Genomic DNA, 112,951 nt, shown 5'->3' with positions numbered 1-112,951 from the left:
AGAAACACCGCGGCGAGCGCAGTCAGGGACGCGAGCACCGAGAACGCCGTGACCACAGACAGAACGGGCAGCAGTACGACGGCGGTCGAGGGGTTGAGACGACGGTCGATGCGGTCGGCTCCGAATCCGAGGAGCAGCGACAGCGCCCACGGCAACACAGCGACGATCAGGAGCAGAGTCATCGATGGTGCTCGGCTGCGTCCGACTTGGCGAGTAACTCTCGCAGCGTCGCCTCGTCCTCAGGGTCGAGTGCGGCGACGAAGCTGGCCAGTACGTCGGCGCGCTCGGCTCGTGTGTCGAGCTCGGTGCGCATTCGCATCGCGGCCCGAAGCACCGGGATCTCGTCGACCGGAGCGTTGAGGGTGTAGACGTACGACCGTCCTCGGCGTTCGCGATCGACGAGGCCTTTGCCGTGCAAGCGCACCAGAGCGGTCATGACAGTGGTGTGGGCGAGATCCGAGCCCAGATGCTCGCGCGCTTGGGCGACCGAGAGTTCCGTGTGCTCGCCGAGCAGATCGAGGATCGACTCCTCCAACTGTCCGGACGCTCTTCGCACTGCGATTCCTCACTCGATTCGGTTACTTCGAGGATAGGCCAGTTCGAGGTCCCGCCACTATCCCGCGGCCTCGAGAATGTCGGTCAACGCGTCGATCAGGGCCACGATTCGGGCCGACGGCGGCCTACCGCGCATCGTGTGAATTTCGGCCCGGCGCTGAGCGAACACCGGATGCACGAGGGGGATGTACGTCAGGCCCGATTTGCGGTCACCACCCAGGTCGCTGACGAGCGCGACGCCGTCGCTCGAGCGAGCGAACTCCAGTATCGGAGCCAGCCGCTCGCATTGCAGACCGACGTGGGGCGAGAGTCCCTCCAGACGGATTCCGGCGTCGAACAATTCGCGTTGACTCGAGCCGGTGGTCGACAGCGCGAGGGGATAGGCGCAGATATCGGCCAGATCGACGGTGGCTCGGTCGCTGAGCGGGTGACCGAGCGCGACGACGGCGCAGATGGGCACGGTGACGGAATGTTCGACCGTCACGTCGGTGCGTCGACCGAGCGAGAAGGTGACCGCGACGTCCGCGCGGGCGTCGACCACCCGTCGGCTGGCCTCGTCCGGCCCCACCACGTCCAAAGTGAACGTGACCGACGGGTGAGTCCGATGGACCGACGCCATGGCCCGTGGGACGACGGACTGCGAGAAACCTTCGGTGCAGGCCACGGTGACGCTGCCGTGTTCGGTGGCGTCGACACTGCGTATTTCGGCGATGAGAGTCGACGATTCCACTTCGTGTCTGCGCGCGTGGGCGAGGAGGCGATGGCCCGCTTCGGTGAGCGTCATTCCCCGGGCATGTCGCGCGAAGAGCGGCACGCCGATGTCACGTTCGAGCTTGGCGATCTGTCTGCTGACCGCCGACGCGGCCAGATGTTGTGTTGCGGCCGCCTCGGTGACCGACCCCGTTCGCGCTACTTCGCAGAAGTACGTCAGCGCAGAGGGCATCAGATGCAACGAAATCACCTCTTCTTTCACAGCACTGTCACGGCGGTGACACGTGATTGTCATCGAGCCTCTGTCGGTCCGAGCGTTGCTTCTGAGGCAACGCAGGGAGCGTCAATCGGCAATGGTGTAGACGGTATCGGGCTCGCTACTGTCAGGCGAACACCAGGCCGACGACGAGGGAGATTCGATGAACCGCGAGCATGTGATCGCGCAGGCCCAGGACTTCTACGATTCGGGTGCGTTCCATCGTGAACTCTCCGAGCTCGTGTCCGTCCCCTCGGAAAGCCAGTCGACGGCCGGTCGAGTTGCGTTGTCGGCATATCTCCAGGATCTCCTGGTGCCGAGGCTCGAGGCACTCGGGTGTGCGGTCGAGACCTATCCCAACCCGGTCGAGGAGGGTGGTCCCTTCCTGATCGCCACCCGTCACGAGGGCCCCGAACTGCCGACCGTGCTCTGTTACGGCCACGCCGACGTGGTTCTGGGCATGGCCGAGGACTGGTCGGACGGATTGTCGCCGTGGACTCTCGTCGAGCGGGACGACCGGCTCTACGGGCGCGGAACGGCCGACAACAAGGGTCAGCATCTGGTGAACCTCGCGGCACTGCGGACGGTTCTCGACGCCCGCGGATCGTTGGGATTCAATCTGACGCTGCTGTTCGAGACCGGCGAGGAGATCGGCTCACCCGGACTCGAACAATTCGTGTCGGATCACCGAGGCGAACTCGCTGCCGATGTGCTGATCGCCTCGGACGGACCACGCCTCGACGCCCAGACGCCCACACTGTTTCTCGGTGCCCGTGGGGGCGTGGACTTCGATCTCGTCGTCGACCTACGTGAGCGCGGCTACCACTCGGGCAACTGGGGCGGACTGCTCCGCAACCCCGCGACCACCCTGGCCGGTGCCATCGGGACCCTCGTCGACGGCCACGGCCGTATCCAGCTCGACAGCCTCGTGCCCGAGCGCATTCCCGAGTCCGTCGTCGATGCGCTCAGAAGTATCGAGGTCGGACGCACCCCGGGTGATCCGGTGGTCGACGCCGGCTGGTCGGCCACCGAATTGTCGCCTGCAGAGCGGGTTTTCGGGTGGAACACTCTCGAAGTGATCGCTATGAACGCCGGCAACATTCTCGAACCGGTCAATGCGATTCCCGGCCAGGCGCGAGCGCGGTTGCAGCTGCGGTACGTCGTCGGGACCGACCTCGACGATCTCGGCGCGCGGCTACGACGACACCTCGACTCACACGGGTACTCGATGGTCGCCGTCGAACTCGGCATCTCGTTCCCTGCGAGCCGAACGGACCCGAACGACCCCTGGGTTCGCACGGTCGCCCAGTCGGTCGAGCGCACCGTCGGGTCCCCGGTCACCGTGCTGCCCAACATCGGTGGGTCCTTGCCCAATCACGTGTTCACCGACACCCTCGGCATTCCGACGGTCTGGATGCCGCACTCCTACCCGGGATGCCGTCAACATGCACCCGACGAACACATGCTCGCATCCGTTGCTCGCCAAGGACTCGCCATGGCCACGGGCCTGTTCTTCGACCTCGGCGCAGGTACAGACGACGACCGCGACGCATCGCTCGAATCCGCCAGCGCCTCGCGCTCCTGAACCCCACCGGAGAAACCGACATGTCCACTGCACACGTTCATCGAACTCCCGATCGTGACGACGCGGGTGACGCCGTTGTGTCCGTCAAGAATCCGGTCCGCGCCATCGCTGCCGCGACCATCGGGAACGCTCTCGAATGGTTCGACATCGCCATCTACGCGTTGTTCGCCATCTACATCGGGCAGAACTTCTTTCCCTCGGCCGACCCCGGCGTGCAACTTGTGCAGACGTTCGCGGTCTTCGGGGTCTCGTATCTGATTCGACCCCTCGGCGGACTGATCCTCGGCTCCTACGCAGACCGGAAAGGGCGAAAGAAGGCCCTGGTGATGAGCATTCGCCTGATGGTGCTCGGAACCGCGTTGATCGCCTTCATGCCCAATTACGACGACATCGGCATCCTCGCCCCCATCGGAATCATCGTGGCGCGCCTGATTCAGGGCTTCGCTGCCGGCGGCGAATTCGGAGCGGCCACATCCTTTCTCGTCGAACAGAACGGCAAGCGCCGCGGATTCTTCGGCAGCTTCCAGTTCGCCAGCCAGGGGTTGGCAACGCTGATGGCGGCCTCGTTCGCCGCCGGATTGACCGCGGTGTTGTCCGAGGCCAGCATGGTCGACTGGGGTTGGCGAGTGCCGTTCGTCTTCGGGCTCATGGTGGGTCCGGTGGGATGGTTCATCCGCCGTCACGTCGACGAATCACCGGCCGTCGTCGCCGCGTCGGACACCCCGAAATCGCCTGTGCGCGATCTGTTCAAGAACCAATGGGGAGGAATCCTCATTGCCGGCGGTGTGCTGGTGGTGTCCACTGCGCTCAACTTCATTCTGCAGTACCTACCGACCTTCGGTATCAAGCAACTGGGACTGAACAATTCGCTGTCGTTCGTCGCACTGATGATCACCGGCGTCATCCTGACGGTGGTGACACCGTTCGTCGGCCAGCTGTCCGACAAGGTGGGCCGCATCAAGATCATGTTGCCGTCGGCGATCGCGATCGGCGTCAGCGTCGTTCCACTGTTCATGTGGCTCATCGCGGTGCCGTCGTTCCTCACGCTCGCTCTCGTCATGACCATTCTGGGTTTGTTGAAAGCGCTCTACTTCGGCGCGCTGCCGTCGGTGATGTCCGACGCGTTCCCGGTCCATTCGCGGGCCACCGGACTGTCGTTCGGATACAACGTCACCACGGCGATCTTCGGTGGATTCACTCCGACCATCGCGGCCGCTCTGGTTGCCGCGACCGGACAGGCGGTGTCCCCGGGCTACTACATCCTGGCGGTGTCCCTGGTCAGTATCGCTGCGTTGATCGGTGCCGTACGGATTCGCGGGATTCGCTAACTTACAGATACCTAGCGGTCGGCAAATTGATGTAATACGCTGATCTCATCAGCCCACCACCTCGAGGACGATCCATGAGCGTCGAAGCGAACACCCGGACGATCGAGAAGAGCGTCGTCACCGATTTCAGTGACCGCATGAGCTACGGCTCGTACCTCGACCTCGATACGCTGCTCAGCGCTCAGAAACCGGTGAGCACCCCCGAGCATCACGACGAACTGCTGTTCATCATTCAGCACCAGACCACCGAGCTGTGGCTCAAGCTGGTGCTGCACGAGACGCTGGCCGCGCGTGCGGCATTGGATGCCGACGACATTGGCACCGCGCTCAAGTGTGTGGCCCGGGTCAAGCACATTCAGAAGACACTGACCGAGCAGTGGTCTGTGCTGGCCACTCTGACGCCGACGGAGTACTCCCAGTTTCGTGACTTTCTCGGGAACTCCTCGGGCTTCCAGTCGTACCAGTACCGGGCCGTGGAGTTCGTGCTCGGCAACAAGAATGCGGGCATGTTGACGGTCTTCGAGTCCGATCCTGCTGCTCACGAACAGCTTTCGACTCTGCTGCACGAGCCGAGCCTGTACGACGCGTTCTGGCGGTCGTTGGCGCGGCAGGGGTACGACGTACCGGCGTCGGCCCTCGAGCGTGACGTCACGACGGCATACACGTTCAACGAGGACCTGATGCCGCTGATCAAGTTCGTCTACGAGAACCACACCGAACATTGGGCGGTGTACGAGGCATTCGAGGAGCTCGTCGACCTGGAGGAGAACTTTCAGCTCTGGCGCTTCCGCCACATGCGCACGGTGCTACGCACCATCGGAATGAAGAGCGGGACAGGAGGGTCGAGCGGGGTCGGGTTCTTGCAGAAAGCGCTCGAACTCACGTTCTTCCCTGAATTACTTTCTGTGAGAACGGAAATCGGACGATGATGGAACGTGCACTCGAACTCGACAACAAGGACCCGCTCCGTAGCTATCGCGACAAGTTCCTCGGTAGTGACGACCCGTCGATCACCGCGTATCTCGACGGCAACTCGCTGGGCCGGCCCACCAAGGCCAGCGTCGAACGGATCAACACCTTCATGACGCAGGCCTGGGGTGGACGCCTCATCCGCGGCTGGGACGAGCAGTGGTTCGACCTCCCCGTCACCATCGGCGACGCCCTGGCCGTCGCCACCCTCGGGGCAGCGCCCGGCCAAACCACCATCGGCGATTCGACGACGGTACTGCTGTACAAGCTGGCACGGGCGGCTATCGCCATGCGGCCCGGCCGCACCGAGATCGTCATCGACCGTGACAACTTCCCGACCGACCGATACCTGCTCGAAGGTATTGCGGCCGAGATGAATATGACTCTGCGATGGATCGAGACGGACCGCCGCGGAGGCATCGAACCGGAACAACTCGCCGAGGTGGTGGGGGAGAACACCGCCCTGGTCGTGATCACCCACGTCGCCTACCGCTCCGGCTTCCTCGTCGACGTCGCCGAGGCGACGCGCATCACCCACGAGGCCGGCGCACTGATGCTGTTGGACGTGTGTCATTCCGTCGGTTCGGTGCCGCTCGAATTCGATTCGTGGGGAGTAGATCTGGCCGTCGGGTGTACGTACAAGTACCTCAACGGAGGTCCGGGTTCGCCGGCCTTCGCGTACGTGCGCAGTGATCTTCTGGCCGACTTCGTGCAGCCGATCTGGGGCTGGATGGGTCGGGCCGATCCGTTCGAGATGGCGCAGGGTTATGTTCCGGCACAGGGTATTCGACGCGTCATCAGTGGCACACCGTCGGTGTTCGGCATGATCGCGATGCAGGACACCATCGAGATGATCGCCGAGGTGGGGATGGACGCAATACGTGCGAAGTCCGTCGCATTGACCGAATACGCCCTCGAACTTGTCCGCGAGATGCTGGTGCCGCTCGGGGCGGAGATCGCCTCACCCGAAGACTCGAATCGACGCGGCGGTCACGTCACCATCGACCATCCCGAGTTCAAGGCGATCACCGCTCGCCTGTGGGAGCAGGGCGTCATCCCGGATTACCGCGCGCCGCAGGGTATTCGACTGGGACTGAGCCCCCTGAGTACCTCGTACCGCGAGGTGTATCTGGGTATCGTGGCGATTCGTGACGAACTTCGCGCCTAGCATCGCCGGGGCCATCCTCGACGACTTCGAGTCTCGTCCGGGTAGTGCGACGTCATTGGTGCGCACGGTGCTCGGAGCCTACGTTCGGCCTCTCGGCGGGTGGTTTGCCATCGCCGATTTCGTCGTCTGGATGGACGCGCTGGGAGTGCCACCGGAAAGCACGCGCATTGCGGTGACGAGATTGAAGAAGAAGGGCGTCGTCGAATCCGCTAACCGTGAGGGGCGCACCGGCTATCGGATCACAGAGCAAGCCGACGCGATGTTCGCTCGGGGGGACGGTCGGATCTTCGGCTTCCGGCGGATGGCCGACGGCGATCCATTTCGGTTGATCTCGTTCACCATTCCCGAGACGCAACGCGCGGCGCGGCACCAGCTGAGGCGTCGGCTCACGTCGATAGGTTGTGGGACCGTCTCACCAGGATTGTGGATCGCGCCCGAATATCTCGCGGCGGAGGCCGGTGCCATCGTCGACGCGTTGGAGTTGTCGCAGTACGTCACGACGTTCATGGCGTCCGAGGTCGCGCCTCCCGGCACGCTGCGTGAGAGTGCCGAGCAGTGGTGGGATCTGGCCGGCATCGCCGATCGGCATCGGGCATTTCTCGACGCCTTCGACGGCGGGAGGCCGGCTCGGAACCCGCGCGACGCGTTTGTCACGTTCGTGCCGTTGCTCGACGAATGGCGAGTCATTCCCTACGTCGACCCGGGTCTTCCGCCGTGCATGACGCCGGAGGACTGGCCGGGCACCCGGGCCGTCGCCACGTTCGAGACGGCCCGGGAGCGCTACTCCGATCTGAGTATGGAATGGGTCGCGTTCTAGCGATCCTGGTACGACGGCTCGCGCTTCTTGATGTACGAGATGACGCGGTACGTGATCGGCATGACGATGACCTCGGCCAGCGTCTTCCACAGGAATCCGACGATGACGTAGTTGATGAAGTCGGTCCACGTGGTGATGCCGATGACTCCGGCGGCGATGGAGCAGAAGATCAGGGTGTCGAAGAATTCGCCGACGATGGTCGAGCCGATCAGTCGCGCCCACAGGTGCTTTTCCTTGGTGCGTTCCTTGATCTTGACCAGGACGACGGAGTTGAGGAGCTGCCCGACGGTGTAGCCGGCGAGACCTGCGAGGACCAGTCGGGGGACGACGCCGACGACGCTTTCGAGGGCGGCCTGGTTCTCGTAGAACGAGGCGGCGGGGAGTTCGATGGCGATCCAGAAGCACACGGAGGTGAGCAGCAGGGAGCCGAAACCGAGATAGATCGCGCGTCGCGTGGCTTTGAAGCCGTAGACCTCGCTGAGCACGTCGCCGAGGATGTAGGCGAGGGGGAACAGAAAGAATGCGCCGTCGGTATTGATCGGCAGGATTTGGAACGGTCCGAGCATGACGTCGGACGAGGCGAAGAAGGCGACACCTTTGCTGGCGGCCACATTCGAGATCAGCAGCGTCGCGACGAACAACGCGACAATGGTGGGGTAGTAGCCCCGGCTGATGTGAGCGAACGTGGCCTGCCCAGACTCGGCGCCGCCGTCGGGGGCGGTGTGTTGGGTAGTAGTCACCTGACAATCCAAGCACCGAGACGACGATGGGCGCGAATCCCCGGGGTAGGGGATTCGCGCCCATCGAGGCGGATTGCAGGTCAGGCGACGTGGCCACGCACCGTGACGCGGTAGGCGTAGGTTCCGGCGATGATCGTGATCGGGATGCTCGCCAGCAGGCCGATGCCGAGGAGGAGGCCGCCGACGATATTGATGCCGACCAGGGCGAGCGCGAGGACGAAGAGGGTCCCGCCGTTCGACGCAATTGCCTGCGCGCTGGCCTTGATAGCCGGGATGGGTTCGTCGCCGCGGTCGATGACGAACTGGAAGGTCCACCACGTGAAGAACGTGATGACGATGCCGGGAATGATCAGCAGGACGAAGCCGATGCTGGTTGCAATGCCGACGAGGATGCCGGCGATGATGACGGCGGCGACGTTGCCGAATTGGAAAAAGGACCCGAACGCGGGCTTGATCCCGTCCACCTCGTGCAGAGCGCCGCGGACGAGCGCCGCCTGGATGAGGAGTGCGACGACACCGACGATGATGCTGAAGACCAGGCTGAGGACGATGCTGTCGGAGCGCAGAACGACGTTCAGGACGCCCTGGATGATCGCGGCGATCAGGACGATGCCGATCCAGACGAGGGCATTCTGCTTGAACTTCTCGAACGCGTAGCCGATAGCTGTTCCCACGGATAGCTGCGTCGGCATCGGCGAGTTACCGAAGGACGGAGGAGGCGGCGGGTAGTTGCCCTGTGGGGGCGGTGGGTAGCCGCCGGGTGGCGGATAGCCGCCTTGCTGGGGGTAATCGCCGGGAGGAGGCGGGTAGTTCCCGGGCGGCGGATAGTTGCCTTGCGCGGGTGGTGGGTAGTTGCCGGGTGGTGGGTAGCCGCCGCCCTGCGGCGGGGGATAACCACCGGGGTTCTGTGGATCCTTGTCGGGGTCGTAACCGCCTGAGGTCATCGTGTCCTTCTCCCTCGGGATGAGTTGTCGCGGTCACTGTACGTCCGATTGATCCCGAGTTGGGCTCTGTCGCGTTGCAACGTGATCTCGATCGGTTCGTAGATCAGAGACTCGCGGGGTCGAACACCCACGGTTCGCGTGGCACCTGCGTCGGCTTCCATATCTCCAGCAGGTCCTCGGCGTTCTTTACGTCCGGTACGCCGAGGGAAGCGGTGATGAGCGACCACGCGTCGGGTCGTTCACGCAGCGTCACCGCGCCGTCCCGTTTGGCCAGACGCTTGCCTTCGACGTTCAGAGCGAGGGGCACGTGGACGTACGTCGCGGGGGTCAGGCCCAGGAGTTGAGCGAGATATCCCTGCCGTGGCGCGGACGTGAGGAGGTCGTCGCCGCGCACAATCTGGTCGACGCCTTGAGCGCCATCGTCGACGACGACGGCGAGGTTGTAGGCGGGCACACCGTCGGATCGACGCAGGACGAAGTCGTCCACCTGCCCTCGGAATAAGCCATGCAGCTGATCGACGATGGTGAATTCTGTTACCTGCGAACGCAATCGAATGGCCGGTGCGCGGTCCTTCGCTGCTTTCTCGTCAGCGGTCAGGTTTCTGCAGGTTCCCGGATATGCGCCGTCGGGTGCATGCGGAGCCGACGCGGCCTGCAGGATTTCCCGACGCGTGCAGAAACATTCGTACGTCAGCCCGGCTGCGGTCAGCGTGCGAATCGTGGCGTCGTAGATATCCCGACGCTCGGATTGCCGCATGATCGGCCCGTCCCAGTCGAGTCCGATGGCGGCAAGGTCGTCGAGTTGGCGTTGCTCCGAGCCGGCCTTGACGCGATCGAGGTCTTCCACGCGCATGACGAACCGCCGTTCGGTGGAGCGGGCGAAGAGCCAGGCCAGCAAGCCTGTGCGCAGATTGCCGAGATGGAGATCACCGGAGGGACTGGGAGCGAAGCGTCCGGCGGGCATGGGAGCAGCTTAGTTTTTAGGCGATAGGAAGATACAGGGGCTCTGTCACCGGCATCGGCCTGCAATGACCGTGCTAGCAGTACCTCCATCAAGCGCAATGTGCTGTCGGACCCACCCCCATATAGTGGAAGTGTGACAACACCCACCCCTAACCCACGCAAAGTATTCGTGATCCATGGGCGTAATGACACAGCGCGGAACCAGGTCTTCGCCTTCCTTCGCGCCTTGGGGCTGTCCCCGATCGAGTGGGACCAGGCGGTTCACGAGACCGGTGAGGGTGCTCCATACATCGGTCAGGTTCTTGATAAGGCATTCGAGATCGCGCAAGCTATCGTTGTGCTAGAAACGCCGGATGACATCGCCTACCTCCGCGGCGACTTGGCAGATGAGGGCGATCCTGAAACGTCCCCCCAGCCACAACCTCGTCCTAACGTGCTTTTCGAGGCAGGCATTGCAATGGGCCGAAACCCAAGTCGAACCATTATCGTCGAGTTTGGCCGTATCAAACAGTTCAGCGACATCCATGGCCGGCACACTGTCCGCCTTGATGGCACCCCCGCGAAGCGGCATGCGCTTCGAAGTCGCCTAGCCACCGCTGGGTGCGAACTAGAAGAAACAGGCTCGGATTGGCTGTCCTCCGAATTGACACCCCCCGGCGCACCAGGAGGCGGTACCCCGCTCGGGAAAAGAATACCTAGGTCCGAACATCCCACGCGCCCGGGGTTTTCCGCAACGCATCATACCCGGGGTGGGAACAAGCTCGACTACGTCGAGATCACCAACAGAGGCCCTGGTGATGCGTTCGACGTCGACGTGGAAGAGGTCAACCCAACGGGACAGGGACTCCTACGGGACAACGAACCACTGCCAGTTCCCAAGCTCCCTCCCGGCAAATCGATTCGTTTGAACTATATGGGGAACATCGCGATGGGTGACAACAAGCGTTACTTCACCCTGCTCATTAACGGTCGCACCGCGGACGGACAAGACTTCGAACAAGAAGAGTTCGTGAGTATGACATGAACGTAGCGATCCCCGCCGACGACGACAACTTTCTGCGCCGAGAGTGCCCAACCTGCGAACAACAGTTTAAGTTGAAATTAGGACCAGCTAACGCAGAAGGCGCAGGCGAGCCGTCCGCAGAGACCTATTTCTGTCCTCTCTGCGGCGTACCAGCAGGGGCTTATCAATGGTGGACCAAAGAACAACTCGACTACGCTCAGGCTCGTGCTATGCCGGACATCCTCGCCCAGCTATCAAATGAGTCCGGCTTGGAGATCACGCAAACAGGCGACGTGCCGGAAGCCATGGTCGAGCCCAACGATATGGACATCGTCCAGTCCCCTTGCCATCCGGAGGAACCGGTCAAGGTCCCCAGCGAGCACCGACAATCAATCCACTGTCTTGTATGCGGGTCGAGCTTTACTGTCTGAACCTTGGTGACAGCGATCGATGTTCGTTCGTCCCGTTCTCACCCGTGGCGGTGCGACACGGGTGGGGAATTTCAATGAACGCCGTCAAGCGAGGTTCAGATACTCGTTGTTTCGGCGAGCCTCGTCCGGCCGCTCGGCATGCTTCGATAGCAGTGGATTGTAGCTAGCCGCCGCCCCGTTGATGCCCACCTCTAGGCTGCGATCATGCAATGGTGGGAGCGGTTCGCTAATCAGGTGTTTTCGCCCGAGTGGGCGGCGGATGTGTTGCAAACCGTTGCGGGGGCTGGCCTAGCTCTAGCTGTAGCAGTGTTAGTTCTGCGGAAGCAGCTCAAGCACGATCGGAACTTAGCGCGTGAGCAGCGGAACGAAGACTTGAAACTTGCTGTGGCTCAACGCCACGCTGAGGCGGCGGGCATGCTGGGTCGTCGGCTCATCTTAGGGGCTACCGCCCTAAGGGACCTCGATGATCTCGGGCTGATTGAATGTGTGCGGAACCGGGATGTCGGTTCATGGATCACGGATCAAGTCATGCCGGGTTTAGAGGATGCACATGCGCTGAATACAGAAGTGAGCTTGGTTTTTGACCCAAGAGAAGCGAAGCCATTCTGGTCGGTCTGGATGAAGCGACTTCATGAGTGGAGCGTTTTTCGGAGTGCCTTGTTACACCTCGATAGTTCGCAATCACTAGGGCCTACGAACACTGAGGCATTCGAACACGCCTTCTGCAGTGCCGTCGACGAACGCATGACCAAAACTACGGCAGTTCTGATGGAGATCGGGAAGAGTTGGGTCCGCTGGGACGGAACCGGTAGTTTTCCATCGGGTACTGACGTCTTGGGGCGCCACAGCTTGACAGACTGGCCCGGCGTTCCGCTAGACGCACATTGGCGTAGAACTCAGCGGGAGGAGTTCTTGGAGTCAATCCGAGCAAGACTATGAACCAACAACTACTCATCGCTCGGATCGAACGCGCCCGGGGATCTACTCGATGACGATGACTATCGCGAACCCTTCTCGCGACTACGGCCGACCGGCGTATGAAGGCTCGTGCATTCTGACCCTGAGTGTCCTTGCAGCCGAGCACAAACCTAGGTACCCGTCCGGGATGTCGTATCGCTTCCCGGAATGGCATTCCAGCAAGCAGCTAATTCGTTAACAACTGACGCATAGAAGCAAGGCGGAGTTATGCCCATCGAAGAAACACGGCACGAGTTCAGTTCGTCGACGCAGTCCCCTGACTTGGCTACAGTGCGCGCTGTACGCGCGCTCAGGGACCGGGACCGGGACCGGGGGCGGGCGGCGAAAAGAACGACCCACACGCTGAAAGCTTGGTCTGCACTCTTTATTGCTGCTGTGTCCATTACATTGATAACCATCCTAGTCGTGCCGTGGGCCATCGACCATCGTTGGTGGGGAGCGCGGGTCGAGTGGGGACCAGCGTCGGGGTACGTTGCTGCATTTCTCACCCTGCTCGCGATCATCGTCGCTCTTCTCGGCAATAAGCGTTCGCAGAAGATGTCGCGAGAGGCGCTATCACAGTCTCGTGCCTCCTACGCGCTGTCGGAGCGAGCACTTGAGGAGTCGCAAGCCAAGGCAGTTTCCGATCGCGTGTACTCACACCGCCGCGAGAACGTCAAAGCAGTTGCGGACATGTGGTTCGCGCTCGACACCTTCGACTCCGCGGTGGACAGCTACCGCACGGCGCGAATAGAAGCGCAGCAGCACTCCGCCAATGGCCCAACTCCTACTCAGACCGCTGCAGAAGGAGGGCTCTCTGCCCTTAGAACCGTGCTGGTGGATGCTTCCGCGAAAGCAGATGCGGCCCTGATGTACGCACGCATCATCACCGATAGCGGGCCAGTGCTGGAGCACGTCGCGAATGCCGACATCGCTTTCAGGGCACTCTCCCACGAGGTTTTCCACACACCGGCGGACTACTCCTACCGCGGTGTTGACACTGCCCGCGACTGGTCCCGCGCTCTCGAAGCGCACCGACAAACGCTATTCGGGCTTCGAAAGACGTCGATCGAGCTGTTGCGCACCCGACTCCCGCTGCACGATCAGGCTGAGCAGGATGCCAAGTCACAGCGCAAAAGGAATGCATCCTCGCGTGGTCTAGCGCGCGCCGTCCGCGAGCACAGCCCGACGGAGTCGATAGAAGCACTTCTCAAGCGGTCGCAGGAATACACCGATGAGGAGCTAGCCTTGGACGGGTTGCCGCGCACGACTTGAGGGCGGCGGCCCGTGGCCTCCTATTGCGCCGTCATCTTGACCACTCCGTGGTCAACTCGCCCAGGTCATGTCGTCATCGATGACGAAGAACCTCGGCACACAACGGCAGCGAGCTACCAGATGCATTCCGTCAACATCTCTTGACGATGAGCCAACTGAAGTTTACGTAGCTTGGGCGATGCGAGCACGAACGACGGATCCCGTAGCACGAGTACTGCGAACCGCCACATCCCCGACCTCAGCCTGCAACAACGAACCTCGCCTCACCCGGAATCTTCAACCCCACTGCATCCCCGACCCGCACCGCAGATCCCGCCCCCAACTCCACCTTCACAACTGTCGACCCCACGGTCACATCGGCAATGCTGCGAAATCCAGTAGGCCGCAGACTCGAAACAACCCCACGAATCCCGTTGTCATTCACAGTAATCAGCTCATGTCGCAACAGCAACACGGCCGGCCCGGCCGGCAGAGAAACCCCCTCGACCTCCAATTCCCCGAGATCGGAGCGATGCACCTTAACCCCATCCCACCGACCCTCGATTTCGTTGACACCACCCATCAACCGCGACACTGCGAGCGTGCTCGGTCGCGTGTAGGCAGTCGCGATATCGGAGTGATGCTCGAGTCGACCGTCGATGAGCACCGCCACAGAATCGGCCAGCACCGCCGCTTCCTGCTGATCGTGGGTGACCAGAAGCAGGGTCTGATCCAACGTCGAGCGCAATTCGCGAACCAGGTCGTGCATCTCTGTGCGCAACACGGGGTCCAGCGCACTGAACGGCTCGTCCAACAACAACACTCGCGGGGATCCGGCGAGCGAACGCGCCAACGCCACCCGTTGCGCTTGCCCACCCGACACCTCGGAGACCGCTCGGCCCCCGATGGCACCGAGATGGACCAGGTCGAGATACTCCCGGGCACGTTCGCGCGACCGCTTACGACTCTCCCCGGCAGCGCGGTACGCGAAGCCGATGTTGTCGAGTACCGACATGTGCGGGAACAACATCGGACGTTGAAACACCATCCCGACGCCGCGGTTCTCGGCCTCAACGCCGTTCACCTCGCGACCATCGATGCGCACCGTGCCGGCGGTGGGTGAATCCAATCCCGCGATGAGCCGCAGTGCAGTGCTCTTGCCCGAACCCGACGGCCCGAGAATCGCCGTGCAGGATCCCGGCGACACGGTGAGATCCAGTGAGTCGAGTGCCGCAACCGACTGACCGGCATGGACTTTCGTGAGTCCGTGAACGGCCAGTTCGACGCTCATCGCGCACTCCTACGACGTAGCCGAGCGAGCATGAGCACCAACAACAACGGCGGCACCACGGCAGCTACCGACAGTGCAGCCACCACCGAATCGTTACCGGTCCCGGCAGCGAAGGAGGCGACGAGGATGGGCACGGTGACCAGTCTGCCTCCACCGATCAACAGCGTGATCACGTAGTCGCTCCACGCCACGAGGAACGCCAGCAGTGCCGCACCCGCCAGCGCCGGAGCCAACAGGGGAATGCGAATCCGTCGCAGCACCATGGCGCTCGACGCACCGAGCGTCCGAGCTTCTTCCTCGTAGCCGATGTCGTACGCGCCGAATGCCACTCGCATCAAATACGTCGTGTACGGGATGGCCGCAACGGTCAGCAACGCGATCACCGCCACCGTGCTCGGAATGCGCGAGCGCAGCACCAGAACATCGAGTCCCAATGCCACGGCGAACGGGGGCAGGGCCAGCGGAGCGAAGAGAACCCCGGCCACGAAAGCGGGGAAACGCACTGAACCGTTCACGAGTGCGCGAGCGGCTAACGCGCCCAATGGCGTTGCGATGACTGCGACGGCGAGAGCGAGCAGGGTAGACCGCGCAAAAGCATCGACGCCCCCGGCATCGAGGGCGCTGCGGACGCCGTCGAATCCCCATCCCTGGGGAACCGATCCGGGAAACGACCAGCGATTGCTGATGGCCCACAAGACAACCGGAATCAGCGGCAACAGGAACCACAGGACCAGAACGGACCTGCCGACAGCGGGAAGAATCCTGTTCACTTCCACCCTGTTCATTTCCACGCTGCCGATCTGCGCAGATAGTGCAGCGCCACCGCGGCTACGGCCACCGTCAGAGCGGTGGCGATCGTCGCGGCAGCAGCTGCCTGCGGACGCGTCTGAAGATCGATCGAGGTGAACAGTCGAATGGCCATCACCGACAACGGCTCCGGATACGGGCGACCCAGAATGCGGGCTACCTCGTACGAGCCGACCGTGTAGGCGAACGCGATGGCCGCGGATGCGATCAGCGAGGGCCGAGCCAAAGGCAGTGTCACCAACCTAAGCCGAGCCCACCGGCCGGCACCCAAGGTCGCGGCCGTCTCGTCGAATGCGGCTACTCGGGTGGCGAGAGTCCCGGCCACAACGACGGCCACGAAAGCCGATTCTTTCCAGGCATATTCGGCGACGACGGCGACCCACCACTTCCCACCGACCAACTCCGGCCAGCCGCCGTCGGTCATGCCGAGAATGCGGGGCAGCATGCCCGAATCCGCCAACAGCAATGCTATCGCGGCTGCCCCGATCAGGTGCGGCACCGTGACCGTCAACCCGGCAGCAACCAACGCGGCGCGTCCACCCGACAAGGCCGTCAGCGCCGCCGCGAGCCCGATCACCGTGGCCAAGGCGGTCGACACGATGGCGATCGACAGTGTCAGCACCACCGAGCGCCACAGGTCGTCGCCCAGCGCGGAGTACGCGTCGACCGATAGTTCGGGGGTTCCGACCAACGGCATCAGACCCAGGCTCTGCAGCACTACGGTTCCGAGACCGCCGCCGACGACGAGAACAACCAAGACGACGGCGGGGAGGACCGCCGCTGTGCCGCGAAAGCTCTTCGTGGACGCGCTCACTGACCGGCGAGCACGCTTCGACGCCAACCCTCGTCGACCGGCGAGACCCAGTCGGCTGACAGTTCTGAATGCGCGTTGGCCGACAGCTCTTCGTAGGACGGCAGAACCGTCGAACTCGGCAACGCCTCGAACCTGGCGCGGGCGTCATCGGGCAATCGGTCGATATCGAGCACGGTGAACTGGCCCCACACATCCGGCGTCGCCTTCGCGAGTTGTTGCTCGGGCGACAACGCGAGATTGGCAACCACCTGCGCCGCGGCCGACTTCCCCGACGTCGACGGAATGGCAAGGAAACTCGCATTCCCGACGGTTCCCTCGTCGAGGGTCAGGACGCGGGTCTCCGGAGGGAAGGTGCCGTCGGCGACGAGTTTCGGGAGGGTCGCCGGGCCGTACGTCATCGTCATGTCCACCTGGCCACCGGCGTAGAGGGCGTCGAGCTCTGAGGAAGACTGCGGATACGTCGTTCCCTCGCGCCACAGTGACGGGGCGAGCTCGTTCAATCGATCGAACAGTGCCGGGGCGAGTCGGTCGTAGGAGTCCTGATCGAACTGAGCGGGGACCTCGTCGACGCCTCCGGATACATTGGTCAACGCTTCACGCACGAACACCGAGCCGGTGAAGTCCGGGGGAGCGGGGTAGGTGAAGCGGCCCGGGTTCGCGCGAGCCCAGTCGAGCACGCCGTCGAATGTCGTCGGCGGATCGGGGATGGCTGCCGCGTTGTAGACCAGGGTGAATTGAGCTTTGTGCCAGGGTGATTCGCAGTTCTCGACCGGAGTGCCGAAGTCGTCGCGCAACAGCGGATCCTCGGGATCGGTCAGTTCCATGTTCGGCAGATTCTGCGTCCACCCACACAGCCACGCCCCGGCCTGCTTACCGGTGCCGAAGTTCGCGCCGTTGACCCACACCAGATCCACTTCGCCGTCGGTGACCCCGGCCTGTCGCTCGGAGAGGATGCGGTTGACTGCGTCGGTCGTCGATTCGACCGGCACGCGGCGCAGCGTGACACCTTCCTCGGCCGCCGCCGGCGTGAGCACGTCGTCGACATAGGCGTTGCCCTGCTCGTCGCCGCCGTACATCCACAGCGAGACCGTCTGTCCTTGCGCCTGCTCCTGGATCTCGCTCCAGGACAAGTCTTCGGCGCGCGGAGCCTCCGATGATGGTGCCGCGCATGCGGTGAGCAGTAGCCCTGCGCTCGCCGCAATCGTCACTGCGCACCGTACTGAACGAATCACCGTGGGTCCTCCAGATCAACCGACGCAGCCGTCGTCGACGCTGCCCTCACCACCGTAATCGGTCGAATGAGACAACCGCTGAACACGCGGGCACACCGGTCGTGTGCACAATGGATCCTGACCGCCGGACGAGAGGCACCACCGTGACGCAGGACCGCCCGACGCGTAGTCGCCGCGGCACCACCCTCAAATTGCTCGCGGCTGCCGTGGTCGTCATCGCTCTGGTGATCGTGCTCGGCACCGTCGACCTACCCGACCCGTCGTTCATCCGTGATCGAGTGTCGTCGGCCGGGCCCTGGGGCATCGCGCTGTTCGTCGTGCTCTATGCCGTCCTGTCGGCCACTCCGTTTCCCGCCAGCACGTTGACCATCGCGTCGGGACTGCTGTTCGGATTGGCAGTGGGCGCAACCGTCGTGGTGTTCGCCGCCACGATGGGGGCGTATCTCGGGTACTGGGGAGCGCGGGCGCTGGGCCGCGGCCAGGTGGCCCGCACCGAATGGGACAGGCTCCGCCGGCTCGACGCCATGCTCGGACGACGGGGACTGCTGTCGGTACTGCTCGTGCGACTGGTGCCGCTGCCGTTCTCCCTGGTCAACTACGCGGCCGGAGTCAGTGCCGTGGGGCAACGTGACTACGTGGTGGGCACCATGATCGGTATCGTGCCCGCGACCGTCGCGTACACCGCGCTCGGTGCCTACGGGACCTCGCCGCTCTCATGGCCGTTCGCCATTGCATTGCTCGCGGTCCTGGCGATCGCGGCCGGCTCGGCGCTGTTGGCGCGGCGTCTGGGACTCACCGGAGCTGCCGAATGATCGACAGCTTTCTGCGCCGACACCTCGAGGGCCCACTCGATCACTGTGCCCGCGCACTCGATCGCCCCGCGATCACACCCGACCGGATGACCGCTGCCGGACTCGTTCTGGGCCTCGGTAGTGCACTGGCCGCCGGCCTGCAGTTCTGGCTGCTCGCGTTGGTGTTGTGGATCGTCTCCCGCATCGCCGACGGCCTGGACGGGCCTCTCGCGCGTAGGCGTTCCACTACGGGCGGTGCCGGCGGATTCTTCGACATCACCGCCGATTTCGTGGTCTACGGAACGACGGTGGTGGGCGTTGCGGTGGGTGCCTCGGCCGGATACGACGCCCCGTGGTGGCCGTTCCTGCTGGTGCTGTTGGCGTACTACATCAACGGGACCGCGTTTCTTGCGTTCTCCTCCATTGCCGAGCGCACCGGTCGCACCATCGACGACGGCCGCTCGCTGTCGTTCCTCGGGGGCCTGGCCGAGGGTGCCGAAACGATTGCGGTGCACAGTCTCTGGCTGCTGCTACCCGGCATCTCGTGGCAGATCGCCGTGGTCTGGGCGGCGGTGGTCGCGGTGAGCTCCACCCAACGGATTATCGCCGGGTATCGCGCTCTTTCCTGACAATCCATGTGCCGCGCACCTTCGCCAGTGCGGCCGTTGCTCGGGAAATCACCGGAGAACCCAACTGTGCCTTCACGTCTGCGATCGCGGCGTTCCACGGACCGTCGTTGTACGTCGGATACGGGTGCGTGGCCCCGGCGAGATCGCGGGTACGCAGACCCTGCTCGACGGCGATGATCAGCTCCCCGATCGTTTCGCCCGCGCGCGGTCCCACCACGCAGGCTCCGACGATGCGTCGCTTGGCGTCGAGCACCAGCGTCGTCGATCCGTTCGTCGCTCTCTCGGTGACGGCACGATCGACGTGATGGTGATCGAGTGTCTGCAGCCGCAAACCACGCTGCCTTGCGGTTCGCACATCGATTCCGGCCGAGGCGATCTCGGGATCGGTGAACGTCACCCGCGGCGTCCCCGTCGTACTCACTGTTCGGTTCAGGCCGAGTGCAGCATTGCTCGCGGCCAGACTGCCGTGCACACCGGCAGTGTGCGTGAACTGTGGATGACCGGTGAGATCTCCCGCCGCCCAGATGCGGGGATTGGTGGTCCGCAGATGCTCGTCGATCTGCACGAATCCGTTGCCGTCCAATTCCACACCGGCCGAGTCCAAGCCGAGAGACGCGGTCCGCGGAGTCCGTCCGGTCGCGACGAGTACCCGATCGAAGTCGATCTCGACGCCCGTGTCGGTGGTGGCCGAGCCGTCGTCGATGCGTACGACGGCGGTGGAGGTCAGCATGCGTACGCCCTCGTCGGTCAGGGCCTGCGTCAGTATCGACGAGGCCTCAGGGTGCTCGCGGGGAAGGATCGTCGCTGACCGTCCGACAAGGGTGACGTCGGATCCGAGACGCGAGAATGCTTGCGCCATCTCGCAACCCACCGATCCGGCTCCGACGATGAGCAGCCGCTCGGGCAGGGTCGCCAGATGCCATAGAGTGTCGCTGGTCAGGTAGTCCACGTGCTCGAGGCCGTCAATGTCCGGCACCGTGGGATGCGCGCCGGTGGTCACGATGGCCTGCCCGAACTGCAGTCTTCGCGTACCGACCATCACCGTGTTCGGACCGGTGAACACGGCGTCACCGCTGATGACGTCGACCCCGGCCGCAGTGAGTGCCTCCGGTGAATCGATCGGCGCGATCTCGGCGATCGACCCGTGCACGTGCTGCATCACGCGTGCAAAATCCACGCGCGGTGGCTCGGTGTCGATGCCGAACCGGGACGCGGATCGAACCGTCTCAGCCACCGAGGCCGCCGCGAGCAGGGCCTTCGACGGCACACACCCGGTCCAAAGGCAGTCACCGCCGGTGCGGTCACGTTCGACCAACACGACGCGAACGCCGAAGCCGGCCGCGGTCTTTGCTGCCACGATGCCGGCGGTACCGCCGCCCACCACGACCACGTCGGCGCGGCTGTCGGGCACACTCGAAGACGAACGACGGATTCCCATACCTCCCACTATGCCCGCGCCTTGGAGAGACCCGAGATGAGACGACCGACCAAGTACACCTTCTCGGCGCGCCTGTACGACGTGATCTCCTTCGAATGGCCGGTGTATCGCGCGGGACGGGACGCGGCGTTCGAGTTACTGAATCTGCCTGCGGGAAGCCATGTTCTGGACCTCGGCTGCGGGACGGGGCTGAACTTCGCCGGGTTGCAGCGGATGATCGGCCCGACCGGCTGGATCACCGGAATCGACGCCAGCCCGCAGATGCTCGAACAGGCCCGACTTCGAGCTGCCCGCGCGGGGTGGATGAATGTCACATTGATCCCCGCCGACGCCACCGCCCTGACGTCCGCCGATCTGGGGGAGCAGGCCCCGTTCGATGCGGCACTGAGTACCTACGCCCTATCGCTGATGACGCCGTGGCAGGCGGCGCTCGAATCGATGATCTCGGCTACGCGGGTGGGCGGCGTCGTGGCCGTCGTCGACATGCAGCGGCCCGTCGGACGAGCCGCTGCGTGGACGCCGCTCGCGAAGCTTGCGTGTCGGCTGGGAGGGGCGGACATCGAGGCTCATCCGTGGACGGCGATGACGCCACTGCTGCGGGATCTTTCGGTCCGCGCTGTCCGCGGAGGCCATATCCAGATTCGCGTCGGGACTGTCAACTCTGGCTCGGCAGAGCCGAGTTCATGAACGGTGGCGTCGAACGGCTCGTCGTCGTGCGAGGTCTGCCTCGTCGAACGGCGATCGAGTCAATTAGTGCGGCCATACCACCAGCGTCCGCGCATCGGGTGCATCGTCACCCGGATATCCGATCGAGCCACTCGGCCAACAACTGCCGCTCCGAATTACTCAGTACGTCGATGTCGGAAATCGATGCTCGCAAGGCAATCGCTGCACCGTGCGCAGAGCTTTCGGGATACCGAGGTGTGTCGACGACGATGTGGCGCATGACGGCATCGAACAGCTCGTCGGCGAGTCCGACGTCTCGGCGATCGTGCTGTGTGCCGAGGATGGTCAGGACAGCACCCGTACCCGCGGCATGAATGAGCTCCACCGCGCGCTGCTCGGTGACCCGAAGTCGGCCGGCGCGGGCTATCCGGCGAATCCGTGCCGCGAGAACGGCTTCTCCTTCCCGGACCGCGGGAGAATCGGGCACTCGAGCAGGGTCGCTGAGCAGAGCGAACAAGGTTGGGTTGGCGATCCCGAACTCGATCTGTGCGCGCCATCCGGTTCTCAGATCCTCCACGGGGTCACCGTTCTCGGCGAGCTCATTGTCTGCGATCTCGGACTTGGTGGACACATAGGTGGCCATGACATATTCGGCCACGGCGTCGAGCAGACCATTCTTATCCCCGAACAATCGGTAGATGGCCGGTGCCTGAACCCCGGCCGACTCGGCGACGCCGCGAGTGGTCACCGCCCCCGGGCCGTTTTCCTGCAGAAGCCGAGCTGCGGCATCGACGATTCGTCGACGTGTGCTGTCTCTGGTGCTCGTCGACGAATCCTTCACGTATCGACGATAACGCACTGTTGCTATCGTTGTGTTTCCGGTGTTAGCATTTTTCTAATTCCATTGATAACAGGAGGTCGTCATGATCGTCATCACCGGAGCTACCGGGGCGTTGAACGGTGCCACCGTCGACCATCTACTCGAACTCGTTCACCCCTCGGAGATCGCCGTCGCGGTTCGCGATGTGGCTCGGGCGCAGCGCTTTGCGGATCGTGGCGTGCAGGTGCGTCGAGGCGATTATGACGATTCGGACTCGCTGACGACGGCGTTCGACGGGGCAGACCAGGTGTTGCTCGTCTCGTCCAGCGATCCCGGGGCCGACGCGACAGCGTTGCATCGCAACGCGATCGACGCGGCGGTCGCCGCCGGTGCCGGACGCATTCTCTATACGAGTCACCAGGGTGCGGGGCTCGACAGTCCGTTCAAGCCTGCGCGCGATCATGCTGCGACCGAGCAGATGTTGGCCGACAGTGGTGTGGCGTGGACGTCGTTACGCAACGGCTTCTACGCACACAGCCTCGATTTCGTCATGGGCGATTGGCGCGAGACCGGCGTTGTATCCATACCCGTGGACGGCCCTGTTTCGTGGACCGACAGAGCGGATTCGGCGGAAGCTGCCGCCGCGATACTCACGTCGGATGGCGCATACGAGGGCCCCACGGTGTTGACGGCCCGCGATGCCCCGACAATGACCGAGGTAGCGGCCATCGCGTCGAAAGTCGTGGGTCGAGAGATCGAGGTATCGATCGTGGGTGAGGAGCAGTGGGTCGCCGATCGCGTGGCTGCAGGTGCGAACGAGTTCATGGCTCGCTTCACCCTTGGCATCTTTCTCGCCGCCCACGACGGCCGATTCGCCGGTACCGACCCGCTGTTGGGCGAACTGCTCGGTCGCGAACCACGAACTACGCGTGACTTTCTCGTGTCGAGTGAATGCGCGACGTGATATAGCCGTGCCCGCCGCCGTTGCCTTCAGTTTATCGCTGAGTTGGGGGCTTGCGGCAAGACCCCATCGGCGGTGCACACTCTTCCGGCTACCGACACGGAGGAATTTCTATGGCAGACATGGCCGACACACCGGAGCGATTTCGCGTGCACGAGTCCGGTGCCTACTTTCATGGCACGAAGGCCGATCTGAAGGCCGGCGATTACTTGTCTCCCGGCTATCGCTCGAATTACCGTCCCGAGCACATCTCGAACTACATCTACATGACCAAGGTGCTGGACGGTGCTGTGCTAGCGGCCGAGATGGCCGTCGGCGAGGGGCGTCCTCGGGTCTACATCGTGCAGCCGACCGGCGGCGTCGAGGACGATCCGAATGTGACGGACAAGAAGTTCCCCGGCAATCCGACTCATTCTTACCGCAGCGCGGAACCGGTACGCATCGTCGAAGAGACGTCCGAGTGGGTCGGGCATTCGCCCGAATATCTGAGCCGGTTTCGTGAAGGTCTGGAGAAGTTGCGACAGACGGGAACTGCGGTTCTCTACGACTAGCCGGTGAGTTTTCGCGCAGACCCAGGTCCACACAGCATGACGACACACACGGTTTCCGTTCCCGGTGCAACCCTGACGTACGACGTGATCGGCGAACTCGAGACCGGGGTCACTCCCTTGGTGCTCATCGGCTCACCGATGGATGCGAGCGGGTTCGGGACGTTGGCATCGCACTTCCGCGACCGAGTGGTCGTCACGTACGACCCGAGAAATGTGGGACGCAGTCGACGAGACGACACGACCGCCGCGGTCACCTTCGGCGAACATGCCGACGACCTGCATGCAGTGCTCACCGCCGTCGGCCACGGGCCTGTCGATGTGTTCGCCTCGAGCGGGGGTGCGGTCAATACGCTGGTGCTCGTCAGCAAGTACCCATCCGATGTTCGGACCTTGGTGGCCCACGAACCACCCGCCGGAGGCACCCTGCCGGACGGCGAGAACATCGCGACCGTGTGCGCAAACATGGTGGCCGCATACGACGCTCACGGCCGCGGCCAGGCCATGGCCCAGTTCATGGCGTTGCTCATGCACGCAGGACCCATCGACAACACGTTCTTCGATCGCCCGGCACCGGACCCGGCGCAGTTCGGCCTCTCGGCCGAGGACGACGGAACCCGCGACGACGCCCTGATGTCCAACATGCGCGGCGGCGGAGTCGATTTCGAACCCGACGTCGACGCGGTGCGTGCTGCTCCCACCACGGTCGTGATCGGAGTCGGCGAGGAATCCGGCGGTCCCGAGGACGGTCATATCGCCGCTCGCGCAGCGTATTCCACTGCGGCGCTCCTCGGATCGGAGCCGATCGTCTTTCCCGGCGGCCACTCGGGCTTCCTCGGCGGCGAATTCGGTCAGACGGGAAAGCCGACCGAATTTGCCGAGACACTACGGAAAGTATTGAACTGAAAGAGCTTCCGTCCTACAGAACCAGGAGCAATCATGGGCCTCATCACGTTGGAACTGTTCGCCACCCTCGACCTCGTCGCGCAATCACCCGGAAGCCCGGAGGAAGACCCCGAGAACTTCCCCTACGGTGGCTGGCAAGCTCCTCTGCTCGACCAGGGTTCGGGGGCACAGGTCGCCGCCGCATACGAAGGCACGGATGCACTCCTGCTCGGGCGGCGTACCTACGACATCTTCGCCGCGTACTGGCCGCACCAACACGATTCGTTCGCAACGTTGTTCAACACCATCCCGAAATACGTGGCCTCGCGCGGCACACCCTATCTGCGGTGGGACGGTTCGACTCAACTCGGACCGGACTTCGCCGGGGCGGTGCGTGAGATCCGAGATCGACACGACAACATCAAGGTGGTCGGAAGCCTCGGTCTGGTGCAGACCCTGTTGCGCGAGAAGCTCTTCGATCGACTCGATCTGTGGGTGCACCCCATCCTTCTCGGAGTCGGAAAGAAGGTCTTCGCCGACGGCACCGTGCCCAGCAACCTGACTTTGCTCGAGCCACCGGCCGTCGGCGGGAAGGGCACCGTCTACCTGCGGTACGGCCTCGGCGCCGGAACCCCGGACGTCGGCAACATGGACGACGTACTGGGCGACTAGCTCGGAGGGCAATTCACTTCTTCTGGCGTCGGCTCCCTCCGTGCCAATCCTGTTGTACGCCAACCTCGTCCTCCGTCACCCCGAGTGCCTTCAACTGGGGGAGCTCACGCATGCTGCGCTTCATCTCGGCAAATCCAGGGAATCGCGCGAGACCGATCACGTTGTCCCACAGCGCTACTGCCTCCTCGTCGCTGGGGAGCCGGCTAATCACGGGACCGAAGAACGCGACACCGTCCGGCGGCTCGAAGGCGATGATGGGAGTTCCGACGTCCTTTCCGGTCAGCGACAGTGCATGATCGGTTTCGGCTCGGATCTCGTCGTCGATCGTCGAATCATTCAGTGCCGCAGTGTGATGGGTGGGCAGTCCGACTTCCTCGAGGATCGGCCGCAGGAATGCCGCGGTGCCGCGATGTCCGTGGCTCGCAGCGTCGTCGGGCACCGCCGCGGTGTCGGAGATGTGCGTTCCGAGGGCCTGATACAGCGGCCCGACAGCGTCCGACCCATGCTCACGACGAACAGAGGCAGCGGCCCGTAGCAGTCGTAGACCCGCGGTGTGGCCGGCTTCGTACTCGGGTGGGAAATGGGCGTCGTAGTCGATATGGGAGTTGAGCAGGCGCAGTGAGATGAACCGCCAGTCGACGGTGTAGTCACGTTGGGCCTGAACCTTGCGAACCCATTTGCTGGTCATCCACGCGAACGGGCATACCGGATCGAAATAGAAATCGATATCGGACATCAGGGGACTCTCCTAGTGGGGCGTAGTTTCCGTGCGTTCATTTCTCACCCAGCAGAGCCGAGCGTTGTTCGGTGACCACCGCGCGAATCGCGTCGATCACCGCGGACACTTCTGGTCGTCTGAGAGTTTCGGTGCGGGTGACGAGCCAGTAGGTCAGGGTCACCGCGATGGCGTCGGGCAGGATTCGTTGCAGGTCGGGGTGTCGGTCGGCCATGAAACACGGCAACAATCCGATGCCCGCCGAGGCTCGTGTGGCCTCGACATGGACGAATACGTTGGTCGACGTCACCGATTCGCGCATCGTCGGAGTGAAGTTGGGGGCCAGATCCAGATCGTCGACGTGCAGCATCGAGTCGATGAAATAGATGAACGGATGGGCGGCGAGATCGGCCGGCACCTGCGGCGTGCCGTGCTCGCTGACGTAGGTCTGCGACGCGTACAGACCCAACACGTAATCGCCGAGCCGGATGGCCTCCGCGCGATGCACCTGCGGTTGTCCGACGACGATCTCGATGTCCAATCCGGACCGTTGCCTAGACGCACGTCTGGTGGTGGCGACGATCTCCACCGACACCAGCGGGTGGGTGCGTTGCACGCGAGCAGCCGCAGGAGCTGCGATGTAAGCACTGAAACCGTCCGTGGCCGAGATGCGTACGACGCCTTTCAGCGCACCTGCGTCGCTCGAGACCAGCGTCTGCAGCGCATTTTCGACGGCCTCGGCAGCGGCGAGTGCGCCGTGCCCCAGTTGGGTCAGTTCCCAACCTCCGCCGGCGCGGGTGAGCACCCGTCCGCCGAGGGTGTCCTCGAGTGCGGCGATGCGTCGGGAGATGGTCGTGTGGTTGATGCCGAGGTCGTCGGCAGCGGAGCTGTAGCGACCGGTCCGACTGACGGCGAGCAGGACCAGCAGGTCGTCGGCACTGGGAACCTTCCCGTCACCGCGTGTCATGTGTGCAGTTTTGCAGATCGAACCTGCGTCCATGCCTCTTGCGTAGAAAAACATCTGCACCAATACTCAGACCAACCCCGCTACATGTGTGGTCTGTCACAAACACGAGCACGCAGTGCCGAGCAACACAGGAGAAGCTATGAGCGTCGACCGACCGCTGGCAGAAAGGTCCGAGCCGGACCCCGATGCCACCCCCACCGGCCTGAAGAAGGTCGTCGGAGCATCGATGGCCGGCACCATCGTCGAGTGGTACGAGTTCTTTCTCTACGGAACCGCCGCCACACTGGTGTTCAGCAAGATCTTCTTCGCGGCCGGAACCAGTGAGCTCGACGCCATCCTCGCGGCCTTCGTCACCTACGCCGTCGGCTTCGTCGCACGACCCCTGGGCGGCATCGTCTTCGGACACTACGGCGACAAGTACGGCAGAAAGAAGCTGCTGCAGTTCAGCCTCGTCCTCGTCGGCGGAGCCACGTTCCTCATGGGCTGCCTACCGACATTCGAGGCCATCGGCTACTGGGCCCCGGCGCTGTTGGTCACCCTGCGATTCATTCAGGGCTTCGCCGTCGGCGGCGAATGGGGCGGCGCGGTTCTCCTTGTCGCAGAACACAGCCCGAACAAGAGCCGCGGATTCTGGGCCAGCTGGCCGCAGGCAGGTGTGCCCGCCGGTAACCTCCTCGCCACCGTCGCACTGCTCGTCCTGACGACAACTCTGTCCGACGAAGCATTCCTCAGCTGGGGCTGGCGCGTCGCGTTCTGGCTCTCTGCCGTCATCGTTTTCGTCGGCTACTACATCCGTACCAAGGTCTCCGACGCCCCGATCTTCCTCGAGGCACACAAGCAGGCCGAGGTCATCAAGGCCGCGTCGTACGGCGTCTTCGAGGTCGTGAAGCGTTACCCGCGTGGCGTATTCACCGCGATGGGCCTGCGCTTCGGTGAGAACGTCATGTACTACCTCGTCGTCACGTTCTCCATCACGTACCTCAAGGTGGAGGTCGGCACCGACACCTCCACGATCCTGTGGTGGATGCTCATCGCCCACGCGGTCCACTTCTGCACAATCCCGTTGGTGGGCAAGCTCGCCGACCGCATCGGTCGCCGTCCGGTCTACTTCGCCGGTGCCCTCACCGCGGCAACATGGGGCTTCTTCGCCTTCCCGATGATGAACAGCGGCCACAACGTCGTCATCCTGCTGGCCATCATCATCGGCCTGATGTTCCACGCCTTCATGTACGCCACGCAGCCGGCCATCATGGCCGAGATGTTCCCGACGCGGATGCGGTATTCCGGTGTGTCCCTGGGTTATCAGGTCACCTCGATCGTCGCCGGCTCGCTGGCCCCGATCATCGCGGTGAAGCTGCTCGACATCTACGGCTCGTCCGTCCCGATCGCGGTGTACCTGGCCGTGGCCTGCACGATCACCGTGGTCGCCGTCATCGTAGCCAGGGAGACAAAGGGATTGGCGCTCGAAAGCATCGACATCGCCGACGCCAAGAACCTGGCCACCGAGGCCGAACTGGCCAAGGCCGGCCTGCTCGATCAGACTGTGAAGCGGTGACCGACCTGACCGGACGCTCCGCCCTCGTCACCGGGGGAGCGTCCGGCATCGGGGCCGCGTGCGCGCGTGAGCTCGCCGGCCGCGGTGCCCGCGTCACCATCGCCGATGTGAACGACGTTGCCGCAAAGGAATTGGCAGCCGAGCTCGAAGGCGAGGTGTGGTCGGTCGATCTGCTCGACACCGCAGCACTGGACGACCTTCGGTTGGACGTCGACATCCTGGTCAACAATGCCGGCATCCAAACCGTCGCACCGATCGTCGACTTCGACCCCGGCGCGTTCCGTCGAATACAGACTCTGATGGTCGAGGCCCCGTTTCTGTTGATTCGTGCGGCGCTGCCTGGGATGTATGCCCGCCGGTTCGGCCGGGTCATCAATCTGTCGTCGGTGCACGGACTGCGGGCCTCGGAATTCAAGGTCGCTTACGTCACCGCCAAACACGCACTCGAAGGACTGTCGAAAGTGACGGCCCTCGAAGGTGCCGCGCATGGCGTGACGAGCAACTGCGTCAACCCGGGATACGTCCGCACACCGCTGGTCGAAAAACAGATCGCCGATCAGGCCAAGGCGCACGACATCCCCGAAGACGAAGTACTCGAGAAAGTACTGCTGACCGAGGCGGCCATCAAGAGACTCGTCGAACCCGCCGAAGTCGCCTCACTGGTGGGGTGGTTGAGCTCCGAACATGCGGGCATGGTGACCGGGGCGTCGTACACCATGGATGGTGGTTGGTCGGCTCGTTAGGTTCGGTGCCGCCCGTCTGCTGCGCCCCCACTTTGGGATCAATGTGGGTTTCAGTCGCTCAGATTGCAACAAAGTCGCATTCATCCGGATCGGGTCGCCGCACCCCACCGAATGAATGCGGCTTTGTTGCACTCAGACGGACTCGAACGCCCATTGATCCGGAGACGGGTGGGCGCGAACCGGAGCGGGCGATTGGGCCGGCGGGCGAATGGCAACATCAATGAGCAGCAAGAAGCCCCCGTGACAGGTCACGGGGGCTTCTCTGGCGGAGGATAGGGGATTTGAACCCCTGAGGGCGTTAACCCAACCCGCGTTCCAGGCGAGCGCCATAGGCCACTAGGCGAATCCTCCGTGGGGGAGCTTACCCGGTTACCCCCATCATCTCCCAAATCGGGAGGCGCGAAGGGTGGTGATGCGTTGCTCGACGGGAGGCGGCTACACTTCCTAACGGATCCCGCGCGGCGCGCATCCTGTGAACTCCCCCAGGGCCGGAAGGCAGCAAGGGTCAATGGGCTCTGCCGGGTGCGCGGGGTCCCCTTTATTTCAGTGACGTAGACACTGTCCAGGGAACCCAGTCACCGAGAGGCCGCTCCGCATGCCAGCGCAAACCCAGTTGGGTCTGATGAACCATGAGGAGCTCGCCTCCGAGCACGAGCGGCAGAGCGCGAAGTACACGCAGCTCAAGGCCGAGAATCTGAAGCTGGATCTCACCCGCGGCAAGCCGTCGCCCGAGCAGCTCGATCTCGCTGCCGATCTGTTGACCCTCCCCGGCGCGGACTACAAGGACGGCAACGGCACCGATTGCCGCAACTACGGTGGCCTTGCGGGTCTGCCGGAACTGCGTGCCATTTTCGGCGAGTTGCTCGGCATCCCGGTGAAGAACTTGTTGGCCGGCAACAATGCGAGCCTCGAAATAATGCAGGACCTCGTGGTCTGGGCTCTGCTGCACGGTCTGTCGGATTCGCCGCGTCCCTGGTCGGCGGAGCCGAACGTTCGCTTCCTGTGCCCGGCCCCCGGCTACGACCGTCACTTCGCGATCACCGAGAGCTTCGGCATCGAGATGATTCCGGTGCCGATGGGTCCCGACGGACCGGACGTGCACGAGATCGCCAACTTGGTGGCGTCGGATCCGCAGATCAAGGGCATGTGGGTGGTGCCGAACTACGCAAACCCCACCGGAGCCGTCTACTCGGAGGAAGTCGTTCGCGCGCTGGCCACCATGCCCACTGCTGCGCCTGATTTCCGCCTGTTCTGGGACAACGCCTACGCGGTGCATCCGTTGACCGACGAGTTCGCGCCGTCCTACGACGTCATCGGCATGGCGGCCGAGGCAGGCTTCCCCAACCGTGCGTTCGTGTTCGCGTCGACGTCGAAGGTCACCTTCGCCGGTGCGGGCGTCAGCTTCTTCGGCAGTTCCGAGGAGAACCTCGCCTGGTATCAGAAGCACCTCGGTAAGAAGAGCATCGGCCCGGACAAGCTCAATCAGCTGCGGCACCTGCGGTTCTTCGGTGACGCAGAGGGGGTGCGGGCTCATATGGCCAAGCATCGCGAGATTCTGAAGCCCAAGTTCGCGCTGGTGCAGCAGATCCTCGAGGATCGGCTCGGCGCGTCGAAGATCGCGTCGTGGACCGAGCCGAAGGGCGGCTACTTCATCAGTCTCGACGTGCTCGAAGGCACGGCTGCGCGGTCGATCGCGCTGGCCAAGGACGCCGGAATCGCTCTGACGGCCGCCGGCTCGGCCTTCCCGTACGGAAAAGATCCGGAAGACAAGAACATTCGCCTCGCCCCGAGCTTCCCGTCGCTCGGTGAGCTGGAGAAGTCGATGGACGGCGTCGCGACCTGCGTTCTGCTGGCCGCGACGGAGAAGCTGCTCGAAGGCTAGTGGTGTGGTTATGTGCCTCAGGGGGCGCATAACCACACCACTGCGCGTAGCGCACTAATGCCCGACGACGACCGCACCCTCGGGAGCGGAGGGCAACGGCCCCTTCTTCAGGAGCGTGGCCGAGAGCACCGCGCCCAGTAGGAAGATGCCCGACGCCCACCAGAAGGTGGTCGTGTAGCTCGCGATTTCGGCGTTGGCCTGCAGCAGAGCCGCATCGGTTGCCGTCGCCATGTTGGAGCTGACATAGCTGGTCGCGGCGTTGGCTGCCACGGTGCTCAGCAGTGCGGTACCGATCGAGCCGCCCACCTGCTGCATCGTGTTCACCGTTGCTGACGCGACGCCGGAGTCGTCCGGAGCGACGCCCGAGATTGCGCCCTGCATGGCCGGTGCCATGGTGGCACCGAGTCCGAGACCCATGATGATCAGGCCGGGCAGGATGTGCGTGACGTAGCTACTGTCCAGATCGATCTGGGTGAGCAGTCCCATTCCGATCGACGCGACGACCAGGCCGGTCGTCATGAGGATCCGCGGTCCGAACCGGGGGAGGATCAGTGCCGTCGACAGTGTCGCGGTGAGGATCAGCGACGCGATCATCGGCATGAACGCGAACCCGGTGGTGATCGGGGTGTACTTCAGCGTGCTCTGCAGGTAGTAGGTCAGGAACAGGAACACCGCGAACATGCCTGCGCCGGTGACGAACACCGCGAGGAAGGATCCGGCCCGGGTGCGGTCCAGAACGATACGCAGCGGCAGCAGAGGGTGTTCGACGCGATTCTGGATGGTCACGAAGACGGCAAGAAGAACGACACCTGCCGCAAGGAAGCCGAGGGTGACGGGGTTGCTCCAGCCGTCGGACTCGGCGTGGGCGAAGCCGTAAACGATCGAGAACAGCGCAGCGGAGACGGCGATCGTTCCGGGGATGTCGAGCTTGGGTCGGACGTCGACCTTGTGCTTGGCCAGGAACAGGAAGGCCCCGACGAAGGCGAGCGCAGCGAAGATCAGGTTGACGTACAGGCTCCAGCGCCAGTTGGCCCACTCGGTGAGCATGCCGCCGAGTAGTAGACCCAGTGCGCCGCCGCCGCCGGCGATGGCACCGAAGATGCCGAATGCCTTGGCGCGTTCCTTGGTGTCGGTGAACGTGGTGGCCAGCAGCGACAGAGCCGCGGGTGCCAGCAGTGCACCGAAGACGCCCTGACCGGCGCGGGCCGCGACGAGCATGCCGAAGTTGACGGCCGCGCCGCCCACTGCCGACATCAGCGCGAAGCCGACGAGGCCGATGAGGAAGGTATTACGTCGACCGAAGAGGTCGCTCAGGCGTCCACCGAGGAGCAACAGGCTGCCGAACGCGAGTGCGTAGGCGGTGACGACCCAGGAGCGGTCGGCGTTGTCGAAGCCCAGATCGAGCTGGGCGGCGGGAAGTGCGATGTTCACGATGGTCGCGTCGAGCACGACCATGAGCTGGGCCAGTCCGAGAGTGGCGAGAATCAACCAGCGATTCCGGTGCGCACGCTCGTCCGCCGGCGTCGTGGTCGACGTTGCGCCGTCCACGTTCTCCGATGAAAGGGTGGTCATGGTGTCCTCGGTTCGACTATGCGGAGGTGTATCCTCCGGTTGTAGGGCAAAGGTAGCAGCTAAGTGGAGGAATGTCCTCCGCTTATCGGGTGAAACGGACATCGAATGAGTGTGAGAGCGGACACAGCGGCATCGAAGCCCCTACGGGCAGATGCCGAACGCAACCGACGCCGCATCGTGGACGCGGCTCGCGAGCTGTTCGCTTCCCGCGGTATCGACATCACGCTCGACGACGTCGCCGCGCACGCCAAGGTGGGTGTCGGCACCGTCTACCGGCGCTTCTCCTGTAAAGAAGAATTGATCGACGGCGTCTTCGAACAGCGTCTCGAGGGCATGCTCGCCAGCGCCGAACGCGCCCTCGACACCGACGACCCGTGGGACGGGTTGGTGAGTTTCCTCTCCGACGTGTGCGAGCAGATGGCCTCCGACCGCGGCCTCGGCGACGTGGTGCTCGGATCGGACGAAGGCTGCCGTGGAATCGCGGAGGTGCGTCAACGGATCGATCCGTTCTTCGCGAAAATCGTCGCTCGCGCTCTCGAATCCGGTCAGCTGCGTCCCGATGTGGCCGTCACCGACTTCTATCCGGTGCTGGGGATGATCGGCTCGACCGTCGAATTCTCCAGTCATGTCGATCCTGCGAACTGGCGTCGATACTTCACGGTGCTGCTCGACGGCCTCCGCGGTGATTCGGTACCCCGATCGAAGCTTCCGGGCCGTCCCTTCACCGACGACGAAGTGGATACTGCCAAAGCGGCAATGCACGGTCGCCGCCGCTGACTGGTGAATTCTCCAACTTCACTCTGTACGTTGTGTGCGCCGTCACGTAAGGTGCGTCACGGTAAGTGCTACGCGGGGTAGCGCACACCTGGCAGCAGGTGTTCAGACGTTGGGGGTTCGATTTGCGTTCGACGCGTGTCTTCGGTTCGGCCGTAGCAGTGATGGCAGTGTTCATGGGGGTGACTGCGCCGGCCGTGTCGGCGGCACCGTCGACGGGTTCGACCGTCGAATCGGACTTCTACATACCGCCGAGCCCGCTACCCGCGGGCGCGGCGGGCGACGTGATTCGTTCCGAGCCTTCGCATCTCGCGCTGTCGGTGCCCGGAATCGGCGGTACCCTGCCGGGTGAAGCGACCCGAATCATGTACCGCAGCAACGATTCCAACGACGACGCCAATGCCGTCACGGGTACCTACATCGACCCGTCCGCGCCGTGGACCGGTCCGGGGCCGCGCCCGCTCGTCGTGTTGGCACCGGGAACACAGGGGCAGGGCGATCAGTGCGCACCGTCCAAGATGCTCAACAACGTCATCACCTACACCCCGCCACTCGGATTCATGGTCGAGTACGAGGTACTGGCCGCGTATTCGCTTCTCTCCCAGGGCTATGGCGTCGTGATCACCGATTACGAGGGTCTCGGCACGCCGGGCGCGCACACCTACGTCAACCGCGCGTCCGAGGCTCACGCCGTGCTCGACGCGGCCCGCGCAGCTCAGCAGCTGCCGGGCACCAAGATCTCGGGCGACGGCCCGGTTGCGGCCTACGGCTACTCGCAGGGCGGCGGAGCTGCCGCAGCGGCGGCCGAGATCGCCGGTGAATACGCTCCGGAACTCGACCTGGTCGGAACCTACGCGGGAGCACCGCCGGCGGACCTGAAGGCGACCCTCGAACAGGTCGACGGCACCATCCTCACCGGCGTGATCGGCTACACCCTCAACGGCCTGCTCAATTCCGACCCCGGTCTGCAGCCGATCGTCGACGAGAACATCAACGACGCAGGCAAGGCCATGCTGAATCTGGTCGCGAATCAGTGTGTCGGAGAGACGATTCTGAACGTCGGGCTGCACCGAACCAACGAGTACACCAAGACCGGCGAGCCGCTGTCGGTAGTGCTGGACAGGTTGCCCGTCGCCCAGGAAATCCTGGCCAAGAACAAGATCGGTGAGCGTACGCCGAATGCCCCGGTACTGATTCAGTCCGGAACCTCCGACGACATCGTGCCCCACGGTCAGGCCGTCGAACTGGCAGGCGACTGGTGCGGCAAGGGTTCAACAGTGCAGCTCAGTTCCGCGCAGGTCCCGGCTATCGTGCCGGGTTCCGGTGCCGGGCATCTGATTCCGGACATCCTCGGTCTCGGCGAAGCTCAGAGCTGGATCAAGGATCGCTTCTACGGAGTGCCCGCCCCGTCGAACTGCTGATCGGCAACCGATGATCCAACGGCCCGCGTTCACCGAGCGCGGGCCGTTCGGCGTTTCCCGCATGTGGACCATCGACCGTCGCGGCAGGCATGACCGACGTCACACCCTCGAGTTCTCCAACGAGCCCACAGCGGTGTGAGGGTGTAGAAGGATGCGCAGCAGGGTACTGCCCTGCAATGCCCTGAGGTCGGGCTGTCGAGCGGTTGGGGTGAGTGAACATGCGGGACAGTTACACGGAGGCGCTCGACACGTTGGCGTCGGAGCTGTCCGAAATGTCGAGAATCGCGGAGCGAGCCATGGCTGATGCCACGCGCGCCCTGCTGACCGCCGACATCGTGCTCGCCGAGCAGACGATCGAATACCGCGAAGAGATCGACACTCTTGCCGTCGAATGGGAACACGAGGCCTTCGCGTTCCTCGCTCGACAGTCACCGGTTGCCCACGATCTGCGCCGTGTCGTATCCGGGATCAACATCGTGGCCGACCTCCAGCGCATGGGTGGACTTGCGGTGCACATCGCCGAGCTGGCCCGCCGCCGTCACCCCGCACACGTGCTGCCGCCCGAGGTCGAGGGCGTGTTCACCGAGATGGGTCGGGTTGCCATCGCTCAAGCCGAGGCAACCCAACGAGTGCTCGAGACGCGGGACGCCGAACTCGCCGCGAGTCTGCGAACGCAGGACGAGGAGATGGACGCACTGCACCGCAGCCTGTTCATGTTGACCTCGGCGCCCGACTGGCCGCACGGTGTACCGGCCGCCGTCGACATCACATTGCTCGGCCGCTTCTACGAGCGGTATTCCGACCACACCGTCGAGGTCGCGAAACGGGTCATCTTCCTGGTGACCGGAGCTCGCCCCACCGACGAGTCTTAGTCTGCGAGAACCGCTCGGAGATGGCAGGATCGGCACGATGAAACGTGACGTCTCCGCGTACCTCGATGTCGATGTGACCGAGGCCAGCACCCTCGAGTTCCAGATCGCGATCGCGCCGCATCCAGGAACCGAAGTGTGGGAAGCACTCTCGTTCACACTCGACGGCCAGCCCGTCGAGGCGCAAGAGATCAGCGGCGCGCACGGCACCCGCATCCACAAGCTGCACGCCGACGTCGGCAAGCTCGAAGCGTCGTACTCCGCGACGATCTACGGCAACACCGACCCGGCACCGGTGTCCGATTACGACCTGTCGCTGTATCTGCGGCCGAGTCGCTACGCCGAGGCAGACAAGTTCTTCGGTTTCGCAGCAACGGAATTCGGCTCGTACCCGCCGTCGGAGAAGCTGCTCGCCGAGGTGTCGTCCTGGGTCGGAGCCCGGCTGAGCTACGTTCCCGGCAGCAGCGACCCCATCGACGGCGCCGTCGACACCCTCCTCGCCGGTGCCGGAGTATGCCGCGACTACACCCACCTCGTCGTCGCACTGCTCCGCGCAGTCAACGTGCCCGCTCGACTCGTGGCCGTGTACGCGCCGGGCTGCGATCCGATGGACTTCCACGCCGTCGCCGAAGCCTTCGTCGAAGGACAATGGCGAGTGGTCGACGCCACCTGCCTCGCGCCGCGATCGACCCTGGTGCGCATCGCAACCGGACGCGACGCAGCCGACACCGCTTTCCTCGACAATCACGGCGGATCGATCATCCTCAACAGCGCCGTCGTCGGAGCCGTCGTGGACGGGCCGCTGCCCTTCGACGACATCACGCAATTGGTGTCCATCACCTGACCCGGTCGCTTCTGCCGGACATGGCAGGATCGGGGCCATGTCTCGCACTTTGAACCTCGTCGGCGATCCGGAGGCCGATGCACTGCTCGCCGAGGATCCGTTCGCGCTGCTGATCGGCATGCTTCTCGATCAGCAGGTACCGATGGAATCCGCCTTCGCCGGACCGAAGAAGCTCGTCGACCGCCTCGGTGATCTGAAGGTCGACACCGTCGCCGACGCCGACCCGGACGACTTCGCCGCAGTGTGTGCGCAGACCCCGGCCGTGCATCGTTTCCCCGGCTCGATGGCCAAGCGCATCCAGGGACTCGCCGCATTTCTGGTCGAGAACTACGACGGCAAGCCGCAGGAAATCTGGACGCGCGACGATCCCAACGGAGCCGAAGTGCTGAAGCGTCTCAAAGCGCTCCCGGGATACGGAGATCAGAAGGCGCGCATCTTCCTCGCGCTGCTCGGCAAGCAGATGGGCGTGACGCCCGACGGGTGGCGAAAGGCCGCCGGAGCGTACGGCGACGAGGGTGCACGTCGATCCATCGCCGATGTCGTCGACGAGAAGTCCCTGCTCGAGGTACGCGAATTCAAGAAGGCAGCGAAAGCGGCAGCCAAGAACAAATAAGTCTGTCGGTGCCCATCGGTACGTTGTGGCAGAACTTGCACCGGGGGGACGAGATGACCGAGAAGATCGGGACGTACGAGGGGTGGCTGGCCTCGCTCGACGAGGACGCACTGACGGATCTGCTGCGACATCGACCGGACGTGGCGACCGACCCGCCACCCCGCTCGTTCGGGTTGCTCGCGCAACTCCTCGGTTCGCCCTGGCGGGTGGCGGCACTTCCTCGAAAACTCGACAGGGGTGCGCTCGACCTGCTCGAGTTGTTCGCGCTCATGGAGGATCTCAGCCGCGCCGAGATCGGCCACTGGACGGGCGAGGGAATCTCGAACGAGACGGCGCATATCGATACGGCCCTGAACACGCTGATGGCCTACGGCCTGATCTGGCCGCACACGGCAGAGGGCTCGGACGCGGTCGAGTACCGCCCCGTCGATCTGTCCGGCGTGTTCTCGCACCCATTCGGGCTTGCCCGTAGGCAGCGAAAGTTGTTCTTGCACTCCGCCGTCGAGCAGGACCGACTTGCTTTACTGACCCGCCTCGGAGTCGGCTCCTCGCTCGATCGAGCCGAACGCGCCGACGCCGTCGCGGCCGCGATGACCCCCGAACGGATCCGAGCCTTGTTCGACGACGGCCCGCCCGAGATGCGAGAAATGTTGTCTCGCTTCGTCGATGGGCAACCGGCGTCGTTGATCTTCGACGTGCCGCCGACCGCGGGTGCGGCCGCCTTCGAGCGCGGACTGCTGTATCGATTGGACGGGCATCGCGTCGAGATGCCGTTGGAAGTGAGCATCGCGCTGCGAGGAGACGGGTGGCGATTGCCCATCGATCTCAGGCCGCCGGAATTCGCCACTCGTGTTCTGTCGCAGAATGACTCGCGGCGAGCGCGCTCCATCGCCTTGCTCCAGTTCTGCGAGCATACGCAGGCACTGTTGACGGCAATCGACACCGATGGCCTGGCAATGATGAAGACCGGTGGCCTCAGCGCCAAAGAGCTGCGCTCGCTGACCACTCGGCTGGGATTCGCCGACGAGCACCACACCGCGCTGATGCTGATGCTGGCGCGCGAAGCCGGGTTGCTCGCCGACCGGGGAAAGACCGGCGTCGCATTGACCTCGACCTACGAAACATGGTCGACGAGTTCGCGATCCGAGCAGGCGGCAGCATTGCTGGCCGCGTGGTGGTGCTCGCCCTTCACGCCTACCCACCGGGTGCCGCGATCCTCCCAGAAGACCGCGCCGGTACTCAAGAAGATGCTCGACGATCCCGCAGCCGCAGACGTGCGCTCGACTGCCTTGACCGCTCTTCTGCGCCTCGACGAATCCGACAGCCCGGCGCCGGTGCTGTCCGATCCCGACGAATTCGCCCGCTACCTCGAGTGGCATATCCCGGTCGTCTCGACGAGCGCAGGGCCCGGCCACGTGCGCGCACTCTGGGCCGAGGCCACCCGCCTCGGAGTTCTGGTCGACGGCGCACCGACCGATCTGTGCACCACCCTGACGGACTTCCGGGTGGGCCGAGACGGCGATCCGCGCCAGATCGCCTCCGCGCTGGCAACGCAGCTACAGGACCTGGCCGACTGGGTGCCGTTCTCGGTGCGCCTGCTGCCCGATTCGACCGCAGTGGTCACCGGGCCGCCGAGCACCGAGGTGGCGTCGATACTCGGTGCGGCCGCGCAACCCGAGTCGCGGGAAGTGGCGTCGGTCTGGCGATTCACCCCGGCGACGATCCGCAGCTTCTTCGACACCGGTGGCACCGGGGATGAGTTGATCGACGCCCTCGCCGAGATGGCCGACACCGACGTTCCCCAAGCCCTGGCCTACACGATCCGAGACTGTTGGCGCACCTACGGCGCACTGGCCGTGCGCAAGATCCCGTGCGCCATCGTCTCCGAGGACGTCGTACTCCTGACGAACATCGAGACGGACGAGGCACTGGCGGTGCTGAAGTTCCAGCGGCTTGCGCCAACAGTCCTGATCAGTTCGGCCACACCCATCGACACTCTCGCGGTGCTTCGCAGGCACGGATACTCGCCGGTGCGACATTCCGACACCGGCCGGCTCGAGCTCGACAGCGCGACCAGGGTTCGCGTCAACACCACTCGCACCCCGCACCCGAGCGCACCCGCAGCACCACGTCGACGCGGTTCACGCGAGCTGGCACGGCTGCTGCAGACAGGTGACCCCGGCTCCGTCGACGACGCACGGGTGCGATCCGCACTCAGCCGGCACAGCAGACTGCTGCCACGGGAGCTCGATGCGCTGACCGACGCCGCAGCACGCGGCGCACCCGTCTCGATCGACTATCAGAACTCCAAAGGCGCAATCGTGCGGCACTCGATCTCGGACGCGCTGCAGGACGGCAACTGGCTACTCGCGCTGTCGACGTCCACCGGCACCCGGGAAAGCTTCGCGATCATGAACATCAGAGCGGTGTCCGCCGGTCCACATTGATGCGCGATGCAACCGTGCCGTGGGTTCCTCGCGCACACCGACGCGCGATGCGACTGAACCATTGGTTCCATCGCGCACACCGACGCGCGATGCAACTGTGTCGTCGGTCGCCGGTACCCTTTCGGGCGTGGCCCTCTACCGGAAGTACCGTCCCGCGACGTTCGCTGAAGTCGTCGGTCAGGAGCACGTCACCGAACCGATCAGCGTGGCGCTCGATTCCAACAGAATCAACCACGCCTATCTCTTCTCAGGCCCCCGTGGCTGCGGAAAGACGTCCTCGGCACGCATCCTCGCCCGATCGCTGAACTGCGCCGAAGGGCCGACCTCCACGCCCTGCGGTGTGTGCAACTCCTGCGTCGCACTGGCACCGGGCGGGCCCGGCAACTTCGACGTCGTCGAGATGGACGCAGCCAGCCATGGCGGCGTCGACGATGCCCGCGATCTACGAGACAAAGCCGTGTACGCCCCGGCCGAGTCGCGCTACGTCATCTTCATCATCGACGAGGCGCACATGGTCACCCCAGCCGGCTTCAACGCGCTGCTCAAAGTCGTCGAGGAACCGCCGGAGCACCTGGTCTTCATCTTCGCGACCACCGAGCCCGAGAAGGTGCTCCCCACCATCCGCTCGCGAACCCACCACTACCCGTTCCGTCTGCTTGCGCCGTCGACGATGCGGGGCCTGCTCGAGAAGATCTGCGGTCAGGAACAGGTCCCGGTCGAGGACGCGGTCTATCCACTCGTCATCCGGGCGGGTGGTGGTTCGCCGCGTGACTCGCTGTCGGTCATGGACCAGTTGCTGGCCGGAGCCGGACCGGAAGGCGTCACCTACCCGCGAGCTCTGTCGCTGCTCGGCGTCACCGACGTCGCGCTGATCGACGAGGCCGTCGACGCCCTGGCCGCGGGAGACGGCGGCGCACTGTTCGGCACCGTCGACAAGGTGATGGACGCCGGCCACGATCCACGTCGCTTCGCCATCGACCTCCTCGATCGCATGCGAGACCTGATCCTGATGAAGGCCGTACCCGACGCCGGTGAACGTGGCCTGGTCGACGTGCCGGGCGACGTCCTCGAACGACTCCGCGACGAGGCGGACCTGCTCGGCTCGGCGACGCTGACTCGCTACGCGGAGATCGTGCACTCGGGCCTCGGCGAAATGCGCGGGGCCACCGCGCCGCGCCTGCTGCTCGAAGTGATGTGCGCACGGATGCTCCTGCCGTCGGCCTCCGACGCTGAATCGGCTGTGTTGCAGAGGCTCGAGCGCGTCGAACGTCGCCTGGACGTCACCCTTCCTGCCGGCGAACAGGCCGCAGTGGCACAGGCAGCCGCAGACCCGACACGGCCGCAGCTGCCCGCGACCGACGAGCCTGCACCCTCCGGCCCGCCCGCGGTGAACAAATTCCAGCGACCGTCCCAGCGGCAGCCGGCCGCCGAGTCCGCACCCGCGGCGCCACCAGCACCAGCCCCCGCTCCGGCACCGGCTCCGGTGCCTGCGCCTGTCGCGGCACCCGAACCTATGGCGGCCCCGGAACCGTCTCCGGTGCCCGAGCCTGCAGCCCCCGAGCCCGCTCCCACACCCGAGCCTGCTCCCACACCCGAGCCTGCTCCCACACCCGAGCCCGCTCCAACGCGCGAACCGGCTCCAACGCGCGAACCGGCTCCAACGCGCGAACCGGCTCCAGTGCCCGAGCCTGCTCCAGTGCCCGAGCCTGCTCCGACACCTGAGCCTGCTCCGACACCTGAGCCTGCTCCGACACCCGAGCCTGCTCCGACACCCGAGCCTGAATCGGTCGCGAATCCAGTTGCAGCGCAACAGCGTTCGGAACCATCGCTTTCGCACGAGGATTTTCCGCCGGAGCCCGAGGACGAGTACGGCCCGGAGCCCGAGCCGGTGTACGAATCCGAACCCGAGCCGGTCGCGGCACCCGCGGCGGCCTCCAACGAGCCGGATGCGGCGGCCGTCCGCGCGGTGTGGTCCGAGGTGCGAACCAAGGTACGAGAGCGAAGCAGGACCGTCGAGGTGATGTTGTCCGGTGCGTCGGTACGCACCGTCGAGAACGGCACCATCACTCTCGGGCACGATTCGGCGCCGCTCGCGAAGCGTCTCGAAGAACCCCGCAACGCCGACGTCATTCGGGATGCGTTGCGTGACGTGTTCGGCGTCGAATGGTCGGTGGTCTGTCTGGTGGGTGCTGCGGCACCACCGGAACCGTCATCAGCAAAAAAAGATGAACCGGCAGCGAAACCCGCGTCGCTGCCGAAGTTCTCGAGGCCGAGCCAGGCAGGGGCTCCCCGTCCGACGTCGGACGGTTTCGGTTCAGCGGGCGATGGATCGGACGCAGACATTCCGATGCCCGAGGCCCCGGACTATCCCGACGATCCCGAGCCGGTAGGCCCGCCTCCTCCGGAGACGCCGGAGGACGAGGAAGAATTGCTCAAGGCCGCGGCCGAGCCTGCGGACCCGTCGGTTCGTCGGGACCCGGAAACGGTCGCCATGGAGCTGCTGGTGAGCGAACTCGGAGCGGTACCGCTCAAGGAGATCTGAGACTCAAGCGAGCGTGAGGTCGTCGGTGTCGACGAATACCAGTCGGCCGCTGTCGAGTGCGACGGCCCAACGCTTGGCGACTGCCCAGTCCCGCGAGGTGCTGTCGGTCGGTTGGACTCCGAAGTCGTCGACGATCGCGCCTGTTTCGTAGGCGTCGGATCCCGAGCTGTCGGATCCGGAGCTGTCTTCGTTGCGAATACGTACCTTGACGCGAGCGCCCACGGTCGGTTCGTTGTCGGTTTCCATGGTCGGTCTTCTTTCGCCTTCGGTCGATCTGATGCATCGTAATTTCCCGAGACGGGGTCGTTCAAACCTGAACCGCTTCGCGGGGTCATGCGAAACGCTCGTTTCGGTCCTTACGTCGGATCAGCCCGCCAACTTACTGTGGCATGAGCTGAGGTCTGTCATGGCCTCGCACCGACGCGGTCGGCCGGCACGGCGACCGCGACAAGATCGAGTATGTGGAAGGAACTGCGCGCTGTGACTACAGAGGCATTCATTTACGAGGCCATCAGGACTCCCCGAGGTAAAGGAAAGAACGGCTCCCTGCATTCGGTGAAGCCGATTTCCTTGGTGACCGGGCTGATCGACGAGCTTCGTCGACGTTTCCCCGACATGGACGAGAACCGAATCTCCGACCTCATCCTGGGTGTGGTCTCGCCCGTCGGAGATCAGGGTGCCGACATCGCCCGCACGGCCGTGCTCGCAGCCAAGATGCCCGACACCGTCGGCGGCTTCCAGCTCAACCGCTTCTGCGCGTCGGGCCTCGAAGCCGTCAACCTGGCCGCGCAGAAGGTGCGCTCGGGCTGGGACGAACTGGTCGTCGCCGGCGGCGTCGAGTCGATGTCTCGCGTGCCGATGGGCAGTGACGGCGGCGCATGGGCCATGGACCCGGCCACCAACTACGACACCTACTTCGCCCCGCAGGGCATCGGTGCCGACCTGATCGCCACCATCGAAGGCTTCACCCGCGAAGACGTCGACGCATATGCAGTCCAGTCCCAGGAGCGCGCCGCTGCGGCGTGGTCCGGTGGCTACTTCGCCAAGTCCGTCGTTCCGGTCACCGACCAGAACGGTCTGCTCATCCTCGATCAGGACGAGCACATGCGTCCGGGCAGCACCGTCGAGTCGCTCGGCAAGCTGAACCCGGCATTCACCGGTATCGCGGCCATGGGCGGATTCGACGACGTGGCGCTGCAGAAGTACCACTGGATCGAGAAGATCGATCACGTCCACACCGGCGGAAACAGCTCCGGCATCGTCGACGGCGCAGCCCTCGTCCTCGTCGGCAGCGAGCAGGCGGGCAAGGACCTGAACATGGTCCCGCGCGCCCGCATCGTCGCGACGGCCACCAGTGGCGCCGACACGACCATCATGCTGACCGGACCGACCCCGGCGTCGAAGAAGGTTCTCGCCACCGCGGGACTGACCGTCGACGACATCGATCTGTTCGAGCTCAACGAGGCATTCGCTTCCGTGGTGCTGCGTTTCCAGAAGGATCTGAAGATCCCGAACGAGAAGCTCAACGTCAACGGCGGCGCAATCGCCATGGGCCACCCGCTCGGTGCCACCGGAGCCATGATCACCGGCACCGTGCTCGACGAGCTCGAGCGCCGCGGCGGCCGGTACGCCTTGATCACCCTGTGCATCGGCGGCGGCATGGGCGTTGCCACCATCATCGAGCGAGTCTGAGGTAGAACGATGTCTGACAACATGATTCAGTGGGACCAGGACGCCGACGGCATCGTCGTTCTGACGATGGACGACCCCAACCAGGGCGCCAACACGATGAACCAGCTGTACAAGGACTCGATGGGCGCGACGGTCGATCGCCTCGAGGCCGAGAAGGACAGCATCACCGGAGTCGTGCTGACCTCCGCCAAGAAGACGTTCTTCGCCGGCGGCGATCTGCACACCCTCATCGCTGCCAAGCCCGAGGACGCCCAGCGGGTGTTCGACGAGGTCCAGGAAGTCAAGGGACAGCTGCGTCGGCTCGAGAAGCTCGGCAAGCCGGTCGTGTCTGCCATCAACGGTGCGGCACTCGGCGGCGGACTCGAGATCGCGCTTGCGACGCATCACCGCATCGCGGCCGATGTTCCCGGCGTGCAGATCGGTCTGCCCGAGGTCTCGCTCGGCCTGCTGCCCGGCGGCGGCGGCGTTGCCCGCATCACGCGACTGCTCGGCATCCAGACCGGCTTCATGACCGTCCTGGCGCAGGGCACCCGATTCCGTCCGGCCAAGGCTCTCGAAATCGGTCTGGTTCACGAATTGGTCGGCAGCATCGACGAATTGGTGCCCACCGCCAAGGCATGGATCAAGGCCAACCCCGAGGGTGGCGTCGCACCGTGGGACGTCAAGGGTTACAAGATCCCCGGCGGCACGCCGTCGAACCCGAAGCTCGCGCAGATCCTCCCGGCATTCCCGTCCAACCTGCGCAAGCAGATCAAGGGCGCACCGATGCCGGCTCCGCGCGCGATTCTCGCTGCGGCAGTGGAGGGTGCGCAGGTCGACTTCGACAATGCGTGCACCATCGAGTCGCGGTACTTCACCGAGTTGGTCACCGGCCTGGTGTCCAAGAACATGATTCAGGCGTTCTTCTTCGACCTGCAGGCGATCAACGCCGGCAAGTCTCGGCCCGACGGCATCGAGAAGACCACCTTCACCAAGGTCGCAGTTCTCGGCGCAGGCATGATGGGCGCGGGCATCGCGTACGTGTGTGCCAAGGCCGGAATCGACGTGGTGCTCAAGGACGTTGCCATCGAGTCGGCACAGAAGGGCAAGGCGTACTCCGAGGCCATCGAGGCCAAGGCACTCTCGCGTGGCAAGACCACCCAGGAGAAGTCGGACGCTCTGCTCGCGCGTATCCACCCGACCGCCGATGCCAAGGACGTCGAAGGTGCCGACCTCGTCATCGAGGCCGTCTTCGAGTCGGAAGAGTTGAAGCAGAAGGTCTTCCAGGAGATCGAGGACCTCGTCGATCCGACGGCACTGCTCGGTTCCAACACCTCGACGCTGCCCATCACGAGCCTCGCTCAGGGCATCAAGCGTCAGGAAGACTTCATCGGAATCCACTTCTTCTCACCCGTCGACAAGATGCCACTGGTGGAGATCATCCGCGGCGAGAAGACGTCGGATGCGGCCTTGGCCAAGGCATTCGACCTCGTGCAGCTCATCAAGAAGACGCCGATCGTCGTCAACGACAGTCGTGGATTCTTCACCTCTCGCGTGATCGGTACGTTCATCAACGAGGCCATCGCGATGCTGGGCGAGGGCGTCGAGCCGTCGACCATCGAGCAGGCCGGTCTGCAGGCCGGTTACCCGGCTGCGCCACTGCAGCTTTCGGACGAGCTCACGCTCAATCTGATGCAGAAGATCCGCAAGGAAACCTACGACGCCATCAAGGCTGCCGGTGGAACCCCTCCCGAGGATCCGGCCGGCGAGGTCATCGACAAGATGGTCGACGAGTTCGAGCGTCCGTCGAAGGCCAAGGGCGCGGGCTTCTACGAGTACGAAGACGGCAAGCGCGCCGGCCTGTGGCCCGGACTGCGTGATGCGTTCAAGTCGGGTTCGGCGGACATCCCGTTCGAGGACCTCAAGGAGCGCATGCTGTTCATCGAGGCCATCGAGACGCAGAAGTGCTTCGACGAGGGTGTCCTGAACACCACCGCCGACGCCAACATCGGCTCGATCTTCGGCATCGGTTTCCCGGCCTGGACGGGTGGCGTGCACCAGTACGTCGTCGGCTACCCGGGTGGTCAGGCCGGATTCGTCGCTCGCGCGGACGAATTGGCCAAGAAGTACGGCGAGCGTTTCCAGGTTCCGGCCTCGCTGCGCTAGTGCCAAGGCAGTGGTGTGGTTATGTGCCGCCCATGGCACATAACCGCACCACTGCGCGGAGCGCACTCAACCGCGATGCGCGATCAACCTCTCGGCGCCGTCTGTGAATTGTTGCTTCATCAATTCGCAGGCGGCGTCGATGTCGTTTCGAACCAGGGCCGCGATCAGATCCTCGTGATTGCGCACGGCTGCACGGCCCCAGTCACGGTCGGTGGCGTAAAGACGGGTCGGGGTGTAGCGGGTGGCGTTGTTGAGGAACCACGCCAACTTGGATGACTCGGCCAGACGGTTCAGCACCCGATGGAACTCGAACTCGATGTTCTCGACGTCCTCGGCCTTGCCGTTCTCGACGGCGACCGACAGTACGTCGGTGAGCTCGGTGAGTCGACCCAGTTCGACCTCGGTAATCTTCGGTGCCGCCCGGCGCACGAGTTCGACCGCGATCTCACCCTGCAGCCAGAAGATGTCGACGATGTCGCTCGGCGTCAGCGCAGACACCACATAGCCGCGGTGGGGGACGAGTTCGACGATGCCCTCACCACGCAAGGTCAGTAGCGCCTCACGCACAGGGGTGACGCTGACGCCCAACTGGGCTGCCGTCTCGTCGAGACGGATGAAGTCTCCCGGACTCACCTCTCCGGACATCACCAGGTGGCGGACGTGGCTGGCGACTTCCTCGGACAACTGTGGCCGTCGCCTCAGAGCCGTCCGCTTGTCTGCCATGTCGAAAAGCCAATCACACCGCGGGCTTGGTGCGGAGCACAACCTTTGCGACGGGTTCGACGACGCGGGCAGCAATCGGCCCCAGGATGGCCATCAGCAGCACGTACGCGGTCGCCAGGGCCGCCAGTTCGCCTTCGACAGCCCCCGCGGCGACGGCCAGTCCGGCGATGACGATGGAGAACTCTCCGCGCGCCACCAGAGCCGCACCGGCGCGTAATCGTCCCGGTCTGCCGATTCCCTGCCGACCTGCTGCCCACCAGCCCGTGGCGATCTTGGTCGCGGCAGTGGTGACGGCGAGAACGACGGCCCAGCCCAACACGGGCGGGATGGTCGACGGGTCGGTACCCAGGCCGAACACGACGAAGAACATCGCAGCGAACAGGTCGCGTAGGGGTTCCAGGACGCGGGTCGCGTTGTCGGCCGTCGAGCCGGAGATCGCGATTCCCAGCAGGAACGCGCCGACGGCCGCCGAGACCTGCAGTTCCGACGCGATGCCGGCCACCAGCAGGGCGGATCCCAGCACCTTGAGGAGCACGATTTCGCGGTCGGGACTGTCGACGATCGCCGAGACGAATCTGCCGTATTTCAGCGCGACGACCAACACGAAGGTGATGACGAACAGTGAGATGCCGAGGGCTTCGAGTCCGCCGAGGAAGCTGACTCCGCTCAGGACGGCGGTGAGGATCGGGAGGTAGATAGCCATCGCAAGGTCCTCGAACACCAGGATCGACAACACGACGGGGGTTTCACGGTTTCCCAGTCGGCCCAGGTCGGTGAGAACTTTGGCGATGATGCCCGACGACGAGATGTACGTGACGCCGCCCATCACGAGCGCCCCGACTCCGCCCCAGCCGAGCAGCAGCGCGACGACGGCACCGGGCGCGAAGTTGAGGACGATGTCGACCAGACCGGCCATCCACGATCGACGCAGGCCGGTGACGAGCTCGGTTGCGGTGTATTCGAGTCCGAGCAGCAGCAACAGCAAGATGACGCCGATTTCGCTGGCGATCTCGCTGAACTCGTCGATGCCGCCGAGGTTGACGAATCCGCCGTTGCCGAAGGCCAGTCCGCCGAGCAGGTAGAACGGGATGGGGGAGACGCCGATCCGGCCGGCGAGACGAGCGAGAAGTCCGAGAACGAAGAACACGGCACCCAGCTCGGTGAGGGCGAGCGCGCTCTCGGCCACGGGTCAGACCCGACTGATCTCAGGCATTGCCGAGCAACTTGGCTGCTGCGTCCAGTCCGTCCGCGGTACCGACGGCGACCAGAAGGTCACCTGCGGCGAGCGTGAAGTCGGGAGTGGGTGACGGTTGTACCTGGCCGGCGCGCATGACAGCGACGACGGATACTCCGGTCTTGGTGCGCATGGCGGTGTCGCCGAGTGTGCGGCTGACGAACCGTGAATTGGCGCGAATGGGGAGTTGACGAGTGTTGATTCCGGGGAGATCGCGATGCTCTTCCCCGAGCTGAGCAATGAGTTGCGGCGACCCGAGCAGATTGCCCAGGGCCGCCGCTTCCTCATTGCTCAGGGTGATGGACGCCTGCGTCGCATCGGGGTCGTCCTTGCGCGAAACGATCAGTTCGTTCGCGCCGTCCTTGCGGGTGATGACGCCGATGCGGCGCCCGGAAGCGAGGGCAAAATCTTTCCGCACCCCGATTCCGGGCAGCAGGGTCACTTCGACGTTCATGGTCGAAATGCTAGCCCTGCAGGCAACGCGTTATCGCAGGATCAGGAGTGGAGCCTGCAGGAACGACCCGTGAAAATGTGAATCAGGATGCGACGGCAGCGAGCAGCGCTTCGCGCTGGTTTGCGCCGAGGCCGCCGATGCGGCGCGTATCTGCGATGGACAGCTGCTCGAGCAGCTGTGCGGCGCGCACGGATCCAACGCCCGGCAGGGCCTTGATCAGCGCGGACACCTTGGTCTTCTTGACGATCTCGTCGTTCTCCGCCTTGGCGAGGACGTCAGCGACGCTCAGTTCGCCGGACTTGACGGATGCGAGCAACTTCGACCGCGCAGTGCGTGCCTCGGCCGCCTTGGCCAGCGCCGCGGTGCGCTGTTCCGGTGTCAATACTGGTAAAGCCATGGCCTGTTCTCCTCGATTGTGGTGACCCGTCGCTCGTTGACAGGTCTCGACCCTCTTGCATCGTGCCTGGTGGCTCTTCCAATCTAACCGAACAACACGGGTGTCATTCACGGTCGAACCACCGAACCTCCCTCGCCAGGCTACGTCCTATCCGATTCGGGGTGTGCCCCGACCAGCACTTCGGCCTTCCGGAGCCGGTGTGTGCTGGGTGTTCGACGCCTCGAGCCGGCTCGGTCGGGAGCGGTCGCGTGCGTTTTTCGATGGGCGACGTCGAGTGCCGTGCCGTGGGTTACGGGCAGCGTACCCATATCCGAACGGTCGGTCGGATTGTTATTCTGGCGGCATGATGCGCACCCGAGGACTGCTGGCCGGACTGGCCGCGTCGATGCTCCTGCTCGTCGGCGCGGGTACCGCGGCCGCTGCCCCGATCAACGTTCCGTGGTCACCCGACGACGCGCTCGATTCCGAGGTCAGCTTCGAGTCCGGTGGCATCACCTTCTACGGCAGCCTTCGCATGCCGGTCGGCGACACCCGCGGCGTGGCATTGGTGCTGCCGGGAAGCGGGCCGACCGACCGCAACGGGAACTCGGGTAATCTGCAGCTGAACACGACCGCATACGTCGCCGACGAGCTGTCCCGACGCGGTATTGCGAGCCTGCGTTTCGACAAGCTCGGGAGCGGCCGTACCGGCCTGGCCGGGGTGGATTCGAACAACCCGCCCGGCTTCGATGCGCAGGTCGACAATGCTGCGGACGCACTGGCTTTCCTGCAGCAGCGCACCGGTGTCGGGGCGGATCGCACGACGGTGATCGGGCACAGCGAGGGCGCACTGACGGCACTGCGTCTGGCCGAAGCCGACAGCGCGGCGTTCACCCATGTCGGCCTGCTCGAGCCGTTGTCCATCCGCTACCTCGACCTGCTGACCGCGCAGGTCGATCGCAACATCGGCGAGGCCGTGGCGGTCGGCCAGTTCACCGAGGAGCAGGCCGCGTCGTCGCGAGATCGCTTCGCCCAGGCCGTCGCCGATATTCGCGCGGGACGACCGCTGTCCGCGGAGCCCGACCCGATCGTCGACGGTCTGGGACTGCGGCAGAGCGCCACCTTCCTGCGTGAAGCGGATGCCACTGACCCGGCGAATCTGGCTGCCGCGCTACCGGACTCGTACTCCTCGTTCCTGACCTGCTCGGACAAGGATCTCAACGTCTCCTGCGGCCAGGTCGAGAACGTGCGAGTGGCCCTGGGCCACACCGATCTCCACTTCGCGCACTTCGCCAACAGCTCGCACATGCTGGGTGAGCTCGGCCCGCTGCCCGCGGATCCGAACACCGCCCTGGCACCGCTGCCGCTCTCGGGGGAGTTTCGCGATGCGTTCGGCCGGTGGGTGGACGGGCTCTGACCCGTCGAGTTCGCAGTTACGTCGTAGGTACCGGACAACCGCGAATCGGTGATGCGGCCTGGGTGCCCAGATCTTTCGGGCTGTACCCGACGGGATAGCCGGGGTAGGTCTTGTTGCCCGCGTCGGCTGTCGTGCGTGAGTATTTTCTCGTGGGGAGGAACCGCTCCACGCGGGCCTTGGTCCGCAGCGCCCGCACCGCGGCCCGTTCCAGCGTGGGTGAGCCGGCGGGGAAGCCGAATGCGTTCGCCATCCGATCGTCGAGCAACGCGAACACGCCCTGCCGGACAGCCGGGGTGAGCGCGGCGGGAAACCACGAGCAGTAGAGATCGAGGGTGTAGGTGCCGATGCGACGGTTGTCCTCGCTGAAGCGGAACGTTCGTTCTTCGTAATCGAGCTTGAACTGTGCGAACTCGGTGTACGACTCTGGAATGTCCTTGATGCCCATGCGTTTACCCACTTCGCTGTAGAAGTGGAAGGTCGCGAGCCGCTCGTGGGGATGCAGGCGACGCCACCCGTAGGTGTCGATCCACTCGATGGGCTCGTAGATGAACGTCGTGAGCACGTACAGCATGTCGTCGTTGGAGATGTCGTACTGCGCGTGCATCCGATTAACCGTCCGCAGCGATTCGCGACCTCGTTCGGAGTCGTAACCGTGCTCGAGCATCTCCGACATCAGCAGCGAGGTGTCGTCGTACCGCTTCTGCGGTCGCTTCTCGAACTCGCCGGTCCGGGCCAGCAGAGCGGAAATCGTCGGCACGCAATAGGTTCGGAACAAGGCGAATTCGAGGGCCCGCTGATAATCCCAGGGGAACTCGTACCCCGCGGTGATCCGGTGAATGGTGTGACAGTCGCGGACCGGGTCGAGTTCCTCGACGCGGCGTAACCACCCGTATCGACCCCGACCCGGCGCGATGTCCATGGTCAGCCTCGTCCGTGGCGGAGTTTGAGCGCCAGCACCGAGAGCTTCATGTTCCGGGCTTTGCGCTTCATCGTCAGCAGATCGATCGGTGCCGCGAAGCCCTGCACGGTCAGTGATTTGACGGTGCTGAATTCGCGAAGGCCGTCGTCGCCGTGGATGCGCCCGAAGCCCGAGTCGCCTGTTCCGCCGAACGGTAGGGCCGGGACGCCGGCGAAGCCCAGCACCGAATTGACCGTCACGACACCACAATCGAGTTTCTCGGCCGCGCGTCGTCCGACCGCCGTGTCCTTGGTGAACACCGATGCACCCAGGCCGTAGGAGGACGCGTTGGCACGGGCTATGGCCTCGTCCAGATCGCGGACCTTGTTGACGACGACGGTGGGCCCGAACGTCTCCTCGGTGATCGCGGTCGAATCCTCGGGAACGTCGGTGAGGACGACGGGGTCGATGTACGGCCCGTGCAACGAGTCGAGCCCGCCCACCAATGCCGTGCCGCCCTTGGCCAACGCATCCTCGATCTGGCCGCGGACGATGTCGCTCTGCTTGGACAGCGTCATCGGGCCGTAGGACGAGGTCTTCGATCCGCCGGGCTTCAATGCCTTGACCGCAGTGGTGAATTCGGCGACGAATCGGTCGTACACCGGGGCGGCGACGTAGATGCGTTCGACTCCGGCGCAGGTCTGCCCGGCATTGCCCATCGCGCCGAACGTCGCGAATTCCACGGCTGCAGAGATATCGGCGTCGGCGTCGACGAGCATGGCGTCCTTACCGCCGCACTCGGCGATCAGCGGCGTCAACGACTTCGCGCACGTGGCCATGACTTTCTTGGCCGTCGCGGTCGATCCGGTGAACGCGATCTTGTCGACGCCGGCTTCGACCAGGGCGGTGCCGGTGGAACCGTCGCCGGTGATCGTCTGGAACACCGGGTGGGGAGCGGCGAGCGACTGCCACTTCTCGGCCAACCAGACCCCGACACCTGGGGTGAGTTCGCTGGGTTTGAAGACGACGGTGTTGCCCGCGGCGAGGGCGTACGCGATCGACCCCATCGGGGTGTAGAGCGGGTAGTTCCACGGTCCGATGACGCCGACGACGCCGAACGGGCGGTAGCTGACGTAGGCCTTCTGGTTGATGGCGAGCAGACCCGATCCGACCCTGCGCTGTTTGAGGGTCTTGCCGGCGTGGCGCGCCGCCCAATCGATGTGTTCGACGCCCAACATGACTTCGAGCAGGGAGTCCTCGTCCGGCTTGCCGGTTTCGGCGGCGATGACGGCAGCGAGGCTCGCGGCGTCGCGGGCGATCGCGGTCTTGAATTCGAGGAGCCACCGCTTGCGGCCCTCGAAGCCCTGCGCGTCCCACCACCGGGCGGCCGAGCGGGCGCGGGTCACGGCGATCTCGACCTCGGCGGCGTCGGCGATCGGGTACGTTGCGAGAGCGAGACCCGTTCTGGGATCGAGGCTTTCGAAGGTGCTCTCGTTCGTTCGTTCGATCTGGTCCGTCACGGGCTCTATCCTCCAGCAGATCGCATCACATATATTTGATGTGATTCAATGTTGTCCAGGACACACTATGCGTCCGTCACCGTTGCAACAACCCCCGCCGCCGCGCTGTGCAGGAGATGTGGAATGAGCCTCGATCTCACACGCACGGCACCCTCGACACCGCCGATTCCGCGACGTCCGCAGTTGTCCGAGGACGTCGCCGTGAGCATTCGTAGGAGGATCGTCGCCGGTGCGCTGAAGCCGGGGTCGTTCGTCCGCATCGACGAGACCGCAGCCGAGCTGGGAGTCAGTGCCACCCCGGTGCGCGAGGCGCTGGTGTCGTTGCGCGGCGAAGGGCTGCTCGAATCCGTCCCGCATCGGGGCTACCGCGTCGTCGAACTGACGCAGCAGGACATCGACGACATCTTCTGGTTGCAGGGCACGATCGCCGCGGCCCTGGCCGAGCGGGCATCCCGGCGGGTGACGGGGGAACATCTCCAGCAGTTGGCCACCCTCAACGACGACCTACGCGATGCCGTGACACGCGCCGACGCCGATGCCGTCGAGCGGTGCGAGTTCGAGTTCCATCGCGCCATAAACAAAATTGCGGGCGGCACCACGTTGGCGTGGTTTCTGCTCGGTGCCGTCAAATACACCCCTACGCATCTGCATGCCTCCGACACCGACTGGGGGCAACGGGCGGTGCGCGCTCACGAAGAATTGATCGAGGCGATGCGTCGAGGCGATCACCGGGTCGCCGGTGAACTGATGCGACATCAGTTCACCGGCGCGGCGACCCTGGTTCGATCGTTCAGCTGAGTTCGTTCAGCTCAGGTGATGCGGCTGGGGGTGCGACTTGTGCCCCTCGTCCGAGCCCTCGTTGTCCTGGCTCCCGCTCGACGTACCCTGCGCACCGGTGCCGGCCGGAACCATCGAGATGATCACCGACTTCGAGGTGGGGCAGTTGCTCTGCAGCGCAGTCGAATCCAGGGGAATCAGCGGATTCGTTTCGGGGTAGTACGCCGCGGCCGATCCACGGGGAGTGTCGTACTCCACGATGCGGAACGACGGTGCGCAGCGGTCCACGTCGTCGTCGTCCCATTTGGTGACGAGATCGACCATGTCGCCGTCCCGGAAACCGAGAGCCGAGACGTCCTCGCGGTGCACGAAGATCACCCGCCTGCCGTTCTCGATGCCGCGGTATCGATCGCTCAGACCGTAGATAGTCGTATTGAACTGATCGTGGCTGCGCAACGTCTGCAGAATCAGATGGCCCGGCGGAACCTGCAGCACATCGATCGGCGAGACGGCGAATTCACCCTTCCCGCTTTTGGTTTCGAACGTCCTGCTGTCGCGAGGGGGATGCGGGAGGACGAAGCCGCCGGGGCGTCGAACATTGACCTCGTACCCTTCGCAACCTGCGACGACGCGCGAGATGTGCGTGCGGATGTTGCGGTAGTCGTCGCGGAAACCCTTCCAGTCGAGACCGTACCGGTCGCCGAGCGTGGCCTCGGCGATACCGCTGACGATCGCGACCTCCGAGCGCAGGTACGGGCTCGCGGGCTTCAGCGGTCCTCGGGACGAGTGCACCGAGCACGTGGAGTCCTCCACCGAAATCCATTGCTCACCACTGGCTTGCACGTCCTTCTCGGTGCGTCCGAGGGTCGGCAGGATGAGAGCCGTCTCGCCGCAGACGAGATGCGAACGATTGATCTTCGTGGAGATCTGCACGGTCATGCGCATCTTGCGCAGCGCCTCGAACGTGACGTCGCTGTCCGGCGTCGCCTGAACGAAGTTACCGCCGAGGCCGAGGAAGAAATGGGCCTTGCCGTCGCGCATGGCGCGGATGGAATCGACGGTGTCCAAGCCGTGCTCACGGGGCGGCTCGAACTCGAACTCCGCCGCCATGGCGTCGAGGAAGGCCACCGGAGGGCGCTCCCAGATGCCCATCGTTCGGTCGCCCTGGACGTTGGAATGGCCTCGAACCGGAAGCAATCCGGCACCGGCCTTACCGATGTTTCCTTGCGCGAACGCGAGATTGGTGACTTCCTTGATGGTGGCGACGGCATTGCGATGCTGCGTCAGACCCATCGCCCAGCAGAAGACGGTGGCCTTCGAGTCGCGCAGCATCTCGGCGGCCTCGGTGATCTGCTGCATGGACAGGCCGGTGACCTCGGTGACGAGATCGAAGTCGACCTCGGCAACGTGTGCCTTCCACTCGTCGAATCCGACGGTGTACTCGCCGAGGAATTCGTGATCGAGGGCGTCCCACTTCACCAACAGCGCCCCGAGGGCCTGGAACAGAGCGAGGTCGCCGTTGAGCTTGATCGGCAGGTGCAGATCCGACAGATCGGTACCGGGACCGACCATGCCGCGCGGGGTCTGGGGGTTCTTGAAGTTGAGCAGTCCCGCTTCGCGAAGGGGATTGATGGACAGGATCTTTGCGCCGTTCTGCTTCGCCATTTCCAGGGCGGAGAGCATGCGCGGGTGATTGGTACCGGGATTCTGGCCGGCCAGAATGATCAGTTCGGCGTTGTGTACGTCGTCGAGCGTGACACTGGCCTTGCCGATGCCGATGGACTCCTGCAGAGCGATGGACGTCGACTCGTGACACATGTTGGAGCAGTCGGGCATGTTGTTCGTGCCGAACGAGCGAGCGAACAACTGGTAGATGAACGCGGACTCGTTGGACGCACGACCCGAGGTGTAGAAGATGGCCTCGTCCGGGCTGGCGAGGCTCTTCAGCTCGTCCCCGATCAGACGGAAGGCGTCGTCCCATTCGATGGGCTCGTAGTGGCTGCCGCCGGGGAGCTTGATCATCGGATGCGTGATGCGGCCCTGCTGACCCAGCCAGTGTTCGGTGTGAGCATCGAGCTCGGCAATGCTGTGCTGCGCGAAGAACTCCGGAGTGGCCCGCATCGTCGTAGCCTCTTCGGCGACGGCCTTGGCACCGTTCTCGCAGAACTCGGCGGCGTGCCGGTGACCAGGGTCGGGATCGGGCCACGCGCAGCTCATGCAGTCGAAGCCCTCGGCCTGATTGAGCCGCAACAGAGTCTGCGCGGTCCGCTTGGGTCCCATGTGTCCCAGCGCGCGCTTCATCGACACCGCAACGGCAGTGGCCCCTGCCGCATGGGTCTTCGGCTTCTCGATATCGAGCTCGGCCTCGTCGACGTCGCTGTCGGTGCGTCTCATGCGGGTCCCTTCGTTTCGTTACCCCCGACACCCGACAGTAGCCCGAAGGCTCAGCCGGCCAGGAGCTCGGTCACCAAATTCACGTACTGCTGTTTCGCTGAATCCTGGCTCGTACCTTCGAGCTTCGCCCAAGCATCGAACTTCGCCCGATTCACCATGTCCAGCCGTCCTGGACGCTTACCCGTCGCATCCCCGATCGAACCTTGCTTGAAAAGCGAGTACAGGCGCAACAGGTCGTCGTTGCTCGGCTTGGACGTGAGCTTCTTGACGTCAACCTGCGCATCGGCGAACGACTGGTCGAGATCGGACATGAACGAGCTCCTTCGGCTGTAGGTGCCGTCATCCTTGCACGGCAGCCTGCTCGAGGATGCGAATACAGTGCGCGACGAGAGCGTCACGGGTGGCGTCGAGCGTGCCGTCCAAGAATCCGATGAACAGCGACGTCAATGCGCCGACGGTTCCGACGGCGACGAGCTGCCGGTCGGCGGACTCGGGCAGCCGTGAACGAACCAGTTCGACGAACCCGGGCAGGAGGTCGAGTCCGCGTCGGCTCAGCGCAGGCTCGGCCAACGGTGCGATCAGCAGCACTCGCCCCATCCGCGGCTCGTCGACGACGAGTTCGACGAACGCTCGGACGGGCGCTGCGACGGCGTCCTGCGGCGACGCTCCGGCGACGGCGGTCTCCAGGGCCTTCTGCGTCCGGGCACCTACCCAGGCGTAGACCGCGCGGACGAACGTGTCGCGATCGGTGAAGCTCTCGTAGAAGTAGCGCTCGGTGAGTCCGGCTGCGCGGCACACGGCGCGGACGTTCACCGCGGGTCCTTCCTGAGCGCCGAGGAGTTCGATCCCGGCGTCGAGCAGCGCGTCGTACCGCTTGGATCTGCGCTCTTCCAACTGTTGACCACGCATGTTGTCGAGGCTACTTTGACAACATGCGTAGTCAGTTCGATCGACCCGTCCCGCTCGGTCCCGACTCGCTCACGTGGAAGTACTTCGGTGACTGGCGCGGGATGCTGCAGGGCGTGTGGGCGGGGTCGATGCAGAACATGCACCCGGGACTCGGAGCGGGCGTCGAACAGCATTCGACGTTCTTCGACGAGCGATGGCAGCGCCTCTACCGCTCCCTGTATCCGATCGGGGGAGTGGTGTTCGACGGCGACCGCGCCGAGGAGACAGCCCACCAGGTGCGGGGCTACCACAACGACATCAAGGGAATCGACTCGAAAGGGCGCACGTATCACGCCCTCGATCCCGACACCTTCTACTGGGCACACGCGACGTTCTTCATGGGCACGGTTCTCACGGCGGACAACTTCATGGGCGGACTCACCGAGGATCAGAAGCAGACACTGTTCGACGAGCACGTGCAGTGGTACCGGCTCTACGGGATGAGCATGCGATCGGTGCCCGAGACCTGGAGCGAATTCCAGAAGTACTGGGATCACATGTGCCGAAACGTGTTGGAGGACAACATGGCCGCACGCGGAGTACTGGATCTGTCCGCGCTCGGACCACCTCCGTACGCGTCCTGGCTACCGGAACGACTGTGGGCAGTACTGCGCCGCCCGGTCGCATCGTTGTTCGTCTGGATCACCGTCGGGCTCTACGACCCGCCCGTCCGCGAGCTACTGGGATACACCTGGTCGGAGCGCGATGCACGACGGTTCGCACTGTTCGGCAGGGCAGTGAACCTGGCGTTCGGGCTGGTGCCGCGTCGTCGCCGACTCCATCCGCGCGCCCGGGCCGGCTGGGATCGCGTCGCGGGCCGCAGGCCGGCATCGGCTCCTCTGGCGCACACGCCCGCCCGCAATCTGCCGCCGGTACAGCGTCGCTCGCACCCGTCGCACTACAGCCCGAAAGTGTAGGTTTCCGGTCTCCGGGTACAACGCGGGTATGTACAACGTCAGAACTGGCAGCGGGTCGCCGCTGGTCCTCGTCCACGGGCTCGGGTCCTCGCACCGCAACTGGGATCCGATCGTCCCGGCACTTGCGGAACACCGCGAGGTCATTGCCCTCGATCTGCCCGGGTTCGGACGGACGCCGCCGTTGGCCGACGTGTCCATCGCGTCGTTGACCGATGCCCTGCGCGCGTACCTCGACAGCGAGGGATTATCCGACGCCGATCTCGCCGGCAGCTCCATGGGCGCTCGGATGGTCGTCGAACTGGCCCGCCGGGGTCACCGTGGGTCGATGGTGGCCCTCGATCCGGGCGGCTTCTGGAACGACCGTCAGGTCAAGGTTTTCGGGGCGACCATCACGGCATCGCTGGCGCTGATGAAGCGGGCGCAACCGCTGGTGCCCTTCCTGGCCGGAAATCCGATCACGAGAACCGCTGCGCTGGCGCAGTTCTCGGCCGCGCCGTGGAAACTGCCGAGCGGACTGGTCGAACGGGAGCTGAAGGGCTTCTCTGCCAAGACTTCACCCTCACTCGATGCGGCGCGGAAGGCGCTGATTCACGGGCCCAAGCAGCAGGGTGCCCCGAAAGGTTCCCTGCAGGGGTCGCTACTCATCGGCTGGGGCCGTCAGGACAAAGTGACGACGCCCAGCCAGGCCGAGGTGGCGATGCAGCGTTTCCCCGACGCCACCCTGCACTGGTTCGACAAATGCGGACACTTCCCGCACTGGGACCAGCCGGCCGAAACCGCCCGAGTCGTCCTGCGGGCGACCGGTCGCTAGCTCCCATGTGAGTGGAACCTCGTAGCCTGCTACGAAGTTCCACTCACAAGGCTCAGCCGTTCCACCACGGACGCAGCGGAACTCCCGACTGGCCCTTCGGTCCCAGCTTGACCGCCAGAACCTGGTGCAGCTGAACGACATTGCGCTCGAATCCCAGACGGGACCCGGCCATGTACAGGCCCCAGACACGGGCTGTGCCCTCGCCGGCCTCGGCGACGCACGCATCCCAGTTGTCCACCAGGTTCTGGCACCACCCGGCGAGGGTCAGCGCGTAGTGCTCGCGCAGATTCTCCTCGTGCCGGACCTCGAGGCCGACGTCCTGGATCTCGGTGATGATGCGACCCGATCCGGTCAGCTCCCCGTCGGGAAAGACGTACCGGTCGATGAAGCTGCCTGCCTTGGCGTGGGCGCGGTTGTCGGGCCGGGTGATCGAGTGGTTGAGCAGTCGGCCACCGTCACGCAGCTTGGACTGGATGAACGTGAAGTACGCCGGGTAGTTGCCGACACCGATGTGCTCGGTCAGCCCGATCGACGAGATCGCGTCGAAGCCTGTCTCGGGCACGTCGCGGTAATCGGAGAAGCGGACCTCGGCGAGTTCGGAAAGCCCCTCGTCTTCGATGGCCTTCTGCGCCCACGCGGCCTGCTCCTGCGAGAGAGTCACTCCGATGACCTGGACGCCACGTCGCGCTGCATAGCGCACCATCGAACCCCAACCGCACCCGATGTCGAGCAGGCGGTCACCGGGCTGCAGACCCAGTTTGTCGAACACCAGCCGATACTTGTTCTCCTGCGCGGCTTCCAGAGACTGCTCGGCATTCTCGTATGCCGCACAGGTGTACGTCATCGACGGGCCGAGGACCATCTCGTAGAACCGGTTGGACACGTCGTAGTGGTGGTGGATCGCTTCGGCATCGCGCGTCTTGGAATGCCGCAGACCCTCGGCGATGCGACGCCAACGCGGAATCGCCTCCTGGGGCGGAGGAGCGATGGGACGCAGCACGTCCCAGCCGAGCGACCGAGCGATCGAGGTCAGGGTCATGGCCGACGGGCGGCGGAAGTGGAGCTCGTCGCCCATCAGAGCGAGCAGTTCGTAAGGATCACCGGGATGAACACCGGTGGCCTCGAGATCGCCGGAGACATAGGCGCGGGCCATGCCGAGATCACCGGGAGCTGTTGCGAGATACGTGGTTCCGCGTGGGCTCTTGAGGTTGAGACCGATCTTGGCATCCTCGGGGCCGGCCACGCTGCCGTCGTACGCGGTGAAACGCAGAGGAATGTTGCCGTCGGAGATCAGCTCGAGGATCTCGGAGATCTTGAGTTTCTGTGGCCCGTTCACCGTGCGATTGCCGGAGTCCTTGAACGTCGTCATTTGCGCTGCACCGCCTTCGAGTACAAATCCAGCAATCGGGATTCGGGATCGTATTTCTTCTTCAGTTCGCGATATCTCTCGCCGCCGTAGAGAACGGCGAATTCATCCTCGGTGTAGTAAGCATCCGAGTACAGCGATTTATGCCCTTCGAACTCGGTGACCTTCTTCTCGATGGCACGGTTCGCGGCACCTTCTGCTCGACCGGGCACGATAGGTACCGAGGACCAGAAGCCGATGTTGACGTAGGTGCGCTTGGGCTCGAGCGGGTACAGCGGCCACGGCCGGGAGGGATCGGCTCCGGGAGCGGCAGGTTCGCGAAGGCGCAAGGGGCACAACCACAACGGCTCGATCGGAATCTCGTCGAGAAACCAGCGTACGAAGCCGGCGGTGTGTTCGATCGGAACCTCGACGTCCTGTACGACGCGTTCGCGCGGCGGATTTCCCTTGCGCTTCTCGAGTCGGTCGGCGATGTCGTACTTGCGATCGAGGCCGATCAACTTCCAGTAGAAGCTGCTGCGTCGGTACTTGCGCGGCCAGAAGCGTCGGATCCGGGGGTTCTGGGTTCCGAACGCACGCGAGCACCAGAACCAGTCGGTATCCCAGCGCCACAGGTAATCGTGGATGGTGAGCCGATCGGTCTTCGGAGTATCCGACGAATGCTGGATCGAGCGGTAGAAGATGTCGGCACCGGTGTAGTCGCTGACGGGGCCGGGCTCATCGGTCTGGACCCCGAGAGTGAGGTAGCTTTCGTCGGCGCTGAACACGACGCCGTCCAGGTACTGAACTTCGATGCCGTCGTACTCACGCCGAGCCACGATGGTATCCATCGTCGCCTGAAGCGTGTCCAGATCGTGAAAACGCAAGTGACGCAAAGCGACGAAGGGGAGCACCGGTTCGAGCTCGATCTTCAGCCGCGTCGAATAACCGAGCGTGCCGTACGAGTTGGGAAAGCCCCAGTACAGGTCCGAGTGCTCGCCCTCGGGGGTTGCCGTGAGGATCTCACCGCTACCGGTGAGAACGTCGATCTCGAGCACCGACTCGTGCGGGAGGCCGCTGCGGAACGACGTCGACTCGATGCCGAGTCCGGTGACCGCGCCGCCGAGAGTGATCGTCTTGAGCTGCGGAACGACGAGAGGTGCGAGGCCGTAGGGCAGCGTCGCGTCGACCAAGTCCTCGTACGTGCACATCCCCGCCACGTCGGCGGTGCGAGCCGCGGCATCGACGGTGACGACCTTGCTCAATCCGGAGACGTCGAGTCCCGGCGTCTTCGAGGTCGTCCTGGCCCGAAACAGGTTGGACGTCTTCTTAGCCAGACGCACCGTCGCGTCGGTCGGTATTGCGCGATAGCTGCGAAGCAACTTCTCGACACCCGACCGATGCGCTGCGTAACCGCTCTCCCTCGGTTCTGGCCGTCGTCCGAGAAGAGCATTCACTGAAGCCACGTGTAGACGCTATATCTCGTACTGCTCGGTATCCACCGTGGCCGCCGACGGTCGGGTGAAACTTCACGCAACTGTTGCCGAATCCGCCGGCCGAAACGGAACTTATCGGACAAATGGTTGCATCATGCATGTGTTTTTCGACGACAACGATTCGAGTGTGAACCACCTCACACACCCTCGGCGGCAGTGCCGACATCCGATGCGGTGCGAGGCAGGATGGAGAGCGCAACCCCAATCGACTCGAAGGAGAACGTTCTCGTGGCTCAGGTCAGCGCATCCAGTTCCGCCACCATCGCCACCGCACCCGATCAGGTGTTCGCCGCGCTCGCCGACTACGAAACCGTGCGGCCCCGCATCCTTCCCGAGCAGTATCGGGACTACCGGGTGGTGCAGGGCGGACAAGGCGACGGCACCGTGGCCGAATGGACCCTGCAGGCCACCGAGAAGCGAGTGCGCAACGTGAGCGCAGCCGTCACGGTCTCCGGCTCGACCATCACCGAACGCGACGCCAACTCCTCCATGGTCACCACCTGGACCGTCGCCCCCGAAGGCAACGGCACCGTCGTCACCACGACGACCGAGTGGACGGGCGCGGGAGGAATCGGCGGATTCTTCGAGAAGACCTTCGCGCCCCTCGGATTGAAGAAGATCCAGGCCGCGACCCTCGACAACCTGCGCCGCGAGTTGATCTAGACCCGCTCGAAATCCGGGGCCTCGATCAACGCCAACGTGCCGACCACGACGGTGCGCATCGACCACAGGAACATCCCGTCGGGTCCACGGTCGATCGTGTCGTAGGCCCCCGGCAGGGTGTCGAGGTCGGTGCGTGCGGCGATAGCGTCGTCGTACTCACGGTCGCGGCGATCGGCGTTGTACACCATCTGCGCCAACGCCAGCGCATGCTCGCTGACGGTGATGACGGCCCACGTCGCCTGCTTGGGGGTCAGTTCGTAGCGCACTCGATATCGGGTCTGCACGGTGTCGGCCATGCGCAGCGCGTCGACAGAACTGGGAGTCAGGCCGATCAGATACTCGGCGATGCCCGGGTTCTCGAGTACGAGCACCCGCAGTGCGGAAGAGAGTCCCAGCAACGCGTCGTGCATCGATTCGTCGTCTCCGGGAAGCGGCGGCGACCATCGTCGCAGGATCTCCTCGGCGACCAGGGCCCTGAGCACGGTCGGGCCGTCGATGTTGTTGTAGATCGCGACGATCGACACGCCCAGCGCGTCGGCGACCGACTTCACCGTCACCTTGGGCAGCGTCAGGGAGATACCCGCCTCGGCCATGCTTTCGGGAGTCACTCGACGCTTGCGAGGGATCGGGCTCGCCGGCGCGTTCATGCCCTCAGGCTACGTGGGCTCAGAACTGACGGAACGTCAGACGAGTGTCGAACCCGATCGTGCGGCCGAACGTCGTCCGACGCCGTGCGACTACGCTGAAGGTCGCTTCGACCCACGCGAGAGGACGGCACAGTGCAACCCGGTGAACAGCCCGACATGGCCTCGATTCTGCAGCAGGCTCAGCAGATGCAGCAGCAACTGATGGCGGCACAGGCGGAGATCGCGGAAACCGAGGTCACCGGACAGGCCGGCGGCGGACTCGTCGTGGCGACCGTCAAGGGAACGGGTGAAGTGGTCGGACTGACCATCGACCCCAAGATCGTCGACCCCGACGACGTCGAGACACTGCAGGACCTGGTGATCGGTGCCATCGCCGACGCGTCGAAGGCAGCGCAGAACGTAGCGAGCGAGAAGCTCGGCCCCCTCGCCGGTGGTCTCGGCGGCGGCTCCCTCGGGCTACCCGGCTTCTAGGCGAGACGAGTGTACGAAGGTCCCGTACAGGATCTGATCGACGAACTGGGAAAGTTCCCCGGAGTCGGTCCGAAGAGCGCTCAGCGCATAGCGTTTCACCTCCTGGCCGTCGAGCCACCCGAGGTCGATCGCCTCATGCGCGCGCTGCAGCGCATCCGCGACGGCGTGCAGTTCTGCATCGTCTGCGGGACCGTATCGGACAAGGAACTGTGCCGAATCTGCGCCGACTCCCGACGAGACAGGTCCATGATCTGCGTCGTCGAAGAGCCCAAAGACGTTCAGGCCGTAGAACGTACGCGCGAATTCAAAGGCCGGTACCACGTACTCGGCGGAGCACTCGACCCACTCAACGGAGTGGGCCCCGACCAGCTGCGCATCCGAGAGTTGTTGACACGAGTCGGAACTCAGGACGACGGCGTCGACGTCACCGAGGTCATCATCGCCACCGACCCCAACACCGAGGGCGAAGCGACTGCCACCTACCTCGTCCGCATGATGCGCGATTTCCCCGGTCTCGCCATCACCCGTCTCGCCTCCGGCCTGCCGATGGGCGGAGACCTCGAATTCGCCGACGAACTCACGCTCGGCCGTGCTCTGACCGGTAGGCGTCGTATGTAGAGCGGCTTCGCCGCACGTGCGTGGAACTTCGTAGCAGGGGTCGAGTTTCCACTCACGACCTCGTCTATCCACAGCCTGTGGATAGATTCTGACGCGGTCACCGTAAACCGGCCATCCTGAGGTACATGAGGACGAGACCAGCGGGTGCCTGGCAGCGACTACTGGACGATCAGCACGGAATCATCACCACGAATCAGATGCACGAGAACGGGGTCAACAAGGACTCCATCGACCACTGTGTGGAAACCGGGCAGTGGCTCAGGGTGTTTCGTGGAGTCCTATCGGTTACCAACGGGCCGCTGACTCGTGAGATGCAGCTGTCGGCGGCATTGTTGTTCGCGGGCCGGGGAGCGTTGCTCAGCCACACCACCGCCGCTGAGGAGTGGGGGTGGCGGCGGGTCAGTTCTGGGCCGGTTCATCTCACCGTTCCCTACGGCTGCTCGGCAATCAGCAGGCCGCCGACAATGCGACACGCCAAGCAGAACTTCACGTCGGAGAGCAATGAACAAATTCATCCCGGCGTGATCGTGCACCGTTCCCGAGCCATGAGCCACATCGGCGTCGAGACGAATCCGGCGCGAACGAGCGCTGCCGACACGGTGCTGGATCTGACAGTCGCGGAACCGTCGTCGAGGCAGGCGGTGATCACGCTGGTTTCAGCGATGTCATCGGGCGGCGTGAACGTCGCGGCAATGACGCGCAAGATCGAGGTCCGACGGCCGATGCGCTACCTGAAGGCGATTCTGCACACGTTGGCTCTCATGCGCGACGGGGTCCATTCTGCGCTGGAGCACCGCTACGTGCTCGATGTCGAACAGGCGCACGGACTTCCGGCCGGGAAGCGACAGGCACCGGTCTTCGTCGACGGCCGTCAGCTCTTCGAGGACATTCGTTACGAAATATGCGACCTCATCGTCAGGCTGGACGGCCAGGCTTTCCACTCCGCCAAGCAGCGGCGTTTTCGCGATCGACGACGCGACAATGCCGCGGAGCTACGAAACCTGCCGCGGCTGATGTACGGCTGGCACGAAGTGACCGAAGACCCGTGCGGTGTGTACCGCGAAGTCCGCGAGGTGCTGGTCAGAGAGGGATGGAACGACTCGTCGTACCCCTGTGAACGGTGCAGGTCGTGAGTGGAAAATCGTAGTGGGCTACGAAGTTTCACTCACGTGCGGCGGAGCCGCTCCTTGCGAAGTTGCGTCACTTCGGGGAGGTCGAGGGGAGCGAGAGTGGTGCCCAGCGCCCGTTCGAGTAGGTAGTCCGCCAACTCCGGGTTTCGGGCGAGTACCGGCCCGTGCATGTACGTGCCCAACACCGAACCCTGCACGACGCCTTCGCGTCCGTCGCCGACGCCGTTGCCGACCCCGTGGGTGACCTTGGCGAGTGGTGCGGCATCAGGCCCGAGTGTCGTTCCGCCGCGGTGGTTCTCGAATCCGCTGAGCTTCTGAGTGAGACCGTCGAGCGTGGGCTCGGTGACGACTTCACCGATGGATCGCGTGGCCTGAGGCGCGGTGGTCACGTCGAAGAGGGAGATGCCGTCGACGCGTTCGCCCGCAGAGGTCTCGTACCAGTGCCCGAGCACCTGGATCGCGGCACAGATGGCGAGTACCGGCACACCGCGAGCAGCTGCGTTCTGCAGACCCGGGTATCGGGTGAGGTGACGCGTCGCGAGTCGTTGAGCCGAATCCTCAGCCCCACCAAGGGTATACACGTCCATGGAATCCGGAACCGGATCGTTGAGGGTGATGTGGACGACCTCGGCGTCGATGTCTCGCATACGCAGTCTCTGGCGGAGAACGAGGGCATTGCCGTTGTCGCCGTACGTGCCCATGACGTCGGGCAGAACGAGGCCGATGCGAACGGTGGACTCAGACATCCTTGGTCTCCCGTGCCAGTGCGCGACCGAGATCGCGGAACGCGGTGTAGTTGGCCAGCACTTCGACGCGTCCCGGCGGGCAGGATGCGATGGCCTGCAACGGATCTGCGATTGTGGTGTGCTGCGAACCTGCGTAGAGCAGGCGGACACCCAGGTCGGTCGCGCGTTCACCGGCCGCGACAACGGCTACGTTCTCGAAGTGCTCGAAACGCACGTCCCACAGCCACGACAGGTCCTCACCGTCGGGAACCTGCCCGTTGACGGCGATGACGAGTCCGTCGCACGTGGGGTCGATCATCGACAGCGCTTCCTGCCAACCGGCCGGATTCTTGGCCAGAAGCATTCGGACGGAATGTGATCCGTACTGGACGGTGGAATAGCGTCCGGCCACCTCGTCGACTCCCGATGCCGCTGCGACGGCGTCGGCAGGCGTTGCGCCGAGAGTCACGGCCGCGGCCACGGCCTGAGCTGCGTTGCCGCGGTTGGCCTTTCCCGGCAGTGCCAATGTCATCGGTAGAACGAGCCCGTCGGGGCCGTAGAGATTCTCGTCGTCGAGCCACCAATTCGGCGTCGGACGCTTGAAATCGCTACCGGTGCTGTACCAGTGCTCACCGTCCCAGACGATGGGTTCGCCGGTACGCGGGCAGCTGACGGAGTCACCGGCCCAGCCGCCGCCCGCTGCGACCCACACGACGTTCGGCGCATCGAATGCCGCCGAGGTGACGAGGACGTCGTCGCAGTTCGCAATGACGACGGTGTCGGGATGACGGGCCAAGCCGGCGCGCAAGGCTCGCTCGATCATGTTGATCTCGCCGACACGGTCGAGCTGGTCGCGACTGAGATTCAGCAGCACGATCGCCGCGGGATCGACCGCGTCGGAAACGTGCGGGACGTGGAGCTCGTCGACCTCCAGGGCGGCCAGCTCGGCGTCGAAATGAGCGTGCAGTGCCGCGACGATGCCGGCATCCATGTTGGCTCCGTCGGCCTGGGTGGCGACGTCGCCGAGAGTAGCCAGCGCTGCGGCCGTCATCCGCGTCGTGGTCGACTTGCCGTTGGTGCCGGTGACGATGACGGTGCGCCGTCCACGGCCCAGGCCGCCCAGAATGGTCGGATCGATCTTGAGCGCGACCAGACCGCCGATCATCGAGCCTTTGCCTCGGCCCGCCTTGCGGGACGCCCACGTCGCCAGCTCCGCCGCGCGTAGTGCCACGCGGCCGCGGGCGCCGATACGTCTGCGCTCACCCAGTTCAGCCATCCGCCGAGTCTGGCACAGAACAGGGTGGCGTTTCATATCGGCGGCTCGCTGACCCACGGTCATTCCGTAGGCTCCACACCCGTACCTCTGGGTCATTCCGCAGGCTCCACTCCCGTACCTCGGGGTCATTCCGCAGGCTCCACTCCCGGTACCGCAGGCTCCACTCCCGCCCTCACACCGGTACTTTCTCGAGAACTGGGGCAGGCTTCCTGGCCGCCATCCCACCCAGGCAGCCACCGATGACGATCGCTCCGCCGAGCAGGGCCAACAGCGACGGGGTTTCGTCGAGAAACGCCCAGGCAGCGGCAATGCCGACGACGGGGACCAGCAGCGAGAACGGTGCAACGAGACCGGCCGGATTGCGGCTCATCAGGATGGTCCACAGGCCGCTGCCCACGATCGTGGCGGGAATCACGATGTACGCCAACGCGACCAGACCGGGCCAGCCCTGCGAACCGAACGAGTCGGCCAGCGCGTGCCAGCCCGTGCTCGGACCTTCGACGGCGGCCGACAGCGCCAACATGGGCACCGGGGGCACGACGGTCATCCACAGCATCAGTGTCATCGGGGAGTCGGACTTGGCGAGTCGGTTCCCGAGATTGCCGAAGGCCCAGCCCAGACCGGCGAGCAGGGTGAGGACGACAGGAAGCAGGGTGGCGTTCTGTGCGCGATCCCACCCGATGAGCACCATGCCGAGCACGGCCACACCGATACCGATGGCCTGCCTGCGGCTCACAAGTTCGCGTAGCAGCAGCGCGCCGAGAACGACGGTGAACGGAGCTGACGACTGCAGCACGAGCGACGCCAATCCGGTAGGCATGCCTGCCGCCATCGCCGCGAACAGGAAGGCGAACTGCAGGAAGCCGAAGCCGAAACCGTAGAGCAACAACCATTTCAAGGGCACCTTCGGTCGTGGAACGAACATCACGACCGGAACGGCGATGACCAGAAAGCGAAGTGCCGCGAAGAAGAAGGGCGGAAAGTGGTCGAGCCCGACGCGGATGGCGAGGAAGTTCAGTCCCCACAGAACGGCGACAGTCAGTCCGAGCAGGCGGTCGCGAGTGGTCATGCCGTTCATCGTGACGGGTGCAAAAGATCAGCACAATCGAATATATCCGCACCAACAGTTAAGATTTTCTATATGAACGTCGAGCGACTCCGGATCCTCGCAGAACTGGCCGACCGCGGAACCGTTGCATCGGTCGCAGATGCGATGTCGATGACTCCGTCGGCGGTGTCTCAGCAGCTCAAACTGCTGGCGCGCGAGGCCGGCGTGACACTTCTCGAACCCGACGGGCGGCGGCTGCGGCTCACGGATGCCGGGCGTGCACTGGTGCTGAGAACCGACGAGGTTCTCGCTGCCCTCGACCGCGCCGCTGCAGAGATGGATCGCTATCGAGCGTCGCCGCGGGGACGCGTCCGAGTTGCCCTCTTCCCGTCGGGTGCGGCACTGCTGCTGCCCGGAGTCCTGACGCGATTGGCGGACTCGGACGTCGACATCGATGCGCGCGACGAGGACCTGCCCGCGTCCTCGGTGCCTGAGCTTCTCGCCGATTACGACGTGGTGCTCACCCACCGAGACGACCGAGCTCCGTCGACTGCAGGTCCACGGATCGAGGTGACGACCCTGATGCGCGAGCCCATCGATCTAGTGCTGCCTCTCGATCACGCACTGGCGCAGCAGGACTCGATCGATTTGAGAGACCTGATAGACGAGCGGTGGATCAGCGTTCGCGGCGGTTTTCCGGTCGATGACGTGTTGCTCTCCGTGGCTTCGGTGACCGGAGTGCAGCCGCGAGTTGTCCAACGTATCAACGACTTTCGAGTGACCGAAACACTCGTCGCCGCCGGGCACGGAGTGGCGCTGATGCCGCGCTACGCCGTTGTGCATCCGGGCCTGGTACGTCGAGAGCTCGCCGGCGTTCGAGCCGGGCGAATCTACGAACTCGCGACGAGGCCCGATGCGCGTCGACTACCCGCGATCGCCGCTGTGCTCGACGCGTTCGGAGCGGAGGCTACGTTCAGGACAGCGCTTTGGCCTTCAGCGTCGTGAACTCGTCCTGATCGATGGTTCCGTTGTTCAGCAACGCCTTTGCGTGTGCGATCTCTTCGGACGCAGATCGACCGGCGACATGCTTGATGTAGGCCTCCTGCTGGTCCTGTGCGTGCTGCAGGGCAGCAACCTGACGCTTGGCCATGTTGCTGCCGTTCACGATGAGGTAGACCAGCGCGGTGAGGAACGGCGCAACGATGAGGAAGAGCACCCACAGGGCTTTGACGAACCCGGATGTCTTGTGGTCCCGGAAAAGATCTCCGATGATCGAGAACATCACCATCAGGTAGGCCACGAAGGCGAAACCGACGATGAGAAGCCAAAGAAAATCCCAGAAAGAATCCATGGCGAACGTCCATTCTCTGAGGAGCCCCGACGGCTGATTCAGTGTGGCATTCACGGCACCCCGTGCACACGGGTCTTTGGTCCCTTCATCGACCGGACATCCGCGTGAGTGCCATGTCGACCGCGCCCGCTTTCGTTTCGTGAGGGCTCCACAACGCAACACGCCGCCCACCCCGAAAGGTGAGCGGCGTGTCGTCGTGCAGAGAAAGTTACTTCAGCGCGCGGTTCACGGCCGAGACGACGGCACGCAGGGACGCCGTGGTGATCGACGTCGCGATTCCGACGCCCCAGACAGTGGTAGCAACGCCTGCAGGCGAGGTGACCGAGGCTTCGACGTAGGCTGCGGCCTGGGCGTCGTCGCCTGCGGACAGTGCGTGCTCGGAGTAGTCCAGGACGCTGACGTCGTAACCGATGGTGGACAGCGCGTCGACGAACGACGCGAGTGGCCCGTTTCCGGAGCCGGAGATTTCCTGCTCGACGCCGTCGACCTTGACCGTGGCGGTGATTGTGTCGGTTCCGCCGTCGACCTCGGCGGCCTGTACCGACTGCTTGATGCGCTCGAGCGGACGGATCGGCGTCAGGTACTCCTCGGCGAAGACGTCCCACATCTCCTTCGGCGAGACCTCGCCGCCCTCACCGTCGGTGATGCGCTGGACGGCCTGGGAGAACTCGATCTGCAGGCGACGCGGCAGGTTCAGCCCGTGATCGGACTTCATGATGTACGCGACGCCGCCCTTGCCGGACTGCGAGTTGACGCGGATGACGGCCTCGTAGGTGCGGCCGACATCCTTGGGGTCGATGGGCAGGTACGGCACCTGCCAGGTGATGTCGCCGATGTCCGAACCCTGTTCGTCTGCCGTGACTTTCATGGCATCGAGGCCCTTGTTGATCGCGTCCTGATGGCTGCCCGAGAACGCGGTGTACACCAGATCACCGCCGTACGGATGACGCTCGGCGACGGGCAGCTGGTTGCAGTACTCGACCGTGCGGCGAATCTCGTCGATGTTGGAGAAGTCGATCTGCGGATCGACGCCGCGGGTGAACAGATTCAGGCCGAGCGTGACCAGGCAGACGTTGCCGGTGCGCTCACCGTTGCCGAACAGGCATCCCTCGATGCGATCGGCACCGGCCTGGTAGCCGAGTTCGGCTGCGGCAACACCGGTTCCGCGGTCGTTGTGCGGGTGTAGAGACAGCACGATGCTGTCGCGGCGATCGAGGTTGCGGCTCATCCACTCGATCGAGTCGGCGTAGACGTTCGGCGTCGCCATCTCGACGGTGGCCGGCAGGTTCAGGATCAAAGGCTTCTCGGGCGTCGGGTCGATGACCGCGGTGACCGCGTCGCACACCTCTTTGGCGTAACTGAGTTCGGTGCCGGTGTAGGACTCGGGGGAGTACTCGTAGCGCCAGTCGGTATCGGGGAACTTGGCCGCTTCTTCGAGTACCTTGCGAGCACCGTCGGTCGCGATCTTCTTGATGACGTCACGATCGGCCCGGAACACCACTTTGCGCTGCAGGATCGACGTCGAGTTGTAGAAGTGCACGATGACGCTGCGAGCGCCCTCGCACGCGACGAACGTGCGCTCGATCAGCTCGGGACGGCACTGCGTCAGAACCTGGATGGTGACGTCGTCGGGAATCGCGCCGTCCTCGATGATCTCCCGGACGAAGTCGAAGTCGGTCTGGCTGGCGGACGGGAAGCCGACCTCGATCTGCTTGTAGCCCATCCGAACGAGCAGGTCGAACATGCGGCGCTTGCGCGCGGGACTCATCGGATCGATCAGCGCCTGGTTGCCGTCGCGCAGATCGACTGCACACCACTGTGGCGTCCGGTCGATGATCTTGTCCGGCCACGTGCGGTCGGGGAGGGTGATGGACTCCACTTCCTCGGCGAACGGCCGATAACGGAACGTGGGCATCGAGGAGTTCTTCTGAGTGTTCCACGCTGGCTGGTCGCTGGGAGCGGGCCGCGAGGGCGGGGTGATGGTGCGAGATCCCGAGGTGAATGCGTCGGCTGGTGACATGGTCTTCGTCTCTCCGTACAGATCAGAGCAATGGTGTTCGACCGGCGCAACGAACCCCGCGACGGGAAGCCAGTCTGGTCTCAGACCCCGTCGCGGCTGTTAAGAAGGAGAGCTCGCAGCATGGGGTGAGTGTACTACCGCAGACCGACCGCCTACCCGAGGGTTCGGGAGTCGAATTTTCCGGTCACGGTGTCGTGCCTGCGCTGCCACTGATCGATGTCGTTCAGTCGTCCGACATCGTCCGCGGTCCAACACCGTGCGAGGAGTTCGTATCCGAGATGATCGACCTCTGCGTGCCTGTCCCAGACTCGATGCGCCCAGCGGCGATCGTTGTGCGCCGCTTCGGCTCCCGCGAGCGCGGCACCGACCAGCTCGAACTGGATATCTCGTCGTAGCTCCATTGTGGCTGCCGCCGAGGCGTTTTCGCTTCGGAGGGCCGTCAACAATCGGTCGGTCAACTGCAGAACCCGCCGATCGGACCACAGCAGCGCCCGCCGAAAAGCGCCTGGCAGCAACAACCACAGCGCCGCGAAGGCAAGGGCGACACCCACTGCGGTCTCCACCACCCGATCGACGACGATGCCGCCGAGCGGGGCACCCGGATGCGAGATGGTGCCCATCAGCAACGCGAGTGGGGTGATGAACGTGACGGCGAGACCGTAATTGCGCGCAACACTGACCTCGATCGCGAACTGCAGCACCATCAACACCACGATCACCGCGAGACCGTCGAGCGGTGAGAGATAGATCGCCGAGAACAACACCACTCCGGCCAGCGTCCCGCCGAGACGCTGCATGCCGCGATACGTCCCGTGTACACGATCCGGCCCCTGCTGGAGCACCAGGACCGCGCCGAGGATCGCCCAATCCGGCCTGCTCAACCCCAGAGCGACGCTGATGCCGCCGGCACCTGCCGCCGCGCAGAACACGCGGATCGCCGTGGACGCCGCGTGCGAATCTCGATGCAACGACCGCGTCAACCGATAGCCGATGCTCGGACGAGCCAGTGGCAGCTGGTCTCGCGGCGATTCGACCTCATTCTCGGGATCCGGCACGGTACCGGCGCGCGCCCTCGTAGCGGCCGCAAATGCGAGATGGGCGTCGAACAGCGTCTGTACCAGCGCGGGGCGAGAGGTCCCGCGCGTCGACCCGGCCTCGTACACCGCAGCCCACGCCGCATGCAGACGCGAGGCGGCGGTGTGTCGATCGCCGACGGACGCCGTCGGCGATGTCGTGTATCTCTCGATCGCCGCCACGGCCGCACCGACGGCCGCCCGTTCGGGACCCCTCGGGTCACGCACCACCCCGGACATCGCGACCACCAGCGCCGACGCCACCCCGATCGCCGCGCACACGGCACCGCGGGTCGCGCTGATGTCGGCGGCAGGGAGGTACGACGCCACCGCGCACACCAGCACGAAGAAGAAGGCTCCGGGCGGGCCGAGTCGCAGCGCTGCCACGACATAGACCGCGACAAGGGCGAGAACCGACAACGCGGTCACCGGGATCATCCGCGCCCATCCGGTCTCGCCGAAGTCGAGGGCGAGCCGACCGGCCGTCGCGCCCAGCCACACCGAGGCCACCAGGGCGGCCCCTGCGGTCAGCACCACCCACCACCGCGATCGGTAGGGACGGCCCTCGCCGTAGATCACCGCGAAACTGCCCGAGACCACCAACAGCGCCTCGGTGTGGAAGCCGAGCAGCCACGCCAGGATCGCCGGAACACCGAACGCCAGCGCAGAACGCAGCCCACCGGGCCAACGTCGGCCCACAGCGGGGAGCCCGAAGAGCACCTTCAGGCCTCGTGCCGGCGGTGGTGGGAGATGTTCGGGAACGGTCACTCGAACATGTTAAGGCAGGCGAGAGGCCCTAAAGTCCCAGCTCGGAGCTACCCGGCCCACTGCTCGGGGCATTCGCTCGGTAAGGTGACCCGCGGACAATCGAACGATTGTCGGCTATCCAGCGGAGGTAAAACGCGTGGCTCTCATCGTCCAGAAGTACGGTGGATCGTCGGTGGGGACCGCCGAACGTATCCGACGCGTCGCTGAACGAATCGTCGAGACCAAGAAGGCGGGCAACGACGTTGTCGTCGTCGTATCGGCGATGGGCGACACCACCGACGAACTGCTCGACCTGGCACAGCAGGTGTGCCCGGCCCCGCCCGCTCGCGAGATGGACATGCTGCTCACCTCGGGTGAACGCATCTCCAACGCACTGGTCGCGATGGCCATCCACTCGCTCGGCGCCGAGGCACGGTCGTTCACCGGTTCCCAGGCAGGCGTCGTCACCACCAGCGTGCACGGCAACGCCAAGATCATCGACGTCACCCCCGGCCGCGTCCGCAGCGCACTCGACGAAGGCTCGATCGTGCTCGTCGCCGGCTTCCAGGGCGTCAGCCAGGACAGCAAGGACGTCACGACGCTCGGTCGTGGTGGGTCCGACACCACCGCCGTCGCACTCGCCGCGGCATTGAACGCCGACGTCTGCGAGATCTACACCGACGTCGACGGCATCTTCACCGCAGACCCGCGCATCGTCCCCAACGCACGCCACCTCGAGACGGTCTCGTTCGAGGAGATGCTCGAAATGGCGGCCTGCGGCGCGAAGGTGCTCATGCTGCGCTGCGTCGAATATGCCCGTCGTTACAACGTTCCCGTTCACGTGCGCTCGTCGTACACCACCAAACCCGGAACGATCGTCTCCGGATCTATGGAGGACATTCCAGTGGAAGAAGCAATTCTCACCGGCGTCGCACACGATCGCAGCGAGGCGAAGGTCACCGTCGTCGGTCTGCCCGACACACCGGGCTACGCCGCCAAGGTCTTTCGCGCCGTGGCCGACTCCGAGATCAACATCGACATGGTGTTGCAGAACGTCTCCAAGATCGACACCGGCAAGACCGACATCACCTTCACCTGCCCCAAGGCCGACGGCCCGACGGCAGTGGAGAAGCTCACCAAGCTGCAGGCCGATATCGGCTTCGCGCAGGTGCTCTACGACGACCACATCGGCAAGGTCTCGCTCGTCGGTGCCGGTATGAAGAGCCACCCCGGCGTCACCGCGACGTTCTGTGAGGCCCTCGCCGACGCCGGCATCAACATCGATCTCATCAGCACCTCCGAAATCCGTATCTCGGTGCTGTGCAGCGACACTCAGCTCGACGACGCCGTGCGCGCACTGCACGCCGCCTTCGATCTCGGCGGCGACGAAGAAGCCGTCGTACACGCAGGAACAGGACGATAGCCATGACCACAGTTGCAGTCGTAGGAGCCACCGGCCAGGTCGGTGCCGTCATGCGAACCCTGTTGGAGGAGCGCAACTTCCCCGCCGACACCGTTCGATTCTTCGCCTCCGCACGCTCGGCGGGCAAGAAGCTGCCGTTCCGCGGCGAGGAGATCATCGTCGAGGACGCCTCCACCGCCGACCTCGCCGGCATCGACATCGCACTGTTCTCGGCCGGTGCCACGCTCTCGCGCGAGCAGGCACCGCGATTCGCTGCTGCAGGCGCCACCGTCATCGACAACTCGTCGGCTTTCCGCAAGGACTCCGATGTGCCGCTCGTGGTCAGCGAGGTCAACCCCGAGGCCGCGAAGAACCCGCCCCGCGGCATCATCGCCAACCCCAACTGCACCACCATGGCCGCCATGCCGGTGCTCAAGGTGCTGCACGACGAAGCGGGCCTACAGCGTCTGATCGTCTCGAGCTACCAGGCGGTGTCCGGTAGCGGTCTCGCCGGCGTCGACGAGCTCGCCACGCAGGCACGCGCCGTCATCGACGACGTCGAAAAGCTGGTGCACGACGGTTCGTCGGTCGATTTCCCGGCCCCGAACAAGTACGTCGCGCCCATCGCTTTCAACGTTCTGCCGCTGGCCGGCGCGTTGGTCGACGACGGATCCGGCGAGACGGACGAGGATCAGAAGCTGCGCAACGAATCGCGCAAGATTCTCGGACTGCCCGACCTGCTGGTCAGCGGAACGTGCGTGCGCGTGCCGGTGTTCACCGGTCACTCGCTGTCGATCAATGCGGAGTTCGCTTCACCGCTGTCGGTGGAACGCGCTCGTGAACTGCTCGCCTCCGCACCGGGTGTCTCGCTGGTCGACGTACCGACCCCGCTGGAGGCCGCCGGCAAGGACGACTCCCTCGTCGGACGCATCCGCCAGGATCCGGGCGTCCCCGAGGGCCGCGGACTCGCGCTGTTCGTCTCGGGCGACAACCTGCGTAAGGGTGCCGCGCTCAACACGATTCAGATCGCCGAGCTGCTGGTCTGAGATCGTGCGCGTTGTGCGTCCCCAGGGGTACGCACAACGCGCACGACGGGTCAGTTCAGGCGGTGACCTTCGGCGGAGGCGTCGAAGATGTGCGCATGGGCCTCGTCGATGCGGACGTGAACGCGGTCGCCCTTCTCGGGCGGGCTGCGCCAATCGGCCCGAGCGACAATGGTTTCGGTCCGGCCGTTGATGTCCGCGCGGCCGAACACGAAGGCTTCGGAGCCGAGTTCTTCGACGACGTCGATCTCGAGAGCGATTCCGCTGCTCGCGATCTCGATGTGCTCGGGACGAATGCCGAACATCACCTCGGTGGCGGAACCGAGCGTCTGACGTGGGACCGGGACGACCTGATCGGCCAGGCGGACGCCGCCGTCGGTGACCGGAGCGCGGAACAGGTTCATCGACGGTGAGCCCATGAACCCGGCGACGAATGCGTTGACCGGGGTGCGGTAGAGCTCACGCGGGGTGGCGCACTGTTGCAGCACACCACCTTTCAGAACGGCGACGCGATCGCCCATCGTCATGGCCTCGACCTGATCGTGCGTGACGTACACCGTTGTGGTGCCGAGTCGGCGCTGCAACTGCGCGATCTGCGTCCGCGTCTGGACCCTCAGTTTGGCGTCGAGGTTGCTCAGTGGCTCATCCATCAGGAACACCTGCGGCTGCCGAACGATGGCGCGTCCCATGGCAACTCGCTGCCGCTGACCGCCGGAGAGGGCCTTCGGCTTGCGGTCGAGGTACGGCTCCAGGTCGAGCAGCTTCGCGGCCTCCTCGACGCGAGTGCGAATGTCCTCCTTGTTCGCCTTCGCCAGCTTGAGCGCGAACCCCATGTTCTCGGCGACGGTCATGTGCGGGTACAGCGCGTAGTTCTGGAACACCATCGCGATGTCGCGATCCTTGGGTTCGGAATTGGTGACGTCCTTGCCGCCGATGAGGATGCGTCCCGAATTGACCTCCTCGAGCCCCGCGAGCATCCGGAGCGAGGTGGACTTGCCGCAGCCGGAGGGGCCGACCAGGACGAGGAACTCACCGTCCTCGATGTGCAGGTCGAGCTCGTTCACCGCGGGGGTGTCGGAGCCGGGAAAAAGCCTGGTCGTGCGCTCGAACGAGATTGTTGCCATGACGAAATAGATCCCTCCACCGGCAGGAACGTGCCGGACGATCCGAGTGTGGGGTGACGGCGGGAGCCGACCAGCACATAGTATGGGCCCCATCACAACCAGGAGGAAGGTGGCCGGGTGAGCGGCTCCGTGTCCAGACGCACCGCCCTACGTGGGCTGGCGGCGGCCGCAGTGGCAGCCGGAGCAGCGGCGATACCCGTGGCGTCGACGACGCGTCGAGCACTGGCCGACGACTTCCTCCGTGGGCAGAGCCCGCTGCTGTTCCATTCGCCGCCGCTGACGCCGTTCCGCGACGAACTGCCGCGATTGCCGCTCATCAGCGGCACAGACATCTCGCTCGACGCACACAGCTCCGCCCATGCTTTCCACGCCGATCTCAGGCCCGGTCCTACGTTCGGCTACGGCCAGTGCGATTACCTCGGGCCCACCATCGAGTCTCAGCAAGGCCAGCCCTGGACGCTGAAGTACTCGAACACCACCGCCGGTAATCCTCTCGCCGCTGACGTCGACACCTCGCTGCACGGCATGAGCGAGATGGATCGCACGATGACGCCGACGGCGCTGCACTTCCACGGCAGTATCACCGAACCGGCCAGTGACGGGCACTCCGAGATGCTGGTGCGTCCGGGCGAGTCGATGACTCACAATTTTTCCGGGCTCAACGATGCTGCCGGACTCTGGTACCACGACCACGCCATGTCGATGACACGCATCAACGTCTACGCGGGCCTGCTCGGCATGAACCTCGTCCGCGACCGTTGGGACACCGGCACTTCCGACAACGCCCTCGGTCTGCCCTCGGGTGAGTTCGAGTTGCCGTTGGTGCTGCAGGAGAAGATCATGAATCCCGACGGCAGCATGAGCATCCGCTCCAACATCACTGTCCCTCAGGGTAAATGGGAAGGCGGCGGTACCGGCGACGTCGGCGTCGTCAACGGCAAGATCTGGCCGACGATGGAAGTGGCTCGGGGCATGTACCGGCTGCGGCTCGTCAACGCGGGGTCGTACAGCGTATGGAACCTGTTCTTCACCAACAAGTTACGTTTCTGGGTCATCGGAACCGACGGCGGATTGCTCGACGCGCCGGTGGAAACCACCAGCATCCGGCTCGCACCCGCCGAACGCGCCGACATCCTCGTCGACTTCGGAGCCGTCGAGGCAGGTGCCCTCGTCGAGCTGCTGAACGACGAGCCTCCGCCCGCGCAGGCCGCCTCCCTCGGAGCTGTCCCGATACCGATGTTCTGCCAGTTCCGCGTCGCGTCCGCGGCGGGGTTCCGGGGCGGGATGCCGTCATTGCTGCGCGGCGGAAAGGGGCAGCCGGATCTGTTGCCCGCGTTGCCGACCCCCACCTTCACGCGCACCGTCACCGTCAACCAGCCGTCCAGCGGGTTGAACCTGGACATGACGCTCATGAACCTGAACAACCTTCGGTACTCCGACCCGGACATCGAGATGCCCAAGCAGGGCACGGTGGAGATGTGGAACATCGTCAACACGACTGTCGAGCCGCACCCGATTCACCTGCACCTCGCGCACTTTCGGACGCTGGGACGAATTCCCATCGACCTCGCGGCGTACCAACGCGACTTCCCCCGGCCGACGTTCGGCACCAAATGGGCTCCGCCGGTGGAGAAGTTCCTCACCGGACCCTCGGTGCCGCCGGCCACCTGGGAAGCCGGGTGGAAAGACACCGTCAACACGTACCCGGGCACCGTCACCCAGATCCTGGTCCGATTCCCGACGGCCGACGAACTCGGCTTCGATCCCGACGCCACGTTCGCGGGACCGGCGGCACACCACGGCGGTCACGATATGAGCGGTCACGATATGGGCGGTCACGACATGCCGGCTGCGGGTCCTTCCGAACTGCAGGGGTACATGTGGCACTGCCACATGCTCGACCACGAGGACCACGAAATGATGCTGCGGTACCGCACCGTCGCTGCGTGATGCACGACCCCGAACCTTGCCGGGTTCGGTAGTTGGTTGTGTTTGCCGTCAGGTCGGCCCACACTGACCGTGCCGTGTAAGGCAATCACCGTGCTCGGTCGATCTTTCTGCCCGTCGGCCGACTGCGACAACCGAACGGACCCAGGCCATGACCAGCGGAACGAAATCCGACCCGTGGGCTCTCACCACCGCCCCCCGGCACCTCGGCGTACACCATGTACCGCGATCCCGACCACGAGCCACCCGCCCTCGTATGCCAGGTGGGGTCGACGACTCTTCGATACCGCGTCGAGGCAATCGAAGACCTGCACGGTTGGCTCACCGAACGCGGCGACTGGGTATTGCTCGGTGCCGCGGACGAGAAGAAGCCGGCTGCGCCGGACACGGTCGAAGCGTGGGGGCGCTCGCCGGACAACCCGGTCGGCGGCTGGTACGGGCTCAGGAACGGATACCGCGGCCGCTTCGGCATGTATCTGCCGCCGCTACTCGAAGAGCTGGGCCTTGCAGAGCTCACCCACAATGCGCGGAACAACAGCATGCGCGCGCTGTAGCGGAGTCATCGACAAAGTCTGTCGGTGGGTGGGTATAGCTTTCGTGGTGTGAAGACATGGGGGGATGTGTTCGGGCTCGGGGACCAGGAGTTGGTCTCCGAGCTTGCTGACGTCATCTCACTCGAAAACGCTCTCGCAGCAACGAGATTGACGTTGCTCGCCGAGATCGACCGACGCGGCTTGGCGATGAAACTCGGGCACTCGTCCGTCACCCGCTGGTACGCGAAGTCGATGCGGATCACCGACGGATCCGCCGCCCGCCAGAACGCACTGGGGTACTGGCTGTTCGATCACCCCACCGTGCTCGACGCCCTCGCCGAGGGTCGGATCCATGCCGCGCACGCCGCAGCCATCGCCGAAGGTTACGACGTCGTGCTGGTGGCCGACCCGACGTTGAGTCAGGACCGGCGCGACGGAATTGTCGACGAATTGCTCGACACCGCGATACGCAGCACCGCCGGTCAAGTGGCGTCCCGCGCGCAGGCTTTGGCGCATGCGGCCGCGGACGACGCCCGAGCACGACACGAGAATGCCGAGAAACAACGCCGAGGGCAGGAACAGGAACGTGAGGAGCAGGAGCGTCACGATCAGGAGCGGCGGAGAGATGATGCAGCGACCTCTACCGGCAGGCTTCCTGATCCGGAACCGCCTGCGCCCGAGCCTGTTCCGCCGACGCCTGCACCGCGACCGGTGTCGGAGAACCCGAACCTGAACCGATTCGATCTGCATGCTCTGGCCAATGGCCGCTTCCAGGTCGGTGGCGACATCGACCGGTTGCTGGCCGAGAAGCTTCTCACCACTCTGTCGCCGTTGACGGCACCTCGGCCCGGTCCCGGCGGCGAGCGCGACCCACGTAGCCCGTCGAAGCGCCGAGCCGATGCACTCGATCAGATCCTCGACCGACACCTACGCGGCAGCGCCCGCGGGTCGGCGGGCGGGTCGCGGGCGTCGGTGCACCTGATCGTTCCCCTGCGGGACTTGCTCGCCCATGGCGGCAACAAGCAACCCGGGAGCACTGCAACGGGATCGGGCGACGCCGGTACGGGCGCGGGGAGCTCCTCGAGCGGCGGCGAGAGCAACGGCTCGCGTCCGGATGGAGTGGCTCGAGGGTATATCGCTGCTCGCCAGGATGCGGCAGAAAACGATGGTGATGGTGCCGGGCAGAAGTCTGTGCCCGAGAGGGGACGCGCTGCTGCTTGCGGCGAAGCGGCAGCCGGTGGTGATGTTGCAGCCGATGGTGATGGTGGCGGGCAGAAATCTGTCCCCGAGCCGGGCGACGCGGACTGGCCGTTCCGCTTAGACTGGACCGGCCCCATCAGTCGCTTCCTCGCCGAGCTGGTCACCTGCGACGCCGACCTGACCCCCGTCATCGTCGACCACCACGGCGTACCACTCGCGCTCGGACGAACCACCCGACTCGCCAGCGACGACCAACGCATCGCCCTGACCATCCGCGACACCTGCTGCGTCATGTGCGGCCGCCCCGCCCAGTGGTGCCAAGCCCACCACATCAGATTCTGGGAAGACGGCGGACACACCGACCTGAACAACCTCGTACTGGTCTGCGGAGAATGCCACCGCCTCGTCCACCACAGTGACTGGCAACTGATCATGGGCGACGACGGACACCCGTACGCGATCCCGCCGGAATCCGTCGACCCGCGCAGACAACCACTCCCCAGCTATCATCGACGAAAACAGCGAGCCGCGTGAACAACTCAGGCGCGCAACGCGCGCTCGTACAGAGTTCCGCTCTGGTTGCGGGGCACCTCGTCGGGGAACGTGATGGTCTCGGGCACCGCTGACGGCGCGATCCGACCCTTAGCGTGCTCGGGCCACTCCTGCGCCGAGACTTCGCATTCGTCCTCGAGGACGGCGACTGTCGTCACCGCGTCCATCGCATGGGGTGGCGTGCACGTGCACCCACGCGCTGCCGAGCTGCGGGTCCATTCCGGACTGGGTCGACCTCGGTCATCGACGTTGCGACGCAGGCACTATCAAAGTTCCCGATCGGTCGTTCACGGCGGACTCGGTGTGGTCCGAACGGCTCGACTATTTGCCGATTCCAGGCGTGGATGTCTCTGGTGGAGGTACGAGGCTGCGGTAGTGCGCCGCTATGTCGCCCGGGGTGGTGAACCAAACGCCGTCGCTGTTGTCGGTCATATGTTTCAGCGCCGCCCGGAACCGTCGAAGTCGGTAAGGCTGCCCGGTGAGGAAGGTGTGCACCGAGATTGCGAGCACCAACGGTTGCCGCGCTGAATTCTCCTTCAGTTCGTCGAAGCTGCCGATGATGTTGTGCTCGAACGCTTCTGCGGTCTGATGGTGATGGACGAACATCGGCAGATCGTTGATCTCATGGGGATACGGGACGCTGAGCAGCGGGCCGCCGCGGGTCTGTAGCCACACGGGTTGGTCGTCGACGGGCCAGTCCAAGGTGTACTGGTAACCGCGCTCCGCGAGGAGGTCCTCGGTGACGCGGCTCGGGTTGGCACCGGGGCTCATCCATCCTCGGGGCGGTGTTCCCTCGTGTCGTTCGATCGCCGCGGTGACATCCTCGATGGAGCGGCGTTCGGCGTCCTCGTCCTGATCGTTCGGTTGCACCGCATTCGTTCGGCCGTGCGCGACGACCTCGGCGTCGAGCGCTCGGAACGCCGCGGCCAGCTGCGGGGCGTGCTCGTACACCTCGGTGTTGACCAGCAATGTCGGCCGAATCCCGCACTGCTGCAATGTTTCTGCGATCCGGAAGCCGCCGACGCGATTGCCGTACTCACGCCAGCCCCAGTTGTACGTGTTGGGCTGGTCCATCGCGGGCGTGTAACCCAGGCCGGGCGGTCCGTCGTCGTAGGGAAAGTGCTCGCAGTTGACCGCGACGTACACCGCGAGACGCGCGCCGCCCGGCCACTCGAACCGAGGCCGATCGACGATGGGGGAGTACTCGAAGCGGCCGTGCGAGGGGAGAGGCATGGCCGGGGTATTGCCCGCGGCCAGTCGCCACAAACTGTCGGTCAGTCGGTGTGAGTCGCGACGCCCACCAGGTGGGCGATCTGCGGGTCCCGTGGCTCGAACACCTCGAACATTCCGATGGCCGCCAGCTGCGGTGCCAGCTCTTTCAGCGTCGCGATCAGTTCGTCGTGAGCCTCGGTCCCGGGTTCCACGTCGCGGAGCGCGTGCGCATTCGCGACGAACGCCGCCACGGTGCCTTTCCGTATCGGGAGCCCGTCGAACGACGCTCTTTCGGCTCCGTCGGGAAGTATGTCCTCGGGGCGTACGGAATGACCGGTCATCGTGTATTCCTTCCGTCGAAGCAGCGTACGAATGCCAGTGTGGCCGATGTCAGCGCGACGATGTGGTGCCACGGTTGGCCGCCATGCGAGCCTTCTTCTGACGGTTTCCGCACGTATTCATGTCGCACCATTTTCGGCTGCGGCTCTGGCTGGTGTCGAAGAACGCTGCGCGGCACGTAGGGGATGCGCACAACGCCAACGTGCCGTCTCGCTCACCGGCGACGATGTCGATTGCGTCGGCTGCGATGACACCGAGGGCGTCTTCGACCGCCGTCGTAGCCGTCAACTGCCACTGCCGGACGCCCGACGGCGACAGGATTGCCGACGCCCGACCCCGAAGGCTGTGGTCGTTCAAGATGCGAACGGGGGAAGTGGGCAGTCGATCTCCAGTCGCGGCTGCGGTAGCGCAGAGGTGGATCGCTTCCCGTAGCTCGCGAGCCGCGTCGAGCTGTGAGTCGGTGCAGGATTCGACGGCGAGTCCGTGGAGTGTCAACCAGTCGGAGAGCCGTTCCGGCACAGGGATTCGTTCGACGGCATCGCCGCGACGCTCGGTGAGGGTTCCGGTGAATGCCGTCGACAGGACATTGCCGGGTCGGAAATCGGGGAAGCTCCTTGCCATAGAACCACCTTAGCCGGTTGCGCCAGGCCGTCAGCGCTGTTAGAACTGCCATAGCCGGTTCAAGTAACCAAAGGAGCCTTGATGATGCGCGTCGACAAGCCCGATGTCCGCCCGTTCGAGTGGCGCGCAACCGACGCCGACCTGTTCGATCTGGGTGCACGGCTCGACGCGGCTCGCTTGCCCGAATCCGAGACCGTGGCCGGCGCGCGCAGATGGGAGCAGGGGGTACCGCTCACCGAGCTCACGGACGCGATCGAGTTCTGGCGCACCGAATACGACTGGCGATCGCTCGAGTCGAGGCTCGACCGAGTCGGGCAGTTCCGCACGACCATCGAGGGTGTGGGGATTCATTTCCTGCATCGTCGTTCACCGCGGACCGACGCAACTCCGTTAATCGTGACGCACGGCTGGCCGGGCAGCGTAGTCGAATTCCTCGACATCATCGACGGCCTGGCCGATCCGTCGGACCTCTCGGCACCTGCCTTCCATGTCGTGGTCCCGTCTCTTCCGGGCTTCGGGTTCAGCGATAAACCTGCGACGACAGGGTGGGGCACCGAGAAGATCGCGGCCGCGTGGGTCGAGCTGATGGGCCGTCTGGGCTACGACCGGTTCCTCGCCCACGGGGGTGATTGGGGAGGTGTCGTCACCACGATCCTGGGCGGCCGATTCCCCGAGCGGGTCATCGGAATCCACACGACCTATGCCGAAGCACCCCCCGGGTTGTCGACGGACGGACTGACGGCCGAGGAGCTCGGCTGGGTTCAGCACACCCGAGAGTTCGACCGTGATCGCATCGCCTACGCGACACTGCAGGCGACGCAGCCGCAGACGATCGGGTATTCACTCGTCGATTCCCCGGTCGGGCTGTTGGCCTGGGTTCTCGACAAGTTCGCGGAGTGGACGGACACCGAGGGCAGTCCGTTCGAGACGATCTCTCGCACGGCCTTTTTCGACAACGTCACCCTGTACTGGTTGACACGTAGCGGGGCGTCGTCGGCCCGCATCTACTACGAAAGCCACCACTCACTCGACCCGGACCTCCGCGTCGATGTCCCGACCGCGATCACCACATATCCCCGGGACATTGCGAAGTGCCCGCGGCCATGGGCCCAGGAGAGGTACCGGCGCATCGTTCGATGGCGGGCACCCGACGCCGGCGGTCACTTCCCTTCGCTCGAACGGCGCGACTACTTCGTCCGGGAAGTTCGCGCGGGTCTGTCGGCGGTCCTGAGGGCGGATGAGCGGAGTAACGAAACTTAAAGTCAGGCTGGACTGTTTGTTGTTTTGACGCTACTGTGCAAAGTGTGACTACCGACACAGAGCTCGGCGACGGCGCGCCTACCCCGCGCCGCACGCAGGCCGAACGCACCGCGGGGACCCGCGCGAAGTTGCTCGATGCAGCCATCGAGTGCCTCGTCGAGCTGGGTTTCGCGAAGACCAGCACGCAGGAGATCGCGCGTCGTGCCGGAGTATCCCGTGGAGCGCAGCTGCACCACTTCCCGACCAAGGAGACGTTGGTGACCGCTGCCGTCGAGCATCTCGTCGACCGCCGCCTGTCCGAAATCTTGGAAGCCGAGCCCGATCCGGAACGTGGACCCGAGATCCTTGTCGACGCGTTCTCGGGCCCGCTGTTCTATGCCGCGCTCGAGCTGTGGGTCGCGGCTCGTACCGATCCGGCTCTGCACGAGGCGATGGTTCCGCTCGAACGACGCGTCGCCGAGGCCATTCAGAGCGGCGCTCAGATCGTCATGGGTAGCCGCATGTCCACCGAGTCCATCGAGCTGAGCGTCGAGCTGGCACGCGGGCTCGCTGTATCGGCTTTGTTCCGTACCCCCGAAGCCGACGCGCAGCTGCGCGGACGGCTCCTCCCTGTCTGGTCCGAAAAGGTGATGGACTCGTGAATTCTGCACTGCCTCAACAACTCGACGTGCTCGTCGTCGGAGCCGGTTTTGCCGGCCTCGCCGCGGTGGCGAAGATCCTCGCCGCTGATCCGAGTGCCGACGTGACTGTCATCGAACGCGCATCCGAGGTGGGTGGCACATGGCGGGACAACACCTACCCCGGGTGTGCGTGCGATGTCCCGACGTCGCTGTACTCGTTCTCGTTCGCGCCGAGCCCGAAGTGGAGCCACACCTTCGCGCGCCAACCGGAGCTGTTCGACTACCTCCGTTCCGTGGTCGATCGTCTGAACCTGCGGGACCGCATCGTCACCGATTGCGAACTGCTGTCGGCCGATTGGAGTGACACCGACCAGCGGTGGACCGTGCAGACCTCGAAGGGTGCGGCGAGCGTCAGAGTTCTCGTGGCCGCGACCGGAGCACTGTCGACGCCGAAGATCCCGGACGTGCCGGGCATCGACACATTCCAGGGAACTGTGTTCCACTCGGCGACGTGGAACCACCAGCACGATCTCACCGGGGAGCGGGCCGCCGTGATCGGCACCGGAGCGTCGGCGGTGCAGTTCGTGCCCGAGATCGTCGACAAGGCCCAGCGGCTCACCGTCTTTCAACGCACACCGGCGTGGGTCATCCCACGTCTGGACCGCACCATCGGCCGGGTCGAGCGGACTCTGTACGAGAAGGTGCCCGCGGCTCACCGCGCGGTTCGCGGCATCATCTACGGGTACCGCGAGGCATACGTGACCGTCCTGGCCGACAACCCGTGGATGCTGCCCGCGGTGAAGGTGTTCGCCAAAGCGAACCTGAAGCGTCAGGTCAAGAACCCGACGAAGCGGGCGGCTCTGACCCCGGACTACGCACCCGGCTGCAAACGCCTTCTTCTGTCCAACGATTGGCTGCGGACGCTGGATCGACCGGACGTGGACCTGGTGACATCGGGCCTGACGTCGGTGACCGAGAACGGCGTCGTCGACGCGTCGGGCCGCAACTACGAGGTGGACACCATCATCTTCGCGACGGGGTTCACCCCCACCGAACCGCCGGTGTCGCATCTGTTGCGCGGCAGCGACGGTCGTACGCTCGCGGAGCGTTGGGGCGGTAGCCCGCAGGCGCACCTGGGTACCACCGTCGCCGGGTTCCCGAACCTGTTCCTGATGTACGGCCCCAACACCAATCTCGGGCACAGTTCTATCGTCTACATGCTCGAGTCGCAGGCCAACTACGTCGTCTCGGCGCTCAGCGAGATGCGGGACCATCGGGCAACCGCCGTCGAGGTGTCCGAATCCGCTCAGCAGCAGCACAACTCGTGGGTCGACTCGTCCCTCGACGGCACAGTCTGGAATGCCGGTGGCTGCTCGAGCTGGTACCTCGACGCCAACGGACGCAACTCGACGATGTGGCCCACGTACACGTTCCGGTTCCGCAACAAGACGCGAACGTTCGACACCTCGAATTACCGACTCGTCTCCGACACCCGTGAATCAGACAAGAAGGCGGTTTCCGCATGAGCGACTACGACGTACTGATCATCGGCTCCGGTTTCGGCGGCAGCGTCGCCGCGCTGCGAGCCGTCGAGAAGGGCTACCGGGTGGCGGTGCTGGAATCCGGCCGACGGTTCGCCGATCACGAATTGCCCAAGACCAGTTGGCGTTTGCGCAAGTACCTGTGGGCTCCGGCGCTCGGCTGCTACGGCGTCCAACGTATTCACCTGTTGCCCGACGTGCTGGTGATGGCGGGGGCAGGCGTCGGCGGAGGCTCGCTCAACTACGCCAACACGCTGTACCAGCCGCCGACGAAGTTCTTCGAGGACCCGCAGTGGGGTGCCATCACGGACTGGAAGCGTGAGCTGAATCCGTACTACGACCAGGCGCGTCGGATGCTCGGTGTCGAGACGAACCCGACGATCACTGCCTCGGACAAGGTCATGAAGGAGGTCGCCGAGGACATGGGCGTGGGCGACACGTTCACCTCGACTCCGGTGGGCGTCTACTTCGGTGACCGTGGCAAGACCGCACCCGACCCGTTCTTCGGTGGTGCAGGCCCCGAGCGGACCGGGTGCACCGAGTGTGGTTCGTGCATGACGGGGTGCCGCGTAGGGGCGAAGAACACCCTCGTCAAGAATTACCTCTACCTCGCCGAACATGCAGGCGCACACATCCTTCCGCTGACGACCGTCGTGGACGTCCGCTCGAACGGCAGCGGCTACGACGTCGTGACGCGCCGCACCGGCGGCAAGCTGCGCCGCAAGGAGAAGACGATCACCGCCGATCAGGTGGTCTTCTCGGCCGGCACCTACGGAACGCAGAAGCTCATGCTCGCCGCCAAGGAGAAGGGCTCGTTGCCGCGGCTGTCGAACAAGATCGGTTCGTTGGTACGTACCAACTCCGAGGCCGTGCTGGCCGCAACGGCGCGCGGACGCGAGGTCGACTACCACGAGGGAGTGGCGATCACCTCGTCGTTCCACCCGGACGATCACACGCACATCGAACCGGTGCGATACGGCAAGGGCAGCAACGCGATCGGGCTGCTTCAGACCGTTCTGAGCGACGGTGGCGGCAAGATGCCGCGGATTCTGAAGACGCTCGGTGTGGCGCTGCGTCACCCCGGCGCGGCGGCCCGCAGTCTGTCGGTCCATCGGTGGTCCGAACGCACCGTCATCGCTCTGGTGATGCAGACCGACGACAACTCCCTCGAACTCGGCTCCAAGAAGGGGCCGTTCGGGCGTCGACTGACGAGTCGGCCCGGGGCGGGCGATCCGCCGCCGCAGTGGATTCCGCAGGGGCACACGGCCATCAGGTTGCTCGCCGACAAGATCGGCGGCGATCCGGGCGGGTCGATCGCCGAGATCGTCAACATCCCGATGACCGCGCACTTCCTCGGCGGCTGCGCCATCGGTGATTCACCGAATACCGGCGTGATCGACGGCTATCAGCGGGTGTACGGGTACGAGGGCTTGCACGTGCTCGACGGTTCTGCCGTCAGCGCCAACCTCGGCGTCAATCCGTCTCTGACCATCACCGCGCAGGCCGAGCGGGCAATGGCGTTGTGGCCCAACAAGGGTGAGCCGGACCGCAGGCCTGCCGTCGGCTCGGGTTACGTCGAGGTGGCACCGGTGCAGCCGTCCAACCCGGTGGTGCCGGTGACTGCGCCGGGCGCGCTGCGCCTGCCGCTGACCGTCGTGGGGAGGGACTCCTGATGTGGAGCGTCGCCGAGTCGGAGACCGAGCGCACCGATTGGCCGGTCAGCCCCGCCGCGCCGTGGCCGGCGAACGTCCGGGCCACGATTTGGTGGCATCGCGCCCGGTCGTCGGATTTCGCTCCCGCCGGGGCGAAGACGTTGCCGATCACGATGTGCATGGTCGTCGATTACATGACGTCGCCCGTCGGTCCCTACCGCGAGATACTGGCGAGCCCGGTGTTGCGCCGGGACGTCGGGAAGATTCCGCGGATGTCGGTGCCGTTCATCGCCGTCGATTCCGCGATGTCGGTGCACGGCGGCAGGACCAACTGGCATCTGCCCAAGGTGCTGGCCGAGTTCGACGGCGACGTGCTGAACAAGGCCGGGGTCAGTGGAGGGGAGTGGTCGGTCCGGACCGACTCCCGTGGGTTCGGTCCGGCATTTCCGATGCGCGGTTCGATCGGGTTCGCGCAGCCCGTGCCCGGCGGATCGGCTGTGGGCGTCTCCAGCTTGAAGGGGAGAGCCAGGTTGGCCCGGGTGAGGGTGGATGCGTCAGGGCCGACGCTCGATCGCTGGATGCCGTCGGGCACGTATTTCGGGTTGCAGATCGTGTCGGGTTCGATGCGGACGGGCGAGGCGCGGCTGGTGCCCTGACGGCGATCCGTTTCTTGACTTAGTACAGATTAGTGGCATGCTGGTGGTCGAGCTCAGGGTTTATGTCGCGTGAGTACGGGCATCCCCGATGAGGAACCGGCCGCGCCCTCGGCCGCACAGTTTTCGTCCGGGACAGCCCTCGGACGCGATACAGCCACCAGGAGGCTTCGTATGACCAAGCCGACCATCAGCAAGCCCACCACCAGCAATTCGGGAATCCCCGTGGCCAGCGACGACCAGTCGCTCACCGCCGGTGCGCAGGGCCCGATCCTGCTACACGATCACTACCTGATCGAGAAGATGGCGCAGTTCAACCGCGAGCGGGTCCCGGAGCGCGTCGTGCATGCCAAGGGCGCGGGCGCGTTCGGCGAGCTCGAGATCACCGGTGACATCAGCAAGTACACGAAGGCGAAGGCGCTGCAGCCCGGCGCCAAGACCGAGATGCTGGCACGGTTCTCCACTGTCGCCGGCGAGCAGGGTAGCCCCGACACCTGGCGCGATCCGCGCGGCTTCTCGCTGAAGTTCTACACCGAGGAAGGCAACTGGGACCTCGTCGGCAACAACACGCCGATCTTCTTCGTCAAGGATCCGATCAAGTTCCAGGACTTCATCCGCAGCCAGAAGCGCATGCCCGACTCCGGTCTCCGCGACAACAACATGCAGTGGGACTTCTGGACCCTCTCGCCCGAGTCGGCGCATCAGGTCACGTGGCTCATGGGTGACCGCGGCATCCCGAAGTCGTTCCGCCACATGGACGGCTTCGGTTCGCACACGTACCAGCTCATCGCCGAGGACGGCACCAAGACCTGGGTCAAATTCCACTTCAAGACCGATCAGGGCATCGACTTCCTGACGCAGGACAAGGCCGACGAGGTGGCGGGCACGTCACCCGACCATCACCGTCAGGATCTGTTCGGGTCCATCAAGAACGGCGACTTCCCCAGTTGGACCCTGAAGGTCCAGCTCATGCCGTACGACGAGGCCGAGAACTACAAGTACAACCCGTTCGACCTCACCAAGGTCTGGTCGCAGAAGGACTACCCGCTCATCGAGGTCGGCAAGATGACCTTGAACCGCAACCCGGAGAACTTCTTCGCGCAGATCGAGCAGAGCTCGTTCGAGCCGTCCAACACCGTGCCCGGCATCGGCTTCAGCCCCGACAAGATGCTGCTCGGCCGTGTGTTCTCCTACGCGGACGCACACCGGTACCGCATCGGAGCGAACTACGCGCAGCTGCCGGTCAACGCCCCGAAGTCCGAGGTCAACTCGTACTCCAAGGACGGCAACATGCGGTACTCGTTCAACTCTCCGGAGACGCCCGTCTACGCGCCGAACTCCTTCGGCGGCCCGTCGGCGGACACGAACAAGTACGGCGACGACGGAGCGTGGGACTTCGAACCTCGCTTCGTACGTACCGGCTACATCGAGCACCCCGAGGACGGCGACTTCGTGCAAGCGGGAGCCCTGGTCCGCGAGGTCATGGACGATGCGCAGCGCGAGCGTCTGGTCGGAAACATCGTCGGACACGTCCTCAACGGCGTCAGCGAGCCGGTGCTGAGCCGAGTGTTCGAGTACTGGACCAATGTCGACCCCGAGCTCGGCAAGAAGGTCGAGGAAGGTGTTCGGTCGCAGCAGAACGAGACCGCTCCGACCACCGGTGCCGGCGCGATCGACGATCCTGCCGACGAGGCCGCCAAGGTCTGACTCGGTCGTTCCTGGGATCGGCGTCACAACGACGCCGATTCCGGAACAACCGACGGGGTGCCACCGTTGTGCAATACAGACGGAAGCACAATAATGGCGTGCGATGCACACCGTCGTACAACGGCAGGGAGGCCACATCATGACGAACCCCATCACCAGCACCCTCGACGCAGGTCAGCAGAAGATCGCGGGCGACGCTCTGCAGGGCACCGTCGTCGACTTGATCGATCTCTCGCTCATCGCGAAGCAGGCGCACTGGAACGTGATCGGCAAGAACTTCCGGTCCGTGCACCTCGAGCTAGACGAATTGGTCACTGCTGCACGTGAATTCACCGATCAGGCGGCCGAGCGTGCCACCGCGATCGGTGTCAGCCCGGACGGTCGGGCAGCCACCGTCTCCTCGACGGCAGGAACCAAGGGATTCGGAGCCGGGTGGACGCAGGACAGTGAAGTGGTGCCGGCCATCGTCGACAATATCGCTGCCGTCGTCGACCGGCTGCGTGGACGCGTCGCCGATACTGCGGACGCAGACCCGGTGACGCAGGACCTGCTCATCGCCATCACTGCTCGGCTCGAGCAGTTGCACTGGATGTGGCAGGCGCAGGCCAGCTGAAACCTGAGTTCGACTCGGGCCCCTCACCGGTGGTGAGGGGCCCGTTTTGTTTGCGTGCACAGCCCATGGGTATTCGGATGCCCATGTCTGAAAGTGTTCCGAAGGTCGACGCGGTGTTGTTCGATATCGACGGCACACTCGTCGATTCCAATTACGTCCATGTCGACGCGTGGTCCCGTGCATTCCGCGACGCCGGTCACGAAGTGTCGTCGTGGCGCATACATCGCAGCATCGGTATGGATGGGTCGAAGTTGTTGGAGGCGTTGGTCGGTTCGTCCGACAGTGCGCTCGCGCAGGAAGCGAAGACCCTGCACGGGGAGTACTACGCGGCGGCCTCGAAGACCTTGGAAATCCTGCCGGGCGCGCGGGAGCTTTTGGCAGACCTGAGTATTCGCGAGGTCACCGTAGTGCTTGCGACGTCCGCGCCGGAGTCCGAGCTGTCGACGTTGCGTGACCTGCTCGAGGTCGAGGATTCGGTAGCGGTGGTGACATCCGGCGAGGACGCCGAGGTGGCGAAGCCGGAGCCCGACATCATCGCTGTTGCGCTCGAGCGCGCCGGCGTCCGGGCCGAACACGCGATCATGGTGGGAGACAGCGTGTGGGACATCGAATCCGCGGGCCGAGCAGGAGTGCGGGCCCTCGGTGTGCTCAGTGGCGGGATCTCGCGCGCAGAGCTGCTCGACGCGGGTGCGGTGGCCGTGTTCGACGATCCGGCCGATCTGCTGGAACGCCTCGCCGAGAGCCCGATCCTCGCCGACAAGGCAAGTGCTTGAGCAATTTCCGAAAGCCTTGTCCGAGGGTCGACGGGTACGTACCGATCGAAAGTTACGGTGCGATCGGTGACGGCCGAACCGTGGCCATGATCGCCGACGACGGCCGCATCGATTGGTTTCCGGTGCCCAATCTCGATTCACCACCGCCGTTCGCGTCGCTGCTCGATGCCCCACACGGTGGTTACATCGAACTCTCGCCCAAAGACGAGTTCACGGTCGAGCGTGAATTCGTGCCTGGCACAAATGTTCTCAGCACTACGTTTCGCACCGACGCCGGGACCGTTCGGATCACCGACTCCCTGAACACCGGTGTAGCCGGGCGGTTGCCGTGGGAGCTGGCGCGGCGCGTCGACGGACTCGACGGATCGGTGGAGATGGCGTGGTCGGTTGCACCGGGCACCATGCTCGGCATCGCGTCTCCATGGGCGTACGACACCGAGCACGGAACCGTTCTGCGTGTCGACGGATTGACCTTGGCAGTAAGAACATTGGGTATCGAGGACGTGCAACTTGCGGACCGTGACATCAGCGGCGTTTTCACCACTCACTCGGGTTCGCGGCACGTCATCGGCGTGGTCGGAACCGAGAACGAACCACTGCCGCTCCCGGATCCTCAGCACCTGGACGAGGGCATCGACCGGACCATCGACAATTGGCGCGTCTGGTCGGACGAGTTCTCGTACGAGGGCCCGTGGGCGGAGCATGTCGCTCGCAGCGCATTGGCGTTGAAATTACTGCTGCACAGCCCATCCGGAGCTATCGCTGCCGCAGCGACCACGTCACTGCCCGAGAATCGCACGGGCGGAAAGAACTGGGACTACCGCTATGCCTGGGTTCGCGACGCCGCGTACACCATTCGGGCGCTGCAACGGTTCGGTCTGCGCGAGGAAATTCACGCCGCCGTTGCGTGGCTGCTGAAAGTCATTCGAGGCAACGATCCGTTGGTCAACGTGTTCTACACTCTCGGCGGCGAATTGCCAGGTGGGACGGAGCAGCCCGACGTACCCGGCTGGCGCGGCATCGGACCGGTGGTCAACGGTAACGCCGCGGCGGACCAACTCCAGCTGATGATCTTCGGAGACCTGTTCTCGATCATTCGGCAGTACGTGGACGCAGGCAACATCCTCGACGCGCAGACCGGTCGGCTGCTCGCGACTATCGCGGACGAGGCCTGCGACTCATGGCAGCGCAAGGACGCCGGTATCTGGGAGCTCGAGGTGGAGCAGCACTACACGAGCTCCAAGCTGGGGTGCTGGCAGGCGCTGGACTGCGCAGTGCACCTGGCCGAAGCCGGCGAGATCCCGGGCATACCGGATCGGTGGAAGGCCGAGAAGGAGTGCATACGGCGGTACATCGAAACCGAGTGCTGGTCCGAGGAGCGGCAGACCTACCTCGCGTACCCGGGTGCCGACGGGCTCGATGCGTCGGTGCTGTTGGCAGCAGAGATGAATTTCGATCGCGGAGAACGCCTTTCGGCCACTATCGACGCGCTCGGTGAGGAGCTCGGTGCCGGGCCGTTGATGTACCGCTACAGCGGAGTGTCCGAGGAAGAGGTCACGTTCGTGGCCTGCGCGTTCTGGCGAGTATCGGCGCTGTCGTGCGTCGGCCGAGACGACGAGGCCACGGCCCTGATGGATCAGCTGGTGGAAATGTCCAACGACGTCGGACTGTACAGCGAAATGATCGATGCTTCGGATGGGTCGTTTCTGGGTAACTTCCCGCAGGGCTTGAGCCACCTGGCCCTGGTGAATGCAGCGCTGACCATCGCGCGCTCGCACGACGCCACTGCCTGACAACCGACCTCTAGCGCAAAGTGGGATCGAATGGATTTGGGAATCGACGGTAGAGCCGCACTGGTGACCGGAGCCGACTCCGGCATCGGGTGGCACACTGCGGAGCTGCTGCTGGCCGAGGGCGTCCGTGTGGTCGTCAGCGACAAGGACCAGAGTTCGCTCGACGAGGCCGCCGCGAAACTCGGTGCAGCGGAAGGGCAACTGTTCGCGTTCGCCGCAGACGTGACCGACACCGAGGCCGTCGAGAACCTGGCAGTGCGCACGCAGCAGGCAGTGGGCGACATCGACATTCTGGTGCAATCCTCGGGCGTCACCGGCGCTCAGGGGCTGTTCCACGAGATCGACGAGGAAGGGTGGCGCTCGACCCTCGACATCGACCTGATGGGCCCGGTCCGTCTACTGCGCGCGTTCCTCCCCGCCCTCCGGCGCGGTGGATGGGGGCGCATCGTGCTGTTGACGTCCGAGGACGCCGTGCAGCCGTACGACGACGAATTGCCGTACTGCTCGGCCAAAGCCGGTGTTCTGGCTCTGGCCAAGGGGCTTTCGCGCAGCTACGCGTCGGAGGGCCTGTTGGTCAACGCGGTCTCCCCGGCATTCATCCACACCCCGATGACCGACGCGATGATGGACAAGCGAGCCGAGGAGAAGGGCACCGACAGAGACGGTGCCATCGAGAGTTTCCTCGACGAGGAGCGTCCGTACATGGAACTGGGACGCCGCGGCGAACCCGAGGAAGTGGCCTCGGTGATCACGTTCCTGTGCTCGGACCGCGCGTCCTTCGTCAACGGATCCAACTACCGAGTCGACGCCGGTTCCGTCGCAACAATTTAGGAGAACAGCATGACCAATTTCGGATACACGTTGATGACCGAGCAGAGCGGTCCCAAAGAGCTGGTGAAGTACGCCGTCGGAGCCGAGAAAGTCGGCTTCGACTTCGAGGTCAGCAGTGACCACTACTCGCCGTGGCTCTCGTCCATGGGCCACTCTCCCTACGCGTGGACGACGCTGGGTGCGGTCGCGCAGGCCACCGAGCGCGTCGAGCTGATGACGTACGTGACGTGCCCGATCATCCGGTACCACCCGGCCGTCGTCGCCCAGAAGGCCGCGACGTTGCAGATCCTGGCCGACGGACGTTTCACCCTCGGCCTGGGCAGCGGCGAGAACCTCAACGAGCACGTCGTCGGTGAGGGCTGGCCCTCCATCGACAAGCGTCAGGATATGTTCGTCGAGGCACTCGAGATCATCCGCGCGCTGCACGCCGGTGGCCTGGTCACCTACGAGGGCAAGCACTTTCGCGTCGACTCGGCTCGGATCTGGGACCTGCCCGAGGGCGGGGTCCCGATCGGCATCGCCGCCGGCGGCGAGAAGGCCGTGGCGCGGTTCGCCGAGTACGGCGATCATCTCATCGCCACCGAGCCGGACGCCGATCTCGTCAAGGCGTGGTCGGACAACCACGAAGGGCCGGCGCGCTCCATCGGTCAGATCCCCATTTCGTGGGACCCGGACAAGGATGCCGCCATCGATCGCGCACACGACCGATTCCGCTGGTTCGCCGGTGGCTGGGCCGTCAACGCAGACCTGCCGACGACCGCCGGGTTCGCGGGAGCCACCAAGTTCGTACGGAAAGAGGATGTGGCCGATACGATCCCGTGCGGACCGGACCTGGACGCCATCGTCGAGGCCGTGAAGCCGTACTGGGAGGCCGGTTACACCGACATCGCCCTGGTTCAGGTGGGCGACGAAACTCAGGAGCGCTTCCTGGCCGAGGCGGCCGGCCCACTGTTGGAGAAGCTGCGCGCTGCGTCCAGCTGAGCACACGACGAGACCCCGATCGAGACCATCGATCGGGGTCTTGTCGTTGTGCGGCAGTGCTACCGAGCCAAGCGCGGCAGGTTCTTCGAGATGCTCGACGTCAGTGCCTTGCCGACGATCGCGGCGAGACCGGGGATCGGGGCGTCGAATCCAATTGTGTAGTCGAGTTCGGTACCGCCGTCAGTGGTGGGGGTCAGCTTCTGCACACCCCAATGACCGCGCAGCGGGCCACCTTTGGTGATGCGGTACTCGATGAGGGTGCTCGGCTCGGAGACGGTTGTGGTCTCCTCGAACGCTGGCAGTGGCCCCAGCTTCAGACTACGGACCGATCCGACGCCGTTGCGTGAGGTGTCTCCGTCGCGCACCCGGCGGATCTTGGCCAAGAACAACGGGCCGAGGTTCTCATGTTCGGACAGCGCCGCGAAGACGACGTCGGGAGACGAAGCGAACCGATGGGTGACATGAACGCGGGTGGGGGTCGGCATGGGGCGTGAGATCCGTTCGCTGGTTCCGAGCAAGGACGACTCACAGTACGCCGACCCGACAACGAAAAAGGACCCGCTCAAGTGAATCGAGCGGGTCCTGATCATCATCCAACTGTCGGGGTGGCGGGATTCGAACCCACGACCTCTTCGTCCCGAACGAAGCGCGCTACCAAGCTGCGCCACACCCCGTGTACCGCTGGAGAAGTCTAACTCACGACTGCCTCAGAACGCGAAACGCCCTCGTCGGAGACGTCCTTCGGGCCCTTTCTGGGAGCAGGAGTGAGCGTGATCAGGGTTGCTTCGGGGCGGCAGCAGAAGCGGGCAGGCGCGTACGGCGACGTCCCGAGACCGGCCGACACGTGGAGCTGAGTGTGCGCGCCCCACTTGGACGGACCCTTGACCCGGGAGCGGTCGATCTCGCAGTTCGTCACCAGCGCACCGTAGAACGGCAAGCACAGCTGGCCGCCGTGGGTGTGCCCGGCGAGGACGAGGTCGTAACCGTCCTGCGCGAACTTGTCCAACACCCGTGGCTCCGGGGAGTGGGTGATGCCGAGGCGCAAATCTGCCAACGGGTTCGGCTGGCCGGCGATGGTGTCGTAGCGATCGCGCTTCAGGTGCGGATCGTCGACGCCCGCCGATGCGATCCGGACTCCGGCGACCTCGAGTTCGCGGCGGACATGCGTCACGTCGAGCCAGCCGCGTTCGGAGAACGCAGCCCGCAGGTCACGCCACGGCAGGGAGTCGCCCGTAGTGCGCTTGTGGTTCTTGTCGAAGTACTTGAAGGGGTTCTTCGGCTTGGGCGCGAAGTAGTCGTTGCTGCCGAACACGAACAGTCCGGGACGCGACAGCAGCGGCCCGAGGGCCTGGACGACGCTGGGAACGGCGCGTTGGTGAGACAGATTGTCGCCGGTGTTGACCACGAGGTCGGGCTCGAGGCGGTCCAGTTCGCGGAGCCAGTTCTGCTTCATCCGCTGGCCCGGCATCATGTGCAGGTCGCTGATGTGCAGCACTCGCAGCGTTGCGGAGCCGGGCTCGAGCACCGCCATCGACGTCTCACGGAGCGTGAACGCGTTGCGCTCGACGAGGGTGGCGTAGCCGATGCCCAAGGCCGCAGCACCCGCCGTCCCGATCACCGAGCTCTTGAGCGGTGCCGCTCTGACGACGTCGCGCGTGTGCTCGGCAACCGACCGCAGCTGCGTGGAAGCGCTGCGCAGTTGTGAGGAGGCGTTGCGCAGTTGCGCCGAGGTTGGCAGTAACGAGGGACTCAAGTGAACGGCCACCCAGTCCACGATACGGCAGCAAGCCGATATGGACGCGCGAGCCGACGGCTGGGCCGCGTAGCGTTTCTGCCATGTCCGAACTCAAGGCCCGTATCCGAACCGACCTGACCACAGCGATGAAAGCGAAGGACAAGCTCCGGCTGGCAACGCTGCGCATGATCCTCGCCGCCATTCAGACCGAGGAGGTCTCCGGCAAGGAGGCCCACGAACTGACCGACGACGACGTCCTGAAGGTGCTGGCGAAGGAATCGAAGAAGCGCGGCGAATCGGCCGAGATCTACACGCAGAACGGCCGTGGTGAACTTGCCGCCAACGAGCACGCCGAGGCGCAGATCATCAACGAGTACCTGCCCACCCCGCTGACGGACGAGGAACTGGCCACCATCGTCGACACCGCCATCGCCCAGGTTGCCGAGGAATTGGGTGAGCGACCGGCCATGAAGCAGATGGGTCAGGTCATGAAGATCGCGACGGGACTCGCCGCCGGTAAGGCCGATGGATCCCGACTGTCGAAGGCCGTCAAAGACCGTTTGTGACCACCCATGTGAGTGGAACCTCGTAGTCCACTACGAAGTTCCACTCACATGCGGCGAAGCCGCTCAGCGAGGAGCGGTGAGCCCCGGGATTGCCGGTATCTGGATACCCGGCGGCAGGTCCGGTATCTGGATACCCGGCGGCAGGGCAGGGGCCGGAGCCGGTGCCGGGCGAACCGATCCGTCACTGACATAGATCGTGATGTTCGATCCTGGAACCGCGCTGCCCGACGGTGACGTCGACACCACGGTCCCGCGCGCAGCCTGATCGGCCGTCGTCACCGCTGTCACCTGGAAGCCCGCACCCTGCAGCGTGGACGTCGCGGACGACTGGCTCTGGCCGGTGACGTCGGGTACCTGTCCGTTGGCCGAGCCGCGGACGTACTTCTGATCGACCGGTGGAAGTTGGACGGGCCCGTAGTTGGTGGCGATCGGGCTCATCGCGTCGAACCAGGTTCTCGCGGGTTCGTTACCGCCGTACAGGTTTCCCGAACCACAGGGCCGAAGCGGGAACGAGCAGATCTCGCTGGGCGTCGGTGAGTCGCCGTAGGTGTACACGGCGGCGGCGTAATTGTTGGTGAACCCGAGGAAGCCCGAGGATCGGTTCGACTCCGTGGTGCCGGTCTTGCCGGACATCGGCAGGTTCCAGCCGGCCGAGGCAGCTGCAGATGCGGACGTGCCACCGGCCTGGTCGTCCTTGCTCATAGCGTTGGCCAGGGTATTCGCCAGACCGGGTTCGACGACCTGCTCGCAGGCCTGGTGAGCGACGGGAACCGGCTTGCCGTCGCGGTCGAAGATCGAGTCGATCGGGGTGGGTGGGCACCATTTGCCACCGGAAGCCAAGGTCGCGGCCACGTTGGACAGCTCCAGCGGGTTCACCCAGGTGGGTCCGAGGGTGAACGAGCCGAGGTTCTGACTCTTCTGGAAATCGGCCATCGACTGCTCGGCACCCGAGGAACCCGGGTCGGTGTACGAGCGCAGGCCGAGACGGACGGCCATGTCGACCGTCGGCGTGACGCCGACGGACTCGATCAGCTTGACGAAAGCAGTGTTGGGGGACTGAGCCAACGCGTCGGTGATCGACAGCGCGGGTGGGTAGTTGCCCGCGTTCTCCACGCAGTAGGTGGAGGCCGGGCAATTACGAGCACCACCGTCGCCGACGCCCTTCACCTCCACGCGCTTGGGGACCTGCAGCGTTGCGCTGGTGCCCAAGCCGCGTTCCATGGCGGCGGCTGTGGTGAAGATCTTGAAAATGGAGCCGGCTCCGTTGCCCACGAGGGAGTGCGGTTGCGGCTGCACGGTCTCGTCGGCGTCGGCGTTGAGGCCGTAGGTGCGGCTGCTGCCCATCGCCAGGACGCGGTGCTGGTCCTGGCCCGGGGCGACGACGTTCATCACCGTCGCCACGCCGTCGAGCGTGGGACTGGTGTTGCTGACCAGGGCGGCCTTGGTGGAGTTCTGCACTGCAGGGTCGAGTGTCGTGCGGATGAGGTACCCGCCCTTGTCGATCTGCTCCTGGCTGATTCCGGCCTGTGCGAGGTACTGCAACGCGTAGTCGCAGAAGAATCCTCGGTCTCCTGCCGCGATGCAGCCGCGGGGCAGGGTCTGGGGGACGGGCAGCACGCCGAGGGGCTCGGCTTTGAGTGCGGTGAGCTCGGCCGCGCGCTCGGGGAGGTTCTGGATCATCGTGTCGAGCACGGTGTTCCTGCGCTCGATCACGCCCTCTTCGTTGGTGTACGGGTTGAGGGCCGAGCTGGACTGGACCATGCCGGCGAGCATCGCGGCCTGGACGGCGCTGAGCTGGCTGGCATCGATGCCGAAGTACGTCTGAGCTGCGTCCTGGATGCCGAAGGAGGCGTTACCGAACGGCACCAGGTTGAGGTAGCGGGTGAGGATCTCGTCCTTGGTCAGTTCCTTGTCGAGCGTCAACGCCATCCGGATCTCACGGATCTTGCGGGCGGGCGTGGTCTCGATGGCGGCACGTCGCTCGGCGTCGGTCTTCGCGACGACCAACAGCTGGTAGTTCTTCACGTACTGCTGGTCGATGGTCGATGCACCCTGCTGGACCTGGCCGCTGGTGGTGTTGGTCAGGAACGCGCGCAACGTGCCCTGCCAGTCGACGCCCTGGTGCTCCGCGAAGCGCCGGTCCTCGATGGAGACGATGGCCAGCTTCATCTCGTTGGAGATCTTGTCGCTCGGCACCTCGAAGCGGCGCTGTTCGTACAGCCACGCGATCGGGGTGCCGTTGACGTCGGTCATCGTCGAAACTGCAGGTACGTCCCCCTCGACCAACTCGGCCGAGACGTTGTCGACGGTATCGGCGGCGCGGTTGGACGCGAACCCGAACCCGCCGGCCAAGGGGAACATCACGCCGGCGAGCAATGCACCGGCGAGTGCTGAACATCCGGCGAGCTTCGCCACGGTTTTTCCAACTGACACAGAGCACAGCGTACGTGTGCCTCGTTCGGATCGGCAGTGCCGTGCATGCATTGTGCGCTGCGCCCCTGCTCGGGACGCCCGTACCAGAAATGTGACCTCACCGTCTTGCATTCGGGGCCGGGTTTACCTAAATTATGAGCACAGTGTGATTCGCATAACACTTGATAATGAATGTGGGGCAGCTCCTAGAATTTGTGCTTCGACACCGAGGTACAAACTGCTCGGAGCCTCCAGGACGCCCAGTGAGGGCGACCGAGACGCAAAGGGGATCCGCCATGCACACGACAACCGCGCCGACGCGACTCGATGTAGAGGAAGCAGAAGCACGTATCGCTTGGGTGTCACACGCTCGGTGCAAGGGCACGGATCCGGACCAGCTGTTCGTCCGGGGCGCAGCGCAGCGCAAGGCCGCGACCATCTGCCGGCACTGCCCGGTTCTGATGCAGTGCGGTGCGGACGCCCTCGACAACCGCGTCGAGTTCGGCGTGTGGGGTGGCATGACCGAGCGGCAGCGCAGGGCACTGCTCAAGCAGCACCCCGAGGTCGACTCCTGGTCCGAATTCTTCGAGACGCAGCGTCAGCAGCAGGCGGCGATCTGACCGCCTGTCGAGGCAGGGCCGATCAGCCTCTGCGGGTCAGCTGGTCGGCCACCGCGCGTAGTGCGGCGAGGTCCGAGACCTCGAACGGCAGAGACGGAACACCGACGATGGGCACGCGGGGGTGCGCGCCGGTGAAGCGTTTGAGCAACCGCACCTCGCGCGCCGCGGTCACCGCGCGCTGAGCGTGGATGCGCAGCACCGCAGCAGTCAGTTCGGCACCGGGATCGTCGATTCGGTCCAACAGATCGGCGGCCGTCGCTGCGTGATCGGCCTGCACCGACGACAACGTCGGATGCGTCCGGTTCACCACCAGTCCGGCCAACGGCATGTTCTCGGCGGAAAGTCGCTCGACGAAGAACGCGGCCTCGCGCAATGCGTCGGGCTCGGCTGCGGCGACGACGAGGAAACTGGTGCCGTCCTCGCGGAGCAATTGGTATGTGCGCGTAGCGCGTTCGCGGAACCCGCCGAACATCGAATCCAGTGATTGCACGAAAGCCGAAGCGTCGGACAGCATTTGGCTGCCGATGACGGTCGAGACTCCGCGCATCGCCAGGCTCATCGCGCTGGTGACGACCCGGGTGATTCCTCGTCCGGGAGCGGTCAGCAGCCGGATGAAACGCCCGTCGAGAAACGACCCGAGCCGTTGCGGTGCGTCGAGGAAATCCAACGCGTTGCGCGACGGGGGAGTGTCCACGACGATCAGGTCCCACGACGCGTCGAGGGACAGCTGCCCCAGCTTCTCCATCGCCATGTACTCCTGCGTGCCCGAAAAGGACGACGCCACAGTCTGATAGAACGGGTTGGCCAGAACCTGAGCCGCCTTTTCCGGCGTCGAATGTTCGATGACCATCTCGTCGAACGTGCGCCGCATGTTCAGCATCATCGCGTGCAGTTCGCCCTTGGCACCGGCACCCAATTTCACCGGCTGCGGACTGTTGTCGAGGTCGCCGAGCCCAAGGGCCTGAGCCAGCCGACGAGCCGGATCGATGGTCAGCACGACGACTCGCCTGCCCTGTTCGGCGGCACGCAGAGCCATCGCTGCTGCGGTGGTCGTCTTCCCGACACCGCCTGCGCCGCAGACCACGACGATCCGCGATGCGGGGTCGGTGAGGATGCGGTCGACGTCGAGTTCGGTTGCGGCTGGTCGAGTCATCGGACACCCTGTTCTGCGAGCGTGGCGGCGAGCTCGTACAAGCCGCCGAGGTCGACGCCATCGGCCAACATCGGCAGCGTCATGCGTGCGACGTCGAGTTCGTCGAGTTGTGTTGCGCTCTCCACCTGAGCGGACAGCGTCGACGCGTGCTCGATCGATTCGGTCAGGAGACCGGCAAAATCGGCCTCGGACAACGTGATTCCCGTCTTGGCCAGACCCTCCTGAATTGCGACGGCATCGATCTCGCCCTCGGCGATGGGTTCGAGGGAGTCGGCAGGCAGGTACGTCGGCTCGGTGCGGTTGACGATCACCGTGCCGAGGCGGAGGTCGGCTGCTTCGAGCTCCCGTACCGCATCGGCTGTCTCCTGCACCGGCAAAGCTTCGAGCAGGGTGACCAGGTGCACGACGGTGTCCGACGAATGCAGCAACCGCACCACGCCCTCGCTCTGCGAGCGGACCGGGCCGCCTTTGGCCAGGTCGGCCATGGCCTTGGTGACGTCGAGGAAGTTTCCGATGCGGCCGGTGGGTGGCGAGTCGACGACCACCTCGTCGTACGCGCGGTTGCCCTTCTTGTCGGTCCGCACCACGCACTCCTTGACCTTGCCGGTCAGCAGTACGTCACGCAGGCCGGGCGCGATGGTCGTCGCGAACTCGATGGCACCGATCTTGCGCATTGCGCGGCCCGCGAAACCGAGGTTGTAGAACATGTCGAGATACTCGAGGAACGCGGTCTCGATGTCGATCGCCAGCGCGTAGACCTCGCCGCCGCCGTCCGCCGAGGCGACGCGGGTCTCCACCGGCGGGAGCTGCGGCACGTCGAACAGCTGCGCGATGCCCTGCCTGCCCTCGACCTCCACCAACAACACTCGCCGACCACCTGCGGCCAGCGCCAACGCCAGCGCGGCCGCGACCGTCGACTTACCGGTACCGCCCTTGCCGGACACGAAATGCAGCCGCGCGGCATCCGCCTTCGCCGGCCATCCCTCTTGCTTCGATGTACCCACGCCTCGACCATATAGAGACGCGATGCCGGTCGTCCGACAGAACCGATAATCACCCGATCGCAGTGACGCACCCCTCGTACTCCGGTGGGCGATAGGCTTCGAGTCATGAGCGAAAAGATCATCTGGGAGTACTTCACCGCACCGGTGCTGATTCACGCCACCAAGCAGATTCTCGACAACTACGGCTCCGAGGGTTGGGAGCTCGTGACGATCATGGCGGGACCGAACGGCGGCGACACACTGGTCGCGTACTTCAAGCGTCCGAAGGGCTGACGCTGTGGCGAACTGGAGCGAACGCCTCTCCGAGCTGGGCATCGAGCTGCCCGACGTGGTTCCGCCGTTGGCCGCGTACGTCCCCGCCGTACAGGTGGGTTCGCTCGTCTATACCTCCGGCCAACTGCCGATCGTGGACGGAAACCTGACCTCCGTTGGCAAGGTGGGTGCCGACGTCTCGGCCGAGGACGCCACTGCAGCTGCGCGGATCTGTGCGTTGAACGCGCTGGCCGCAGTGCATGCGCTCGTCGGTATCGACTCGGTCGCACGCGTGGTCAAGGCCGTCGGCTTCGTCGCATCCGCGCCGGGGTTCACCGGTCAGCCCGGGGTGATCAACGGAGCCTCGAACGTCATCGGTGAGATTTTCGGTGATGCAGGCAAGCACGCCCGCTCGGCCGTCGGCGTTGCGGAACTTCCGCTCGGTGCGTCGGTGGAAGTGGAGCTCATCGTCGAACTGCGGTAGTCGACGTCCCATGGAGTGCACCGCAGGTCTCGTCGATTGCGGAACGCAGCAGGTCGGCATACACGGCGTGATCGGGGACAGTCGTCGGGCAGGCCGTCACACAGACGGTGACGACGTCTCCGTATCCGTACACGGCGTGGGTGATGCTGCAGCCCGGGCTCAGCGATGCGACGCCCGCGCACAGGCGCGCCCGGCTCGACCCCAATTCGAGGTCCAGACCGGTTCGGTTGACGCTGGTCACCACGGTATGGCTGGTGACACGCTCGGGCGTACCGGTGCGAGGGGCGACCAGTCGGGCGCGGCGTCCGAAGCCGAGCAGTAGAGCGGCCGGGTAGAGCTCGGCCGACCGAGTGGCGTCGATATGGCGGCGATCGTTCACGCGTTCACGCTGCAAGGCCAGCGCGTGCGCCACTGCCGATGCTCGGTCGGACACGTCGGAGAGCTCGGGATGCAGATCGACTGCAGCCGGGACGGTTCGGTTGACGGCAGGCCAGGCCGCCGACGTCCCGATCGCCGTGGGCACCGTGGCTCGGATGCTGGTGCCGTCCCGCTCTCCGTGCGCCGCGAGATACTTCGACAATGCCGCCCCGACGGCGGTGAGCGCGGTGACCGTGACGGTGGTCGATCCGCCCATCCACTGCGATTTCGGGAATTGCAGCACGTGCACCGCTCTGGTCCTGTCGGGATGGGCGTTGACGAGTGTGGTTTCGACCGGCGCGGGGGCAACCAGCTCCCCGGACCGCACGGCGTCGAGGTATGTCCGCTGGGCCTGCACCATCCGCCGTTGCGACCGCGCCCAGCGGTACGGCAGGAGCGCCGTCGCGATGGCCGCATCTCGCACTCGACGTGAACGCGAGACGGCTGGGTCGTCGGGAAACGTGACGTTGTCGGACGGCTCGTCCGGTCCGAAGAGGGCGCGAACGATGCGGGTACCGACCGACCCGTCGGACAATGCGTGGCTGACCTGGACGATCACGACCGTGGCCGCACCCCGGATTCCGTCGAAGCCGTGCAGGCCCCGGCCGACGTGCACGGTCCATGCCCGCGTCGTCGCATCGACCGGAACGCACGCGCGTTCGGCCAGAAACGAATCGAGTGTGTGACGCCCGTCGGAGAGATCGTGGTCGACCACGTGGTCCCGAGGCGGCGTCGGGTCCCTGATCCACCGTGGGTACTCCAACAGACCCGCCGCATCGCCGATGCGAATCTGCAGTCTCGGAACGAATCGAGCACGTTTCTCGACGTGAGCCACGACGTCGTCGAACGTCGGTGGCTCGTTGGCCCCCGAATCGAAGACGAACGTCGTGTACTGGTCCATCGAGCGATGTGGGGCCGAGGTGTAGTGAAACATCGCATCTTTGACGTCCATGATGGTCACACCATCAGGGTGCCCACTCCCGGGCCCGATCAATCACCCTCTGCAAGTGCAGTCCTCGGTGTACCGAGCATTCGTGGTCGACACCCGATTCCACCGACTCGAGGAACTCGTCCAGCAGTACGGCGTAACAGTCGGTGGACGACGTGGATCGGTCGGTGAAGGTGTCGACTCCGGCGGGCCCGGACAGCTCGATCCGCATGAGGGACGGCATGACCGGTGTCCTCAGCGACAATTGCACGGTGCTGCGTGCGCCGCCCTCGTGCTCGAGCAGAACGGTCCAACTGTCGGATGACGTGTCACGGTGTGAATAGGCAACGTGCGCAATGGTTCCCAGTGCCGCGTCGAGTAGATCGAAGACGTGTGGCCCGATGTCGAGGATCGCCCCGTCGTCGTGTCGCCACTGCGATTCCGAGTAAGCCCCGCCGAGAGTGGCACCGGAGAACCAGGTTCCGGAGCCGGCGGCCCAGGAGCGGCCTGCTGTCGAGGCGAGGAATTGCCTTGTCTCCGGGGCGAATCGGAGTGTCAGTGTCACCATCGAACGGACGCCGGCGACGGTGACGGCCTCGGCCAGTTCCTCGGCCTCAGCCACGGTGGCGGCAATGGGCTTGTCCAGCAACACATGTTTGCCTGCTCGCGCGGCGCGGAGGGCGAACCCGGCTTGCACAGCCGGTGGAACCGCGAACGCCACCGTGTCGACAGTATCGAGCAGGGCGTCGAAAGACTCGTAGACGGGTGCACCCAAATCGGCCGCGGCCTCCGGTCTGCGTGCCCACACCCCGGTGAAGTCCACTTCCGGATGAGCGAGTAGCGAGGGCGCCTGAGTCTTGCGAGCCCAGGGGCCGGCTCCGACGAGTCCGATCTTCATAGGCATCGACGTTAGTCGTCGGCGCGGGTCCTGTTCCACCTCGAGAACAGTGGGCGTCCTACAGTGTTTCAATGGCCGACTCGAACTTGACGCATCCCGCCTACGGACTGGTCCGGCACGTGACGCCCACGGCGTCGGTTCTGCTCGCGGAGAACCCGGGCAAGATGACGCTGGACGGAACGAACACGTGGATTCTGCGGGCACCGGGTTCCGAGGAGTGCATCGTCGTCGACCCGGGTCCGAAGGACAAGGCCCATCTCGACGCCGTCGCCGCGTCGGGCACGGTGGTTCTGACGCTGGTGACCCATCGCCATGCCGATCACACGGCGGGGTTGAAGCGGTTTCACCGTAAGACGGGGGCACCGGTGCGGGCGGTGGGGGAGAAGTTCCTGCACGGCGGCGGTGAGCGGCTGGCCGACGGCGAGGTGATCGATGCGTCTGGTCTACGGATCCGAGTGCTGTACACGCCCGGTCACACGGCGGATTCGGTGAGCTTCGTGCTCGACGACGCGGTCCTGACGGGAGACACGATCCTCGGCCGCGGCACCACGGTGCTCGACCCGAAGGACGGCTCGCTCGCGGATTATCTGAAATCGCTCGATCGACTCGAGGCCGCCGGTGCGGGCAAGACGGTGTTGCCGGGGCACGGGGCCGATCTACCGGACACCGCCGAGGTGGCGCGAATGTATCGCGCCCACCGTCGGCAGCGGTTGGATCAGGTTCGCGCGGCGCTCGTCGAGATCGGCGAGAACGCGAAACCGATGCAGGTGGTGCGCCACGTCTATTCGGACGTGGACAAGAAGTTGTGGCCGGCTGCGCGGATGTCGGTCAAGACGCAGCTGGCCTACCTCAGGGAGAGCTAGCGAGCTGCTGTCTCGAAGGAACTCGGCCTAGCGAGCTCGGCGGGCCAGGCGCTCGGAGTCCGAAATCAGTACGGACTTGCCCTCGAGGCGCAGCCATCCGCGGTGTGCGAAGTCGGCCAATGCCTTGTTGACGGTCTCGCGTGACGCTCCGACGAGCTGAGCGATCTCTTCCTGCGTCAGGTCGTGGGTGACGCGCAGCGATCCCGCTTCCTGGGTGCCGAAACGCTGGGCGAGCTGCAGCAGAGCCTTGGCCACACGTCCGGGGACGTCGGTGAAGATGAGGTCGGCCAAGTTGTTGTTGGTGCGACGCAAGCGGCGAGCCAGGACGCGCAGCAGCTGCTCGGCGATCTCGGGGCGCTGATCGATCCAGTCCTTGAGGGCAGCGCGGTCCATGCTGACCGCGCGCACCTCGGTGACCGTGGTGGCCGAGGACGTGCGAGGGCCGGGGTCGAAGATGGACAGCTCGCCGAACATGTCCGACGGTCCCATGATCGTCAGCAGGTTTTCGCGGCCGTCGGGGGAGCGTCGCCCGAGCTTGATCTTGCCGGACACGATGATGTAGAGCCGGTCTCCGGGCTCACCCTCGTTGAACACCACGTGTCCCCGGGGGAAATCGACAGGCTGCAGCTGCTTCGTCAGTGCCGCAACCGCAGAGGGTTCGACTCCTTGGAAGATGCCGGCCCGTGCCAGGACGTCGTCCACTTGCGCTCCTTTTGGGATGTCGGCGATGCGGTGACCCGCACCCCCGAAGGCGTTTGTACACACTCGTCTCACCCACCGAATCGCGTGTGCGATTCAGGCGTCGATGCCGATGCAATGTTCAAACACAACAATTACCTCAGGGGAGTCTACTTCGACTCGGCCGAAACCGAGTGATCGACGCCACCACAGGTTGCCAGAGGAACGGGACGTCTGTTCGCGTTCACCGTAAATTCATCCGAATGCGGACAAATGGGTGCTCAACTGGCCCGTTGGTCGACCATGCCGTCGCGCGTGTCGATCGTGCGCGGGGGAGTCTGGTGACGCTTGCGGGTGTTGAACCGAGCCAGGGCGTGGGGGAAGCCCTCGTTTGCCAGTGTGGCGACCTCGGACTTGCTCGCCTGATCGAGGAATTCCTCTACTTCGTGCTCCCGGACACCGAGCTTGCTGAGCCGGAACTCGACACGCTCCATCGCGAGTGCGAAGAGCATGAGTAGTACCGGAAAGAGCACCACGGCGAGTCCTTGCATACCGGCCAGTTAACACCGAAAAGGTCTCGATACAAACACAGCTCGGCGCGCTCGCGTAGTTCGTTACGCATTCTTGTCCGTACAGTTGTGGCGTGGAATCGACAGCCCCGAAACGCCCCGACGTGCGCAAACGCGAGGAGACGCGACTCGGCCTCGTGCGGCGGGCGCGGCGGATGAACCGAACGCTCGGGGTCGCGTTTCCGCACGTCTACTGCGAACTCGACTTCACCACGCCCCTCGAACTCGCCGTCGCGACCATCCTGTCTGCGCAGTGCACCGACAAGCGCGTCAACATGGTGACTCCGGCCCTGTTCGTGAGATACCGCACAGCTCGCGACTACGCCGAGGCGGACCGCACCGAACTCGAGGAGTTCATCCGAACCACCGGCTTCTACCGCAACAAGGCCAACTCGCTGATCGGGCTGGGGCAGAAGCTGCTCGAGAACTTCGACGGCGAAGTCCCCGCATCGTTGAAGGATCTGGTGACGTTGCCCGGCATCGGCCGCAAGACGGCCAACGTCGTGCTCGGCAATGCGTTCGACGTCCCCGGCATCACCGTCGACACCCACTTCGGTCGGCTGGTACGGCGCTGGCAGTGGACGGAGGAAGAGGACCCGGTCAAGGTGGAGCACACGGTCGGCGAGCTGATCGAGCGGAAAGAGTGGACTCTGCTCTCTCATCGAGTCATCTTTCACGGTCGACGCGTCTGCCACTCCCGCACACCGGCGTGCGGGGTGTGCGTGCTGGCGAAGGACTGCCCGTCGTTCGGCCTCGGCCCGACCGATCCGGCGACCGCCGCAGCTCTGGTGAGGGGTCCCGAGACCGATCATCTTCTCGCTCTCGCCGGAATCGTGTCGTGAACAAGGCCGCACTCCGCTGGTCTCTGGTCGCGCTCATTCTCGTCGTCGGGATGGTCTATGCCCTCTGGCCACGCAATGAATCTCCGGCAGCGCAGCCCGCGGACGGTCCCGGTCTGGGGCAGCAAGGACCGTCGACGGCCGAGCGCCGAGCCGCCGACACCCCCGAGGCCCTCGCTCCGCTGCGGCAGACCGCCGGTCTCGACGCGTGTCCGACGCCGTCGGGCGCTGCAGCGGGCCCGTTGACGGGCATCACACTCGAATGTATCGGCGACGGCTCGTCCGTCGACCTCGGCCAGGCGCTGGCCGGTCGACCCGCACTGCTCAACATCTGGGCCTACTGGTGCGGCCCCTGCGCGGAGGAACTGCCGTACCTGCAGCAATACGCGCAACGGGCCGGCGATGCAGTCACCGTGTTGACCGTCCACAACGACGCCAACGAGTCCAACGGGCTGACCCGTCTGGCCGATTACGGCGTCACACTGCCCGGCGTTCAGGACGGTGCCGGACGCATCGCCGCGGCCGTGGGAGCGCCGAACGTGCTGCCCGTATCCCTTTTGATATCTGCGGATGGCACTGTCGCCAAGGTGCTACCTCAACCCTTTCGTAGCGTCGACGACATCGCCGACGCAGTCCGTGAAAACCTCGGGGTCTCGTCGTGAGCGCACCCGAGTGGCTCGGGCGCATGCTCGACGTCGCCGGCAGTGCGAACGGACTGACCGACACCACCGGCATCAACCCGGTGCTGCAACGGCAGGCGCAGCCGGCCGATCGAACCCGCTCGGCCGCGGTCTTGGTGCTGTTCGGTGGTCCCGCCGATGCCGATCCGACCGTGCCCGGTGGGCTACCCGCCGAGGCGGACGTACTGCTGACCCAGCGGGCGTCGACTCTGCGCGACCACAGCGGGCAGATCGCCTTCCCCGGCGGTGCCACCGACCCGGGTGACGACGGGCCCATCGGAACGGCGCTGCGAGAGGCTCAGGAAGAGACCGGGCTCGACCCGGCCGGCGTCGTACCGCTCGCGACGATGCCCGGCATCTACGTGCCGCCGTCCCGATTCGACGTGGTTCCCGTGCTCTCGTACTGGCAGGCCCCGAGTCCGGTCCGCGTCGTCGACGCCGGCGAAACCGAGCGCGTGGTGCGAGTTCCCCTGCGTGAGTTGCTCGATCCGGCCAACCGATTCCAGGTGCGTCACCCCGCCGGCTACCAGGGCCCGGCCTTCTCGGTGCAGGGAATGCTGGTGTGGGGATTCACGGGCGGTATTCTGGCGGGCCTGCTCGCTGTGTCGGGCTGGGAGTCCGAGTGGGACACGGGGGACATACGCGATCTGGAGGCCAGCTTGACTGCGGTAGGAGCGAGGCTCGATCGGTGACGGGTTCAGGGTGGGTCGATATCGCGGTGGTCGCCGTCGCGCTGCTGGCGGCGACGTCGGGATGGCGACAGGGGGCTGTGGCGTCGGCGCTGGCGTTTCTGGGAGTCGTTCTGGGAGCCGTCGCCGGAATTCTGGTGGCACCGCACGTGCTCGAACACGTCGACGGATCACGCACGAGGGTGTTCGTCGGCATCGCGTTGATCGTGGTGTTGGTGATCGTCGGTGAGGTGGCCGGCATGGTCCTCGGTCGTGCGTTGCGCAGCGGAATACATTCGCGCGCAGCCAGATCCGTGGACAGCACGATCGGGGCAGGGCTGCAGGCCGCGGCCGTGCTCGCTGCCGCGTGGTTGCTCGCCATTCCGCTGACGTCGTCGTCGCAGCCCGAGGTGGCCAGTGCCGTGCGTGGCTCGACGGTCCTGGGCAAGGTCGACGAGGTGGCACCCGACTGGTTGCGTCAGGTGCCCAAGGAATTTTCGGCGCTGCTCGACACGTCCGGGCTGCCGGACGTCATCGGTCCGTTCGGACGCACTCCGGTCGCCGAGGTCGCTGCTCCCGACTCCGGGATCGCCGCAGGACCCGTCCCGGTGGCGTTGCGGTCGAGCGTCATCAAGATCAACGGAATCGCCCCGAGTTGCCAGAAGGCGCTCGAGGGTTCGGGATTCGTCGTGGGGCCGGATCTGGTGATGACCAACGCCCACGTCGTGGCCGGTACCTCCGAGGTGACCGTCGATTCTCCGGACGGCCCTCTGGACGCCGACGTCGTCCTGTTCGATCCCGAAGAAGATGTTGCAGTGCTTCGTGTTTCGCAGCTGCAAGCTCCGGTGCTGCCGTTCGCGCCGAACCCTGCCGAATCCGGATCCGACGCCATCGTGCTCGGCTACCCGGGCGGCGGTCCTTACACGGCGAGCCCAGCGCGCATTCGCGAGATCATCAACCTCAGCGGCCCGGACATCTACCGCACCGGAACCGTTCAACGCGAGGTCTACACGGTCCGCGGATCGGTGCGGCAGGGCAATTCCGGTGGGCCACTGGTCAATTCGAATGGTGAGGTACTCGGTGTTGTGTTCGGTGCCGCCGTCGACGACCCCGATACCGGATTCGTGTTGACTGCAGCTGAGATCTCGGACGAGCTCGCCCGCAGCTTCGATGCGCCGGTCAGTGTGGGTACCGGCGACTGCATCGTCTGACCGCGGGACGTCAGCCTTCCAGCGCGACGCGCAGGATTTCCTCGGACACGACGTCGGGGGCTTCCTGGTGCACGTAGTGCCCCACGCCCTGCACCGTTCGACGCGTCAGCCCCGGTGCCCAGCGCCGATCGCGATCGAGCGTGGTGGGTAGGACGTACGGATCGAGATCGCCGCTGATCTGCGCGACGGGGATCGAGGTCTTCACGTCGACGGCGTCCATGAAGCGCCGGCCCTCGGCGCGGAACTGGCTACGGAACGCCCAGCGCTGATATTCGAGTGCGCAGTGCGCGGCTCCGGGGATTCGGATGGCCGAGCGCATCTTGCCTGCGGTATCGGCGAAATCGTCGGTGCGCTGCCACTGCGACCCGGCGCGGCTGCGCATCAACTCCTCGACTGCCGCGCCCCCTCGACGCGTGAGCAGCTTCTCGGGGCGCAGCGGAACTTGATACCGAACGAAGTGCGGCAGCAGGGCACCGCGCTGTTCGGAATCCTTCAGCACGGCGCGGCGTAGCGAGATCGGGTGCGGTGCATTGATCAGGACCATGGAGCGGACCATTCGCGGATGCAGAGCCGAACTCGCCCAGCACACCAGGCCGCCGTCGGCATGGCCGACGAACGTCGCGTGCGGGTAACCCAGCGCGCGAACGAGACCGACGATGTCGCCGGCCAGAGTCCATCCGTCGTAACCACGTGGGGGCTTGTCGGAGTCGCCGTAGCCGCGGAGGTCGACTGCGACCGCTCGCACTCCGGAACGCGCGAGCGAGTCGAGCTGGTGATGCCAGGAGTACCAGAAGTCGGCGAAGCCGTGCAGCAACACCACCAGCGGGGCGTCGGGAGTGTGCTCGCCGACCTCCACGGTGTGGAACCGGATTCCATTGGCATGGATGTCGCGATGGATCCACTGTCCCGGGTAACGGACAGTGGACGGATCGGGATGATTCATACTGCTCGACTCGCCGGGCGTCGTCTACTTCTTGTAGCCGGGGATTCCGGGAATGCTCTCGTGCTGGTTCGGCAGCACGGTCGACGCCTGCTTGAGCGAGTCGATGGTCTTCTCGGGCTTACGCAGCTTCTTGACCCGGCGGTATCCGAGGAACCCGAACAGTCCCGCGACCAGCACCATGAACACGAAGACGATGAGGAACGCGGCCCAACGGTAGAGCCACACGTCGAGAAGCTCGGCGGCGAAGAAGAAGAAAAAGAACGAGCTGAACAGCAGCACCGTCAGCGCGACGATGAAGAAGACGCTGCCCTGCAGGCCCTTCTTGACCTCGCCGGTGACCTCGGCTTTGGCGAGGGCCACCTCGGCACGCACCAGCGTCGAGACCTGAGTCGTGGCGTCCTTGACGAGGTTTCCGATGCTCGCGCTACCGGGTGTGCGGGCATCGACATCGGTGAGAGGTATCGACGAAATCGTGTTCGGGACGCCGTTGCCGTATCCCTTGTCATTGCTGACGCTCAACTCTCGACCCCTTGTAATCG

The 112,951-nt window shown here is 64.8% G+C and carries 110 protein-coding genes, 2 tRNA genes, 1 other RNA gene and 1 pseudogene (1 of these 114 cut by a window edge); 62 read left to right on the top strand and 52 right to left on the bottom strand.

What is annotated here, in order from left to right:
- The 3 genes in view from E4P29_RS10845 to E4P29_RS10835 are tightly spaced (at most 57 nt apart) and all read right to left on the bottom strand, a layout consistent with a single transcriptional unit that may run on beyond the window.
- Nucleotides 1–182, bottom strand: partial view of a M56 family metallopeptidase gene (locus E4P29_RS10845; RefSeq protein WP_135044526.1) — the 5' portion only. Its footprint begins 700 nt before the window's first position; only the first 182 of its 882 coding nucleotides appear in the window; its start codon is at nt 180–182; the stop codon falls past the left edge of the window.
- Entirely contained in the window at nt 179–556 is a 378-nt protein-coding gene (locus E4P29_RS10840; protein WP_135044524.1) for a BlaI/MecI/CopY family transcriptional regulator, read from the bottom strand. The genes E4P29_RS10845 and E4P29_RS10840 overlap by 4 nt, the downstream gene beginning before the upstream one ends.
- A gap of 57 nt (nt 557–613) precedes the next feature.
- Nucleotides 614–1,561, bottom strand: a complete 948-nt coding sequence (locus E4P29_RS10835; protein ID WP_209205370.1) for a LysR family transcriptional regulator — start codon at nt 1,559–1,561, stop codon at nt 614–616.
- A 124-nt stretch (nt 1,562–1,685) separates the two neighbouring features.
- Here E4P29_RS10835 and E4P29_RS10830 point away from each other — a divergent pair, with 124 nt between their 5' ends.
- From E4P29_RS10830 to E4P29_RS10810, 5 genes are all read left to right on the top strand, one after another.
- Entirely contained in the window at nt 1,686–3,107 is a 1,422-nt protein-coding gene (locus tag E4P29_RS10830; RefSeq protein WP_135044523.1) for a M20 family metallopeptidase, read from the top strand.
- Nucleotides 3,108–3,127: 20 nt separating this feature from the next.
- A complete protein-coding gene (locus E4P29_RS10825) occupies nt 3,128–4,435 on the top strand; it encodes an MFS transporter (RefSeq protein WP_135044521.1) in 1,308 nt (435 codons plus the stop codon).
- A 74-nt stretch (nt 4,436–4,509) separates the two neighbouring features.
- Entirely contained in the window at nt 4,510–5,364 is an 855-nt protein-coding gene (kynA, locus tag E4P29_RS10820) for a tryptophan 2,3-dioxygenase (RefSeq protein ID WP_135044519.1), read from the top strand.
- Nucleotides 5,364–6,572 (top strand): aminotransferase class V-fold PLP-dependent enzyme, encoded by a 1,209-nt coding sequence (locus E4P29_RS10815; protein WP_135044922.1) that lies wholly within the window; start codon nt 5,364–5,366, stop codon nt 6,570–6,572. The genes kynA and E4P29_RS10815 overlap by 1 nt, the downstream gene beginning before the upstream one ends.
- Entirely contained in the window at nt 6,553–7,389 is an 837-nt protein-coding gene (locus tag E4P29_RS10810; RefSeq protein WP_135044517.1) for a PaaX family transcriptional regulator C-terminal domain-containing protein, read from the top strand. The genes E4P29_RS10815 and E4P29_RS10810 overlap by 20 nt, the downstream gene beginning before the upstream one ends.
- On the opposite strand, the gene E4P29_RS10805 is transcribed toward E4P29_RS10810, so the two are convergent.
- The 3 genes from E4P29_RS10805 to gluQRS all read right to left on the bottom strand — a co-directional run bounded on the left by E4P29_RS10805 (nt 7,386) and on the right by gluQRS (nt 10,037).
- Nucleotides 7,386–8,129 carry a queuosine precursor transporter gene (locus tag E4P29_RS10805; protein ID WP_027494587.1) on the bottom strand — a complete coding sequence of 248 codons (744 nt, stop codon included), beginning with the start codon at nt 8,127–8,129 and terminating at the stop codon, nt 7,386–7,388. The two genes, E4P29_RS10810 and E4P29_RS10805, sit on opposite strands and share 4 nt — an antisense overlap.
- 80 nt (nt 8,130–8,209) lie before the next feature.
- On the bottom strand, nt 8,210–9,073 hold the full coding sequence (locus E4P29_RS10800; protein ID WP_135044515.1) for a hypothetical protein: 864 nt from the start codon (nt 9,071–9,073) through the stop codon (nt 8,210–8,212).
- A gap of 103 nt (nt 9,074–9,176) precedes the next feature.
- Nucleotides 9,177–10,037 carry a tRNA glutamyl-Q(34) synthetase GluQRS gene (gene gluQRS, locus E4P29_RS10795; protein ID WP_135044513.1) on the bottom strand — a complete coding sequence of 287 codons (861 nt, stop codon included), beginning with the start codon at nt 10,035–10,037 and terminating at the stop codon, nt 9,177–9,179.
- Between the two features lie 132 nt (nt 10,038–10,169).
- On the opposite strand from gluQRS, the gene E4P29_RS10790 reads away from it, so the two are divergent.
- From E4P29_RS10790 to E4P29_RS10780, 3 genes are all read left to right on the top strand, one after another.
- Nucleotides 10,170–11,060: a nucleotide-binding protein gene (locus tag E4P29_RS10790; protein ID WP_135044511.1), complete on the top strand. Its 891-nt coding sequence runs from the start codon at nt 10,170–10,172 to the stop codon at nt 11,058–11,060.
- Nucleotides 11,057–11,470 carry a hypothetical protein gene (locus E4P29_RS10785; protein WP_135044509.1) on the top strand — a complete coding sequence of 138 codons (414 nt, stop codon included), beginning with the start codon at nt 11,057–11,059 and terminating at the stop codon, nt 11,468–11,470. The genes E4P29_RS10790 and E4P29_RS10785 overlap by 4 nt, the downstream gene beginning before the upstream one ends.
- A 1,185-nt stretch (nt 11,471–12,655) precedes the next feature.
- Nucleotides 12,656–13,702: a hypothetical protein gene (locus tag E4P29_RS10780; RefSeq protein WP_135044507.1), complete on the top strand. Its 1,047-nt coding sequence runs from the start codon at nt 12,656–12,658 to the stop codon at nt 13,700–13,702.
- A gap of 238 nt (nt 13,703–13,940) precedes the next feature.
- On the opposite strand, the gene E4P29_RS10775 is transcribed toward E4P29_RS10780, so the two are convergent.
- Genes E4P29_RS10775 through E4P29_RS10760 form a run of 4 tightly spaced genes read right to left on the bottom strand, consistent with a single transcriptional unit; the run spans nt 13,941 to nt 17,825 of the window.
- Complete coding sequence (locus E4P29_RS10775; protein ID WP_135044505.1) at nt 13,941–14,972, bottom strand: ABC transporter ATP-binding protein; 1,032 nt, start codon at nt 14,970–14,972, stop codon at nt 13,941–13,943.
- On the bottom strand, nt 14,969–15,742 hold the full coding sequence (locus E4P29_RS10770) for an ABC transporter permease subunit (RefSeq protein WP_245154261.1): 774 nt from the start codon (nt 15,740–15,742) through the stop codon (nt 14,969–14,971). The genes E4P29_RS10775 and E4P29_RS10770 overlap by 4 nt, the downstream gene beginning before the upstream one ends.
- Before the next feature lie 11 nt (nt 15,743–15,753).
- Nucleotides 15,754–16,593, bottom strand: a complete 840-nt coding sequence (locus tag E4P29_RS10765) for an ABC transporter permease subunit (protein WP_135044501.1) — start codon at nt 16,591–16,593, stop codon at nt 15,754–15,756.
- Complete coding sequence (locus E4P29_RS10760; protein WP_080735772.1) at nt 16,590–17,825, bottom strand: ABC transporter substrate-binding protein; 1,236 nt, start codon at nt 17,823–17,825, stop codon at nt 16,590–16,592. Before E4P29_RS10760 ends, E4P29_RS10765 begins: the two co-directional genes overlap by 4 nt.
- Before the next feature lie 143 nt (nt 17,826–17,968).
- On the opposite strand from E4P29_RS10760, the gene E4P29_RS10755 reads away from it, so the two are divergent.
- Complete coding sequence (locus tag E4P29_RS10755) at nt 17,969–18,637, top strand: VTT domain-containing protein (RefSeq protein WP_245154260.1); 669 nt, start codon at nt 17,969–17,971, stop codon at nt 18,635–18,637.
- Nucleotides 18,634–19,245, top strand: coding sequence for a CDP-alcohol phosphatidyltransferase family protein (locus tag E4P29_RS10750; RefSeq protein ID WP_135044499.1), 612 nt, complete (start codon nt 18,634–18,636; stop codon nt 19,243–19,245). Before E4P29_RS10755 ends, E4P29_RS10750 begins: the two co-directional genes overlap by 4 nt.
- Here E4P29_RS10750 and E4P29_RS10745 read toward each other — a convergent pair.
- Nucleotides 19,217–20,656 carry an FAD-dependent oxidoreductase gene (locus E4P29_RS10745; protein ID WP_245154259.1) on the bottom strand — a complete coding sequence of 480 codons (1,440 nt, stop codon included), beginning with the start codon at nt 20,654–20,656 and terminating at the stop codon, nt 19,217–19,219. The two genes, E4P29_RS10750 and E4P29_RS10745, sit on opposite strands and share 29 nt — an antisense overlap.
- A gap of 63 nt (nt 20,657–20,719) precedes the next feature.
- Between E4P29_RS10745 and E4P29_RS10740 the strand changes: the two genes are divergently transcribed.
- Nucleotides 20,720–21,370, top strand: a complete 651-nt coding sequence (locus tag E4P29_RS10740) for a methyltransferase domain-containing protein (RefSeq protein WP_135044495.1) — start codon at nt 20,720–20,722, stop codon at nt 21,368–21,370.
- A gap of 106 nt (nt 21,371–21,476) precedes the next feature.
- Here the strand turns inward: E4P29_RS10740 and E4P29_RS10735 are convergent, their stop codons facing one another.
- Complete coding sequence (locus tag E4P29_RS10735) at nt 21,477–22,190, bottom strand: TetR/AcrR family transcriptional regulator (RefSeq protein WP_209205369.1); 714 nt, start codon at nt 22,188–22,190, stop codon at nt 21,477–21,479.
- 82 nt (nt 22,191–22,272) lie between these two features.
- Here E4P29_RS10735 and E4P29_RS10730 point away from each other — a divergent pair, with 82 nt between their 5' ends.
- From E4P29_RS10730 to E4P29_RS10715, 4 genes are all read left to right on the top strand, one after another.
- Entirely contained in the window at nt 22,273–23,133 is an 861-nt protein-coding gene (locus tag E4P29_RS10730) for an NmrA family NAD(P)-binding protein (protein ID WP_135044491.1), read from the top strand.
- Between the two features lie 119 nt (nt 23,134–23,252).
- Complete coding sequence (gene arr / locus E4P29_RS10725; protein ID WP_135044916.1) at nt 23,253–23,681, top strand: NAD(+)--rifampin ADP-ribosyltransferase; 429 nt, start codon at nt 23,253–23,255, stop codon at nt 23,679–23,681.
- A gap of 36 nt (nt 23,682–23,717) precedes the next feature.
- On the top strand, nt 23,718–24,584 hold the full coding sequence (locus tag E4P29_RS10720) for an alpha/beta hydrolase (protein WP_135044489.1): 867 nt from the start codon (nt 23,718–23,720) through the stop codon (nt 24,582–24,584).
- Nucleotides 24,585–24,617: 33 nt separating this feature from the next.
- Nucleotides 24,618–25,235: a dihydrofolate reductase family protein gene (locus tag E4P29_RS10715; RefSeq protein WP_135044487.1), complete on the top strand. Its 618-nt coding sequence runs from the start codon at nt 24,618–24,620 to the stop codon at nt 25,233–25,235.
- 13 nt (nt 25,236–25,248) lie between these two features.
- Here E4P29_RS10715 and E4P29_RS10710 read toward each other — a convergent pair whose 3' ends face one another.
- Together E4P29_RS10710 and E4P29_RS10705 are read right to left on the bottom strand one after the other, a co-directional pair.
- Entirely contained in the window at nt 25,249–25,971 is a 723-nt protein-coding gene (locus E4P29_RS10710; RefSeq protein WP_135044485.1) for a hypothetical protein, read from the bottom strand.
- Between the two features lie 37 nt (nt 25,972–26,008).
- The gene (locus tag E4P29_RS10705; RefSeq protein ID WP_135044483.1) at nt 26,009–26,917 is read right to left on the bottom strand and encodes a LysR family transcriptional regulator; all 909 of its coding nucleotides are present in this window, start codon (nt 26,915–26,917) and stop codon (nt 26,009–26,011) included.
- A 139-nt stretch (nt 26,918–27,056) separates the two neighbouring features.
- Between E4P29_RS10705 and E4P29_RS10700 the strand changes: the two genes are divergently transcribed.
- The gene (locus E4P29_RS10700; RefSeq protein ID WP_135044481.1) at nt 27,057–28,472 is read left to right on the top strand and encodes an MFS transporter; all 1,416 of its coding nucleotides are present in this window, start codon (nt 27,057–27,059) and stop codon (nt 28,470–28,472) included.
- The gene (locus E4P29_RS10695) at nt 28,469–29,215 is read left to right on the top strand and encodes a 3-hydroxybutyrate dehydrogenase (RefSeq protein ID WP_135044479.1); all 747 of its coding nucleotides are present in this window, start codon (nt 28,469–28,471) and stop codon (nt 29,213–29,215) included. The genes E4P29_RS10700 and E4P29_RS10695 overlap by 4 nt, the downstream gene beginning before the upstream one ends.
- Nucleotides 29,216–29,478: 263 nt before the next feature.
- Here the strand turns inward: E4P29_RS10695 and E4P29_RS10690 are convergent.
- Nucleotides 29,479–29,566, bottom strand: a tRNA-Ser gene (locus E4P29_RS10690).
- Nucleotides 29,567–29,661: 95 nt separating this feature from the next.
- Between E4P29_RS10690 and ffs the strand changes: the two genes are divergently transcribed.
- Nucleotides 29,662–29,756: signal recognition particle sRNA small type (gene ffs, locus E4P29_RS10685), an RNA gene on the top strand.
- A 54-nt stretch (nt 29,757–29,810) separates the two neighbouring features.
- Nucleotides 29,811–31,097 (top strand): aminotransferase class I/II-fold pyridoxal phosphate-dependent enzyme, encoded by a 1,287-nt coding sequence (locus E4P29_RS10680; RefSeq protein ID WP_135044477.1) that lies wholly within the window; start codon nt 29,811–29,813, stop codon nt 31,095–31,097.
- A 54-nt stretch (nt 31,098–31,151) separates the two neighbouring features.
- On the opposite strand, the gene E4P29_RS10675 is transcribed toward E4P29_RS10680, so the two are convergent.
- The gene (locus E4P29_RS10675) at nt 31,152–32,669 is read right to left on the bottom strand and encodes a DHA2 family efflux MFS transporter permease subunit (RefSeq protein ID WP_032364593.1); all 1,518 of its coding nucleotides are present in this window, start codon (nt 32,667–32,669) and stop codon (nt 31,152–31,154) included.
- Between the two features lie 105 nt (nt 32,670–32,774).
- Here E4P29_RS10675 and E4P29_RS10670 point away from each other — a divergent pair, with 105 nt between their 5' ends.
- From E4P29_RS10670 to E4P29_RS10640, 7 genes are all read left to right on the top strand, one after another.
- Nucleotides 32,775–33,446, top strand: a complete 672-nt coding sequence (locus tag E4P29_RS10670; RefSeq protein WP_135044475.1) for a TetR/AcrR family transcriptional regulator — start codon at nt 32,775–32,777, stop codon at nt 33,444–33,446.
- 173 nt (nt 33,447–33,619) lie between these two features.
- Nucleotides 33,620–34,864: a lipase family protein gene (locus E4P29_RS10665; RefSeq protein ID WP_245154279.1), complete on the top strand. Its 1,245-nt coding sequence runs from the start codon at nt 33,620–33,622 to the stop codon at nt 34,862–34,864.
- A 218-nt stretch (nt 34,865–35,082) separates the two neighbouring features.
- Nucleotides 35,083–35,736, top strand: coding sequence for a phosphate signaling complex protein PhoU (gene phoU, locus E4P29_RS10660; protein WP_027494559.1), 654 nt, complete (start codon nt 35,083–35,085; stop codon nt 35,734–35,736).
- A gap of 37 nt (nt 35,737–35,773) precedes the next feature.
- Entirely contained in the window at nt 35,774–36,577 is an 804-nt protein-coding gene (locus E4P29_RS10655) for a transglutaminase family protein (RefSeq protein ID WP_045841454.1), read from the top strand.
- 37 nt (nt 36,578–36,614) lie between these two features.
- The gene (locus tag E4P29_RS10650) at nt 36,615–37,190 is read left to right on the top strand and encodes an HhH-GPD-type base excision DNA repair protein (RefSeq protein ID WP_135044472.1); all 576 of its coding nucleotides are present in this window, start codon (nt 36,615–36,617) and stop codon (nt 37,188–37,190) included.
- A gap of 53 nt (nt 37,191–37,243) precedes the next feature.
- Nucleotides 37,244–39,637 (top strand): helicase-associated domain-containing protein, encoded by a 2,394-nt coding sequence (locus E4P29_RS10645; RefSeq protein ID WP_135044470.1) that lies wholly within the window; start codon nt 37,244–37,246, stop codon nt 39,635–39,637.
- A 127-nt stretch (nt 39,638–39,764) separates the two neighbouring features.
- Nucleotides 39,765–42,179: a DNA polymerase III subunit gamma and tau gene (locus E4P29_RS10640; RefSeq protein ID WP_135044468.1), complete on the top strand. Its 2,415-nt coding sequence runs from the start codon at nt 39,765–39,767 to the stop codon at nt 42,177–42,179.
- 3 nt (nt 42,180–42,182) lie between these two features.
- Here the strand turns inward: E4P29_RS10640 and E4P29_RS10635 are convergent, their stop codons facing one another.
- Nucleotides 42,183–42,425, bottom strand: coding sequence for a hypothetical protein (locus E4P29_RS10635; protein ID WP_135044466.1), 243 nt, complete (start codon nt 42,423–42,425; stop codon nt 42,183–42,185).
- Between the two features lie 234 nt (nt 42,426–42,659).
- Here E4P29_RS10635 and E4P29_RS10630 point away from each other — a divergent pair, with 234 nt between their 5' ends.
- Nucleotides 42,660–43,871: an acetyl-CoA C-acetyltransferase gene (locus E4P29_RS10630; RefSeq protein WP_027494551.1), complete on the top strand. Its 1,212-nt coding sequence runs from the start codon at nt 42,660–42,662 to the stop codon at nt 43,869–43,871.
- 9 nt (nt 43,872–43,880) lie between these two features.
- The gene (locus tag E4P29_RS10625) at nt 43,881–46,016 is read left to right on the top strand and encodes a 3-hydroxyacyl-CoA dehydrogenase NAD-binding domain-containing protein (RefSeq protein ID WP_094651669.1); all 2,136 of its coding nucleotides are present in this window, start codon (nt 43,881–43,883) and stop codon (nt 46,014–46,016) included.
- Nucleotides 46,017–46,082: 66 nt separating this feature from the next.
- On the opposite strand, the gene E4P29_RS10620 is transcribed toward E4P29_RS10625, so the two are convergent.
- The 4 genes from E4P29_RS10620 to mihF all read right to left on the bottom strand — a co-directional run bounded on the left by E4P29_RS10620 (nt 46,083) and on the right by mihF (nt 48,824).
- Nucleotides 46,083–46,739 (bottom strand): GntR family transcriptional regulator, encoded by a 657-nt coding sequence (locus tag E4P29_RS10620; RefSeq protein ID WP_167735441.1) that lies wholly within the window; start codon nt 46,737–46,739, stop codon nt 46,083–46,085.
- A 13-nt stretch (nt 46,740–46,752) separates the two neighbouring features.
- Nucleotides 46,753–47,925, bottom strand: a complete 1,173-nt coding sequence (locus E4P29_RS10615; RefSeq protein ID WP_027494548.1) for a cation:proton antiporter — start codon at nt 47,923–47,925, stop codon at nt 46,753–46,755.
- A 19-nt stretch (nt 47,926–47,944) separates the two neighbouring features.
- Nucleotides 47,945–48,427 (bottom strand): cation:proton antiporter regulatory subunit, encoded by a 483-nt coding sequence (locus E4P29_RS10610; RefSeq protein ID WP_027494547.1) that lies wholly within the window; start codon nt 48,425–48,427, stop codon nt 47,945–47,947.
- Nucleotides 48,428–48,509: 82 nt separating this feature from the next.
- The gene (mihF, locus tag E4P29_RS10605; protein ID WP_008712632.1) at nt 48,510–48,824 is read right to left on the bottom strand and encodes an integration host factor, actinobacterial type; all 315 of its coding nucleotides are present in this window, start codon (nt 48,822–48,824) and stop codon (nt 48,510–48,512) included.
- Between the two features lie 343 nt (nt 48,825–49,167).
- Here mihF and E4P29_RS10600 point away from each other — a divergent pair, with 343 nt between their 5' ends.
- Nucleotides 49,168–50,220 carry an alpha/beta fold hydrolase gene (locus tag E4P29_RS10600; protein ID WP_135044464.1) on the top strand — a complete coding sequence of 351 codons (1,053 nt, stop codon included), beginning with the start codon at nt 49,168–49,170 and terminating at the stop codon, nt 50,218–50,220.
- 16 nt (nt 50,221–50,236) lie between these two features.
- Here E4P29_RS10600 and E4P29_RS10595 read toward each other — a convergent pair whose 3' ends face one another.
- Together E4P29_RS10595 and E4P29_RS10590 are read right to left on the bottom strand one after the other, a co-directional pair.
- Nucleotides 50,237–51,139, bottom strand: coding sequence for an oxygenase MpaB family protein (locus E4P29_RS10595; protein ID WP_135044462.1), 903 nt, complete (start codon nt 51,137–51,139; stop codon nt 50,237–50,239).
- A 2-nt stretch (nt 51,140–51,141) separates the two neighbouring features.
- Nucleotides 51,142–52,638, bottom strand: coding sequence for an aldehyde dehydrogenase family protein (locus tag E4P29_RS10590; RefSeq protein ID WP_135044460.1), 1,497 nt, complete (start codon nt 52,636–52,638; stop codon nt 51,142–51,144).
- A 123-nt stretch (nt 52,639–52,761) separates the two neighbouring features.
- Here E4P29_RS10590 and E4P29_RS10585 point away from each other — a divergent pair, with 123 nt between their 5' ends.
- Nucleotides 52,762–53,436, top strand: a complete 675-nt coding sequence (locus tag E4P29_RS10585; protein ID WP_135044458.1) for a GntR family transcriptional regulator — start codon at nt 52,762–52,764, stop codon at nt 53,434–53,436.
- A 6-nt stretch (nt 53,437–53,442) separates the two neighbouring features.
- On the opposite strand, the gene E4P29_RS10580 is transcribed toward E4P29_RS10585, so the two are convergent.
- From E4P29_RS10580 to E4P29_RS10570, 3 genes are read right to left on the bottom strand one after another with little or no spacing between them, the layout of a single operon-like run.
- The gene (locus E4P29_RS10580) at nt 53,443–55,809 is read right to left on the bottom strand and encodes an FdhF/YdeP family oxidoreductase (RefSeq protein WP_135044456.1); all 2,367 of its coding nucleotides are present in this window, start codon (nt 55,807–55,809) and stop codon (nt 53,443–53,445) included.
- Nucleotides 55,810–55,859: 50 nt separating this feature from the next.
- Complete coding sequence (locus tag E4P29_RS10575; RefSeq protein ID WP_135044454.1) at nt 55,860–56,120, bottom strand: acyl-CoA-binding protein; 261 nt, start codon at nt 56,118–56,120, stop codon at nt 55,860–55,862.
- A gap of 28 nt (nt 56,121–56,148) precedes the next feature.
- A complete protein-coding gene (locus E4P29_RS10570; RefSeq protein WP_135044452.1) occupies nt 56,149–56,718 on the bottom strand; it encodes a TetR family transcriptional regulator in 570 nt (189 codons plus the stop codon).
- A gap of 23 nt (nt 56,719–56,741) precedes the next feature.
- Here E4P29_RS10570 and E4P29_RS10565 point away from each other — a divergent pair, with 23 nt between their 5' ends.
- Together E4P29_RS10565 and E4P29_RS10560 are read left to right on the top strand one after the other, a co-directional pair.
- Nucleotides 56,742–57,674: an oxygenase MpaB family protein gene (locus E4P29_RS10565; protein WP_135044450.1), complete on the top strand. Its 933-nt coding sequence runs from the start codon at nt 56,742–56,744 to the stop codon at nt 57,672–57,674.
- A gap of 28 nt (nt 57,675–57,702) precedes the next feature.
- On the top strand, nt 57,703–58,485 hold the full coding sequence (locus E4P29_RS10560) for an alpha/beta fold hydrolase (protein ID WP_135044448.1): 783 nt from the start codon (nt 57,703–57,705) through the stop codon (nt 58,483–58,485).
- A 52-nt stretch (nt 58,486–58,537) separates the two neighbouring features.
- On the opposite strand, the gene E4P29_RS10555 is transcribed toward E4P29_RS10560, so the two are convergent.
- Nucleotides 58,538–59,854, bottom strand: coding sequence for a class I SAM-dependent methyltransferase (locus tag E4P29_RS10555; RefSeq protein ID WP_135044446.1), 1,317 nt, complete (start codon nt 59,852–59,854; stop codon nt 58,538–58,540).
- Nucleotides 59,851–61,296, bottom strand: a complete 1,446-nt coding sequence (locus E4P29_RS10550) for an FAD-binding oxidoreductase (protein WP_209205368.1) — start codon at nt 61,294–61,296, stop codon at nt 59,851–59,853. Before E4P29_RS10550 ends, E4P29_RS10555 begins: the two co-directional genes overlap by 4 nt.
- Before the next feature lie 258 nt (nt 61,297–61,554).
- Here E4P29_RS10550 and E4P29_RS10545 point away from each other — a divergent pair, with 258 nt between their 5' ends.
- Nucleotides 61,555–61,989, top strand: coding sequence for an SRPBCC family protein (locus E4P29_RS10545; protein ID WP_135044908.1), 435 nt, complete (start codon nt 61,555–61,557; stop codon nt 61,987–61,989).
- Here the strand turns inward: E4P29_RS10545 and E4P29_RS10540 are convergent.
- Nucleotides 61,986–62,636 (bottom strand): hypothetical protein, encoded by a 651-nt coding sequence (locus E4P29_RS10540; RefSeq protein WP_245154258.1) that lies wholly within the window; start codon nt 62,634–62,636, stop codon nt 61,986–61,988. The two genes, E4P29_RS10545 and E4P29_RS10540, sit on opposite strands and share 4 nt — an antisense overlap.
- A gap of 132 nt (nt 62,637–62,768) precedes the next feature.
- Here E4P29_RS10540 and E4P29_RS10535 point away from each other — a divergent pair, with 132 nt between their 5' ends.
- The 3 genes from E4P29_RS10535 to E4P29_RS10525 all read left to right on the top strand — a co-directional run bounded on the left by E4P29_RS10535 (nt 62,769) and on the right by E4P29_RS10525 (nt 64,858).
- Nucleotides 62,769–63,107, top strand: coding sequence for a YbaB/EbfC family nucleoid-associated protein (locus E4P29_RS10535; RefSeq protein WP_027494533.1), 339 nt, complete (start codon nt 62,769–62,771; stop codon nt 63,105–63,107).
- A gap of 9 nt (nt 63,108–63,116) precedes the next feature.
- A complete protein-coding gene (gene recR, locus E4P29_RS10530; RefSeq protein WP_027494532.1) occupies nt 63,117–63,725 on the top strand; it encodes a recombination mediator RecR in 609 nt (202 codons plus the stop codon).
- Between the two features lie 125 nt (nt 63,726–63,850).
- Nucleotides 63,851–64,858 (top strand): type IV toxin-antitoxin system AbiEi family antitoxin domain-containing protein, encoded by a 1,008-nt coding sequence (locus E4P29_RS10525; protein WP_135044444.1) that lies wholly within the window; start codon nt 63,851–63,853, stop codon nt 64,856–64,858.
- A gap of 32 nt (nt 64,859–64,890) precedes the next feature.
- Here E4P29_RS10525 and E4P29_RS10520 read toward each other — a convergent pair whose 3' ends face one another.
- The 3 genes from E4P29_RS10520 to E4P29_RS10505 form a co-directional block, all read right to left on the bottom strand.
- Nucleotides 64,891–65,601, bottom strand: coding sequence for a glutamine amidotransferase (locus E4P29_RS10520; RefSeq protein ID WP_135044442.1), 711 nt, complete (start codon nt 65,599–65,601; stop codon nt 64,891–64,893).
- Nucleotides 65,594–66,856 carry a Mur ligase family protein gene (locus tag E4P29_RS10515; RefSeq protein WP_135044440.1) on the bottom strand — a complete coding sequence of 421 codons (1,263 nt, stop codon included), beginning with the start codon at nt 66,854–66,856 and terminating at the stop codon, nt 65,594–65,596. Before E4P29_RS10515 ends, E4P29_RS10520 begins: the two co-directional genes overlap by 8 nt.
- Nucleotides 66,857–67,028: 172 nt before the next feature.
- Nucleotides 67,029–67,925, bottom strand: coding sequence for an EamA family transporter (locus E4P29_RS10505; protein ID WP_135044436.1), 897 nt, complete (start codon nt 67,923–67,925; stop codon nt 67,029–67,031).
- 72 nt (nt 67,926–67,997) lie between these two features.
- Between E4P29_RS10505 and E4P29_RS10500 the strand changes: the two genes are divergently transcribed.
- Nucleotides 67,998–68,909 (top strand): LysR family transcriptional regulator, encoded by a 912-nt coding sequence (locus tag E4P29_RS10500; protein WP_135044435.1) that lies wholly within the window; start codon nt 67,998–68,000, stop codon nt 68,907–68,909.
- On the opposite strand, the gene E4P29_RS10495 is transcribed toward E4P29_RS10500, so the two are convergent.
- The 3 genes from E4P29_RS10495 to E4P29_RS10485 form a co-directional block, all read right to left on the bottom strand.
- Entirely contained in the window at nt 68,878–69,255 is a 378-nt protein-coding gene (locus E4P29_RS10495) for an SHOCT domain-containing protein (RefSeq protein WP_135044433.1), read from the bottom strand. The two genes, E4P29_RS10500 and E4P29_RS10495, sit on opposite strands and share 32 nt — an antisense overlap.
- A gap of 208 nt (nt 69,256–69,463) precedes the next feature.
- Nucleotides 69,464–71,275 carry a 2-isopropylmalate synthase gene (leuA, locus tag E4P29_RS10490; RefSeq protein ID WP_135044431.1) on the bottom strand — a complete coding sequence of 604 codons (1,812 nt, stop codon included), beginning with the start codon at nt 71,273–71,275 and terminating at the stop codon, nt 69,464–69,466.
- A gap of 152 nt (nt 71,276–71,427) precedes the next feature.
- A complete protein-coding gene (locus E4P29_RS10485; protein WP_135044429.1) occupies nt 71,428–73,116 on the bottom strand; it encodes an FUSC family protein in 1,689 nt (562 codons plus the stop codon).
- A gap of 136 nt (nt 73,117–73,252) precedes the next feature.
- Between E4P29_RS10485 and E4P29_RS10480 the strand changes: the two genes are divergently transcribed.
- Together E4P29_RS10480 and E4P29_RS10475 are read left to right on the top strand one after the other, a co-directional pair.
- A complete protein-coding gene (locus E4P29_RS10480; RefSeq protein WP_027494523.1) occupies nt 73,253–74,518 on the top strand; it encodes an aspartate kinase in 1,266 nt (421 codons plus the stop codon).
- 2 nt (nt 74,519–74,520) lie between these two features.
- Nucleotides 74,521–75,543, top strand: coding sequence for an aspartate-semialdehyde dehydrogenase (locus tag E4P29_RS10475; protein WP_135044428.1), 1,023 nt, complete (start codon nt 74,521–74,523; stop codon nt 75,541–75,543).
- Between the two features lie 50 nt (nt 75,544–75,593).
- Here E4P29_RS10475 and ugpC read toward each other — a convergent pair whose 3' ends face one another.
- Nucleotides 75,594–76,664, bottom strand: coding sequence for a sn-glycerol-3-phosphate ABC transporter ATP-binding protein UgpC (ugpC, locus tag E4P29_RS10470; RefSeq protein WP_027494521.1), 1,071 nt, complete (start codon nt 76,662–76,664; stop codon nt 75,594–75,596).
- 117 nt (nt 76,665–76,781) lie between these two features.
- On the opposite strand from ugpC, the gene E4P29_RS10465 reads away from it, so the two are divergent.
- From E4P29_RS10465 to E4P29_RS26300, 3 genes and pseudogenes are all read left to right on the top strand, one after another.
- On the top strand, nt 76,782–78,614 hold the full coding sequence (locus E4P29_RS10465; protein ID WP_135044426.1) for a multicopper oxidase domain-containing protein: 1,833 nt from the start codon (nt 76,782–76,784) through the stop codon (nt 78,612–78,614).
- Between the two features lie 203 nt (nt 78,615–78,817).
- Nucleotides 78,818–79,165 (top strand): annotated as a pseudogene (locus tag E4P29_RS10460) (DUF6855 family protein); the annotation flags it as partial.
- A gap of 48 nt (nt 79,166–79,213) precedes the next feature.
- Nucleotides 79,214–80,878 (top strand): HNH endonuclease signature motif containing protein, encoded by a 1,665-nt coding sequence (locus tag E4P29_RS26300; protein WP_245154257.1) that lies wholly within the window; start codon nt 79,214–79,216, stop codon nt 80,876–80,878.
- A gap of 5 nt (nt 80,879–80,883) precedes the next feature.
- On the opposite strand, the gene E4P29_RS25920 is transcribed toward E4P29_RS26300, so the two are convergent.
- The 4 genes from E4P29_RS25920 to E4P29_RS10435 form a co-directional block, all read right to left on the bottom strand.
- Complete coding sequence (locus tag E4P29_RS25920; RefSeq protein ID WP_167735440.1) at nt 80,884–81,054, bottom strand: hypothetical protein; 171 nt, start codon at nt 81,052–81,054, stop codon at nt 80,884–80,886.
- A 163-nt stretch (nt 81,055–81,217) separates the two neighbouring features.
- On the bottom strand, nt 81,218–82,129 hold the full coding sequence (locus E4P29_RS10445) for a polysaccharide deacetylase family protein (RefSeq protein WP_135044424.1): 912 nt from the start codon (nt 82,127–82,129) through the stop codon (nt 81,218–81,220).
- 41 nt (nt 82,130–82,170) lie between these two features.
- Nucleotides 82,171–82,449 carry a hypothetical protein gene (locus E4P29_RS10440; RefSeq protein WP_135044421.1) on the bottom strand — a complete coding sequence of 93 codons (279 nt, stop codon included), beginning with the start codon at nt 82,447–82,449 and terminating at the stop codon, nt 82,171–82,173.
- Between the two features lie 49 nt (nt 82,450–82,498).
- The gene (locus tag E4P29_RS10435) at nt 82,499–83,068 is read right to left on the bottom strand and encodes a CGNR zinc finger domain-containing protein (RefSeq protein WP_135044420.1); all 570 of its coding nucleotides are present in this window, start codon (nt 83,066–83,068) and stop codon (nt 82,499–82,501) included.
- An 84-nt stretch (nt 83,069–83,152) separates the two neighbouring features.
- Here E4P29_RS10435 and E4P29_RS10430 point away from each other — a divergent pair, with 84 nt between their 5' ends.
- The 11 genes from E4P29_RS10430 to E4P29_RS10380 all read left to right on the top strand — a co-directional run bounded on the left by E4P29_RS10430 (nt 83,153) and on the right by E4P29_RS10380 (nt 95,492).
- Nucleotides 83,153–84,328 carry an epoxide hydrolase gene (locus E4P29_RS10430; protein ID WP_135044904.1) on the top strand — a complete coding sequence of 392 codons (1,176 nt, stop codon included), beginning with the start codon at nt 83,153–83,155 and terminating at the stop codon, nt 84,326–84,328.
- Between the two features lie 44 nt (nt 84,329–84,372).
- Complete coding sequence (locus tag E4P29_RS10425) at nt 84,373–84,969, top strand: TetR/AcrR family transcriptional regulator (RefSeq protein WP_135044418.1); 597 nt, start codon at nt 84,373–84,375, stop codon at nt 84,967–84,969.
- On the top strand, nt 84,966–86,474 hold the full coding sequence (locus E4P29_RS10420) for an NAD(P)/FAD-dependent oxidoreductase (RefSeq protein ID WP_245154256.1): 1,509 nt from the start codon (nt 84,966–84,968) through the stop codon (nt 86,472–86,474). The genes E4P29_RS10425 and E4P29_RS10420 overlap by 4 nt, the downstream gene beginning before the upstream one ends.
- Nucleotides 86,471–88,162 carry a GMC family oxidoreductase gene (locus E4P29_RS10415; RefSeq protein ID WP_135044416.1) on the top strand — a complete coding sequence of 564 codons (1,692 nt, stop codon included), beginning with the start codon at nt 86,471–86,473 and terminating at the stop codon, nt 88,160–88,162. Before E4P29_RS10420 ends, E4P29_RS10415 begins: the two co-directional genes overlap by 4 nt.
- A complete protein-coding gene (locus tag E4P29_RS10410; RefSeq protein WP_135044414.1) occupies nt 88,162–88,797 on the top strand; it encodes a hypothetical protein in 636 nt (211 codons plus the stop codon). Before E4P29_RS10415 ends, E4P29_RS10410 begins: the two co-directional genes overlap by 1 nt.
- Before the next feature lie 186 nt (nt 88,798–88,983).
- The gene (locus E4P29_RS10405) at nt 88,984–90,501 is read left to right on the top strand and encodes a catalase (RefSeq protein WP_135044899.1); all 1,518 of its coding nucleotides are present in this window, start codon (nt 88,984–88,986) and stop codon (nt 90,499–90,501) included.
- 139 nt (nt 90,502–90,640) lie between these two features.
- A complete protein-coding gene (locus tag E4P29_RS10400) occupies nt 90,641–91,114 on the top strand; it encodes a DNA starvation/stationary phase protection protein (RefSeq protein ID WP_135044412.1) in 474 nt (157 codons plus the stop codon).
- A gap of 83 nt (nt 91,115–91,197) precedes the next feature.
- The gene (locus E4P29_RS10395; RefSeq protein WP_135044410.1) at nt 91,198–91,887 is read left to right on the top strand and encodes an HAD family hydrolase; all 690 of its coding nucleotides are present in this window, start codon (nt 91,198–91,200) and stop codon (nt 91,885–91,887) included.
- Nucleotides 91,884–93,680: a glycoside hydrolase family 15 protein gene (locus E4P29_RS10390; protein WP_135044408.1), complete on the top strand. Its 1,797-nt coding sequence runs from the start codon at nt 91,884–91,886 to the stop codon at nt 93,678–93,680. Before E4P29_RS10395 ends, E4P29_RS10390 begins: the two co-directional genes overlap by 4 nt.
- Before the next feature lie 30 nt (nt 93,681–93,710).
- Nucleotides 93,711–94,511, top strand: a complete 801-nt coding sequence (locus tag E4P29_RS10385) for an SDR family oxidoreductase (RefSeq protein WP_135044406.1) — start codon at nt 93,711–93,713, stop codon at nt 94,509–94,511.
- Nucleotides 94,512–94,520: 9 nt separating this feature from the next.
- Nucleotides 94,521–95,492, top strand: a complete 972-nt coding sequence (locus E4P29_RS10380) for an LLM class F420-dependent oxidoreductase (RefSeq protein WP_027494506.1) — start codon at nt 94,521–94,523, stop codon at nt 95,490–95,492.
- 59 nt (nt 95,493–95,551) lie between these two features.
- On the opposite strand, the gene E4P29_RS10375 is transcribed toward E4P29_RS10380, so the two are convergent.
- The 3 genes from E4P29_RS10375 to E4P29_RS10365 all read right to left on the bottom strand — a co-directional run bounded on the left by E4P29_RS10375 (nt 95,552) and on the right by E4P29_RS10365 (nt 97,110).
- On the bottom strand, nt 95,552–95,977 hold the full coding sequence (locus tag E4P29_RS10375) for an SRPBCC family protein (protein ID WP_167735438.1): 426 nt from the start codon (nt 95,975–95,977) through the stop codon (nt 95,552–95,554).
- Nucleotides 95,978–96,092: 115 nt separating this feature from the next.
- A tRNA-Pro gene (locus E4P29_RS10370) sits at nt 96,093–96,166 on the bottom strand.
- Between the two features lie 17 nt (nt 96,167–96,183).
- A complete protein-coding gene (locus tag E4P29_RS10365) occupies nt 96,184–97,110 on the bottom strand; it encodes a metallophosphoesterase (RefSeq protein WP_245154278.1) in 927 nt (308 codons plus the stop codon).
- A 218-nt stretch (nt 97,111–97,328) separates the two neighbouring features.
- Between E4P29_RS10365 and E4P29_RS10360 the strand changes: the two genes are divergently transcribed.
- Nucleotides 97,329–97,793: a GatB/YqeY domain-containing protein gene (locus tag E4P29_RS10360; protein WP_135044402.1), complete on the top strand. Its 465-nt coding sequence runs from the start codon at nt 97,329–97,331 to the stop codon at nt 97,791–97,793.
- A 63-nt stretch (nt 97,794–97,856) separates the two neighbouring features.
- Here the strand turns inward: E4P29_RS10360 and E4P29_RS10355 are convergent, their stop codons facing one another.
- Entirely contained in the window at nt 97,857–100,208 is a 2,352-nt protein-coding gene (locus E4P29_RS10355) for a penicillin-binding protein (protein ID WP_135044895.1), read from the bottom strand.
- A 293-nt stretch (nt 100,209–100,501) separates the two neighbouring features.
- Between E4P29_RS10355 and E4P29_RS10350 the strand changes: the two genes are divergently transcribed.
- Nucleotides 100,502–100,825 (top strand): WhiB family transcriptional regulator, encoded by a 324-nt coding sequence (locus E4P29_RS10350; RefSeq protein WP_008712729.1) that lies wholly within the window; start codon nt 100,502–100,504, stop codon nt 100,823–100,825.
- Nucleotides 100,826–100,847: 22 nt separating this feature from the next.
- Here the strand turns inward: E4P29_RS10350 and E4P29_RS10345 are convergent, their stop codons facing one another.
- Nucleotides 100,848–101,978, bottom strand: a complete 1,131-nt coding sequence (locus E4P29_RS10345; RefSeq protein ID WP_135044400.1) for an ArsA family ATPase — start codon at nt 101,976–101,978, stop codon at nt 100,848–100,850.
- Nucleotides 101,975–102,982, bottom strand: a complete 1,008-nt coding sequence (locus E4P29_RS10340) for an ArsA-related P-loop ATPase (RefSeq protein WP_027494499.1) — start codon at nt 102,980–102,982, stop codon at nt 101,975–101,977. The genes E4P29_RS10345 and E4P29_RS10340 overlap by 4 nt, the downstream gene beginning before the upstream one ends.
- A gap of 105 nt (nt 102,983–103,087) precedes the next feature.
- Here E4P29_RS10340 and E4P29_RS10335 point away from each other — a divergent pair, with 105 nt between their 5' ends.
- Both E4P29_RS10335 and E4P29_RS10330 read left to right on the top strand, forming a co-directional pair.
- Nucleotides 103,088–103,255, top strand: a complete 168-nt coding sequence (locus tag E4P29_RS10335) for a DUF4177 domain-containing protein (protein WP_072691993.1) — start codon at nt 103,088–103,090, stop codon at nt 103,253–103,255.
- 4 nt (nt 103,256–103,259) lie between these two features.
- Complete coding sequence (locus E4P29_RS10330; RefSeq protein ID WP_135044398.1) at nt 103,260–103,718, top strand: RidA family protein; 459 nt, start codon at nt 103,260–103,262, stop codon at nt 103,716–103,718.
- On the opposite strand, the gene E4P29_RS10325 is transcribed toward E4P29_RS10330, so the two are convergent.
- Entirely contained in the window at nt 103,699–105,087 is a 1,389-nt protein-coding gene (locus E4P29_RS10325; protein ID WP_245154276.1) for a wax ester/triacylglycerol synthase domain-containing protein, read from the bottom strand. The two genes, E4P29_RS10330 and E4P29_RS10325, sit on opposite strands and share 20 nt — an antisense overlap.
- A 13-nt stretch (nt 105,088–105,100) precedes the next feature.
- Nucleotides 105,101–105,961 carry a Gfo/Idh/MocA family oxidoreductase gene (locus E4P29_RS10320; protein WP_245154255.1) on the bottom strand — a complete coding sequence of 287 codons (861 nt, stop codon included), beginning with the start codon at nt 105,959–105,961 and terminating at the stop codon, nt 105,101–105,103.
- Between the two features lie 71 nt (nt 105,962–106,032).
- On the opposite strand from E4P29_RS10320, the gene E4P29_RS10315 reads away from it, so the two are divergent.
- On the top strand, nt 106,033–106,824 hold the full coding sequence (locus E4P29_RS10315) for an MBL fold metallo-hydrolase (protein WP_135044392.1): 792 nt from the start codon (nt 106,033–106,035) through the stop codon (nt 106,822–106,824).
- A 27-nt stretch (nt 106,825–106,851) separates the two neighbouring features.
- Here E4P29_RS10315 and E4P29_RS10310 read toward each other — a convergent pair whose 3' ends face one another.
- Entirely contained in the window at nt 106,852–107,526 is a 675-nt protein-coding gene (locus E4P29_RS10310; RefSeq protein ID WP_027494494.1) for a Crp/Fnr family transcriptional regulator, read from the bottom strand.
- Nucleotides 107,527–107,783: 257 nt separating this feature from the next.
- Nucleotides 107,784–108,053: a hypothetical protein gene (locus tag E4P29_RS10305; protein WP_027494493.1), complete on the bottom strand. Its 270-nt coding sequence runs from the start codon at nt 108,051–108,053 to the stop codon at nt 107,784–107,786.
- A 173-nt stretch (nt 108,054–108,226) separates the two neighbouring features.
- On the opposite strand from E4P29_RS10305, the gene nth reads away from it, so the two are divergent.
- Genes nth through marP form a run of 4 tightly spaced genes read left to right on the top strand, consistent with a single transcriptional unit; the run spans nt 108,227 to nt 111,469 of the window.
- Nucleotides 108,227–108,913, top strand: coding sequence for an endonuclease III (gene nth, locus E4P29_RS10300; protein WP_245154275.1), 687 nt, complete (start codon nt 108,227–108,229; stop codon nt 108,911–108,913).
- A 50-nt stretch (nt 108,914–108,963) separates the two neighbouring features.
- Entirely contained in the window at nt 108,964–109,572 is a 609-nt protein-coding gene (locus E4P29_RS10295) for a TlpA disulfide reductase family protein (RefSeq protein WP_167735457.1), read from the top strand.
- A 23-nt stretch (nt 109,573–109,595) separates the two neighbouring features.
- A complete protein-coding gene (locus E4P29_RS10290; RefSeq protein WP_135044893.1) occupies nt 109,596–110,282 on the top strand; it encodes a CoA pyrophosphatase in 687 nt (228 codons plus the stop codon).
- Nucleotides 110,279–111,469, top strand: coding sequence for an acid resistance serine protease MarP (gene marP / locus E4P29_RS10285; RefSeq protein WP_135044379.1), 1,191 nt, complete (start codon nt 110,279–110,281; stop codon nt 111,467–111,469). The genes E4P29_RS10290 and marP overlap by 4 nt, the downstream gene beginning before the upstream one ends.
- Before the next feature lie 10 nt (nt 111,470–111,479).
- Here marP and E4P29_RS10280 read toward each other — a convergent pair whose 3' ends face one another.
- Together E4P29_RS10280 and E4P29_RS10275 are read right to left on the bottom strand one after the other, a co-directional pair.
- Nucleotides 111,480–112,412, bottom strand: a complete 933-nt coding sequence (locus tag E4P29_RS10280; protein ID WP_135044377.1) for an alpha/beta hydrolase — start codon at nt 112,410–112,412, stop codon at nt 111,480–111,482.
- A 24-nt stretch (nt 112,413–112,436) separates the two neighbouring features.
- A complete protein-coding gene (locus E4P29_RS10275) occupies nt 112,437–112,931 on the bottom strand; it encodes a phage holin family protein (RefSeq protein ID WP_135044375.1) in 495 nt (164 codons plus the stop codon).
- Between the last annotated feature and the right edge of the window lie 20 nt (nt 112,932–112,951).

Source organism: Rhodococcus sp. 1R11 (genome assembly GCF_004563845.1).
GTDB lineage: Bacteria > Actinomycetota > Actinomycetes > Mycobacteriales > Mycobacteriaceae > Rhodococcoides.
This window is presented reverse-complemented; position numbering and strand designations above follow the sequence as displayed.

Bases quoted from the DNA above. Each gene is read 5' to 3' on its own strand.
- E4P29_RS10585 (WP_135044458.1), top strand. From the start codon at position 52,762: ATGAGCCTCGATCTCACACGCACGGCACCCTCGACACCGCCGATTCCG.
- E4P29_RS10295 (WP_167735457.1), top strand. From the start codon at position 108,964: ATGGTCTATGCCCTCTGGCCACGCAATGAATCTCCGGCAGCGCAGCCC.
- E4P29_RS10350 (WP_008712729.1), top strand. From the start codon at position 100,502: ATGCACACGACAACCGCGCCGACGCGACTCGATGTAGAGGAAGCAGAA.
- E4P29_RS10710 (WP_135044485.1), bottom strand. From the start codon at position 25,971: ATGTCCGATATCGATTTCTATTTCGATCCGGTATGCCCGTTCGCGTGG.
- E4P29_RS10565 (WP_135044450.1), top strand. From the start codon at position 56,742: ATGCGTAGTCAGTTCGATCGACCCGTCCCGCTCGGTCCCGACTCGCTC.
- E4P29_RS10335 (WP_072691993.1), top strand. From the start codon at position 103,088: ATGAGCGAAAAGATCATCTGGGAGTACTTCACCGCACCGGTGCTGATT.
- E4P29_RS10675 (WP_032364593.1), bottom strand. From the start codon at position 32,669: ATGACCACCCTTTCATCGGAGAACGTGGACGGCGCAACGTCGACCACG.
- nth (WP_245154275.1), top strand. From the start codon at position 108,227: ATGAACCGAACGCTCGGGGTCGCGTTTCCGCACGTCTACTGCGAACTC.
- E4P29_RS10305 (WP_027494493.1), bottom strand. From the start codon at position 108,053: ATGCAAGGACTCGCCGTGGTGCTCTTTCCGGTACTACTCATGCTCTTC.
- mihF (WP_008712632.1), bottom strand. From the start codon at position 48,824: ATGGCTTTACCAGTATTGACACCGGAACAGCGCACCGCGGCGCTGGCC.
- E4P29_RS10780 (WP_135044507.1), top strand. From the start codon at position 12,656: ATGCCCATCGAAGAAACACGGCACGAGTTCAGTTCGTCGACGCAGTCC.
- E4P29_RS10800 (WP_135044515.1), bottom strand. From the start codon at position 9,073: ATGACCTCAGGCGGTTACGACCCCGACAAGGATCCACAGAACCCCGGT.
- E4P29_RS10375 (WP_167735438.1), bottom strand. From the start codon at position 95,977: ATGCCGACCCCCACCCGCGTTCATGTCACCCATCGGTTCGCTTCGTCT.
- E4P29_RS10775 (WP_135044505.1), bottom strand. From the start codon at position 14,972: ATGAGCGTCGAACTGGCCGTTCACGGACTCACGAAAGTCCATGCCGGT.
- E4P29_RS10495 (WP_135044433.1), bottom strand. From the start codon at position 69,255: ATGGATTCTTTCTGGGATTTTCTTTGGCTTCTCATCGTCGGTTTCGCC.
- E4P29_RS10395 (WP_135044410.1), top strand. From the start codon at position 91,198: ATGTCTGAAAGTGTTCCGAAGGTCGACGCGGTGTTGTTCGATATCGAC.
- E4P29_RS10715 (WP_135044487.1), top strand. From the start codon at position 24,618: ATGGGCCTCATCACGTTGGAACTGTTCGCCACCCTCGACCTCGTCGCG.
- E4P29_RS10830 (WP_135044523.1), top strand. From the start codon at position 1,686: ATGAACCGCGAGCATGTGATCGCGCAGGCCCAGGACTTCTACGATTCG.
- ugpC (WP_027494521.1), bottom strand. From the start codon at position 76,664: ATGGCAACAATCTCGTTCGAGCGCACGACCAGGCTTTTTCCCGGCTCC.
- E4P29_RS10385 (WP_135044406.1), top strand. From the start codon at position 93,711: ATGGATTTGGGAATCGACGGTAGAGCCGCACTGGTGACCGGAGCCGAC.
- E4P29_RS10665 (WP_245154279.1), top strand. From the start codon at position 33,620: ATGGGGGTGACTGCGCCGGCCGTGTCGGCGGCACCGTCGACGGGTTCG.
- E4P29_RS10555 (WP_135044446.1), bottom strand. From the start codon at position 59,854: ATGACGACGTTCAAGGACTCCGGCAATCGCACGGTGAACGGGCCACAG.
- E4P29_RS10815 (WP_135044922.1), top strand. From the start codon at position 5,364: ATGGAACGTGCACTCGAACTCGACAACAAGGACCCGCTCCGTAGCTAT.
- E4P29_RS10600 (WP_135044464.1), top strand. From the start codon at position 49,168: ATGATGCGCACCCGAGGACTGCTGGCCGGACTGGCCGCGTCGATGCTC.
- E4P29_RS10380 (WP_027494506.1), top strand. From the start codon at position 94,521: ATGACCAATTTCGGATACACGTTGATGACCGAGCAGAGCGGTCCCAAA.
- E4P29_RS10700 (WP_135044481.1), top strand. From the start codon at position 27,057: ATGAGCGTCGACCGACCGCTGGCAGAAAGGTCCGAGCCGGACCCCGAT.
- E4P29_RS10625 (WP_094651669.1), top strand. From the start codon at position 43,881: ATGTCTGACAACATGATTCAGTGGGACCAGGACGCCGACGGCATCGTC.
- E4P29_RS10835 (WP_209205370.1), bottom strand. From the start codon at position 1,561: ATGACAATCACGTGTCACCGCCGTGACAGTGCTGTGAAAGAAGAGGTG.
- E4P29_RS10720 (WP_135044489.1), top strand. From the start codon at position 23,718: ATGACGACACACACGGTTTCCGTTCCCGGTGCAACCCTGACGTACGAC.
- E4P29_RS10500 (WP_135044435.1), top strand. From the start codon at position 67,998: ATGAACGTCGAGCGACTCCGGATCCTCGCAGAACTGGCCGACCGCGGA.
- E4P29_RS10360 (WP_135044402.1), top strand. From the start codon at position 97,329: ATGTCCGAACTCAAGGCCCGTATCCGAACCGACCTGACCACAGCGATG.
- E4P29_RS10575 (WP_135044454.1), bottom strand. From the start codon at position 56,120: ATGTCCGATCTCGACCAGTCGTTCGCCGATGCGCAGGTTGACGTCAAG.
- E4P29_RS10750 (WP_135044499.1), top strand. From the start codon at position 18,634: ATGATCGACAGCTTTCTGCGCCGACACCTCGAGGGCCCACTCGATCAC.
- E4P29_RS10520 (WP_135044442.1), bottom strand. From the start codon at position 65,601: ATGTCTGAGTCCACCGTTCGCATCGGCCTCGTTCTGCCCGACGTCATG.
- leuA (WP_135044431.1), bottom strand. From the start codon at position 71,275: ATGTCACCAGCCGACGCATTCACCTCGGGATCTCGCACCATCACCCCG.
- E4P29_RS10515 (WP_135044440.1), bottom strand. From the start codon at position 66,856: ATGGCTGAACTGGGTGAGCGCAGACGTATCGGCGCCCGCGGCCGCGTG.
- E4P29_RS10505 (WP_135044436.1), bottom strand. From the start codon at position 67,925: ATGACCACTCGCGACCGCCTGCTCGGACTGACTGTCGCCGTTCTGTGG.
- E4P29_RS10580 (WP_135044456.1), bottom strand. From the start codon at position 55,809: ATGAGACGCACCGACAGCGACGTCGACGAGGCCGAGCTCGATATCGAG.
- E4P29_RS10785 (WP_135044509.1), top strand. From the start codon at position 11,057: ATGAACGTAGCGATCCCCGCCGACGACGACAACTTTCTGCGCCGAGAG.
- E4P29_RS10570 (WP_135044452.1), bottom strand. From the start codon at position 56,718: ATGCGTGGTCAACAGTTGGAAGAGCGCAGATCCAAGCGGTACGACGCG.
- E4P29_RS10400 (WP_135044412.1), top strand. From the start codon at position 90,641: ATGACGAACCCCATCACCAGCACCCTCGACGCAGGTCAGCAGAAGATC.
- E4P29_RS10415 (WP_135044416.1), top strand. From the start codon at position 86,471: ATGAGCGACTACGACGTACTGATCATCGGCTCCGGTTTCGGCGGCAGC.
- E4P29_RS10525 (WP_135044444.1), top strand. From the start codon at position 63,851: ATGAGGACGAGACCAGCGGGTGCCTGGCAGCGACTACTGGACGATCAG.
- E4P29_RS10440 (WP_135044421.1), bottom strand. From the start codon at position 82,449: ATGACCGGTCATTCCGTACGCCCCGAGGACATACTTCCCGACGGAGCC.
- E4P29_RS10320 (WP_245154255.1), bottom strand. From the start codon at position 105,961: ATGAAGATCGGACTCGTCGGAGCCGGCCCCTGGGCTCGCAAGACTCAG.
- E4P29_RS10410 (WP_135044414.1), top strand. From the start codon at position 88,162: ATGTGGAGCGTCGCCGAGTCGGAGACCGAGCGCACCGATTGGCCGGTC.
- E4P29_RS10670 (WP_135044475.1), top strand. From the start codon at position 32,775: ATGAGTGTGAGAGCGGACACAGCGGCATCGAAGCCCCTACGGGCAGAT.
- E4P29_RS10730 (WP_135044491.1), top strand. From the start codon at position 22,273: ATGATCGTCATCACCGGAGCTACCGGGGCGTTGAACGGTGCCACCGTC.
- E4P29_RS10620 (WP_167735441.1), bottom strand. From the start codon at position 46,739: ATGGCAGACAAGCGGACGGCTCTGAGGCGACGGCCACAGTTGTCCGAG.
- E4P29_RS10595 (WP_135044462.1), bottom strand. From the start codon at position 51,139: ATGGACATCGCGCCGGGTCGGGGTCGATACGGGTGGTTACGCCGCGTC.
- E4P29_RS10825 (WP_135044521.1), top strand. From the start codon at position 3,128: ATGTCCACTGCACACGTTCATCGAACTCCCGATCGTGACGACGCGGGT.
- E4P29_RS10560 (WP_135044448.1), top strand. From the start codon at position 57,703: ATGTACAACGTCAGAACTGGCAGCGGGTCGCCGCTGGTCCTCGTCCAC.
- phoU (WP_027494559.1), top strand. From the start codon at position 35,083: ATGCGGGACAGTTACACGGAGGCGCTCGACACGTTGGCGTCGGAGCTG.
- E4P29_RS10655 (WP_045841454.1), top strand. From the start codon at position 35,774: ATGAAACGTGACGTCTCCGCGTACCTCGATGTCGATGTGACCGAGGCC.
- E4P29_RS10645 (WP_135044470.1), top strand. From the start codon at position 37,244: ATGACCGAGAAGATCGGGACGTACGAGGGGTGGCTGGCCTCGCTCGAC.
- E4P29_RS10445 (WP_135044424.1), bottom strand. From the start codon at position 82,129: ATGCCTCTCCCCTCGCACGGCCGCTTCGAGTACTCCCCCATCGTCGAT.
- E4P29_RS10325 (WP_245154276.1), bottom strand. From the start codon at position 105,087: ATGGACGTCAAAGATGCGATGTTTCACTACACCTCGGCCCCACATCGC.
- E4P29_RS10680 (WP_135044477.1), top strand. From the start codon at position 29,811: ATGCCAGCGCAAACCCAGTTGGGTCTGATGAACCATGAGGAGCTCGCC.
- E4P29_RS10290 (WP_135044893.1), top strand. From the start codon at position 109,596: ATGCTCGACGTCGCCGGCAGTGCGAACGGACTGACCGACACCACCGGC.
- gluQRS (WP_135044513.1), bottom strand. From the start codon at position 10,037: ATGCCCGCCGGACGCTTCGCTCCCAGTCCCTCCGGTGATCTCCATCTC.
- E4P29_RS10740 (WP_135044495.1), top strand. From the start codon at position 20,720: ATGAGACGACCGACCAAGTACACCTTCTCGGCGCGCCTGTACGACGTG.
- kynA (WP_135044519.1), top strand. From the start codon at position 4,510: ATGAGCGTCGAAGCGAACACCCGGACGATCGAGAAGAGCGTCGTCACC.
- arr (WP_135044916.1), top strand. From the start codon at position 23,253: ATGGCCGACACACCGGAGCGATTTCGCGTGCACGAGTCCGGTGCCTAC.
- E4P29_RS10540 (WP_245154258.1), bottom strand. From the start codon at position 62,636: ATGAACGCGCCGGCGAGCCCGATCCCTCGCAAGCGTCGAGTGACTCCC.
- E4P29_RS10315 (WP_135044392.1), top strand. From the start codon at position 106,033: ATGGCCGACTCGAACTTGACGCATCCCGCCTACGGACTGGTCCGGCAC.
- E4P29_RS10435 (WP_135044420.1), bottom strand. From the start codon at position 83,068: ATGGCAAGGAGCTTCCCCGATTTCCGACCCGGCAATGTCCTGTCGACG.
- E4P29_RS10705 (WP_135044483.1), bottom strand. From the start codon at position 26,917: ATGACACGCGGTGACGGGAAGGTTCCCAGTGCCGACGACCTGCTGGTC.
- E4P29_RS10475 (WP_135044428.1), top strand. From the start codon at position 74,521: ATGACCACAGTTGCAGTCGTAGGAGCCACCGGCCAGGTCGGTGCCGTC.
- E4P29_RS10430 (WP_135044904.1), top strand. From the start codon at position 83,153: ATGCGCGTCGACAAGCCCGATGTCCGCCCGTTCGAGTGGCGCGCAACC.
- E4P29_RS10280 (WP_135044377.1), bottom strand. From the start codon at position 112,412: ATGAATCATCCCGATCCGTCCACTGTCCGTTACCCGGGACAGTGGATC.
- E4P29_RS10610 (WP_027494547.1), bottom strand. From the start codon at position 48,427: ATGAACGTCGAAGTGACCCTGCTGCCCGGAATCGGGGTGCGGAAAGAT.
- E4P29_RS10345 (WP_135044400.1), bottom strand. From the start codon at position 101,978: ATGACTCGACCAGCCGCAACCGAACTCGACGTCGACCGCATCCTCACC.
- E4P29_RS10635 (WP_135044466.1), bottom strand. From the start codon at position 42,425: ATGGAAACCGACAACGAACCGACCGTGGGCGCTCGCGTCAAGGTACGT.
- E4P29_RS10650 (WP_135044472.1), top strand. From the start codon at position 36,615: ATGTCTCGCACTTTGAACCTCGTCGGCGATCCGGAGGCCGATGCACTG.